General features: G+C 62.8%; 111 protein-coding genes, 1 tRNA gene and 7 pseudogenes (2 of these 119 only partly in view). 61 read left to right on the forward strand and 58 right to left on the reverse strand.

The window, feature by feature from the left end; genetic code table 11:
* On the reverse strand, positions 1 to 32 hold the start of the coding sequence (gene aroB / locus X744_RS166050; protein WP_023757271.1) for a 3-dehydroquinate synthase. The gene continues 1111 nt to the left of window position 1, outside the view; the window shows 32 of its 1143 coding nt (coding positions 1-32); its start codon is at positions 30 to 32; its stop codon lies beyond the left edge, outside the window.
* On the reverse strand, positions 29 to 640 hold the full coding sequence (locus tag X744_RS166045; protein ID WP_023757272.1) for a shikimate kinase: 612 nt from the start codon (positions 638 to 640) through the stop codon (positions 29 to 31). Before X744_RS166045 ends, aroB begins: the two co-directional genes overlap by 4 nt.
* A 209-nt stretch (positions 641 to 849) precedes the next feature.
* Here X744_RS166045 and X744_RS166040 point away from each other — a divergent pair, with 209 nt between their 5' ends.
* The 5 genes from X744_RS166040 to X744_RS166020 all read left to right on the forward strand — a co-directional run bounded on the left by X744_RS166040 (position 850) and on the right by X744_RS166020 (position 4772).
* A complete protein-coding gene (locus X744_RS166040; RefSeq protein ID WP_023757273.1) occupies positions 850 to 1002 on the forward strand; it encodes a hypothetical protein in 153 nt (50 codons plus the stop codon).
* Between the two features lie 17 nt (positions 1003 to 1019).
* Entirely contained in the window at positions 1020 to 1955 is a 936-nt protein-coding gene (locus tag X744_RS166035; protein ID WP_023757274.1) for a site-specific tyrosine recombinase XerD, read from the forward strand.
* Between the two features lie 99 nt (positions 1956 to 2054).
* A complete protein-coding gene (locus X744_RS166030; RefSeq protein ID WP_023757275.1) occupies positions 2055 to 3005 on the forward strand; it encodes an acetyl-CoA carboxylase carboxyltransferase subunit alpha in 951 nt (316 codons plus the stop codon).
* 217 nt (positions 3006 to 3222) lie between these two features.
* Positions 3223 to 4521 carry a murein L,D-transpeptidase family protein gene (locus tag X744_RS166025; protein ID WP_023757276.1) on the forward strand — a complete coding sequence of 433 codons (1299 nt, stop codon included), beginning with the start codon at positions 3223 to 3225 and terminating at the stop codon, positions 4519 to 4521.
* Positions 4522 to 4529: 8 nt separating this feature from the next.
* Positions 4530 to 4772: a sulfurtransferase TusA family protein gene (locus X744_RS166020; protein WP_023757277.1), complete on the forward strand. Its 243-nt coding sequence runs from the start codon at positions 4530 to 4532 to the stop codon at positions 4770 to 4772.
* A 3-nt stretch (positions 4773 to 4775) separates the two neighbouring features.
* On the opposite strand, the gene X744_RS166015 is transcribed toward X744_RS166020, so the two are convergent.
* Positions 4776 to 5891, reverse strand: coding sequence for a GTP-binding protein (locus X744_RS166015; RefSeq protein ID WP_023757278.1), 1116 nt, complete (start codon positions 5889 to 5891; stop codon positions 4776 to 4778).
* A gap of 86 nt (positions 5892 to 5977) precedes the next feature.
* Positions 5978 to 7141 carry a D-alanyl-D-alanine carboxypeptidase family protein gene (locus X744_RS166010; protein WP_023757279.1) on the reverse strand — a complete coding sequence of 388 codons (1164 nt, stop codon included), beginning with the start codon at positions 7139 to 7141 and terminating at the stop codon, positions 5978 to 5980.
* 213 nt (positions 7142 to 7354) lie between these two features.
* Here X744_RS166010 and X744_RS166005 point away from each other — a divergent pair, with 213 nt between their 5' ends.
* Together X744_RS166005 and X744_RS166000 are read left to right on the forward strand one after the other, a co-directional pair.
* Positions 7355 to 8518, forward strand: a complete 1164-nt coding sequence (locus X744_RS166005; RefSeq protein WP_023757280.1) for a M20 aminoacylase family protein — start codon at positions 7355 to 7357, stop codon at positions 8516 to 8518.
* Between the two features lie 86 nt (positions 8519 to 8604).
* A tRNA-Arg gene (locus X744_RS166000) sits at positions 8605 to 8681 on the forward strand.
* A gap of 388 nt (positions 8682 to 9069) precedes the next feature.
* Here the strand turns inward: X744_RS166000 and X744_RS165995 are convergent.
* Positions 9070 to 9966, reverse strand: coding sequence for a GNAT family N-acetyltransferase (locus X744_RS165995; RefSeq protein ID WP_023757281.1), 897 nt, complete (start codon positions 9964 to 9966; stop codon positions 9070 to 9072).
* A 224-nt stretch (positions 9967 to 10190) separates the two neighbouring features.
* On the opposite strand from X744_RS165995, the gene argE reads away from it, so the two are divergent.
* From argE to X744_RS165965, 6 genes are all read left to right on the forward strand, one after another.
* On the forward strand, positions 10191 to 11315 hold the full coding sequence (gene argE / locus X744_RS165990) for an acetylornithine deacetylase (RefSeq protein WP_023757282.1): 1125 nt from the start codon (positions 10191 to 10193) through the stop codon (positions 11313 to 11315).
* 13 nt (positions 11316 to 11328) lie between these two features.
* A complete protein-coding gene (locus X744_RS165985; RefSeq protein WP_023757283.1) occupies positions 11329 to 12252 on the forward strand; it encodes a glyoxylate/hydroxypyruvate reductase A in 924 nt (307 codons plus the stop codon).
* 23 nt (positions 12253 to 12275) lie between these two features.
* Positions 12276 to 12629, forward strand: coding sequence for a cupin domain-containing protein (locus tag X744_RS165980; RefSeq protein WP_023757284.1), 354 nt, complete (start codon positions 12276 to 12278; stop codon positions 12627 to 12629).
* A 149-nt stretch (positions 12630 to 12778) separates the two neighbouring features.
* Positions 12779 to 14242: an aldehyde dehydrogenase family protein gene (locus X744_RS165975; protein ID WP_023757285.1), complete on the forward strand. Its 1464-nt coding sequence runs from the start codon at positions 12779 to 12781 to the stop codon at positions 14240 to 14242.
* 10 nt (positions 14243 to 14252) lie between these two features.
* Positions 14253 to 15296 carry a tartrate dehydrogenase gene (locus tag X744_RS165970; protein WP_023757286.1) on the forward strand — a complete coding sequence of 348 codons (1044 nt, stop codon included), beginning with the start codon at positions 14253 to 14255 and terminating at the stop codon, positions 15294 to 15296.
* A 17-nt stretch (positions 15297 to 15313) separates the two neighbouring features.
* Positions 15314 to 16846 (forward strand): NAD-dependent succinate-semialdehyde dehydrogenase, encoded by a 1533-nt coding sequence (locus X744_RS165965; RefSeq protein ID WP_023757287.1) that lies wholly within the window; start codon positions 15314 to 15316, stop codon positions 16844 to 16846.
* A gap of 30 nt (positions 16847 to 16876) precedes the next feature.
* On the opposite strand, the gene X744_RS165960 is transcribed toward X744_RS165965, so the two are convergent.
* Both X744_RS165960 and X744_RS165955 read right to left on the reverse strand, forming a co-directional pair.
* Positions 16877 to 18151 (reverse strand): FAD-binding oxidoreductase, encoded by a 1275-nt coding sequence (locus X744_RS165960; RefSeq protein WP_023757288.1) that lies wholly within the window; start codon positions 18149 to 18151, stop codon positions 16877 to 16879.
* Positions 18152 to 18167: 16 nt separating this feature from the next.
* Positions 18168 to 18836, reverse strand: a complete 669-nt coding sequence (locus X744_RS165955; protein ID WP_023757289.1) for a haloacid dehalogenase type II — start codon at positions 18834 to 18836, stop codon at positions 18168 to 18170.
* Positions 18837 to 19154: 318 nt separating this feature from the next.
* On the opposite strand from X744_RS165955, the gene X744_RS165950 reads away from it, so the two are divergent.
* The 7 genes from X744_RS165950 (at position 19155) to X744_RS165920 (ending at position 27663) form a co-directional block, all read left to right on the forward strand.
* Complete coding sequence (locus X744_RS165950; RefSeq protein ID WP_023757290.1) at positions 19155 to 19994, forward strand: GNAT family N-acetyltransferase; 840 nt, start codon at positions 19155 to 19157, stop codon at positions 19992 to 19994.
* A 124-nt stretch (positions 19995 to 20118) separates the two neighbouring features.
* Positions 20119 to 21492 carry an aspartate aminotransferase family protein gene (locus X744_RS165945; protein ID WP_023757291.1) on the forward strand — a complete coding sequence of 458 codons (1374 nt, stop codon included), beginning with the start codon at positions 20119 to 20121 and terminating at the stop codon, positions 21490 to 21492.
* A 236-nt stretch (positions 21493 to 21728) separates the two neighbouring features.
* Positions 21729 to 22451 (forward strand): HAD-IA family hydrolase, encoded by a 723-nt coding sequence (locus X744_RS165940; RefSeq protein WP_023757292.1) that lies wholly within the window; start codon positions 21729 to 21731, stop codon positions 22449 to 22451.
* 64 nt (positions 22452 to 22515) lie between these two features.
* Positions 22516 to 24126, forward strand: a complete 1611-nt coding sequence (locus X744_RS165935) for an ABC transporter substrate-binding protein (protein WP_023757293.1) — start codon at positions 22516 to 22518, stop codon at positions 24124 to 24126.
* A gap of 86 nt (positions 24127 to 24212) precedes the next feature.
* A complete protein-coding gene (locus X744_RS165930) occupies positions 24213 to 25163 on the forward strand; it encodes an ABC transporter permease (protein WP_023757294.1) in 951 nt (316 codons plus the stop codon).
* Between the two features lie 2 nt (positions 25164 to 25165).
* A complete protein-coding gene (locus tag X744_RS165925) occupies positions 25166 to 26011 on the forward strand; it encodes an ABC transporter permease (protein ID WP_031259579.1) in 846 nt (281 codons plus the stop codon).
* Positions 26008 to 27663, forward strand: a complete 1656-nt coding sequence (locus tag X744_RS165920) for an ABC transporter ATP-binding protein (protein ID WP_023757296.1) — start codon at positions 26008 to 26010, stop codon at positions 27661 to 27663. Before X744_RS165925 ends, X744_RS165920 begins: the two co-directional genes overlap by 4 nt.
* 13 nt (positions 27664 to 27676) lie before the next feature.
* Here the strand turns inward: X744_RS165920 and X744_RS165915 are convergent, their stop codons facing one another.
* Positions 27677 to 28153, reverse strand: coding sequence for an Lrp/AsnC family transcriptional regulator (locus X744_RS165915; RefSeq protein WP_023757297.1), 477 nt, complete (start codon positions 28151 to 28153; stop codon positions 27677 to 27679).
* A 224-nt stretch (positions 28154 to 28377) separates the two neighbouring features.
* On the opposite strand from X744_RS165915, the gene X744_RS165910 reads away from it, so the two are divergent.
* Positions 28378 to 29703, forward strand: a complete 1326-nt coding sequence (locus X744_RS165910) for an FAD-binding oxidoreductase (protein ID WP_023757299.1) — start codon at positions 28378 to 28380, stop codon at positions 29701 to 29703.
* 40 nt (positions 29704 to 29743) lie between these two features.
* On the opposite strand, the gene X744_RS165905 is transcribed toward X744_RS165910, so the two are convergent.
* The 5 genes from X744_RS165905 to X744_RS165885 form a co-directional block, all read right to left on the reverse strand.
* Positions 29744 to 31111 carry an FAD/NAD(P)-binding oxidoreductase gene (locus X744_RS165905; RefSeq protein WP_023757300.1) on the reverse strand — a complete coding sequence of 456 codons (1368 nt, stop codon included), beginning with the start codon at positions 31109 to 31111 and terminating at the stop codon, positions 29744 to 29746.
* Positions 31108 to 31410, reverse strand: a complete 303-nt coding sequence (locus X744_RS165900; RefSeq protein WP_023757301.1) for a (2Fe-2S)-binding protein — start codon at positions 31408 to 31410, stop codon at positions 31108 to 31110. The genes X744_RS165905 and X744_RS165900 overlap by 4 nt, the downstream gene beginning before the upstream one ends.
* Positions 31407 to 33392: a hydantoinase B/oxoprolinase family protein gene (locus tag X744_RS165895; protein ID WP_023757302.1), complete on the reverse strand. Its 1986-nt coding sequence runs from the start codon at positions 33390 to 33392 to the stop codon at positions 31407 to 31409. Before X744_RS165895 ends, X744_RS165900 begins: the two co-directional genes overlap by 4 nt.
* Before the next feature lie 4 nt (positions 33393 to 33396).
* The gene (locus X744_RS165890; RefSeq protein ID WP_023757303.1) at positions 33397 to 35475 is read right to left on the reverse strand and encodes a hydantoinase/oxoprolinase family protein; all 2079 of its coding nucleotides are present in this window, start codon (positions 35473 to 35475) and stop codon (positions 33397 to 33399) included.
* Positions 35476 to 35562: 87 nt separating this feature from the next.
* The gene (locus X744_RS165885) at positions 35563 to 36468 is read right to left on the reverse strand and encodes a LysR family transcriptional regulator (RefSeq protein ID WP_023757304.1); all 906 of its coding nucleotides are present in this window, start codon (positions 36466 to 36468) and stop codon (positions 35563 to 35565) included.
* Positions 36469 to 36584: 116 nt separating this feature from the next.
* On the opposite strand from X744_RS165885, the gene X744_RS165880 reads away from it, so the two are divergent.
* The 8 genes from X744_RS165880 to X744_RS165845 all read left to right on the forward strand — a co-directional run bounded on the left by X744_RS165880 (position 36585) and on the right by X744_RS165845 (position 45099).
* Entirely contained in the window at positions 36585 to 37703 is a 1119-nt protein-coding gene (locus X744_RS165880; protein WP_023757305.1) for an FAD-binding oxidoreductase, read from the forward strand.
* Positions 37704 to 38189: 486 nt separating this feature from the next.
* Complete coding sequence (locus X744_RS165875) at positions 38190 to 39122, forward strand: TauD/TfdA family dioxygenase (protein WP_023757306.1); 933 nt, start codon at positions 38190 to 38192, stop codon at positions 39120 to 39122.
* A 54-nt stretch (positions 39123 to 39176) separates the two neighbouring features.
* On the forward strand, positions 39177 to 40526 hold the full coding sequence (locus tag X744_RS165870; RefSeq protein WP_023757307.1) for an LLM class flavin-dependent oxidoreductase: 1350 nt from the start codon (positions 39177 to 39179) through the stop codon (positions 40524 to 40526).
* A gap of 24 nt (positions 40527 to 40550) precedes the next feature.
* Complete coding sequence (locus X744_RS165865) at positions 40551 to 41399, forward strand: ABC transporter permease (RefSeq protein ID WP_023757308.1); 849 nt, start codon at positions 40551 to 40553, stop codon at positions 41397 to 41399.
* A gap of 35 nt (positions 41400 to 41434) precedes the next feature.
* The gene (locus tag X744_RS165860) at positions 41435 to 42433 is read left to right on the forward strand and encodes an ABC transporter substrate-binding protein (protein WP_023757309.1); all 999 of its coding nucleotides are present in this window, start codon (positions 41435 to 41437) and stop codon (positions 42431 to 42433) included.
* A 25-nt stretch (positions 42434 to 42458) separates the two neighbouring features.
* Complete coding sequence (locus X744_RS165855) at positions 42459 to 43223, forward strand: ABC transporter ATP-binding protein (RefSeq protein WP_023757310.1); 765 nt, start codon at positions 42459 to 42461, stop codon at positions 43221 to 43223.
* A 101-nt stretch (positions 43224 to 43324) separates the two neighbouring features.
* The gene (locus X744_RS165850) at positions 43325 to 43495 is read left to right on the forward strand and encodes a hypothetical protein (protein ID WP_245266410.1); all 171 of its coding nucleotides are present in this window, start codon (positions 43325 to 43327) and stop codon (positions 43493 to 43495) included.
* A gap of 50 nt (positions 43496 to 43545) precedes the next feature.
* On the forward strand, positions 43546 to 45099 hold the full coding sequence (locus X744_RS165845; RefSeq protein ID WP_023757312.1) for a bifunctional aminoglycoside phosphotransferase/ATP-binding protein: 1554 nt from the start codon (positions 43546 to 43548) through the stop codon (positions 45097 to 45099).
* Here the strand turns inward: X744_RS165845 and X744_RS1000000174915 are convergent.
* Positions 44988 to 45434, reverse strand: coding sequence for a hydrolase (locus tag X744_RS1000000174915; protein ID WP_084025124.1), 447 nt, complete (start codon positions 45432 to 45434; stop codon positions 44988 to 44990). The two genes, X744_RS165845 and X744_RS1000000174915, sit on opposite strands and share 112 nt — an antisense overlap.
* A gap of 105 nt (positions 45435 to 45539) precedes the next feature.
* Here X744_RS1000000174915 and X744_RS0135845 point away from each other — a divergent pair, with 105 nt between their 5' ends.
* The 6 genes and pseudogenes from X744_RS0135845 to X744_RS1000000175890 all read left to right on the forward strand — a co-directional run bounded on the left by X744_RS0135845 (position 45540) and on the right by X744_RS1000000175890 (position 48387).
* Entirely contained in the window at positions 45540 to 45725 is a 186-nt protein-coding gene (locus tag X744_RS0135845; RefSeq protein WP_031259583.1) for a hypothetical protein, read from the forward strand.
* A gap of 11 nt (positions 45726 to 45736) precedes the next feature.
* The gene (locus X744_RS165840; RefSeq protein WP_023757314.1) at positions 45737 to 46315 is read left to right on the forward strand and encodes a hypothetical protein; all 579 of its coding nucleotides are present in this window, start codon (positions 45737 to 45739) and stop codon (positions 46313 to 46315) included.
* A 2-nt stretch (positions 46316 to 46317) separates the two neighbouring features.
* Positions 46318 to 46665, forward strand: coding sequence for a hypothetical protein (locus X744_RS165835; protein ID WP_023757315.1), 348 nt, complete (start codon positions 46318 to 46320; stop codon positions 46663 to 46665).
* 188 nt (positions 46666 to 46853) lie between these two features.
* Positions 46854 to 47501 carry a helix-turn-helix domain-containing protein gene (locus X744_RS165830; RefSeq protein ID WP_023757316.1) on the forward strand — a complete coding sequence of 216 codons (648 nt, stop codon included), beginning with the start codon at positions 46854 to 46856 and terminating at the stop codon, positions 47499 to 47501.
* 344 nt (positions 47502 to 47845) lie between these two features.
* Positions 47846 to 48076, forward strand: a pseudogene (locus X744_RS1000000175885) (cytochrome b); the annotation flags it as partial.
* 17 nt (positions 48077 to 48093) lie between these two features.
* Positions 48094 to 48387, forward strand: a complete 294-nt coding sequence (locus X744_RS1000000175890) for a cytochrome b/b6 domain-containing protein (protein WP_023757318.1) — start codon at positions 48094 to 48096, stop codon at positions 48385 to 48387.
* On the opposite strand, the gene X744_RS165825 is transcribed toward X744_RS1000000175890, so the two are convergent.
* The 9 genes from X744_RS165825 to X744_RS165785 all read right to left on the reverse strand — a co-directional run bounded on the left by X744_RS165825 (position 48388) and on the right by X744_RS165785 (position 57771).
* Positions 48388 to 48822 carry a YqaA family protein gene (locus X744_RS165825; RefSeq protein ID WP_023757319.1) on the reverse strand — a complete coding sequence of 145 codons (435 nt, stop codon included), beginning with the start codon at positions 48820 to 48822 and terminating at the stop codon, positions 48388 to 48390.
* Positions 48823 to 48828: 6 nt separating this feature from the next.
* Positions 48829 to 50304, reverse strand: a complete 1476-nt coding sequence (locus tag X744_RS165820) for a multicopper oxidase family protein (protein ID WP_023757320.1) — start codon at positions 50302 to 50304, stop codon at positions 48829 to 48831.
* A 209-nt stretch (positions 50305 to 50513) separates the two neighbouring features.
* A complete protein-coding gene (locus tag X744_RS165815) occupies positions 50514 to 50870 on the reverse strand; it encodes a cupin domain-containing protein (RefSeq protein ID WP_023757321.1) in 357 nt (118 codons plus the stop codon).
* Positions 50871 to 51227: 357 nt separating this feature from the next.
* Positions 51228 to 52121 carry a sugar phosphate isomerase/epimerase gene (locus tag X744_RS165810; protein ID WP_023757322.1) on the reverse strand — a complete coding sequence of 298 codons (894 nt, stop codon included), beginning with the start codon at positions 52119 to 52121 and terminating at the stop codon, positions 51228 to 51230.
* A gap of 99 nt (positions 52122 to 52220) precedes the next feature.
* The gene (locus X744_RS165805; RefSeq protein WP_023757323.1) at positions 52221 to 53159 is read right to left on the reverse strand and encodes an ABC transporter substrate-binding protein; all 939 of its coding nucleotides are present in this window, start codon (positions 53157 to 53159) and stop codon (positions 52221 to 52223) included.
* A gap of 76 nt (positions 53160 to 53235) precedes the next feature.
* A complete protein-coding gene (locus X744_RS165800) occupies positions 53236 to 54234 on the reverse strand; it encodes a ribose ABC transporter permease (protein ID WP_023757324.1) in 999 nt (332 codons plus the stop codon).
* Positions 54231 to 55616, reverse strand: a complete 1386-nt coding sequence (locus X744_RS165795) for a sugar ABC transporter ATP-binding protein (protein ID WP_023757325.1) — start codon at positions 55614 to 55616, stop codon at positions 54231 to 54233. Before X744_RS165795 ends, X744_RS165800 begins: the two co-directional genes overlap by 4 nt.
* Positions 55613 to 56992, reverse strand: a complete 1380-nt coding sequence (locus tag X744_RS165790) for an FGGY-family carbohydrate kinase (protein ID WP_023757326.1) — start codon at positions 56990 to 56992, stop codon at positions 55613 to 55615. The genes X744_RS165795 and X744_RS165790 overlap by 4 nt, the downstream gene beginning before the upstream one ends.
* Positions 56989 to 57771 carry a DeoR/GlpR family DNA-binding transcription regulator gene (locus tag X744_RS165785; protein ID WP_023757327.1) on the reverse strand — a complete coding sequence of 261 codons (783 nt, stop codon included), beginning with the start codon at positions 57769 to 57771 and terminating at the stop codon, positions 56989 to 56991. Before X744_RS165785 ends, X744_RS165790 begins: the two co-directional genes overlap by 4 nt.
* 191 nt (positions 57772 to 57962) lie before the next feature.
* Here X744_RS165785 and X744_RS165780 point away from each other — a divergent pair, with 191 nt between their 5' ends.
* The 3 genes from X744_RS165780 to X744_RS165770 are packed head-to-tail and all read left to right on the forward strand — an operon-like array spanning position 57963 to position 61152.
* Positions 57963 to 59009 carry a class II aldolase/adducin family protein gene (locus X744_RS165780; protein ID WP_023757328.1) on the forward strand — a complete coding sequence of 349 codons (1047 nt, stop codon included), beginning with the start codon at positions 57963 to 57965 and terminating at the stop codon, positions 59007 to 59009.
* Between the two features lie 20 nt (positions 59010 to 59029).
* Complete coding sequence (locus tag X744_RS165775; protein WP_023757329.1) at positions 59030 to 60304, forward strand: FGGY-family carbohydrate kinase; 1275 nt, start codon at positions 59030 to 59032, stop codon at positions 60302 to 60304.
* Positions 60301 to 61152: a TIGR01459 family HAD-type hydrolase gene (locus X744_RS165770; RefSeq protein ID WP_023757330.1), complete on the forward strand. Its 852-nt coding sequence runs from the start codon at positions 60301 to 60303 to the stop codon at positions 61150 to 61152. The genes X744_RS165775 and X744_RS165770 overlap by 4 nt, the downstream gene beginning before the upstream one ends.
* On the opposite strand, the gene X744_RS165765 is transcribed toward X744_RS165770, so the two are convergent.
* Positions 61139 to 62149: a sugar-binding transcriptional regulator gene (locus X744_RS165765; protein ID WP_023757331.1), complete on the reverse strand. Its 1011-nt coding sequence runs from the start codon at positions 62147 to 62149 to the stop codon at positions 61139 to 61141. The two genes, X744_RS165770 and X744_RS165765, sit on opposite strands and share 14 nt — an antisense overlap.
* A gap of 159 nt (positions 62150 to 62308) precedes the next feature.
* On the opposite strand from X744_RS165765, the gene X744_RS165760 reads away from it, so the two are divergent.
* Positions 62309 to 63112: a hypothetical protein gene (locus tag X744_RS165760; RefSeq protein WP_023757332.1), complete on the forward strand. Its 804-nt coding sequence runs from the start codon at positions 62309 to 62311 to the stop codon at positions 63110 to 63112.
* 15 nt (positions 63113 to 63127) lie between these two features.
* On the opposite strand, the gene ptsP is transcribed toward X744_RS165760, so the two are convergent.
* From ptsP to X744_RS165735, 5 genes are all read right to left on the reverse strand, one after another.
* Positions 63128 to 65107, reverse strand: coding sequence for a phosphoenolpyruvate--protein phosphotransferase (ptsP, locus tag X744_RS165755; RefSeq protein WP_023757333.1), 1980 nt, complete (start codon positions 65105 to 65107; stop codon positions 63128 to 63130).
* Positions 65108 to 65164: 57 nt separating this feature from the next.
* The gene (locus X744_RS165750; RefSeq protein ID WP_023757334.1) at positions 65165 to 65545 is read right to left on the reverse strand and encodes a PTS glucitol/sorbitol transporter subunit IIA; all 381 of its coding nucleotides are present in this window, start codon (positions 65543 to 65545) and stop codon (positions 65165 to 65167) included.
* Between the two features lie 27 nt (positions 65546 to 65572).
* Entirely contained in the window at positions 65573 to 66577 is a 1005-nt protein-coding gene (locus X744_RS165745; RefSeq protein ID WP_023757335.1) for a PTS glucitol/sorbitol transporter subunit IIB, read from the reverse strand.
* A gap of 16 nt (positions 66578 to 66593) precedes the next feature.
* Positions 66594 to 67355: a PTS glucitol/sorbitol transporter subunit IIC gene (locus X744_RS165740; protein ID WP_023757336.1), complete on the reverse strand. Its 762-nt coding sequence runs from the start codon at positions 67353 to 67355 to the stop codon at positions 66594 to 66596.
* 116 nt (positions 67356 to 67471) lie between these two features.
* Positions 67472 to 67909, reverse strand: a complete 438-nt coding sequence (locus X744_RS165735; RefSeq protein WP_023757337.1) for a transcriptional regulator GutM — start codon at positions 67907 to 67909, stop codon at positions 67472 to 67474.
* Positions 67910 to 68103: 194 nt separating this feature from the next.
* On the opposite strand from X744_RS165735, the gene X744_RS165730 reads away from it, so the two are divergent.
* Positions 68104 to 68745: a hypothetical protein gene (locus tag X744_RS165730; RefSeq protein ID WP_023757338.1), complete on the forward strand. Its 642-nt coding sequence runs from the start codon at positions 68104 to 68106 to the stop codon at positions 68743 to 68745.
* Between the two features lie 91 nt (positions 68746 to 68836).
* Positions 68837 to 69511: an HAD family phosphatase gene (locus X744_RS165725; protein ID WP_023757339.1), complete on the forward strand. Its 675-nt coding sequence runs from the start codon at positions 68837 to 68839 to the stop codon at positions 69509 to 69511.
* Positions 69512 to 69514: 3 nt separating this feature from the next.
* Here X744_RS165725 and X744_RS165720 read toward each other — a convergent pair whose 3' ends face one another.
* From X744_RS165720 to X744_RS165700, 7 genes and pseudogenes are all read right to left on the reverse strand, one after another.
* Entirely contained in the window at positions 69515 to 70657 is a 1143-nt protein-coding gene (locus X744_RS165720; protein WP_023757340.1) for a DUF930 domain-containing protein, read from the reverse strand.
* Between the two features lie 337 nt (positions 70658 to 70994).
* Positions 70995 to 71168: a hypothetical protein gene (locus X744_RS1000000174925; RefSeq protein WP_023757342.1), complete on the reverse strand. Its 174-nt coding sequence runs from the start codon at positions 71166 to 71168 to the stop codon at positions 70995 to 70997.
* Positions 71169 to 71234: 66 nt separating this feature from the next.
* A pseudogene (locus X744_RS1000000173395) lies at positions 71235 to 72781 on the reverse strand (2-oxo acid dehydrogenase subunit E2).
* 3 nt (positions 72782 to 72784) lie between these two features.
* Positions 72785 to 73783: an alpha-ketoacid dehydrogenase subunit beta gene (locus tag X744_RS165715; protein ID WP_023757346.1), complete on the reverse strand. Its 999-nt coding sequence runs from the start codon at positions 73781 to 73783 to the stop codon at positions 72785 to 72787.
* Positions 73783 to 74811: a thiamine pyrophosphate-dependent dehydrogenase E1 component subunit alpha gene (locus X744_RS165710; RefSeq protein ID WP_023757347.1), complete on the reverse strand. Its 1029-nt coding sequence runs from the start codon at positions 74809 to 74811 to the stop codon at positions 73783 to 73785. The genes X744_RS165715 and X744_RS165710 overlap by 1 nt, the downstream gene beginning before the upstream one ends.
* Positions 74812 to 74813: 2 nt before the next feature.
* Positions 74814 to 76142, reverse strand: a complete 1329-nt coding sequence (locus tag X744_RS165705) for an NAD(P)H-dependent oxidoreductase (protein WP_023757348.1) — start codon at positions 76140 to 76142, stop codon at positions 74814 to 74816.
* Between the two features lie 302 nt (positions 76143 to 76444).
* Positions 76445 to 76978 carry a TetR/AcrR family transcriptional regulator gene (locus X744_RS165700; protein ID WP_023757349.1) on the reverse strand — a complete coding sequence of 178 codons (534 nt, stop codon included), beginning with the start codon at positions 76976 to 76978 and terminating at the stop codon, positions 76445 to 76447.
* A 151-nt stretch (positions 76979 to 77129) separates the two neighbouring features.
* On the opposite strand from X744_RS165700, the gene X744_RS165695 reads away from it, so the two are divergent.
* Positions 77130 to 78425, forward strand: a complete 1296-nt coding sequence (locus tag X744_RS165695) for an efflux RND transporter periplasmic adaptor subunit (protein WP_023757350.1) — start codon at positions 77130 to 77132, stop codon at positions 78423 to 78425.
* Positions 78422 to 81505 (forward strand): efflux RND transporter permease subunit, encoded by a 3084-nt coding sequence (locus X744_RS165690; RefSeq protein ID WP_023757351.1) that lies wholly within the window; start codon positions 78422 to 78424, stop codon positions 81503 to 81505. The genes X744_RS165695 and X744_RS165690 overlap by 4 nt, the downstream gene beginning before the upstream one ends.
* Positions 81506 to 81719: 214 nt before the next feature.
* Here X744_RS165690 and X744_RS165685 read toward each other — a convergent pair whose 3' ends face one another.
* Together X744_RS165685 and X744_RS1000000174320 are read right to left on the reverse strand one after the other, a co-directional pair.
* The gene (locus X744_RS165685) at positions 81720 to 82181 is read right to left on the reverse strand and encodes a L,D-transpeptidase (protein WP_023757352.1); all 462 of its coding nucleotides are present in this window, start codon (positions 82179 to 82181) and stop codon (positions 81720 to 81722) included.
* Between the two features lie 210 nt (positions 82182 to 82391).
* Entirely contained in the window at positions 82392 to 82724 is a 333-nt protein-coding gene (locus X744_RS1000000174320) for a hypothetical protein (protein WP_198032172.1), read from the reverse strand.
* Between the two features lie 183 nt (positions 82725 to 82907).
* On the opposite strand from X744_RS1000000174320, the gene X744_RS1000000171405 reads away from it, so the two are divergent.
* Entirely contained in the window at positions 82908 to 83075 is a 168-nt protein-coding gene (locus X744_RS1000000171405) for a hypothetical protein (RefSeq protein WP_023757353.1), read from the forward strand.
* 72 nt (positions 83076 to 83147) lie between these two features.
* On the opposite strand, the gene X744_RS165680 is transcribed toward X744_RS1000000171405, so the two are convergent.
* Positions 83148 to 83849, reverse strand: a complete 702-nt coding sequence (locus X744_RS165680; protein WP_023757354.1) for a response regulator transcription factor — start codon at positions 83847 to 83849, stop codon at positions 83148 to 83150.
* Between the two features lie 45 nt (positions 83850 to 83894).
* On the opposite strand from X744_RS165680, the gene X744_RS165675 reads away from it, so the two are divergent.
* On the forward strand, positions 83895 to 84668 hold the full coding sequence (locus X744_RS165675) for a response regulator transcription factor (RefSeq protein WP_198032173.1): 774 nt from the start codon (positions 83895 to 83897) through the stop codon (positions 84666 to 84668).
* 79 nt (positions 84669 to 84747) lie between these two features.
* Complete coding sequence (locus tag X744_RS165670) at positions 84748 to 86835, forward strand: sensor histidine kinase (protein WP_023757356.1); 2088 nt, start codon at positions 84748 to 84750, stop codon at positions 86833 to 86835.
* A gap of 113 nt (positions 86836 to 86948) precedes the next feature.
* On the opposite strand, the gene X744_RS165665 is transcribed toward X744_RS165670, so the two are convergent.
* The gene (locus X744_RS165665) at positions 86949 to 87359 is read right to left on the reverse strand and encodes a hypothetical protein (protein ID WP_023757357.1); all 411 of its coding nucleotides are present in this window, start codon (positions 87357 to 87359) and stop codon (positions 86949 to 86951) included.
* 408 nt (positions 87360 to 87767) lie between these two features.
* On the opposite strand from X744_RS165665, the pseudogene X744_RS165660 reads away from it, so the two are divergent.
* Together X744_RS165660 and X744_RS1000000174935 are read left to right on the forward strand one after the other, a co-directional pair.
* Positions 87768 to 88778 (forward strand): annotated as a pseudogene (locus tag X744_RS165660) (aromatic ring-hydroxylating dioxygenase subunit alpha); the annotation flags it as partial.
* A 108-nt stretch (positions 88779 to 88886) separates the two neighbouring features.
* Positions 88887 to 89003, forward strand: a pseudogene (locus tag X744_RS1000000174935) (Fe3+/spermidine/putrescine ABC transporter ATP-binding protein); the annotation flags it as partial.
* Here the strand turns inward: X744_RS1000000174935 and X744_RS165655 are convergent.
* From X744_RS165655 to betI, 3 genes are read right to left on the reverse strand one after another with little or no spacing between them, the layout of a single operon-like run.
* Positions 88967 to 90277, reverse strand: a complete 1311-nt coding sequence (locus X744_RS165655; RefSeq protein WP_023757360.1) for a flavin monoamine oxidase family protein — start codon at positions 90275 to 90277, stop codon at positions 88967 to 88969. The pseudogene X744_RS1000000174935 and the gene X744_RS165655 sit on opposite strands and share 37 nt — an antisense overlap.
* Complete coding sequence (locus X744_RS165650; RefSeq protein ID WP_023757361.1) at positions 90274 to 90522, reverse strand: hypothetical protein; 249 nt, start codon at positions 90520 to 90522, stop codon at positions 90274 to 90276. The genes X744_RS165655 and X744_RS165650 overlap by 4 nt, the downstream gene beginning before the upstream one ends.
* 24 nt (positions 90523 to 90546) lie before the next feature.
* Entirely contained in the window at positions 90547 to 91239 is a 693-nt protein-coding gene (gene betI / locus X744_RS165645; RefSeq protein WP_023757362.1) for a transcriptional regulator BetI, read from the reverse strand.
* Between the two features lie 108 nt (positions 91240 to 91347).
* On the opposite strand from betI, the pseudogene X744_RS1000000171410 reads away from it, so the two are divergent.
* Positions 91348 to 91610 (forward strand): annotated as a pseudogene (locus tag X744_RS1000000171410) (aminomethyl transferase family protein); the annotation flags it as partial.
* Positions 91611 to 91612: 2 nt separating this feature from the next.
* On the forward strand, positions 91613 to 91870 hold the full coding sequence (locus X744_RS165640; RefSeq protein ID WP_156938475.1) for a hypothetical protein: 258 nt from the start codon (positions 91613 to 91615) through the stop codon (positions 91868 to 91870).
* Between the two features lie 6 nt (positions 91871 to 91876).
* Here X744_RS165640 and X744_RS165635 read toward each other — a convergent pair whose 3' ends face one another.
* The 4 genes from X744_RS165635 to X744_RS165620 form a co-directional block, all read right to left on the reverse strand.
* Entirely contained in the window at positions 91877 to 92935 is a 1059-nt protein-coding gene (locus X744_RS165635; protein ID WP_023757366.1) for a dipeptidase, read from the reverse strand.
* Positions 92936 to 93078: 143 nt separating this feature from the next.
* Positions 93079 to 93378: a GNAT family N-acetyltransferase gene (locus X744_RS165630; protein WP_023757367.1), complete on the reverse strand. Its 300-nt coding sequence runs from the start codon at positions 93376 to 93378 to the stop codon at positions 93079 to 93081.
* A 3-nt stretch (positions 93379 to 93381) separates the two neighbouring features.
* Positions 93382 to 94002: an alpha/beta hydrolase gene (locus X744_RS165625; RefSeq protein WP_023757368.1), complete on the reverse strand. Its 621-nt coding sequence runs from the start codon at positions 94000 to 94002 to the stop codon at positions 93382 to 93384.
* Between the two features lie 4 nt (positions 94003 to 94006).
* A complete protein-coding gene (locus X744_RS165620; RefSeq protein ID WP_023757369.1) occupies positions 94007 to 94939 on the reverse strand; it encodes a VOC family protein in 933 nt (310 codons plus the stop codon).
* Between the two features lie 228 nt (positions 94940 to 95167).
* Here X744_RS165620 and X744_RS165615 point away from each other — a divergent pair, with 228 nt between their 5' ends.
* On the forward strand, positions 95168 to 96742 hold the full coding sequence (locus X744_RS165615; protein WP_023757370.1) for an alkaline phosphatase family protein: 1575 nt from the start codon (positions 95168 to 95170) through the stop codon (positions 96740 to 96742).
* Between the two features lie 42 nt (positions 96743 to 96784).
* On the opposite strand, the gene X744_RS165610 is transcribed toward X744_RS165615, so the two are convergent.
* Positions 96785 to 98032: a PRC-barrel domain-containing protein gene (locus X744_RS165610; protein ID WP_023757371.1), complete on the reverse strand. Its 1248-nt coding sequence runs from the start codon at positions 98030 to 98032 to the stop codon at positions 96785 to 96787.
* Between the two features lie 280 nt (positions 98033 to 98312).
* On the opposite strand from X744_RS165610, the gene X744_RS165600 reads away from it, so the two are divergent.
* The gene (locus X744_RS165600; protein WP_023757373.1) at positions 98313 to 99233 is read left to right on the forward strand and encodes a diacylglycerol kinase family protein; all 921 of its coding nucleotides are present in this window, start codon (positions 98313 to 98315) and stop codon (positions 99231 to 99233) included.
* A gap of 29 nt (positions 99234 to 99262) precedes the next feature.
* Here the strand turns inward: X744_RS165600 and X744_RS1000000171415 are convergent, their stop codons facing one another.
* Complete coding sequence (locus X744_RS1000000171415) at positions 99263 to 99436, reverse strand: hypothetical protein (RefSeq protein WP_023757374.1); 174 nt, start codon at positions 99434 to 99436, stop codon at positions 99263 to 99265.
* A 137-nt stretch (positions 99437 to 99573) separates the two neighbouring features.
* On the opposite strand from X744_RS1000000171415, the gene X744_RS165595 reads away from it, so the two are divergent.
* Positions 99574 to 101106, forward strand: coding sequence for an HWE histidine kinase domain-containing protein (locus X744_RS165595; RefSeq protein ID WP_023757375.1), 1533 nt, complete (start codon positions 99574 to 99576; stop codon positions 101104 to 101106).
* Positions 101107 to 101171: 65 nt separating this feature from the next.
* On the opposite strand, the gene X744_RS165590 is transcribed toward X744_RS165595, so the two are convergent.
* The 3 genes and pseudogenes from X744_RS165590 to X744_RS1000000171420 all read right to left on the reverse strand — a co-directional run bounded on the left by X744_RS165590 (position 101172) and on the right by X744_RS1000000171420 (position 102434).
* Positions 101172 to 101630 carry a hypothetical protein gene (locus X744_RS165590; protein ID WP_023757376.1) on the reverse strand — a complete coding sequence of 153 codons (459 nt, stop codon included), beginning with the start codon at positions 101628 to 101630 and terminating at the stop codon, positions 101172 to 101174.
* A gap of 12 nt (positions 101631 to 101642) precedes the next feature.
* Positions 101643 to 101969, reverse strand: coding sequence for a DUF883 family protein (locus tag X744_RS165585; protein ID WP_023757377.1), 327 nt, complete (start codon positions 101967 to 101969; stop codon positions 101643 to 101645).
* 127 nt (positions 101970 to 102096) lie between these two features.
* Positions 102097 to 102434, reverse strand: a pseudogene (locus X744_RS1000000171420) (helix-turn-helix domain-containing protein).
* Between the two features lie 167 nt (positions 102435 to 102601).
* On the opposite strand from X744_RS1000000171420, the gene X744_RS165580 reads away from it, so the two are divergent.
* Entirely contained in the window at positions 102602 to 103006 is a 405-nt protein-coding gene (locus X744_RS165580; protein WP_050589472.1) for a response regulator, read from the forward strand.
* 42 nt (positions 103007 to 103048) lie between these two features.
* On the opposite strand, the gene X744_RS165575 is transcribed toward X744_RS165580, so the two are convergent.
* Both X744_RS165575 and X744_RS165570 read right to left on the reverse strand, forming a co-directional pair.
* Positions 103049 to 103600: a sigma-70 family RNA polymerase sigma factor gene (locus X744_RS165575; RefSeq protein ID WP_023757381.1), complete on the reverse strand. Its 552-nt coding sequence runs from the start codon at positions 103598 to 103600 to the stop codon at positions 103049 to 103051.
* Positions 103601 to 103603: 3 nt separating this feature from the next.
* Positions 103604 to 103807 carry a NepR family anti-sigma factor gene (locus X744_RS165570; RefSeq protein WP_023757382.1) on the reverse strand — a complete coding sequence of 68 codons (204 nt, stop codon included), beginning with the start codon at positions 103805 to 103807 and terminating at the stop codon, positions 103604 to 103606.
* A 217-nt stretch (positions 103808 to 104024) separates the two neighbouring features.
* Here X744_RS165570 and X744_RS165565 point away from each other — a divergent pair, with 217 nt between their 5' ends.
* The 6 genes from X744_RS165565 (at position 104025) to X744_RS165550 (ending at position 107390) form a co-directional block, all read left to right on the forward strand.
* Entirely contained in the window at positions 104025 to 104819 is a 795-nt protein-coding gene (locus X744_RS165565) for a response regulator (protein WP_023757383.1), read from the forward strand.
* A 251-nt stretch (positions 104820 to 105070) separates the two neighbouring features.
* Complete coding sequence (locus X744_RS1000000171425; protein WP_006203859.1) at positions 105071 to 105235, forward strand: DUF1328 domain-containing protein; 165 nt, start codon at positions 105071 to 105073, stop codon at positions 105233 to 105235.
* Between the two features lie 187 nt (positions 105236 to 105422).
* On the forward strand, positions 105423 to 106454 hold the full coding sequence (locus tag X744_RS165555) for a sensor histidine kinase (protein ID WP_023757384.1): 1032 nt from the start codon (positions 105423 to 105425) through the stop codon (positions 106452 to 106454).
* A gap of 125 nt (positions 106455 to 106579) precedes the next feature.
* Positions 106580 to 106756, forward strand: coding sequence for a hypothetical protein (locus X744_RS1000000174325; protein WP_023757385.1), 177 nt, complete (start codon positions 106580 to 106582; stop codon positions 106754 to 106756).
* A 124-nt stretch (positions 106757 to 106880) separates the two neighbouring features.
* Positions 106881 to 107015, forward strand: coding sequence for a hypothetical protein (locus X744_RS1000000175895; RefSeq protein ID WP_023757386.1), 135 nt, complete (start codon positions 106881 to 106883; stop codon positions 107013 to 107015).
* A 129-nt stretch (positions 107016 to 107144) separates the two neighbouring features.
* A complete protein-coding gene (locus tag X744_RS165550; protein ID WP_023757387.1) occupies positions 107145 to 107390 on the forward strand; it encodes a YMGG-like glycine zipper-containing protein in 246 nt (81 codons plus the stop codon).
* A 94-nt stretch (positions 107391 to 107484) separates the two neighbouring features.
* Here the strand turns inward: X744_RS165550 and X744_RS165545 are convergent, their stop codons facing one another.
* The 4 genes and pseudogenes from X744_RS165545 to xylF all read right to left on the reverse strand — a co-directional run bounded on the left by X744_RS165545 (position 107485) and on the right by xylF (position 112662).
* Complete coding sequence (locus tag X744_RS165545; protein WP_023757388.1) at positions 107485 to 109131, reverse strand: CHASE domain-containing protein; 1647 nt, start codon at positions 109129 to 109131, stop codon at positions 107485 to 107487.
* Between the two features lie 152 nt (positions 109132 to 109283).
* The gene (locus X744_RS165540) at positions 109284 to 110084 is read right to left on the reverse strand and encodes an ATP-binding cassette domain-containing protein (protein ID WP_031259599.1); all 801 of its coding nucleotides are present in this window, start codon (positions 110082 to 110084) and stop codon (positions 109284 to 109286) included.
* Between the two features lie 95 nt (positions 110085 to 110179).
* Positions 110180 to 111511 (reverse strand): sugar ABC transporter permease, encoded by a 1332-nt coding sequence (locus tag X744_RS165535; protein WP_023757390.1) that lies wholly within the window; start codon positions 111509 to 111511, stop codon positions 110180 to 110182.
* Between the two features lie 144 nt (positions 111512 to 111655).
* A pseudogene (gene xylF / locus X744_RS01000000169225) lies at positions 111656 to 112662 on the reverse strand (D-xylose ABC transporter substrate-binding protein).
* A gap of 269 nt (positions 112663 to 112931) precedes the next feature.
* Between xylF and X744_RS165530 the strand changes: the two are divergent.
* Positions 112932 to 113337, forward strand: the start of a protein-coding gene (locus tag X744_RS165530; protein WP_023757391.1) for an ROK family protein. 839 nt of this gene lie beyond the right edge of the window; the window shows 406 of its 1245 coding nt (coding positions 1-406); it begins with the start codon at positions 112932 to 112934; its stop codon lies beyond the right edge, outside the window.

Consider the following 113337-nt stretch of genomic DNA (forward strand, 5'->3'; position numbering starts at 1 on the left):
ACTTGGACAATGACTGGCTGATCCAGGCTCATGATCTGACCTCGCCAGTCGCCGCAGTCTCATCGATGCCGAAATGCCGACACAGCGCCTCCACCACCTCGGTTGCGATGATCTCCTTGCGATCGTCGCGAGTCGGCACCGTGACATCGGATGTCGCATAGACCGGATAGCGCTCGCTCATCAGCCGCTCCAGCACGGCGCGGGGATCGGCACTTTTCAACAGCGGCCGGTTCTGCTTCTTGGAGACGCGGTCCATCAAAAGGTCGAGTTCGGCTTTCAGCCACACCGACACGCCGTGCGCAGCGATCGCCTCGCGCGTATGCGCGTTCATGAAGGCGCCTCCGCCCGTCGAAAGCACTTGTGGGCCATTTTCCAGCACGCGCAGGATGACGCGCTGCTCCAGTGCTCTGAATTCGGTCTCGCCGTAGCGCTCGAACAGCTCCGGAACGGTCATGCGCGAGACGCTTTCGATCTCCTGGTCGCTGTCGATGAAGGGCAGCGACAGCATCGTCGCCACCTTGCGGCCGATCGCCGTCTTGCCGGCGCCCATCAACCCGACAAAGACGATGGAACGGCTGCCCAGCCGACCGAGCAGCACGGCGTGGGTCTCGTCTGGAGGATTTGCTGGCAGCGCGTTCATCGGATGTATCGAGGGCCCTCTTTGCCGGCGTATCGACATGAAAAGCCCGTTTGCGTCAAGCGTGGCGAGCACCTTGAGCCCGATATGAGCTGACGGGGCTGCATCGGAAGTTCCTGACAGGCCTCAGCTTCTTCCTTGAATTGGTCTGATTGGCGTCCCATAAGGGGACAGGGTTTGGAAACGCAGAACAAGAAGACGGGCGAAAATTGATGCCGACACTGTTTCGCTTTGTCGTGATAATAGCGATTCTGGCCGGCATTGCCTATGGTACGATGTTCGCGCTGGTGATGTTCGTGGAGCCCAAGAAGGGTGAAATAAGCGTGCGCATCCCTCCGGAGAAGCTCAATCCCAAGAAAAGTTGAACGACAAGAAACGTTGAATGAACAGCGCCGCCCGCATCGAAGCCTTTTTGGAAATGATGAGCGCCGAGCGCAGTGCGGCCGAGAACACGCTTTCCTCCTACCGCCGTGACCTCGAAGACGCCTCTGGCGAGATCGATGGCGGGCTCGCCGGCGCGACCGCCACCGATATTCGCGCCTATCTCGACGACATCGCCGCGCGCGGCTTCGCGGCCACGTCGCAGGCGCGCAAACTGTCAGCGATCCGCCAGTTCTTCAAATTCCTCTACGCCGAAGGCCTGCGCGGCGATGACCCGACCGGCACGCTGGACAGCCCGAAAAAGCGCCGTCCGCTGCCTAAGACGATGAGCGAGGCCGACACCGGCCGGCTGATCGACCGCGCGGCACTTGAGGCCGGCGATCCCAGTCTCGGCAACGATGCCCGGCTAGGCAAGAGTGAGTGGCTGGCGGCACTGCGGCTGCATGCGCTGGTCGAGGTGCTTTATGCCACCGGCCTGCGCGTTTCCGAGCTGGTTGGCCTGCCGGTGACGGTGGCGCAGCGCGACGACCGCTTCTTCATGGTGCGCGGCAAGGGCGACAAGGAGCGTATGGTCCCGCTCTCGCTCAAGGCGCGTGCGGCGATGAAGACGTGGCTTGCCGCCCGCGCCAAGGTTCCAGCCTTCGCCGACAGTCCGTTCCTGTTTCCTGCCGCATCCGACAGCGGCTATCTCTCGCGCCAGGTCTTTGCTCGAGATCTGAAAGGGCTGGCGGCAAGGGCCGGCATCGCTTCGGCGAAGATCTCGCCGCATGTGCTGCGCCATGCTTTCGCCAGCCACCTCCTGCAGAACGGCGCCGATCTCAGGGCCGTGCAGCAGTTGCTCGGCCATGCCGACATATCGACGACGCAGATTTACACCCATGTGCTGGAAGAGCGGCTGGTGCGGCTGGTCAACGATCATCATCCGCTTGCCGACTAGGCCTCATATCGCTATGTGAGGACGACGTTTCACCGCCCGGAGCCTTGGATTCAAGGGTTCCGTCAGCCATTGCCTTCCGATGTATCGGTCCGCTCACGCATGTATAATTACCTCGATTTCGAAAAGCCGGTGCAGGACCTCGAGGGCAAGATCCTCGAGCTGAAGAAGCTCGCCGAGAATGGCGAAGCGGTCGATGTCGGCGACGAGATCAGCCGGCTCGAGAAGCGCTCCCGCGATGCGCTGCGTGACGCTTACAAGGCGCTGACGCCATGGCAGAAGGTGCAGGTCGCTCGCCATCCCGACAGGCCGCATTGCGTCGACTACATCAAGGGCCTGTTCAACGATTTCACGCCGCTGGCCGGCGACCGCAATTTCGGCGAGGACCAGGCGATCGTCGGCGGCTTCGCTCGCTTCCGCGGCGAGCCTGTTGCCATCATCGGCCAGGAAAAGGGTTCCGACACGACCAGCCGCCTGAAGCACAATTTCGGCTCGGTGCGGCCGGAAGGCTACCGCAAGGCGGTGCGGCTGATGGAACTCGCCGACCGGTTCAGCATCCCGCTGCTGACGCTGGTCGACACCGCCGGCGCCTATCCCGGTGTCGGCGCCGAGGAGCGCGGCCAGGCGGAAGCCATTGCCCGTTCGACCTCCGCATGTCTTAGGCTCAGGGTGCCGTCGATCTCGGTTGTCATCGGCGAGGGCGGCTCAGGCGGCGCCATCGCCATCGCCACTGCCAATCGCGTCTACATGCTCGAACACTCCATCTATTCGGTGATTTCGCCGGAGGGCGCGGCCTCGATCCTGTGGCGCGACACGACGCGATCCAAGGACGCGGCGACGAACATGAAGATCACCGCGCAGGATCTTCTTGAGCTGAAGATCATCGACGCCATCATTCCCGAGCCGCTCGGCGGCGCGCACCGTGGCGCCGAAACCGTGATCGCCGCGACCGGCGACCTCATCGCCAGGACGATGAAGGAATTTGCCGGCGCCAACACTGATTTCCGCGAGCAGCGCCGCGAGAAATACCTGGCAATGGGCCGCAGCCTTTAGATCATGATCCGGTCCCGGCGCCACAATGTGGCGGCGCGGAGCATTTTCGCCACAAAAATGCCGCTGCATTCGGCTCAGTGAGACTGCCGCTGGGGGATGCGTCGGCACTTGCGGTAAGGAATTTGTTAGGGTTAACGGGCTTAGGGTCCGTCCACGTTCAGTGCAGTAGCCGGGCATGAATTGCCCTCGCGCCAGAGAAAAGACGATATCCGCAGCCATGTTCGCCAAGCTTGCCCGCACCGGAATCCTGATAACTGCCCTCGGCGTTGCCGGCTGCAACAATTCATCGATGAAGGATTTCGCGCCGGAGGCCAACAAACCGCTGCCCGACAAGATCCTCGCCGACATGAGGGCCAAGGGCATGGTCCGCACCTCGTCGGTGATGGCCCGCATCTTCAAGGAAGAGGGCAAGCTCGAAATCTGGAAGGCCAAGACCAACGGCCGCTATGACATGGTCGCGAGCTACGACATCTGCAAATGGTCGGGCAAACTCGGGCCGAAATACACCGAAGGTGACCGCCAGGCGCCGGAAGGCTTCTACACGGTGCGTCCGGCGCAGATGAACCCGCGTTCGAACTACCATTTGTCGTTCAATATCGGCTATCCCAATGCCTATGACCGCGCCAATGGCCGCACCGGCTCCAATTTGATGGTGCACGGCGCCTGTTCGTCGTCGGGCTGCTATTCGATGACCGACGCTCAGATCGAGCAGATCTATGCCTTCGGCCGCGACGCTTTCCAGGGCGGCCAGACCGAATTCCAGATCCAGGCGTTTCCGTTCCGCATGACCGCCGCCAACATGGCGCGCTACCGCAACGATCCGAATTACGAATTCTGGAAGATGCTGAAAGTCGGCTACGACAATTTCGAGATCACCAAGGTGCCGCCGAAGGTGGATGTCTGCGAGAAGCGCTATGTCTTCAACCAGGTTGCCGCCGACGGCCAGACATTCGATCCGACCGGTGCCTGCCCGGCGACGACGCAGCCTGATTCGCTGAAAAGCGCCTACAATTCCTACATGAGCACCTACGACGCGGCGTTCAGCGGCGCGGTCAAGGCCAGCGTGCCGGCGCCTAAGCCGACCATTGCTGGCGTCAAGGAAGCCAGCATCGTTTCCGACTGGTCCAAGCGCAGGGCGCGCGGCGAACGCGTGCCGATCGACCCGCCGTCGCTCAACACCGACGGCTCCGTCACCGAGACGACCCGCATGGGCCGTATCGATTCGCCGGCAGGCCGCAAGATGGCCGCACTCGACGCCGAAAAAGCCGCCAAGCAGAAGGCCGAGGAGCAAAGGCTGGCGGCCATAGAGGTGGCCAAGAAAGCCAAGGAAGCCGCCAGGGCGCAGGCTCTGGCTGAAAAGGAGGCCGAGAAGGCCGCCAAGGAAGCGCCTGTCGCCACCGCCACCGTCACACCCCCTTCCGAAGCCGCGCCAGTGGCAGAAACGCAAGCGGCGAGTGCCGACGAGAGCCGGGTGACAAAGCTGAAGAACAAGCTGCTCGGCATGTTCGGCGGCTGATTTCACTCGTGGCTGACCGCGCCGCTGTCTATGACCTCAGGGGGCTGAACTGTCCCCTGCCCGTGCTTAAGGCCAAGAAGCGTCTAGCCGGGATGCAACCGGGCAGCCGGCTTTGGTTAGAGACCACCGACCCGCTCGCCGTCATCGATATTCCGGCATTCTGCTCCGACAACGGCCACCAACTCATCGAAACGTCCGCGGTTTCGGGCGGCCATCGCTTCTTGGTCGAACGCGGCGAGCCGCAATCATAGAGTTCAACGCCCGGCAATTGCCAGCGGGTTGTTTTCCAGCGCCGCGCGGTCGGGTGTATCGATCGACGGCCGGTTGGTGAAGGCGGCGAACAGCCGGCGGATATAGTCTTCAGGCATGTCGAGCGTGATCAACACCAGCCGCGTGCCACGCTGGCCATCGGGCCAGCCCGGCAATTGCACCGGCGGATGCAGGATTTTCTGCACACCATGGATAACCAGCGGCCGTGATGGATCCTCGCTGAGTTCGATGACGCCCTTCATGCGCAGCAAATGCTCGCCATGCGTCGAACGCAGCAGGTCGAGAAACATTTCGATGACCGAAAACGGTACCGGGCCATCATGCACCAGGGAATAGGACCGCACACGCGAATCATGGCGATGGCCGTGATCGCGGCCATGCTCGTGATTATGCCCGTCATGATCATGATGGTGGTCGTGATCGTGCGCCGCTTCGTCGCCGAGCCAGCGCCGAACATCGGCGGATTTGGTGGAGGGATTATAGAGGCCGCAGTCGAACAGCGCCGCCACGCCTGTCCCCGTGTCGCCGGCGTCGAACAATTCGGCGCCCGGATTGATCTGCCGCAGTCGCGCCCGCAGCGTTTCCAGTTCATGCGGATCGGTGACCAAATCGGCTTTGCTGAGCACGATACGATCGGCGACGGCAACCTGCTTGACCGCCTCGACATGGGCATCGAGCGTCGCTTCCCCGTTGACGGCGTCGACCAAAGTGATGACGCCGTCGAGCCGGAAGGCCTGGATCAGCGCCGGGTGCGCCATGATCGACTGCAGCACCGGCGCCGGGTCGGCCAGCCCCGTGGTTTCGACGATGACACGGGCGAGCCGGGCGATGCGGCCGGTCTGTAGCCGGTCGACCAAGTCGGCCAGCGTGTCGACCAGTTCGCCGCGCACCGTGCAGCACAGGCAACCATCGGAAAGCTGGATGATGCCGTCGGAAGACTGCTCAACCAGCAAATGGTCGATCGCCACCTCGCCGAACTCGTTGATGATGACCGCCGTGTCGGCGAGCGCCGGATCCTTCAACAGCCGGTTGAGCAGCGTCGTCTTGCCGGCGCCGAGAAAACCGGTCAGCACCGATACGGGGATCGGGAAGCCGCTCATTGATCTCTATCTGCATGTCTGAGCATGGTCTTTTTCCGAAAAGGTATAAAAATTTCGCTGTCGCGGACCTTCGGTTCGGATGGGCTCTAGTTCGCGACCTTGACCGGCTGGTCGCCTTGCGCCGCGGAGCCGGCAATCTTCGGGCCCGGGCCGGCCGGTGCCGGTCTGTCGGGCCGCCAACTCGGAATAGGCACGTCGGCGTAGTCCTGGCCGCCCTGGTCGAGAATAGCTTTCGGCGCTGGACCCGTGGCGCCGCCAAGGCCGACGGCAACCAGCGTCGGCACATGGTCGAGCTTTTTCTGATAGGTCGATTTCGGCACGTTCTTGGCAGCAACTGGCGGCGCTTCGGACTGTTCCTGACGCGCCTTCTTCTTGCAGATCTCGTCATGCATGTCGTTGGGCGAGACCAGATCGCCGTAGGGCGCCAGCGTGGTGACGGTGTCCGAGCCGGCGGCAGGCGTGTCAAATCCCTGGTCCAGCAATCGCGCGGCGGTCTCGGCACGAGTGACCGCCGACTTTTCGCCAAGCACCACCGCGACCAGCGTGCGCCCGTTGCGGGTCGCCGACCCGATCATGTTGAAGCCGGAGGGGCAGACAAAGCCGGTCTTCATGCCGTCGGCGCCGGGATAACGGCCGATCAAGAGATTGTAGTTGGGAATAGCCTTCTTGCCGACGGCAAGTCCTTCTATCGAAAACCAGGACGCATATTCCGGGAACTCGCGCCGGATGGCCATCACCAGGACGGCGAGGTCGCGTGCCGTCGTGTACTGGTCGGGCGAATAGAGCCCGTTAGGATTGACGAAATGCGTGCCGTTCATGCCAAGCCGGGTCGCCTCGGCATTCATCCGATCGGCAAAGGCTGCCTGGGAACCGCCGACATTTTCGCCGACGGCCATGGCGATGTCGTTGGCCGATTTGACCAGCATCATCTTCAGCGCATTGTCGAGCCGCATCACGGACCCTGGCTTGAATCCCATCTTGCTTGGCGGCTCGGAGGCGGAGTGTTTCGTCACCGTGATCGGCGAATCGAGCTGAACCTCGCCGGCCGCGATCGCCCGAAAGGTCACATAGGCGGTCATCAGCTTGCTCAGCGACGCCGGATACCAGCGCTTGAATGCATCCTGATGCTGCAGGATCTTGCCGCTGCCGAGGTCGAACACAACAATCGGATTGGCCAGCGCCGGCCCGACCAGGACCGACAGCGCTATTGTGCCAGCCGAGAATAGCTTGAGGAAATGCCTGTGCCGCATGATCAAATCCGAAATCGCCTCTTGCCGTAGTCGCCCCTGGCTCCGTAAGATTTCGTTACGTGATCGCCAGCATATTGGTCCGACCCTCAAAAACCGGACCGCATTGATGCGGTGCTATTTACCCTATGTGACGCCAAGATGGCAAAGTGCCTGGCGATCACAATTGCAAGCAGCGGACAACACCGCCTGTCCCAACAGCGAGATGGAACCACCATGCCAATCCTGAACCGTGCCGCCGAAATGCAGGACGAAGTTGCCGGCTGGCGCCAGCATCTACACCAGACGCCAGAACTCAACTTCGACGTCTTCAAGACCGCTGCCTTCGTCACCGAGAAGCTGAAAGCCTTCGGTTGCGACGATGTGGTCACCGGTCTCGGCAAGACCGGCGTCGTTGGCATCATCCGCGGCCGCCAGGGCGAAGGCCCCACCATCGGCCTGCGCGCCGACATGGACGCGCTGCCGCTCAACGAGATATCAGGCAAGCCCTACGCCTCCACCATCCCCGGCAAGATGCATGCCTGCGGCCATGACGGCCACACGGCAATGCTTTTGGGTGCCGCGAAATACCTCGCCGAGACCCGCAACTTCACCGGCTCCGTCGCGCTGATCTTCCAGCCGGCGGAGGAAGGTGGCGGCGGCGGCAACGAGATGGTCAAGGACGGCATGATGGACCGTTTCGACATTTCCAAAGTATTCGGCATGCACAATATGCCAGGCCTGCCTGTCGGGCAGTTCGCCATTCGCCCAGGCCCGATCATGGCCGCAACCGCCGAATTCACCATCACTGTGCGCGGCAAGGGCGGCCATGCGGCGATGCCGCACGGCACGATCGACCCGATCGTAATCACCAGCCAACTGGTCGGCGCCTTGCAGACGATCGCCTCGCGCAGCACCGACCCGGTCGAGGCCGTGGTGGTGTCGGTGACCAAGTTCCACGCCGGCGATGCCTACAACATCATCCCGGAAACCGCCGAAATCGCCGGTACGGTGCGCACCTTGCGCAAGGAAATCGCCAAAAAATCGGAAGAGCGCATCCGAACCATCTGTGCCGGGCTGGCGACCGCCTTTGGGGCCAGGATCGAGGTCGACTACCAGGCAAATTACCCCGTGACTTTCAACCACGCGGAAGAAACGATCTTTGCCAGCGATGTCGCAATCGGTGTCGCCGGTGACGCCTACGTCCACCGCGGCATCCAGCCGGTGATGGGCGGCGAGGATTTCTCCTATATGCTGGAAGCCCGCCCAGGCGCCTTCATCTTCATCGGCAATGGCGACACCGCCGGTCTCCACAACCCCGCCTACGATTTCAATGACGAGGCCATCCCGCACGGCATGAGCTATTGGGTGAAGCTGGCGGAAACGGCGCTGGCCGCTTGATTGTCTTCAGCGCAAACGGCTGGCCGAATTGCATTCGTCCAGCCTCTTGGCGAAACGATCCGAAGCGGCTATGTGTCTGGCCGCGTGGTCCCGTAGCTCAGTAGGATAGAGCGGCAGATTCCTAATCTGTAGGTCACAGGTTCGATTCCTGTCGGGATCACCAATGTTTTCAAGGGCTTAGAGAGAAATCCGCCGTATTTTTTTGCGAATTTAGTACGGCGAATTTCTTAGACCTTCAAACTCCTGGCAGGCCTACCCAAGAATCAAAGGCCTAAATCCGTGGCGAAGCGGGGAGGCACGATTGCGGAAGCTGCTATCGCAGTTGTGTGCGTCGAGTTCTGCAAAATGGCGTGGCAGTAGCTGTGACGTCGGCGTGTCCGCGGCGCAGCTCCCGTATTTAGTGGAGCGGCGGACACATGACGGTGCTCAGGCGGCCAATGCTCTCAGGCTCTCCTTCTTGCGCTCTCGCAGATGATCCATGTTGAGCTCCACCCTCGCCCTCTCGCTGGCGATCCTTCGCGTAGCGGCTGAGATCGCGATCACCCGATGAATTACCCGAGACTTTGACTGGCGAGGGCGTAGGTTACCGGTGCAACTGCACCGCGGACGGCAAAATCGGCGAGGCGTTTGCCCATCGACATGGTGAGCACCGTGTCGAAAACAGGCATTCCGCTGTGCGACAAAAAGGCAGCGAACTCGCCATGGTCCATGTGGGTGTCGATCCGCAGGAAAGACCCCGAATGGTCGGCAACGTGCGGCCGGACGATCACCACGGCGTCGGCGTCGCTTTCCGCCACGACCGGCCCCACGACATGGCCCCGTCCGAACGGCCGGCAGAGCGCGAATGCGCTCAGCCTGCCATCCTTGAAAAGACCGTAGCCGGCCGAGTGTGCGAAAAGCCTTTCGATGAGTGCCGCCCGCCTCACGCCAAATCCTGCAGCGTCGAGCGCTATTGCTGCGGGAATGTCCCTAGCTTCCAAAGTCCGGACATCACCTCGAATAGGTCTGTCCGTTGTTTGCAGGCGGGCGATGCCCTGGCAATGATAAACGGTCTTCTCTGGCTGGAAGTCGAGCGAGAGATAGAGTCGCCGTGCCGCCCTGGTCGCATTGAGGCGCAAGTCGCGGCCAACTACCCTGTCGAAGACCCGCTTCATCAGCCATTGCCCCGCCCCCAGCGTCTGGAGCCGCGGCGAGGTGATGACCATGCCCACGGTTGCGAAGTCGGTGCCGTGCGCGAACCACATGGCCGAGCCGAGAACCCGGCCGATCTCGTCGAGAGCCACGAACCCCTCTCCCGATTGGCGCAAGAACTGCCAATCCTCGGCGCGATGCGGCCATCCCACGGAGAGCGATAGCGCGTGCAAGCGGTCCAACTCGACGCTTTGGATGTCGTCGATCCGCATCGAGAAGGTATCGATTTTCAAGCTCTCGGAAGGCTTCAAGTCCATGCCCCTGAAAGATTACCACGCCAGAGCGGCCATTCTCTGCCGCCACGCTAAACGAGCAGACCGGTAAGATTTGCTCAAATGCCGCGCAGCAACGCAAGATTCAACTGAAACATTTCAGCTTTCGGCACGCAATCGCGAAAGAATGCACGCACCCTTTTTGGAATCTAGCAGCATATGATCGACGGCACCGATCCCGGCGAACCCGAAACGCTTTGAGGGCTGGAATGGACGTCTTCGACATCCTCGATCGTCTCGTCGCCTTTCCATCGGTCGCCGGCAAGCCGAACGCCGATATTGCCGGCTGGATCGAGGCCTATCTCGCGCAGCACAGCACGCGGGTCACTTTGCTGCCGGGACCGGAAGGCGATCGTTCCAATCTTTTCGCGACGATCGGCCCCGCCGATGTCCCGGGCTACATTCTGTCCGGCCATATGGACGTTGTTCCCGCCAGCGAGCCGCAATGGAGTTCGGCGCCTTTTGCGCTGCGCAAGGAGGGCAAACGGCTCTACGGACGTGGCACCACGGACATGAAGGGGTTTCTTGCCGCGGCACTCGCGGCCGTGCCCATGCTGGCGGGGCTGCGCCTCGCCAGGCCAATCCACCTCGCCTTCTCCTATGACGAGGAGGTGGGATGCCGCGGCGTGCCACACCTGATCGCCCGGCTTCCCGAGCTTTGCGCAAAACCGCTCGGCGTCATCGTCGGCGAGCCGAGCGGCATGCGCGCCGTACGCGGCCACAAGGGCAAGGCGGCCGCCCGTATAACCATCAAAGGGCGCCCCGGCCATTCTTCACGGCCTGATCTTGGGCTCAACGCCATTCATGCGATGTCCGAAGCGCTGACCGCGACTGTGAACGAAGCCGAGCGGCTGACGCACGGCCCGTTCAACTCCGCCTTCGAGCCGGCCTACTCCTCGTTGCAAGCGGGCGTGGTGGCGGGCGGACATCAGGTCAACATCATCCCCGACACCTGCACGCTGGACCTGGAGGCACGCGCCATACCTGGCGTCGACCCGGCAAGCCTGCTGGCGCCTGTAAGAGCGCGCGCAGAGGCCCTTGCGGCCAATGGCTTTCGCATCGAGTGGACACCGATGAGCGCCTATCCGGCGCTGTCGCTGCCGCAGGATGCGCCACTTGCGGGACTGCTGCGCGAATTGACCGGCGAGGTGCCGCTCGCCGCCGTCAGCTACGGCACGGAGGCCGGACTTTACCAGGCCGCGGGGTTCGAGGCGATCATCTGCGGCCCCGGCGACATAGACCGCGCCCACAAGCCGGACGAATACATTCTCGCCAGCGAACTCACCGCCTGCCAGCAATTGATCGAGACATTGGGCGCCCGTTGCGCGACGTGAAGGGGCAGCCGGAATGACATTCCTGTTCAATTCGGATGCGCCCCGCGGGGCGATCTTCGCCGATGTCTTCGCGAGAGACCTGCCGGACGTCCCCTTCGCGACCAATGCCGCAACGGTCGATCCCGAGGCCGTGCGGTACCTGATCAGCTGGACCGTCCCGGACAAGCTCGCCCGCTACAGGAACCTGGAAATCCTGTTTTCCATCGGCGCCGGCGTCGATCAGTTTCGCCTCGATGCGGTGCCTGCGAACGTGAAGATCGTGCGCATGATGGAGGAAGGCATCGTGCGCATGATGCAGGAGTATGTAACGCTGGCCGTGCTTGCGCTGCATCGCAACCTGCCGGCCTATCTGGCGCAGCAGCGCGCCGGCGCATGGCACGATATCGCGCAACTTCAGGCCGGGTCACGCCGGCTCGGCGTGCTCGGCCTCGGGCAGCTTGGCCAAGCCGTCCTCGACCGATTGAAGCCCTTCGGGTTCCCACTTGCCGGATGGAGCCGCTCGCCGCGGCAGATCGAGGGCGTGACCTGTTATCATGGCGAGCCTGGGCTGGAACAGATGCTCGCGGCCAGCGACATACTGGTCTGCCTGCTGCCGCTGACCGAGGAGACGCGGGGTTTCCTCGATGCCGACCTGTTTGCGAAGCTGCCCAAGGGGGCGGCGCTCGTCCACGCTGGCCGGGGGCCGCAGCTCGACCACGAGGCGCTTCTCGCCGCGCTCGACCGCGGCCAACTCTCGGCGGCGATGATCGACGTCACAGATCCCGAACCACTGCCGGCGGGCCATCCGTTCTGGTCGCATCCGAAGATCATTCTGACCCCGCATATCGCCAGCGTCACCCAGCCCGCCGGCGCCGCACAGGCCGTTGTCGAAAACATCAGGCGTTACCGCGCCGGTCTTGACCCCATCGGGCTCGTCGACCGGTCGCGCGGCTATTGAAGTTCAACATGAAAGGCCATCCCTTGTCCCTGCTCAAGACCGTCGATACCAGTCCTGCCTTCCAGCCGCGCGAATCCGGGGCGCTGCCCGAACGGCTGATTTCCGGCAACCCGGCCTTCAAGACCTGGGCGCAGGACGTCGCCAAGGGCGATCTCGTCCACACCGGCGTCTGGGAAGCGACGCCTGGGGAAACGCGCTCGATCAAGGGCGACACTTTCGAGTTCTGCCACATCCTCGCCGGCGTGATCGAAATCACGCCGGACGGCGGCAAGCCGGAGACCTACCGCGCCGGCGACAGCTTCGTGATGAAACCTGGCTTCACCGGGATTTGGAAGACCATCGAAACGGTGCGCAAGATCTACGTAACTGTAGGGTAACGGGAGCTGGCGAAGCGCCGGCCCTCCGCAACAGATTTTGCCGTCTGTCATCGCCGGCGCACAACAATCATCCGCGACCGATCGTCGAACGGTGCATGCTGCGCTCCTGCCTGCGCTAGGCTCCCGCGGAACATTCCAGAGTGGGTGCCATGGGCCTGAGCTTCGACCCGGATGCCGTTTCGCTTCCCGTTGGCCATTTCATCGGCGGCGAACTGGTCGCGGCCGAGGGTGCGATCGAGATGCGCCGGCCGTCGGACGGCAAGGTGTATGCCGCCTGCCCAGTGGCCGGCGTCGATATTGTCGACCGTGCCGTGGAAAGCGCCAAGGCGGCGCTGAAGTCCAGCAACTGGAGCAATGTTCGCCCGCGCGAACGGACGAAGGCACTCCAGACCTGGGCCGACCTGATCGAGGCGGAAGCCGAAACGCTGGCCAGGATCGAGGCGCTGTGCTCGACGCGGCCCGTCGGGCAGCTCGTCGCCGGCGACATCGCTGTCACCGCCGAACAGATCCGCTTCTTTGCCGAGTTCGCAGACAAGGAAGGCAGCGAGCTTGTGCCGACCGACGACGCCAGTCTGGGCATGATCATGAGCGAGCCCTATGGCGTGGTCGGCGCCATCACGCCCTGGAATTTTCCCATCTCGATGGCCGGATGGAAGCTTGCTCCGGCATTGGCCGCAGGCAATGCGGTCATCCTCAAGCCGTCGGAAATGACGCCCTTCTCGGCAGTCTATATGGCGCAACTCGCGGTGAGGGCGGGCCTGCCGGCAGGACTCATAAACGTTGTGCTGGGAGATGGTCCGACGACGGGCACGGCGCTGACCGGCCATCCCGAGATCGCCAAGATCTCCTTCACCGGCTCGACCCGCGCCGGATCGGCAATCATGGAGAATGTCGCCCGCACCGGCGTCAAGTCGATGACGCTGGAACTCGGCGGCAAAAGCCCGCAGATCGTTTTTGCCGATGCCGATCTGGACAAGGCCGCAATGGCCATCGCCGGCAGCGTCACCTTCAATGCCGGTCAGGCCTGCGTGGCCGGCACGCGCCTGATCGTCGAGAGGAGCGTGGCCGCCAATTTGACGGCCGCCATCCTGGAGCGGATGAAAGCTGTGCGGCCCGGCCCGACCTGGGACGAGGCGACACAGTATTCGCCTGTCATCTCGGAGCGGGAGCGGGCGCGTATCGACGGCATCGTCAAGGCCGCGGTCGAGGCAGGCGGCGAATGCCTGACCGGCGGCAACGTCATGGACAATCCCGGCTATTTCTACGAGCCGACGCTGATAGCAAATGTCGACCAGGCCAATCCGGCGATCGTCGAGGAAATCTTCGGCCCGGTCCTGACCATCCAGACGTTCGAGACCGAGGAGGAGGCGCTGGCGCTTTCCACCCATCCAACCTACGGGCTTGCTTCCGGCCTGTTTACCTCCGACCTGTCCCGCACCATCCGCTTCGCGCGCAAGCTCGAAGCCGGCACTGTCTGGGTCAACCGCTACAGCCGCTCGCGCGACCATATCCTGCCGACCGGCGGCTACAAGCGCTCCGGCATCGGCAAGGATCTCGGCCGCGAGGCCTATCATGCCAACCGCAGGACCAAGAGCGTCCTGATCAGCCTGTAAAGAGATGCCGATGAACTCCTATTCGATCGCCCTGATACCCGGTGACGGCATCGGCCGCGATGTGACCGCCGCCGCCTGGACGGTGCTGGAGACTGCAGCCAAACGCGCAGGCTTTGCCTTGACCGGAACCGAATTCCCGTGGTCCTGCAAATTCTTCAAGGAAACCGGCCGTATGATGCCCGAGTACGGCATCGAGACCTTGCGCGGCTTTGACGCCATTCTTCTCGGCGCCGTCGGCTGGCCGGCGGAGGTGCCGGATTCCGTTTCGCTGCACGGTCTCCTGCTGCCGATCCGCAAGGCGTTCGTGCAATATGCCAACATCCGGCCGCACCGCCTGCTGCCGGGCGTGACCGGCCCGCTGCGCGCTGAAAACTTCGACATATTGTGCATCCGCGAGAACACCGAAGGCGAATATTCCGGTGCCGGCGGGCGCGTGCATCAAGGCACGCTGGACGAGGTCGCCGTCGAAACCTCGATCTTCACCCGCGCCGGCGTCGAGCGCATCCTGCGCTTCGGCTTCGAGCAGGCGCGGTCGCGTCGGGGCAAGCTGGCCTCCGTCACGAAGTCCAACGCGCAGAAATACTCGATGGTGTTCTGGGACGAGATCACGCGAAAGCTGGCCGCGGATTATCCGGATGTCGAAGTCACCAGCTATCATGTCGATGCGCTCGCAGCGCGCATGATCATGGCGCCGGAGAGCCTCGACGTGGTCGTGGCCTCCAACCTGTTCGGCGACATCCTGACCGATATCGGCGCGGCGATCCAGGGCGGGCTCGGTTACGCCGCCTCGGCCAACATCAATCCCGGCCGCTCGGCGCCGTCGATGTTCGAGCCGGTACACGGCTCGGCGCCCGACATCGCCCATCTCGGCATCGCCAATCCGATCGCCGCCATCTGGTCCGGCGCCATGATGCTCGATCATCTCGGTGAAAAGGCTGCGGCCGACCGCGTTGTGAAAGCGGTCGAAGCCGCAACCGCCAGAGGCATAGGCACTATTCCCGGCAAGGACCGGACGGAGGCCATTACGGCCGCCATCGTCGCTTCCCTCACCTGATTGCAAGGTCGTTTTCGATGAAAAACCTGAAGGACAAAAGTCTCTTCCGCGAAGCCGGCTTGATCGGCGGCCAATGGGTCGCAGCCGGCTCCGGCAGGACGGTCGACGTCGTCGATCCGGCGACCCAGGCGGCGATCGGCACGGTGCCCGACATGGCCGGTCCGGACACCCGCGCGGCCGTAGAGGCCGCGGCTTCCGCCTATCGCGATTGGAGAAAGAAAACCAACGCTGAGCGCGCAGTCCTCCTGGAGGCCTGGCATGGGCTGATGCTTAAGCATCTGGACGATCTTGCGCTGATCCTGACGACCGAACAAGGCAAGCCGCTGGACGAGGCCAAGGGCGAGATCCGTTACGGCGCGTCCTTCGTCAAATGGTTCGCGGAGGAAGCCCGTCGCATCAACGGTCACACCATCCCCTCGCCGACGCAAGACCGCCGCATCATCGTCTTGAAGGAACCCGTAGGCGTGTGCGGCATCATCACGCCATGGAACTTTCCCAATGCGATGATCACCCGCAAGGTCGCGCCGGCGCTGGCCGCCGGCTGCACGGTGGTCATCAAGCCGTCAGAGTTCACGCCCTATTCGGCGCTGGCGCTCGGCGTGCTTGCCGAGCGCGCCGGCATCCCCGCCGGCGTCATCAACATCGTCACTGGCATGCCAGCCGAGATCGGCAACGAGATCANCGAGCGCGCCGGCATCCCCGCCGGCGTCATCAACATCGTCACTGGCATGCCAGCCGAGATCGGCAACGAGATCATGGCGAACGAGGCCGTTCGCAAGATCTCGTTCACCGGTTCGACGCGGGTCGGTTCGCTGCTGATGCGCGGTGCGGCCGATAGCGTGAAGCGGCTCAGCCTCGAACTCGGCGGCAACGCGCCCTTCATCGTCTTCGACGACGCCGACCTCGATCTCGCCATCGAGGGCGCGCTGGTCTCCAAGTTCCGCAATGGCGGCCAGACCTGCGTCTGCGCCAATCGCATCCTCGTCCAGGCCGGTGTCTATGAAGCCTTCGCCGAGAAGCTTTCCGCCCGCGTCAACGCCATGACGGTGGGACCGGGCACGCAGCCCGGCGTCGCTATCGGGCCGATGATCAACATGGCAGCGGTCGAGAAGATAAACCGCCATGTCGAGGACGCGCTCGCCAAAGGTGCGGCGATCATCACAACCAGGCCGGCATTGCCCGTCGGCGCTCAGTATGTCGCGCCGCTGGTGCTGACCGGCGCCACAAAGGACATGCAACTCGCTGGCGAGGAAACGTTCGGCCCGGTCGCGCCACTTTTCTGCTTCGAGACGGAAGAGGAGGCGATCACGCTGGCCAACGGCACGCCCTACGGGCTTGCTTCCTACTTCTACACCGAAAACCTGAAACGCGCCTGGCGCGTCGGCGAGGCGCTGGAGTTCGGCATGGTGGGGCTCAACACCGGCTCCGTGTCGATGGAAGTGGCCCCCTTCGGCGGCGTCAAGCAGTCCGGCCTCGGGCGTGAAGGGGCGCAGGCCGGCATCGAGGAATATCTCGAGATGAAGAGCTTCCACATCGGTGGGCTGGGCTGAGGCAATTTGGCTGAAGCCCCGGATCGACGATCACTGAATCCGGTCGAGCATTTTGTAGTAGAGGCCGACCATCGGCAGGAACCAGGGCTTGCCTGAATAGCCAGGAATCGCAGACCACTCGAGTCCCTTCAGCGGATTGCGGTCCTCGCGGCCGAGCATGGCATCGGCCATGATCATGCCAAGATGCGTGGACAGCTGCGCGCCGTGGCCGGAATAGCCCATCGCGTACCAGACGCCGTCATGGTAACCGGCCCGCGGAAAGCGGTCCTTGGTCATGTCGACAAGCCCACCCCAGCAATAGTCGATCTCGACGTTGGCGAGTTGCGGAAAGATCGCCGCGAGGCCTGCCCGCAAGATCTGTCCGCTCCTGGCATCGGAGCGCTGGTCCGATGTCGCAGAGAAGCGTGCGCGGCCGCCGAAGATCAGGCGCTTGTCAGGCGAGAGCCGGAAGTAGTTGCCGATGTTCATCGAGGTCACGCATGTCCTGTTGCCCGGCATCGTCGCGGCGATCTCGGCGTCGCTCAGCGGGCGCGTGGCGATGATGAAGCTGCCAACGGAGATGATCCTGCGGCGGAAATAATCGAAATTGGGTGTGGTGTAGGCGCCGGTCGCCACCAGCACATTGTCGGCGTTGATCTGGCCTCGGGAAGTGGTCAGCTCATGCCGCTTACCAGCCTGCTTGCGGTCGGTCACCGCCGCATTCTCGTGGATGGCGGCGCCGTGGCTGGCAGCTGCAGTGGCGAGACCCGCCACATAGCGGCCCATATGCATCATGGCACTCTTCTTCGACAGCATCGCGCCATGGAAGGGCGAACCGATCTCGGACTTGAGATCCGCCGCCGACAGCAGCGCCGTATCCGGATCCACCTCGGCATGGAGGGCTTCGAAGTTGCGGGCGATCGCATCAAAATGCTGCGGCTTGGAGGCGAGCTTCAGCTTGCCGGCGCGGCGGAAATTGCAATCGATGCCTTCCTCCGCGACCAGCGCCTCTATGGTGTCGACGGAATCGTCCAGTGCCCGGTAAAGCGCGATTGCGCGATCCTTGCCGAGTTCCGCCTTGGCGGAGAGGTAGCTGTGGGCGAGGCCGTTGTTGAGGTGCCCGCCGTTGCGTCCGGATGCGCCCCAGCCCACCCGCTCCGCCTCCAGCACAGCCACCTTCGCGCCAGCCTTTGCCAGTCGGTGTGCGGCGGCAAGGCCGGTGAAGCCGCCGCCGATGATGGCGGCATCGTAGTGTCCCTCGACCGGGCCTTGCGCCCCGCCGGAAAAGACGGCGGCGGTGTCGTGCCAGTAGGAGACGAACTTCATTTTCAATCCGCCTGTTTCAGAGCCCAACGACGCCGGCAAGACCCGAAATGTCTGATATCTCGACATAGCCATAGTAGGGGTTGGCCGGTTCGTGGCCGCGATTGACCCAGACCTTGTTTTTGATGCCGAGATCGTGTGCTGACATCAGGTCGTAGCGGAACGAAGACGAGCAGTGAAGAACATCCTGCGGGCCGCAGCCCAACATGTCGAACATGTATTCGAAAGCCCTGAAGCGGGGCTTGTAGGCCTGCGCCTGCTCAGCCGTGTAGACGGCATGAAACGGCGCGCCGAGCTTCTCGACATTGGACATGATCTGCGCGTCCATGGCGTTGGACAAAATGACCAGCGGAATTTCCTTGGCGACCTTGGCGAGACCGGCCGGGACGTCCGCGTGGGGACCCCAGGTCGGGACGCGTTCATACACCATTCTGGCATCTTCGGGGCTGAAGGCGACGCCGTTGCGCTTACAGGTACGCTGCAGCGCGTTGTGAACGACGTCGGCATAGGGCTTCCAGTCGCCCATGATCTCGTCGAGTCGGTAAGCCGCGAAGTTCTTGATGAACTCCTGCATATGCGGTTCATCGAGCCGGCTGCCGTAGAGGTCGCGCGCCGCTTCCGCCATCTGGAAAAAGGTCAACGTGCCGTAGCAGTCGAAGGTGAAGTATTTGGGCCTGAAGGAAGCCATGTCCGTCGATCTCCGGTGGAAGCACCAAGCGGTACGATACACTTCATCATAAGCCTGCAGGCGACGAGCGACCTGACCGAAATGGGCCTCCCGAAAGCAGAAAGTTCCGTATCCGCCATCCGCTTTGGCATGCTGTAGCATCTGGCTTGCCGATCGCGGCGCCGCGATCGGCGTGAAGCGCCTCCGCCGCGGACTGCGCCAGCACAAGATGCGGCACACCCCTCGCGCTACGGCGAAAGATACTGTCGAAGCCAGAGCCTTCAGATGATCTGCGGCGCGTCGATGGTCGAAACTTGGCATCAGACGGAAGGATGCCTCATGCAGCAGGGCGACATCGAACTCCAGGCCTTCGGGCCCGACCATATCGAGGGAGCCGTAGTGCTTTCTCGCCAGGAGAATTGGCCGCATCGCGCGCAGGATTGGCAGATGGCGCTGCAGCTCTCGAACGGTGCGGTCGCGCTCGACCATCAGGGCCGCGTCACCGGAACCATCCTGGTAACGCCCTACGGCATGGATTGCGCCATGATCAACATGGTGATCGTCGACAGGAATGTGCGGGGCAAGGGGGTCGGGCGCCGGCTGATGGATCAGGCCTTCGCCCTTGCCGGTGACCGTCCGCTGCGGCTCGTCGCGACAGCGGACGGCATGCCTCTCTATGAGAAACTAGGCTTCGTGCCGTCCGGCACGATCCGGCAACATCAGGGCAGCGTTGCCAGGCTCGGTGCGCCAGACGGCGTGGGAGCCGCAGGCATCGCCGATCTCCCGCAAATCAAGGCGCTGGACCGCGACGCCTACGGCGCCGACCGTGAAGCTTTGATCGATGCGCTGGCCGAGCGCGGGCAATTCGCCGTTATCCGCCGCGACGGCGCCATCGAGGCCTATGCCGCGATCCGCCCGTTCGGACGCGGCGAGGTGATCGGTCCGGTCATCGCGGGAAATGCCGAAGAGGCGAAGGCCCTGATCGGCTTCTTCGCCGCGTCGCGCCTTGGCGCCTTCCTGCGCGTGGATACCGGCAGCGGGACCGGCATGGCCGGCTGGCTCGAGGAAATCGGCCTCGCCCATGTCGGCGGCGGCGTGGCCATGGACCGTCCGCAGAAGAATGACGCGGAACACGCCAGGCCAAAAGTTTACGCCCTCGCCAACCAGGCGCTCGGCTAGAGCCGGATGATTTCAGGTCGAATGACCTGAAATCTGAATCCGTCTCTAAATCAAAGAGATAGAGCATGATGTCATCCGAAAACCGCTTCACACTTTTCGGCATCATGCCCTCCGGAGGACAACAATGCTCGCCAATTCCCTGATCGAACTCGACCGCGCCCATCTCATCCATCCGGTCTCATCCTATCGCGGCCATGAGGCAGTTGGCGTTCGTGTCTTGAAATCGGCGAAGGGAGCGACCGTGACCGATGCGTCCGGCCGGCAGCTCCTCGACGGTTTCGCGGGGCTGTGGTGCGTCAATGCCGGCTACGGCCATGACAGCATCGTCGAGGCGGCTGCCCGGCAGATGCGCGAGCTTCCCTATGCCACCGCCTATTTCGATCTCGGTTCTGAGCCGGCCATCCGTCTCGCCTCGGAGCTCGCCGAGCGCGCGCCCGGAGATCTCAATCACGTTTTTTTCACGCTTGGCGGGTCGGATGCGGTCGACAGCACGATCCGCTTCGTCCGCTACTACTGGAATGCGAAGGGTGAGCCGCAACGCGACCAGTTCATTTCCATCGAGCAGGGTTATCACGGGTCGTCGGTGGTTGGCGCGGGCCTGACCGCCCTGCCTGCCTTTCATGCCGGTTTTGGCATTCCCTTCGAATGGCAGCACAAGATCCCCTCCCCCTATCCCTATCGCAACCCGGTGGGCGACGACGGGAGGGCGATCATCGCCACGTCGCTCGCCGCGCTGAAGAGCAAGATCGAGGAGATCGGGCCGGATCGGGTCGCCGCTTTCTATGCCGAGCCGATCCAGGGCTCGGGCGGCGTCATTGTTCCGCCGAAAGGCTGGATCAAGGCGATGCGCGAGCTCTGCCGCGAGTATGGCATCCTGTTCATCGCCGACGAGGTCATCACTGGGTTCGGCCGCACCGGCCCCCTGTTCGCCTGCACGGACGAAGAGATCATTCCCGATTTCATGACGACCGCGAAGGGGCTGACCTCCGGTTATGTTCCGATGGGCGCGGTATTCATGTCCGATCATGTCTATGACGTCATCGCCGATGGCGCGGGCGCCTCGGCCGTCGGTCACGGCTACACCTATTCCGCCCATCCCGTCAGCGCCGCCGTGGCGCTCGAAGTCTTGAAGCTCTACGAGGACGGCCTTCTGGAGAACGGCATCAAGGCCGGCGCTCGCCTGATGGCGGGCTTGGAGGGCCTGAGGGACCATCCGCTCGTCGGTGATGTGCGCGGTCGCGGCATGCTCGCCGCGGTCGAACTGGTGGTCGACAAGAAAAAGAAGACACCGCTTCCGGCGTCGGCCATGCCGGCGCGGCGCATCTTCGACAGGGCCTGGGACAACCGCCTCATCATCCGTGCCTTTGCGCATGGGGTTCTCGGCTATGCGCCGCCGCTGTGCTGCAGCGACGCTGACATCGATGCGATCATTGAGCGCACGCGCCGGACCCTCGACCAAACGCTGGCCGATCCCGATGTCCGCCAGGCGATGGCATGATGGCGGCGAAATATGTCGTGTCTCGAAATATCGCCGGTGCAGACGATTTCGCAATTTTGTGCCGCCCCCTCACGCCTTTTCGGCGAATCCAGCGCGTGGGAAGTGCCAGACTGCTCATAAGACAAGGCCAGAAGGCCCGGATTTCAGAGCCTTCGAAAAAGGCCGACGCCCCGGGCAGCACGGAATTATGTTCTGTCAACACATGCAATTCGGCCGCGCGCAGAGGAGAGCCAGGTTTGGCCAGGGACTTTAGCGAGTTCAAATACATGACCTTCGATGTCGTCGGCACGCTGATCGATTTCGAAGGCGGGATAACGACCTGCCTGGCCGGGATTGCCGCCGAAGCTGGCGTTTCCATCGATGGCGAAGCCGCACTGGCCTTGTATCGGCAGGCCCGCTACATGCCTGGTGCCGGGCTATTCCCCGACGATCTCGCACGTGTGTACATGCTCATTGCGCGGCGGCTCGGCCTGCCCGCTGAAGGAAAATACGGCGTACGGCTGCGGGATTCCGCCAGCATTTGGACAGGTTTCCCAGACAGCGCCGCAGCATTGGCGGACCTTGCGAAATCGCACAGATTGATCGCCATGACCAACGCCCAGCGCTGGGCGTTAGATCATTTTGAGAAGCAACTGGGATCGCCCTTCTTCGCCACCTTCACGGCCGACGATACGGGCACGGAAAAACCAGACCCAGCATTTTTCCGGAAGGTCTTCGATTTCGTGGCCTCCAGGGGCGACAGCAAGGATGACATCCTGCATGTCGCGCAAAGCCAATATCACGATATCGGCATATCTCGCGCGCTTGGCTTGACCAATTGCTGGATCCAGCGTCGGCATGCCCAGACGGGCTATGGCGGCACGATCGAGCCAGAGCGCTTTACCGTGCCCGACTACCACTTCACCTCGATGGCCGCGTTGGCGGCGGCCGTGCGGGAAAGCCTGAAGGAACGAACCTGAGCCCAACCCCGGAAAGCCGCAGCAAGACGAGCAAGCCGGGAAAACAAACAGAAAGGGGAATGATATGACCGATAAGATCACGAACTGGACCGGTGCAGACGATGCCATGGTCGAAAACGCCATTCGGCGGGGCGCGAGCCGCCGCGAACTCCTCAAGCTGCTGCTGGCCGGTGGAGCCGCGATTGCCGCGGGCAGCCTGGTGCTCGGCCGCGCCACGAATGCCGTCGCGGCCACGCCGGTTTCCGGCGGCAGTTTCAAGGCCGCCGGCTGGTCGTCCTCGACCGCCGACACGCTCGATCCGGCGAAGGCATCGCTCTCGACCGACTATGTCCGTTGCTGCTCGCTCTACAACCGCCTGACTTTCCTCGACAAGGAGGGCGTCACGCAGATGGAACTGGCTGAAAGCTTCGACAGCAAGGACGCCAAGACCTGGAACGTGAAGCTGCGCAAGGGCGTCACCTTCCACGACGGCAAGGACCTCACCGCACAAGACGTTATCTACTCGCTGAAGCGCCATCTCGACAAATCGGTTGGCTCCAAGGTCGCCAAGATCGCCGCGCAGATGACCGGCTTCAAGGCGGTCGACAAATCGACCGTGGAAATCACGCTCGCCGACCCGAATGCCGATTTGCCCACTATCCTGGCGCTGCATCACTTCATGATCGTCTCCGACGGCACCACCGACTTCTCCAAGGGCAACGGCACCGGCGCCTTCGTGCTGCAAACGTTCGAACCGGGCGTGCGGTCGGTCGTCACCAAGAACAAGAATTACTGGAAGTCGGGCAAGCCCTATCTCGACTCCTTCGAATTCATCGCCATCAGCGACGATAGCGCCCGCGTCAACGCGCTGCTTTCAGGTGATATCAATTTCGCCGCCTCGATCAATCCACGCGCGATGAAGCTCATCGGCGGGCAGCAGGGCTTTGAACTGTCGAAGACGACCTCGGGCAACTATACGGACCTCAACATCCGGCTCGACATGGATCCGGGCAACAAGGCCGATTTCGTGGCCGGCATGAAATATCTCGTCAACCGCGAGCAGATCGTCAAATCGGCATTGCGCGGCCTCGGCGAAATCGGCAACGACCAGCCGGTCTCGCCGGCGAACATTTTCCATAATCCCGACGTCAAGCCGAAGGCCTTCGATCCGGACAAGGCGAAGTTCCACTTCCAGAAGGCAGGCCTGCTCGGCCAGTCCATTCCGGTGATCGCTTCCGACGCCGCGACCTCGTCGATCGACATGGCGACAATCATCCAAGCCGCCGGCGCAGAAATCGGCATGAAGCTCGACGTGCAGCGCGTTCCGTCCGATGGGTATTGGGACAATTACTGGCTCAAGGCGCCGATTCATTTCGGCAACATAAATCCACGCCCGACGCCGGACATCCTGTTCTCGCTCCTCTACGCCTCCAACGCGCCTTGGAACGAAAGCCAGTACAAGTCTGAGAAGTTCGACAAGCTGATGATCGAGGCGCGCGGCTCGCTCGACCAGGCCAAGCGCAAGGAAATCTACGGCCAGATGCAGACCATGGTCTCCGAGGAGGCCGGCACCATCATCCCGGCCTACATTTCCAACGTCGATGCCCTCTCCAGCAAGGTGAAGGGTTTGGAGGCGAACCCGCTCGGTGGCATGATGGGCTACGCAATGGCGGAATATCTCTGGCTTGAAGCCTGAGACGCGCCAGCCGGGGACCGGCCAACTGGTCCCCGGCACCACTTGCGCAACATGGCTTGGCCGAACGCAACCGCAGGAGCGCTTCCATGACATCTGGGGTTTTCAACCTCGTGCTGAAGCGGCTGGCAATCGCGGTCGTTACACTTCTGATCGTTCTGTTCGCCGTTTTTTTCGCCACCAGCATGCTGCCCGGTGACACCGCGTCGATCCTGCTTGGCCAGGCGGCTACCCCCGAGGCGGTTGCCGGCTTGCGCGAGGCCATGCATCTAAACGATCCGGCAATCCTGCGCTTCCTGCGCTGGCTTCTCGGCCTGTTGCACGGCGATCTCGGCACCTCCTACGCCAATGAAATGCCTGTCGCGGCGCTGATCGGCGGGCGCTTCATCAACACCATGGAGCTTGCCGGCATCACCACGCTGCTCTCGGTACCGCTGGCGCTGACGCTGGGCATCACCTCTGCCATGTTGCGCGGTTCCCTCTACGACCGCACCGTCACTGTCCTTTCGATCGGCGTCATCTCCGTGCCGGAATTCATGGTCGCGACCCTCGCGGTCCTGCTTTTCGCCGTTTATCTCAAATGGCTGCCGGCGCTGTCCTCGGTCAACGAGGCGCATTCGCTGACCGACCTCGCACGCATCTATGCGATGCCGGTGATCACGCTGACCTTCGTCATCTCCGCTCAGATGATCCGCATGACCCGCGCCGCCGTGCTCGAAACGCTCTCCACGCCCTATGTCGAGATGGCGCTTCTCAAAGGCGCCTCGCGCAGCCGCATGGTGCTCAAGCACGCGCTTCCCAATGCACTCGGGCCGATCGTCAACGCGGTTGCGCTATCACTGTCTTATCTGGTCGGCGGCGTCATCATCGTGGAGACGATCTTCAACTATCCCGGCATCGCCAAGCTTATGGTCGATGCGGTCGCGACCCGCGACCTGCCGCTGATCCAGAGCTGCGCGACGATCTTCTGCCTCGGCTACCTCTTGCTCATCACGGTTGCCGACATCATCGCCATCATGTCCAACCCGAGGCTGAGGTGACGATGGCGCGCGCGGCAGCTTCCCGACGGTCCTTCCTGGGCCATAGCTACAATCTCGTGGGCGTCGTGGCCTCGCTGGTCATCGTGGCGTGGACACTGATCGCCATCTTCGCGCCTTCCATCACTCCCCATTCAATCGGCGACATCGTCGAAGACGATTATTTCGGCCCGATGCGTCAGGGCCTGTGGCTCGGCTCAGACTATCTGGGACGCGACATGCTCTCGCGGGTGCTGATGGGCGCGCGCTACACCGTCGGCATATCGCTCGCCGCCGTCGTCATCGCCTGCTTCTCGGGCGTGGTACTGGGGATGATCGCGGCCGTCACCGGCGGATGGTTCGACAGCTGTCTCAGCCGCTTCCTCGACGCGATGAACTCCATCCCCAGCAAGCTGTTTGGCCTTGTGGTCGTCGCCGCGGTCGGCTCGTCGATCCCGGCGCTGATCATGACGCTCGCCGTCATCTATATCCCCGGCGCCTACCGTTTCGCGCGGGCGCTCGCCGTCAACATCAACACCATGGACTTCATGACTGTCGCTCGCGTCCGTGGCGAAAGCACCTTCTATCTCATCGGATCCGAAATCCTGCCCAACATCATCCGCCCGGTGCTGGCCGACTTCGGCCTGCGTTTCGTCTTCATCGTGCTCTTGCTCTCCGGCCTGTCCTTCCTCGGCCTCGGCCTGCAGCCGCCGCTCGCTGACTGGGGCGCGCTGGTGCGCGAGAACATCGGCGGCCTGCCCTTCGCGGCGCCCGCCGTCATCGTTCCGTCGCTGGCGATCGCCAGCCTCACCATCAGCGTCAACCTGCTGATCGACAACCTGCCGCAGAAGATCAGGGACAGGGACGCATGACCAATCTCGTCGAGGTCAGGAACTTGCAGATCGAGGCGACGACCGATGCCGGACGCGTCGTCGAAATCATCAAGGGCGTCAGCCTCGACATCGCCGATGGCGAAATCGTCGCCCTGATCGGCGAGAGCGGCTCCGGCAAGACGACGGTGGCGCTCTCGCTCATGGGCTATGCGCGGCCTGGCTGCCGGATCACTGGCGGCGAGATCAATGTCAACGGCAAGAACTTGGCGGCACTTTCCGAAAAGGAACGCGCCAAGTTGCGCGGCACCGTCATTGCCTACGTTCCGCAAAGTGCCGCGGCTTCCTTCAACCCCTCGTCCACCATTATGGAGCAGGTGATCGAGGTTACGCGCATCCACGGACTGATGTCTCCCGAGCAGGCGCGAAGGCGCGCGGTCAAACTGTTCAGGGCCTTGTCGCTGCCGGATCCGGAAGGAATCGGCGCGCGTTATCCGCACCAGGTTTCGGGCGGGCAATTGCAGCGGCTGTCGGCGGCCATGGCGCTTATCGGCGAGCCCAAGTTGATGATCTTCGACGAGCCGACGACGGCACTCGACGTGACGACACAGATCGACGTGCTAAAGGCCTTCAAGTCGGTCATGCGGGCAGGCGGGATAGCGGGTGTCTACGTTTCGCACGACCTCGCTGTCGTCGCCCAGATCGCCGACCGCATTGTTGTGCTCAAGGGCGGAGAAGTGCAGGAGACCGGCACCACGGCACAGATTCTTTCGGCTGCCCAGCACCCCTATACGCGCGAACTGCTGGCCGCCTTCGAACCGAAGCCGCGGCAAGCACATGCGGACACAGATGCCGCCGTGAAGCCGTTGCTGCGCATCGACAATGTGACGGCAGGTTATGGCGCGGTCCGCGATAACGGACTGCCACTCATTCGCGCTGTGGATTCCGTCAGCCTGGTCGTCGAGAAGGGGCGCAACCTCGGCATCATCGGCGAATCCGGCTGCGGAAAATCGACGCTCGCGCGCGTCATCGCCGGCATCCATCCGGCGGCGGCCGGTGACATCGTTTTCGACGGCAAGCAACTGGAGCGCGCCTCGGGGAAACGCAGCCAGGACCAACTGCGCGAGATGCAGATCGTGTTCCAGTATGCCGATACCGCGCTCAATCCGGCCAAGGCTGTGGAGGACATCATTTCCCGGCCGCTGGCCTTCTATCACCGGCTCGACAGGCAGGCGCGCTCGAAGCGCGTCGATGAACTGCTCGACATGGTCCGCCTGCCCAGGACGCTGCGCTACCGTCGCCCGTCGGAGCTCTCGGGCGGCCAGAAGCAGCGCGTGAACTTCGCGCGCGCCCTGGCGGCCGGACCCAAGCTCATCATCTGCGACGAGATCACCTCGGCGCTCGACACAGTGGTGGCGGCCGCGGTAATCGAACTGCTCAAGGAGTTGCAGCGCGAGTTGGGCCTTTCCTACATTTTCATCAGCCACGACCTCTCGGTCGTCGACGCGATCTGCGACGAAATCATGGTTATGTACAATGGCGAACGGGTGGAGCAGATCACGCCCGACAGACTGAAGGCGCCCACCCACCCCTATTCCAAGCTTCTGTTCTCCTCCGTGCCGAAGCTCGATCCGACCTGGCTCGATGGCCTTGTCCGAGACCCCGAGTTGGTCAGCCAGTACGGCCATCGCTGACGAACCGGCAGCCTCACCTAGGAAACAGGCTGGGCAACGGTATATGCGCCTTGACGATGGGAGACTTCAGCACCACGAAGCTGAAATACTTGTCGATGCCGATATCCATGTCGGTCAGCCGCTCCATGATGGTCTGATACTCACCGATGCCGGCGGCGACGAACTTCATCAGATAGTCGTAGCCGCCCGACACGAGGTGGCACTCAATGACCTGGTCGATCTTCTCCACCACGGCGAGAAAGCGGGCGAAGTCCACCTGGCGATGGTTCTTCAAGGTGATTTCGGTGAACACGGTCAGCGTCTGGCCGAGCTTGCCGATATTGATCTGCGCGGAATAGCCTTCGATGTAGCCTTCCGACTGCAGTTTCTTCACCCGCATCAGGCACGGGCTCGGCGACAGATGCACCAGATCAGCCAGTTCCACATTTGTGATGCGGCCGTTCTTCTGCAATTCGTGAAGAATCTTGATATCGATCCGATCCAGTTTCACGGTCGTCTCCGCACAACGCATGCCACAGCACAAAATGCTGCCTTGCTCATAGGCATTGACACTAGCACAGCCCGCTGGCCTGTCCATCCAAGCGGACAGCGCTTTGAAACGCATCGGCTCCCGATTTCGACCGAGCTGCCGGAATAAAATTCTGCTTCGGCTTCAACTGCGGCAGCGGCTGCCTGCGCGACGCGGTAGATTGGAGCTTCAAGGTAGAGAGGATCATGCGCGCGCCGCTGCAGCAAATCGAGACATCCGGCGAACTGCCGCAATCCGCCGACGCGGTGGTGATCGGCGGCGGCATCGTCGGTGTCTTCGCGGCCTACTATCTGGCCGGGCGCGGTATGAAGGTCGCGCTTGTCGAAAAAGGCCGCATCGGCGCCGAGCAGTCCTCGAGGAACTGGGGATGGTGCCGCCAGCAGAACCGCGACGCCCGCGAGTTGCCGATGGCAACAAGAAGCCTCGACCTGTGGGACAGCTTTGCGGCAGAGACTGGCGAAGACACCGGCTTTCGCCGCTGCGGCCTGCTTTATCTGAGCAATGACGAGGCGGAACTGGCCGGCTGGGCACGCTGGCGTGACTTCGCCAAAACGGCCGGTGTCATCACGCACATGCTCGACAGCGCCGAGGCCAGCGAGCGAGGCCGCGCCACGGGCCGGACATGGAAGGGCGGCGTCTTCTCCCCGACCGACGGCACCGCCGATCCGTCGCGGGCCGCGCCCGCGGTCGCCCGCGCCATCCTCAAGCTCGGGGGCACCGTGCACCAGAATTGCGCCGCGCGCGGTATCGAGACCGAAAGCGGACGCCTGAGCGGCGTGGTCACCGAAAGTGGAACGATCCGGACCAAGGTGGCGGTGCTGGCCGGCGGCGCCTGGGCCTCCTCCTTTTGCCACCAATTCGGTTTCCGTTTTCCGCAGGCGTCGATCCGTTCCTCCATCCTGTCCGTATCGCCCGGCGCGGAGGGTCTGCCGGATGCGTTGCACACAGCAAGGATCTCGGCCACGCGCCGGGGCGACGGCGGCTACACGCTCGCCATAAGCGGACGCGGGCGCGTGGACGTGACGCCGCAGCAGTTCCGCTTCTCGTCGCAATTCCTGCCCATGTTCCTGAAGCGCTGGCGCAGCCTCGCACCTGGCGGCCTGCAGGGCATGCGCTGCGGCCACGAAACGCTCCGGCACTGGCAGCTCGACCAGCCGACGCCGATGGAGCGGATGCGCATCCTCGATCCGGTCCCGGACCAGGCAACAATCCGCCTGACCCACGCGCGGGCGCTCGAGTTGCTGCCGGCACTGCGCCAAACCAGGATCAGCGCGGCCTGGGCCGGCTACATCGACAGCACGCCGGACGGCGTGCCTGCCATCGGCGAGATCGATACAGTTCCGGGTTTCTTCCTGGCTGCCGGGTTCTCTGGGCATGGCTTCGGCATCGGACCCGGCGCCGGGCATCTCGTCGCCGATCTGATGACCGGCTCCAAACCGATCGTCGATCCGCAATCCTATGATCCCAGGCGCTTCGACATTTCGGCCTGGGGGAAGGTTGCCGATTTCTAGACTTGATACAGGCAGACATCCCAGGACGGCACGGATCGCATCAGCCGTCCCGCAGAAAGGCGCCGATAGGCGCCGGGCGGACAGGCGCTTGCCCGCGGAACCGGCCGACAGCGCCAGGCGTGCAGCCGGTCTGCGCCGCGATAAGTTCGACACCGGCCAACTGACAATAGCGCCCCTGGCATCGCCCCATGCCGATGCGCGATAGCGACTTCACCCTGTTGGCCTCGCCCCCGCCGAAATCCACACCCTGACGTACGGCTCCGGCAGTCACGTTTTCGCAGCGGCAGACGACCGCGTCGTCGGGGAGTGCCCGCACCATCGCCGCCGGCCAAGGAAAGGCGCGAGCCAGGCCGCGGGCGAAGCGCTCGAGCCGCGAGAGCTTGCGCAGATCGCCCGCCGTGGAGGGCGCTGGCAATCCAAGATCAGCAAGGCATGCCGCCGCAGCCAGACGCCCCGCGATCTCCGCGCCGTCCGCTCCCAAAAGACGAACCCCATCGCCTGCTAGGTAGACGCCCCTGCCGGCACGCCCCATCCGGTCGGTCTTTGGCAGCCATTGCCGCCACCGCTCATCATAGGTGAAAGCGCATCCCGCCAGGTCGGCCAGATGCGTCTCCGCCCGCAGGTGCCAGCCCATGCCTATCGTGTCGCATGGAGTGAGACGCTGCCTTCCGCCGGCGTCGCGCCAGCGCATCGCTGTGACACCCTTCCCGTCGGCATCAATCCGTTCGAGCGTCACGCCCGCATGGTAGCGGCCGCCGAGCCTCGCCCGCAGGACCAGACCGCGTAGCGCGACCAACGGCCGGGCGGCAAGGTCCCAGAACCCCTGCATTTGCTGGTGCCAGGAGGAGGTATCCAATACTGCCGCCACATTCCCTCCAGCCTTGACAAGCTGGGCGCCGACCAACGTTAGCAAAGGCCCCGATCCGATCAGGACGATCCGCTGCCCGAGCGCCACACCCTGCGCCTTGAGCGCGATCTGCGCCGCACCAAGACTGTAGACGCCGGCGCGCTGCCAGCCCGGGACCGGAGCGACACGGTCGGATGCGCCGGTGGCAAGGATCAGGCGGTCATAGCTGACTAGCTGCATGCCGCCCTCCCCCAGCACGTGCAGGCGATCTTGCTGCACGGCGATGACCGAGCGTCCCGCGCAATGAGTGAGCCGCCCGTCCGCCGCCAACCGATCGAACAGCGCATGCAGCGCGCGCGCCTTCGCCGCCTCCGACCCGTAGAGCTGCTCCGGGGTGCGGACGAACCCGTCAGGTGCGCGACGATAGATCTGGCCGCCGGCGCGCTGCCCTTCGTCGATCACCACCGGATGGAGGCCCGCATCGACAAGTGCCGCCGCCGCCCTTATGCCGGCTGGGCCAGCGCCCACGATCACGATCCGCGGCGACGGGGCCTCACTCACGGCCAACTCTGCGGCGGCGTGGTGCGCAACCGCATGCCTTCGGCTATCAGGGTTGTGCACGCCCGCAGGCGCGGCCCCTCCTCCTGCCATATCCAGCAATCCTGGCAGGCTCCCATCAGGCAGAAGCCGGCGCGCGGCTCGGGTCCGAACTCGGACATTCGCAAGGCGTGTCCTGACGCCAGCATCGCGGTCAACACAGTATCGCCCGCGAGAGCACTATCGGTCTGCCCGTCGAGAAAGAAATGCACCGCCGCCCGGTCGCGCTCGGCCAGCCGGACGATACGGCCGGTCGTGATCATTCCGCGGCCTCTCGCACAGGGTGAGGACGCGGCAGTTCGGGAAAGCGTTCGCAAACGTCATCGAAAGCCGCCTGGACACCCTCCGGCCCGGAGCGCTCCTTCATACGGCGGAAGATTTCCGTCTTGGCAAAGAACCGCCAATGGATCGGCAGATCCCTTAATATGGCGGTGAGCCGATCATAGGCCGCCGGAGTCCACTGCGCTTCGTAGCCTTCCCGCTCCGCACCGAAATGAAAATGGCCAGCGGACGGCTTGTGCCCCGCGCGCAGCCTCGCGGTCGCCTGCTCGTCGACCTCGCCATCGCGAATGACGACGCCATAGTCGCGCTCGGCAACAATCGGTGACACATAGCCGCGCCGCACATCCTGCGCGACCCGCCAGGCCTCGCGTTCATACGGATCGCCGCGCCCGCCGCCTCCGGCGGAGCGGATCTCGAGCACGTCGCCGGGCTGCAGAACCGCAGTGTCGATGTTGCCCAGCCGCCGCTCGTGCCCGGTTCCTGGATTGACGACCATGTCCGACAGGCCGGCGGCCTTGCCGCCCAGCACACCCCAGGGACGGAAGAAGCTGCGGTCGCGGTTGCGCGCCGTGATCCTGGAGTCGGGAGCAAAGACGCGGAAGGCCATCTCGGTCGCCAGCCCGCCGCGCCAGCGGCCCGCCCCGCCGCTGTCCTTGGCGAGCCCGTATTTCACGAATTCGACCGGGGTCTCGGTCTCGGTGATCTCGATCGGCGTGTTCTTGAGATAGGCGGCATCGGCGCCCGATCCGTTGGTCCCGTCGCGATGCGGCATCGCCCCGCCGCCGCCCACCACCGGATTCACCGCTGTGATGATGGTCCGGTAGGTGCGCTCGTCCGTGGTCATGACGTTGACGATGCAGTTGTTGCCGGCCGGCGCCGCGGGCAGGCGCTCCGGCACTGCCTGCGAGAAGGCGCCGAAGATGACCGACCGCAGCCGGGCGCAGGTGAGCGAGCGCATGCCGACAGCCGCGGGGTGTATCGGATTCAGCACCGAACCCGTGGGTGCGATGCAGGTGAACGGCCGGGTCAGACCCGTGTTGAGCAGGATCTTCGGATTGAGCGTGTAGAGCACGTAGTAGACACCCACCAGCAGCATGGTGTGTCGCGGGTCGCCACCCGAAGGCACGTTGAGCGAAGAGCCGAGCTGCGGATCGGAGCCGGTGAAGTCGAGCACCGCCTCATCGCCCTTGATCGTCAGCGTCAGCTTCAGCCGGCACGGATTGGCCTCGACGGAATCCTCGTCGGCATAGTCGCAGAATTCCCATGTGCCGTCGGGCATGGCGCGCAGCACGTCGCGCGCCTGCGCCTCCGCATGATCGAGAAGAGCCGCAACACCTTCAACGAAGCCGGCCTTGCCGAACTTCCCCACCATTGCCTGGACCTTGCGCTCGCCGGTGTTGAGCGCGCCGACCAGGGCCTTGATGTCGCCGATGTTGAGATCTGGCTTGCGCACATTCGTTCTCATGATCCGCAGGATCGCCTCGTCGAAGACGCCCTCTCTCACCAGCTTCATGGGAGGAAAGCGGATGCCTTCCTGATGGATTTCGGTCAGCGCGCGGCTGAGCGAGGCCGGCACCGCGCCGCCCATGTCGGTATTGTGGATGTGCCCTCCCGTCCAGGCGACGATCTCGCCATCGACGAAGACGGGCTTCCACAAATGGGTGTCGGGCGCGTGCGTGGCGACGTGGCCTGAATAGGGATCGTTGGTGAAGGCAACGTCACCCGGCCGGTAGTCGCCGACCATCGCGATAGCGCGGTGATAGGAAAGCCCCGGATACCAGGTAGCACCAAGCTCCATCGGCACGGCGAAGGTCGCTCCCGAACGATCCATCAGCATGACCGTAAAATCCTGCGTCTCCTTGACGAAGGCGGAGTGCGCTGTGCGGTGCAGCGTATGGGCCATGTTTTCAGCCGCCGCGCGGGCATGGTTCGCGAGAACCTGAAGGTTTGTCCGATCAAACATGGCCTCACTCCGCGAAGGTCAGCAGAAGGTTGAGATAGCGGTCGACCCGTGCATGCGCTCCTGCGGGAATGGCGAACGTGGTGTCTTCCTGAACGATCACGGCAGGTCCGTCGAATGTGCTGCCCGACACGAGGGCCTGGCGGTCGTGGAGGTCGACGGTTTCGACGCTCGCACCGGTGTAGACCGGGAGACGGCGCGCCGGGGTGGCCGCAACGTCGACCTCTTCGGTCTCCAGAAGCGAGAGTTTCGGCCCGGCGCCTATGGCAGACAGCCTGATATCGACAAGCTCGATCTCGCCGTCCGGATCGTGGAAATCGTAAAGCCGCTGGTGGGTAAGATGGAAGGCCTGCTCGATAGCGGCTACGTCGCCGTCTGCCAGCCATTGCGGCGAAAGGACGACTTCGATCTCATAGCTTTGGCCGAAGTAGCGCATGTCGCAGGAGATAGTGAGTTCCGCTGCCGAGTCGTGCCCCTGCGCCGCAAGCCAGCCGCGCCCCTCATGCGCGAGCGCCTCGAACGCCTCGCCAATTGCGGGGAGCGTAGCGCCCGACAATGGGGTGAAGACCGTGCGGATGAAGTCGCCGCGCAGATCCGCCACCAGACCGCCCAACGCCGATACCACGCCGGGACGGCGCGGCGCCATGACGCGCTTCATGCCGAGCTCGCGGGCAAGAAAGGCGCCGAGCATCGGGCCGCCGCCGCCGAAAGGCATCAGCGTGAAATCGCGCAAATCGACGCCGGCGCGCGAAGCAAGCTTCTCGACCTCGACGAACATCTCCGACACCGCGATGTCGAGGATTGCCTGCGCGGTCTGCTCAATGGGGCGGCCGAGGCGGGCGGCAAGCTCGCCGACCGCGCGATGGGCCAGGCCGGTATCGATTCTGAGCTGGCCATAGGCCATCTCGCTGTGACCAAGCCATCCGCACACCACCATCGCGTCCGTCACCGTCGGCCGCTCGCCGCCACGGCCGTAGCACGCGGGTCCTGGCGTCGAACCGGCCGATTCCGGTCCGACCCGCAGCACTCCCTGCGCATCGACACTGGCGATCGAGCCGCCGCCGATACCGATCGAGCTCACCGACACGGAGGGGATATGGAGCGGAAATTCGCCGATCAGTTCGCCTGTCCCGAATTGCGGCTCGCCGTCGATGATGAGAGCGAAGTCGGCCGAGGTCCCGCCAATGTCGAGGGTAAGGATCTTGTCCTCTCCGGCCTGACGCGCCAGCCACGAGGCGCCGATGACGCCGGAGGCAGTTCCCGACAGCAGCATGTTCACGCAAGCGCGCTTGCCTTCGGCAGCGTTCATCAGCCCACCGTTCGACTTAGTCAGCATGGGGCGGGCCGGCACGCCGTGGTCCTTCAGCCGCTCTTCCAGCGCCGTCAAATAGCCCGAGACGCGCGGATGGACATAGCCGTTGAGGATGGCGGTCGAGCTACGCTCATATTCGCGGATGACCGGCCAGACCTCGGCCGAGGAGAAGACGAAGAGCTCCGGCGCAAGACGCGCGATCGTCGCCTTCACCGAGGCTTCCTGAGCGGCATTGCGCCAGGCATGGAGGAAGGACACGATGATACCTTGCGCCCCGTTCGCCTTCGCCACTGCCACCGCCGTTTTTACCGCCGCCATGTCCGGCGCCTGGGATTCGCTCCCATCGGCACGCATGCGGGCCGGAATGCCGAAAACCATGTCGCGCGAGATCAGCGGCTCCGGCCGCGAGCAGAACAGCGAATACATGTCCGGCATTCGCAGCCGCGCCAGTTCGATGACGTCCTCGAAGCCGGCATTGGTGAACAGCGCGAGCGGTGCGCCCTTGCGCTGGATGATGGTGTTGATGCCAATGGTCGTACCGTGCACGAAGCGCGTCATGCGGGTCGGATCAAAACCTTCACGTTCGGCAAGAAGCGTGAGGCCCGTGATCAGTTCGGCACCCGGATCTTCCGGCGTTGTCAGCACTTTCAGCGAGGCCACTCGTCCGGAACGGGCTTCCAGCGCGCAGAAATCGATGAATGTCCCGCCGATGTCGACGCCGACCTTCCAGTCGGCTTCGTTTTGCGCCTCGTCCACCGCGATGGCACCATCCATGATGCGTCCCTTCCTGTCTGCCTCCAAAGCTGACATGACAGGATGGCGAGGTCCAAGACGTATGACGACGAATGATATAAGTCTTGCTTATGCCCTTGCCTTGTCACCGCCCAGCACGAGGGAGCAGGCCGCACGGATTTGGTCGCGCATCATCTCATCGGCCCGCGAAAGAGCCCGCGTGCGCGACGTCAGCAGCGCAATCGGAAACTCCGGGCCTGCCGAGAGCGGCCGGACGGCAATCCCGGCAAACTGATGCCAGGGCAGCAACGCGTCGACCAGGGCGACACCCAGGCCGGCCTGCACGAAGCCGACCGCGGAGATCGACACGTCGATCTCGAGCGACGGCAAAAGCGCCACACCCTGCGCGCGGGCAGCGTGAGCCAGCTCGTCGGCGGGACGGGTGTTTCCGCGATAGGATATCAAGTCCTCGCTGGCGAGATCGGCGAGCGTCAGCTCGGTCTTCCCGGCCAACGCATGCCCGGTCGGCAGCAGGCAGGCGAAGCCGACGCTGCCGATCACTTCCGCCTCGATGTCCGGAGGCAGCCGGTCGTCCATGGCCACGCCGAGGCTGACGTCGCCGGCACGCAGCATGTCGATGATCGCGGCGATCGGAGCCATATGAGACCGCAGCAGTATCTCTGGATGCTGCGCCCGGAATCCGGTGAAGGCGCGCGGCAATATCGCCATGGCGGGCGGCGGCGAGGCCGCGATCCGCACCAGCCCGGTCCGGCCAAGACGCAGGTCGGTAGTCTTGCGGCGCAAACCCTCCAGCCCCGCCGACAGCCTCTCGGCATCGGCGAATATCTCGAGCGCCTCCGGGGTCGGCCGCAGCCGGCCCTTGACGCGCTCGAACAACGTGAAGCCGAGTTCATCCTCAGTGTGGATGACGATCTGGCTCAAGGCGGGCTGGGAGATGTTCAGCATCCGGGCCGCGGCAGTCACGGTGCCCGCGCGCATGACGGCGATGAAGACTTCAAGCTGCCGGGCCCGCATTGCCACTCCATAGGTAGAGCTTATGGCTTCTGTCCAAACGCATCTTTGACGCAACACCGCGGCGCGAACAAGATGGGCACATCCAAGGATCAGCCGCTCTGCACTGGGAAACGACTATGGATGTGATCGTGCTGGGCGGCGGGCTTATGGGAACGGCTTCGGCCTATTTCCTTGCTAGGCGTGGCGCGCGCGTAACGCTGGTCGAGCGCAACCGGATCGGCACCGGAGCGACAGTCGCCTCCTTCGGCAACATCCGGCGCACGGGGCGCCATCTGTCCCAGCTTCCACTCGCCCACCGCTCGCTCAGGCTGTGGGGCGAGGCCGAAAGAATGCTTGGCCGTGACGTGGAATTTCGCGCCACCGGTCACATCCGGTTGATCTTCGATGAAGGAAGCCTTGCCGACATGCGGGCCTATGCGCAAGCCACGCGACCGTGGGGGCTCGATCTGGAGGAACTCCGCCCACGCGAGATTAGCGCGCGCTTTCCCGGACTCGGTCCCGAGGCGATCGCGGCGTCGTTCTCGCCGCAAGATGGCAGCGCCAATCCGCGGCTGATCGCGCCGGCCTTCGCCGAAGCTGCACGCAAGCTCGGCGCCGAAATCGTCGAGGAAGCCGAGGTGGACAAGATCACGTACACGGGCTGCGGTTTCCTTGTCGCCAGTTCGAAAGGTGCATTCGCCGCCGACTGCCTGCTCAACACCGCCGGAGCCTGGGGCGCGCGCATTGCCGCACAGTTCGGCGAAGAGGTACCGATCGACGCCCGCGGTCCGCAGATGGGTGTTACCGAGCCGCTGCCCAATCGGATTCTGCCGGTGGTGGGCATCTGGACGCGCAACAAGGAGCATGGCGCCTATCTGCGCCAGGTCGAGCGGGGCAACATCGTCTTCGGCGGCGCGGCCGAAAGAGTGTCGGCAAGCCTCGATCCAGGCCATGCGGTCGCCGATCCCATGGGCCTTGCGTTGCAATTGCGCGCCGTCGCGCGGCTGCTGCCGGCAATCGCCCGGGTCGCAGTCATCCGCACATGGTCCGGCTGCGAGGGCTATATCAGGGACATGCTGCCGGTCATGGGGCGCTCGGCGACGACGCCGGGCCTGTTCCACGCCTTCGGCTTCAGCGGACACGGCTTCCAGCTCGGCCCGGGCGTGGGCGACGCCATGGCCGAACTCATCATGACTGACCGTTGTGAAACGCCGCTCGGCGATTTCAGAATCGATCGATTCAACCAAGGCATCTGAAGCTGCGGCGAAAAGCTTCAGTCCGCGTCACACCCGAGAAGGCACGGAACGTCAGGCTCAATCATGGCGCCGGATGAACTGTGCTTTGGGCAAATGCTGCCGCCGGCAACGTCTGCGGTTGCCTTGCCTTCTCCAGCCTTCGCTTCGCACCTCAGACTAAGATTAGGTTGTCAGCCGGTTTCAGTTGCCTTGCTCGGTTCAACCTTAAGCCCGTGCGCCGGTCGGCTTGGCATCTCAGCCATCCTCTTCGCGCTTTATCGACTGAGAATTTTCAATAGCAGAGTAAAACACGCAATCTGGTTTCTCTATAGAATTTGTAGAATGACTACTCTGTCGTCGTTGTCGTGACTGCGACTGACTTTTTCCAAGAGCCGACAGGACCGAACCATTATGCCCAAGAATATCGGCCAGTTCCTCCCTACGCCGGCAGGCCATCGGCCAGTTTGAGTACTCCCCAACCAACGCTCAATTCGCCTGGAGATTACCATGACAAATCCCGATCTCACCAATGCAGCCGCACTGGAAGTGGACGTCACGCCACTCACAGCACGTGTCGGTGCAGAGATCCGCAACGTACATCTATCCGGTGACCTGCCACATGCGGTCGTGGTGGCAATCAATCAGCTTCTCCTGCGCCATAAGGTCGTGTTCTTCCGCGACCAGGGGCACCTTGACGATGCCGAGCAGGAGCGTTTTGCCCGACAGCTCGGCGACCTCGTTCCGCATCCGACGCAAGGGCCTGTGGTCGGCACAGCGTCGATCCTCGAGCTTGACTCCAGCCGCGGTGGCGGGCGCGCCGACCAGTGGCATACCGACGTCACCTTCGTTGACGCCTATCCCAAGTTCTCGGTCTTGCGCGGCGTGGTTATTCCGTCGGCTGGTGGCGACACGATCTGGTCAAACACGGCCACAGCTTATGAGAGTTTGCCGCCAACGCTGAAGCGTTTCGCGGACGATCTTTGGGCCGTTCACAGCAATGCCTATGACTACGCCGCGGTGAGACCCCGGGCGACCGAAGCCGAAACAAAACACTTCGATGAGGTGTTTACTTCCACGATTTACGAGACCGAGCATCCCGTTGTCCGGGTGCATCCGGAGACCGGGGAGCGCACCCTCCTTCTGGGCAATTTCGTGCAGCGGTTCGTTGGCTTGTCCAGAAGCGACTTCCACAGGGTCTACGAGTTGTTCCAATCCTACGTTACCGCCCCTGAAAACACCGTCCGCTGGCGTTGGCGAGCGGGGGACGTGGCGATCTGGGACAACCGCGCGACGCAGCACTACGCCGTCAATGACTACGGCGATCAGCGCCGGGTCGTGCGCCGCGCCACTGTCGACGGTGACGTGCCCATTGCAGTCGACGGACGGCGCAGCGTCAGCCGTACGAAATCAGCCAAGCCGGCGAGGATCAAGGCCGCCTGAGCAGAGCGAACCTCCTTCAACTCCATGCGACAAAGGAAACAAAGGGAACTGACGATGCCCAGAAAGATCAAGCTTGGCGCCTTCCTGCCTGGTGGCGGACAGCATATTGCCGCCTGGCGCCATCCCGACGCGCCGGCCGACGGCGCCACGAGCTTCGAATTCCATAAGAAGCTTGCTTTGACCGCCGAGCGCGGCCTGTTCGACGCTTATTTCCTCGCCGACAATCTGACGGTCGGGCTCGGCGCCCGCGAGGGCGGCAATGCCAAGATCGCCGGTTTCGAACCAGTGACGCTGTTTGCGGCCCTAGCGCCGCTCACCACGCATCTCGGCTTCATCGCCACCGCGTCCACCACCTATGAGGAGCCATATACGCTGGCGCGCAAATTCGCGTCGCTTGATCTGTTGTCCAACGGCCGTGCCGGCTGGAATGTGGTGACCTCGGCCGGCGACGAGACCGCCCAGAACTTCAACCGCGATGTCCAGCCCAACCATGCCGACCGCTATGCCCGGGCGCATGAACATGTCGAGACCGTCAAGGCGCTGTGGGACAGCTGGGAGGACGACGCCTTCATCCGCGACAAGCAGTCGGGCCGCTTCTACGACAAGGACAAGCTGCACGACGTCAATCACAAGGGCGCGCATTTCAGCGTCAAGGGTCCGCTCAACGTGCCGCGCCCTGTGCAGGGGCATCCGGTGGTGGTGCAGGCCGGGCAGTCCGAGGATGGGCGCGGGCTGGCCGCGCATTCGGCCGAGGTGATCTTCACCGCTCATCAAAAGCTCGAGACGGCACAAGAGTTTTACCGCGACATCAAGGCGCGCGTGGCGGCTGTCGGCCGCGATCCCGACCAGGTGCTGATCATGCCTGGCGTGGCACCCTTCGTCGGCCGTACCGAGGGAGAAGCCCGCGCCAAATATGAGCAGTTGAATGGTCTCATCCTGCCCGAGGACGGCGTCGCCCTGCTCAACGCGCTGGCCGGCCAGACGCTCGACATCACCGGCTATCCGCTCGACGGACCGCTGCCGGTAGCCAAGGAAACTGAAGGCATGAAGAGCCGTCAGGCGCTGATCCGCCAGATTGCCGACGAGCACAACTTCACGATCCGCCAGCTCTACCAGTGGGTGGCGACGGCGCGAGGCCACTACACAGTCATCGGCAGCGCCACCCAGGTGGCAGATCAACTGGAAGAATGGTTCACCAATGAGGCGGCCGACGGCTTCAACATCCTGCCGCCGTGGCTGCCGGGTGCGCTCGACGATTTTGTCGATTTGGTGATTCCGGAGCTGCAGCGCCGCGGCCTGTTCCGCACCGCCTATGAAGGGCGGACGCTGCGCGAGAACCTTGGCCTCCGACGTCCCGAAAACCCGTGGACATCAGCTCGCTCGACCGTGCTGGCCGCCGAATAACCCTCTGAAGCGAAGGGCAAGACGATGACTTTGCAGAACGTCGAACAGCCGACCGTCATCGGCACGCACGGACACCGGACCAACATCGGTATCGATTTACTGCGCCTCGGCAATTTGACCGCAGGCCGCTTCCTGTCACGTTACGGCGTCCTCGTGGGGTTTCTGGTGCTGTGGCAGGTGGCGAGCAGCGCCGGGTGGGTGAATGCCGCTGTGCTGCCGCCCATCGACATGATCGCTGCCGCTCTGTGGAAAGGGCTCGCCGGCGGCGCCTTGCTCGGCGACATCGCCATCAGCCTGCAGCGTGCCGGCATTGCCTTCGCAGCAGCCGTCGCGGTCGCCATTCCGCTCGGCCTGTTCATGGGCCAGGTGCGCGCGGTCGAGACCGCGCTCGACCCGATACTGCAGCTGTTCCGGCAGACCTCGGCACTGGCGCTCTACCCTGTGTTCATCCTGCTGCTCGGGCTGGGCGAAACCTCCAAGATTTTTGTCATCTTCTGGGCGACACTGTTTCCGCTGCTGCTCAACACCACCAGCGGTGTCAAGGAAGTCGATCCGAAGCTGCTCGAGATGGCGCGTGTCTACGGCGCGACGCGGCTCACCGTGTTCCGCCGGGTCGTATTGCCCGGCGCCGTGCCGTCGATCTTCGTTGGACTGAGGCTCAGCGCCACCACGGCACTGCTGCTGTTGATCGCCTCCGAAATGATCGGTGCCAACAAGGGGATCGGCTTCCAGGTGATGAACGCGCAGTACAATTTCCAGATCCCGCTGATGTTCGCGGCGATCGTCATCCTCGCCAGCCTCGGCCTGATCGCCAACCAGGTTCTGGTTATCCTGCAGCGGCGGCTGTGCCGCTGGAGCAATCCCGTCAACTGAGCAGCCCCTCCTCTCATCCTAGGAAAGACCGGATCATGAAAATCACGCGCCGTTCCCTGCTTGCAAGCGCCCCCGTTGCCGCCGGCATCATCGCCGCCGGCCTGCCCCGCTTCGCTTTTGCGCAGGCCGCAGCCGTCAAATTCCGCTACCTCGCCAGCCGCGGCAGCATCTCCCCGCATGAGCTCGCCGACGAGCTCGGCTACTACAAGGACCTCGGTGTCGAGCTGGAGAATGTCGGCTACGCCACCGGCGGCCCGGAATCGTTGTTTGCACTTTCCTCCGGCAGCGTCGATCTCGGTTCGGCAGCCACGGCCGCTGTGATCAACTCGATCTCCGGCGGCAACGACTTCGTCGCCGCTTACCCGAGCAATGGCATCAACAAGGACGTGAAAAGCGTCTTTTACGTGCTCGCGGACAGCCCGATCAAATCGATCGCCGATATTGCCGGCAAGACCATCTCGGTCAACACACTCGGCGCCCATCTCGACTATACGGTACGCGAAGCACTGCACAGCGTCGGTCTGCCGCCCGATGCCGCCAACCTCGTCGTCGTGCCTGGTCCACAGCTCGAGCAGACCTTACGCTCGCATCAGGTCGATATTGCTGGGCTCGGCTACTGGCAGGCAACTTTCGCCGGCGCGCTGGTTGCCAATGGCGGCGTGCGCGGCGTGTTCAACGATACGGACGTGCTGGGCGAACTCGCAGGCGGCTTCGTCGTGCTGCGGCGCGACTTCATCGCCGCCAACCCGGCAGCTGCCCGTCACTTCGTCGAACAGTCTGCCCGCGCCGCCGATTGGTCGAGGCAGAACCCGGACGAAGCGCGCAAGGTGCTCGCCAGCATCCTCGACAAGCGCGGCGAAAATGGCGACCTGGCGCGTTACTGGACCGGCTTTGGTCTGCGCGAAGGGGCACAAGCGACCGACCGCGACATCGACTTCTGGGTCAGCGTACTGGAGCGGGACGGCCGCCTGGCCAAGGGCAAACTGAAGGCCGCCGACATTCTGTATCGGCGCGGCGAAACCAAGACGAACTGACAGCTGAGATGGACTGGGGACTGAAATGACTGGCACCAAAGGCGGTGGAGAGGTCTCGATCCGCGACCTGTCGAAATCATTCACACTCGGCGGACGTCAGCTTGCCGTTCTGCGTACGCTTAACCTCGATGTCCGTTCCGGCGAATGTCTGGTCATCGTCGGTGCCAGCGGGTCGGGCAAGACCACGCTGCTGCGCATCCTTGCCGGGCTGGAGGCCGCCGACAGTGGCCGTGTCGCGATCGACGGCAAGCCGGTCGACGGTGTCGGCGCCGAGCGGGCGGTGATCTTCCAGGAACCGCGCCTGCTTCCCTGGTTGACCGTACTCGGCAATGTGGCCTTCGGTCTCGAGGTGCGGGGCGTCGCGAAGGCGGACGCCGAGGAGAAGGCCCGCTTCTACATCGCGCTCGTCGGTCTCGCCGAATTCGCCGACGCCTTTCCCCGGCAGCTTTCCGGCGGCATGGCCCAGCGCGTCGGCATTGCCCGGGCGTTGACGGTGCAGCCCGAGATCCTGCTGCTCGACGAGCCGCTAGGCGCTCTCGATGCCATGACCAAGATCGGCATGCAAGAAGAACTGGCTCGCATCTGGAGCGAGGAGAACGTCACCATGGTCATGGTCACCCATGATCTGGAAGAGGCGATCTATCTTGCCGACCGGGTGTTGATCCTGCCCAAGGAGAAAGGCGGTGCGGCGCGGTTGATCGACGTCGACCTGCCACGTCCGCGCGACCGCAGCGAAACCAGGTTCGTGCGCTATCGCGAGGAATTGTTGCGCGAGTTCGGCCTGCATTGACCAAGCCCCCTTACAGGGTACAAGATTCGCACAGTGCCCTCGGCAGTGACTGATCTTTGACAGACGTCCCACAGTGCCAATTGTGCAGGCGCGTTTTCGCGGTGATCGACGGCCGCACCACGGTGCCGGAGCATGGCGATCGCGACATGCCGGTCTGGGGGCGCCAATTCCTTCCTGGCGATACCAGGAAATACGGCCAAAACGGTGGAGAAATCGTCACCACGGAACGTATCCATGGGTTGGCTGGTTATGTCCAGACGCTGCAGCACTAGCGCGCTGATGCGGGACGCCGGCGCGCAACACCGGCACAAAGGAGGCAGACATGATCGTTGAAGACCAGCAAGCCGCTGTCGCTTTTCTGCTCGATCCTGCTTCATATGACACGGCCGGGTCGGTCGAGGCGATCGAAACTCATATCTCGCTTATTTTTCTGGTCGGCCAACGCGCCTACAAGATGAAACGCGCGGTCAAGTTGCCATATGTCGATTTCTCGACACCGACGCTCAGGCTGGCCGCTTGTGAGAAAGAGGTGGAACTCAACTCGAAGACCGCACCCGGCCTCTATCTGGGTGTGCGTCGCATCACACGCGAGGCCGACGGCGAACTTGCGTTCGATGGCGCCGGCCGAATGGTCGACGCGGCGATCGAGATGGTCCGCCTCGATCAGTCGAAGCTTCTCGATCAGATGGCAACTGGCGGAGAATTGTCGCCGGCGCTGATGACCGCGGTTGCCCGCATGATCGTCAGCTACCACCGCACCGCCCCGACGATCCACGATGGCAGCGGCTCATCCAATCTTTCGGGCGTGCTGGACATCAATGAGGCCGGCTTTGCGACCAGCCATGTTTTCACAAAAGTGGAGATCGAGACTTTTGCCGAGGCCTTCCGCACCGCCCTCGCCCGCCATGCCGGATTGCTCGACCGCCGGGAAGCAGCCGGCAAGATCCGCAGGTGCCACGGTGACCTGCACCTGCGCAACATCTGTCTTTTCAATGGCGAACCCCGCCTCTTCGATTGCATCGAATTCAACGACCAGATCGCCAGCATAGATATACTCTACGATCTAGCCTTCTTGTTGATGGACCTCTGGCACCGTGGCTTTCCGGACTTCGCCAATCTGGTGATGAACCGCTATCTCGACGAGGCTGACGACGAGGATGGCTTCATCCTCCTGCCCTTTTTCATGGCCGTTCGAGCCGCGGTGCGCGCGCATGTCACCGCAACGCAGGTCGAGGAAGGCAGCGACGATTCCGAAAAACTGATTGCCGAGGCCAGATCTTATTTCGAACTCGCTCGAACTCTGCTCGTACGCGGGCCTCCAAGGCTGATCGCAATCGGTGGCCTCAGCGGTTCGGGCAAGACGACCATTGCAGAGGCGCTCGCCGCCCATGTCGGTGCGCCGCCCGGTGCCCGCATCGTCGAAAGCGACCGCGTCCGCAAGGCCATGCACGGAGTGCCGGCCGAAACCAGGCTGCCGGATAGAGCCTATCGACCAGAAGTCTCTGACCGCGTCTACCGCGAAATGGCATGGCGGGCCGGCCTGATCCTTGCGGAGGGTGGATCGGTTGTCGCTGATGCCGTGTTTGACAGGCTCGCCGATCGTGAACTTATCGAGAAGGCGGCACGTGACAGGGGCGTGGCTGTCGCCGGATTCTGGCTGGAAGCGGATCCGCTTGTTCTCTGGCAACGGGTCAGCGAGCGCAAAGGGGGTCCCTCCGACGCCACCATAGATATCCTCTCGCGACAGTTACGGAGAAATGGCACTCAATCCACCTGGCGCAAGGTCGGCGCTGATCGGAAGCCTGCCGATATCGTCGCGGAGTTGAGAAGGTTTTCCGATGGCGATGCCTCCGAAACCCTGCGCACAGCCTCCTGACGGGAAGGTGATGGACAAGAGAGGCACGCGAGGCGTCCGAGCTTCTCGCGGATGCCCATGATCATCCGTATATGCATGACGCCGCGGTTCATGGCATTGACGAATCGCTTGTCGTTGAATTGCAGTTCCTGACCGTCCCAGCCCTCGGGATAGATCGGAAGAGCGTCGTGTAGGNTGACGAATCGCTTGTCGTTGAATTGCAGTTCCTGACCGTCCCAGCCCTCGGGATTGAACCTGGGGCAGCAGCCGGTGGTGTTGACGCTGGCGTCGTACCGAGGCCTTTCATTCGTCTGCATTGCCTGAACCGCCATCTGACGGGCAATGATCCCGGCCATCATTGATCTCCGTCAGCATCGATGCGCATGCCTTTGCCGTTGCGGTTGGCCAGGTCTCGCTGAAGGGGCAGAGCCTGTTGCCGCTTCCCGGAGGAGTGCTCCCCGGTGAGCAGATCGACGATCGGGCCGGTGTTTCGCGGATTGCCAGCCCCGCGATCCATCCTCCAAATCGTCATCAGTATTGCTCAAGTACAGCTGCTAATCCCTGCCATTGACGATGATCATCACGAATTGATCCTGATCAAAGCGGAAATGCCCCAGGGGTTTCTAATCGAAATCATGTCGACGTAGGAGGTGACATCATGGAAATCTCTTTTCGCGATCTTATGACAGTGTTCCACGGTATGGGTTTTGGGGCGCTTTTTATGCTGGCGTTTTCGGCAGCGCTGGCCGAGCTCTATCGAATGTCCGCGCCTGGAGCCGCGTCGGTCCCAACCATCAGAGAACACAATCTGCTTTTGCTTTACCTCTCGGTGATGGTCGTCCTTGCCTGGGGTGCGGTACTGTCGGGTGCTTACATTGTATACCCATGGTACCGGGCGGTCGTGCCCGAAGGGGTTACCGATCTGGCCGATTACCCGAAGTTCCTGCTGACCTCCAGCCCGAAGACGTCCGCATGGCACAGCTTGGGCATGGAGTGGAAGGAACACGTGGCTTGGCTTGCCCCGATTGCCATGACCATGGTCGCCTATGTCTTTGCTAAATACGGGCCGGCTTTGGCAAAGCAGAAGCAAATCCGCACCGCCGTCATCGGCTTTGCCGTCGTTGCTTTCGTTGCGACAGGAGTCGCGGGAGCCTTTGGAGCGTTTCTCAACAAGTACGCTCCGGTGCGTGGTGGCGCAATGATCGAGATCATCGCTGGTGAACAGGAGGGCCAATAGTCATGGCCAATATCACGCCTATCAGGACTAAAGAGGTTCCCAATGGTCCAGGTGCGGCCGCCATCCTGGCCGCCGGAATTGGATCTGCCGCGATGGGGATATTCGCCTTGGCCGGCGATGCGTTTACATCCCTCAATCACTTCTTCACGTTCTACAAGCCAACCGGTGGCCTGTCCGGCGTCTCGACCAGCGCGGTCGTCGTCTGGTTGGTTGCCTGGTTTATCCTTTCGCGCAGGTGGGGCGAAAAGAACGTGGAAATGGTAAAAGTCGTCTCTGTTTCCTTCGCCTTGTTGGCGGTGGGTGTATTGCTGACGTTTCCGCCTGTCATGGACCTGATCCAGGGCAAGTAGAAAGAAACGCACCTGAATTGGCGCGCATTTGGTCCGTCGAAAGCGGGCCAAGTTCGCGCGAAGTTCAAGCGCTTTACCGCGCTATTCCGGCCGCGGCCTAGGTAGTTTCCCGTAGGGATATAACCGAATTTCACGACCTCTCGATTCGCGCGATTGCTGTGTCACCGATCAAGCCGGGAGAAACAGCCATGCACGCCTATGCGACCTCCAGAATTTTGGTGCCGTCACGGCTCGCCATGCCAAGGCTGGCGGAGACCGTTGAAGCTACAGCGCCGCAGCCACTCAGCTTCTATCCCGCCGGCACGGAAATCTACGCCCAGGGCGAGACGGCCGGGGCCTTCTACCAGGTGGAGTTCGGCGCTGTCCGTATCTATCGCCTGCTTGCCGATGGCCGCCGGCAAATCAGCGCCTTTCACCTGGCTGGAGAGACATTCGGCTTTGAGGCCGGCACGACGCATCATTTCTTCGCCGAAGCGATCAACGCCACCAGTGTTCGGGTTTTCCGGACTGCCTCGGGCGTGGACATATCCCGCCAGCTGCTGCCGTTGGCACTTGAGGGCCTGACGAGAGCGCAGGAACACCTATTGGTCCTCGGGCGCCAGAATGCCATTGAACGCATCGCTGCATTCCTGGTCGATATGGCGGAGCGGCAAGGCGGATTGCAGCAGGTCGAGCTGCCGATGTCGCGCATGGACATCGGCGACTACCTGGGCCTCACCATCGAGACCGTGTCACGCGTCTTCACGCGACTGAAGGACAAGGGCGTCATCCGCCTGCTCAGCCTGCGCAGCATCGAAATCGTCAGGCAGGACGTATTGCAGATCATGAGTGAATGAGGGCGGTCTTGCGGGCATGATGTAGACGGCGCGCAGCGTTGGCATGCACCCATTGGCGATGTAGGCACCGTTCTGCTTGGTGAGTTTCGCACGGTCACGAGGGAAGGATCATTGCTCAGCTGGGAAAGCAATTCGTCCGGCCAATCGGCCATCCGCTCGACATGATTCCAATAGTTATCGAGGGTCCAGTAAAGAACCGCCATAATTTTTTGCCAGATTAGGTCCATTGGAGAGGGTAACGCCATCACGCCTCATGCGAGCATGTGACGATCGACGGGCCTCAAATTTGAGAGAATCCTCGCTTGCGCTGGCATCTCAGCATTCGTCTTCTGCATTGGCTAACCGTGATCGCGCTCGCGGCGCAGATCGCCATTGCCTTCGGACCGATGAACGGGCCGGGGATGGCGACCATGAACTGGCTTCCGCTCCACATGTCGATCGGCGTGACGATCCTTGCCATCATCGTCCTCAGGCTTTGCTGGCGCATTCTCACCCGGCCCCCTGTCCGACAAACTTCACGGCCCGCTCGATTTGCGACTTCGTTCTTCCACGTGCTTCTCTACGTCACGATTCTCGCCGTCCTGATGACGGGATGGCTGGGCTACCGGCCAATGCCTTTGATGCCTCCCGCGCGGCTTTTCGGAGCCTTGCCTGTGCCGCTCGCGCCNCGCTCGCGCCATCCGTCGGCGCGGCAAGGACTTTCGCGTTCATCCACGCAAAGCTGGTCTGGATACTGCTTGGCTTCGTCGGCGTTCACATCCTGGCTGCGTTTATTCATTTCGTGCTGTTTCGCGACGGTGTCATGCGAAGCATGTTCTTCGGGAAGTCGAACACCGCTTCGCGGCAAGGGAACGTGCGGCTTGCCGTCGACGACGAAGCCGGCTGATCACGCCATCGCCCACAATCCTCCCGCAATGATCACCGCATAGCGTGCGGCCTTGCCTATTGCGACAAGAACAACGAACACCCCAAGATTCACACGTGCCGTGCCTGCCGCAATGGTGAAGGCATCTCCGACAACCGGCAGCCAGGCGAATAGCAGCGTCCACGCGCCAAAGCGTCGGAACGTCTTGCTTGCTTGCTCATAACGGTCGGAACTTACGGGAAACCAGCGCCTGGTTCGGAGCGTGTCGATGCCACGTCCCAGAATCCAGTTCACCACGGAGCCGAGTGTGTTGCCGACTGTGGCGACCGCAAGGAGCAGCGCCGGATCGCCGCGACCCGAGACGAGCAGGCCGGCGAGCACCACTTCCGATGAGACCGGCAGGATGGTTGCGGCGAGGAACGCGCTGATGAACAGCGCGCCATAGAGCGCCGCCACCTCGGCCTATGCCTGCACGTCGACAACGCCCATCATGCCCAGCTGCTCATGCTCGAGGATGTGGCAGTGATACATCCTCGGCCCCGGCCGATCCTGGCGCAGCAGCAGCCGCACCGTTTCGCCGCGTGCCACATTGACGGTATCCTTCGAGGAAAGGTAGGCAGGTTTCGAGACCTTGCCGTCGCGTTCGTGCTCGACCACCTGGAACTGCGTCCCGTGCACATGGAACGGGTGGTCCATGTCCGCTTTGTTGACGATCTCCCAAAGTTCGACTTGTCCTGCCTTGGCGACGATGTCGACGCGGTTCATGTCGAAGGCCGCTCCGTTGATCAGGAACCCCATCTCCATGCCGCTGGCGTTCATGGCGATGGTTTCGGTGAACACGAGGCGCCGGCTGACAGCAGGGGCGCCGAGGGGCGCGATTGGGCGCAGCCTGTCGGGCAGTGGCGGCACCGGCTCGGCCGGCGTCCGCGAAACATTGACTGTGAAGAGAGTCAGTCCGGCATCGACAGGACGTCCAGGACCCATCCAGCCGCGATCGTAATCGAGCGTGTACAGCGTGTCAGGGCCGGGCTTGTCGAACGACACGATCAGTTCAAGGCGCTCCGCAGGGCTGAGAAGAATTTCCTTGGCTGCAACCGGTGCCTCCAAGAGGCCGCCGTCCGTTCCGATAATCATCATCGAGGCTTGATCGAAGGAAAGTCGAAGGAACCGAGCGTTGGTCGCATTGTAAAGTCGGAAACGCCGCTTCGTGCCAAAGGGAACTGTTAGCCGAGGATTCTTCTGGCCGTTGACAAGCACATGGTCGCCGACGCGTCCGTTCATCAGGTCCGTCATCGTATTGTCCGGCATCGTGCCGTCGGCGGCGAGGCGAAGGTCGGTGAAGACCAGCACCGTATCGCCATATTCGGCCGGGATCGGATCGATTTTCGGTTTGACGACGAACGCGCCGGCAAGGCCGCGATAGACTTGCTCGGCCGTCTTGCCGTGCGGATGCGGATGGTACCAGTACGAACCCGCGCTGCCTTCCGGCAGGTCGAAGCTGTAGGTGCGGTCGGCGCCAGTTGCGACGGGGTCCATCGGATTGCCGTCCTGGTCGGCGGGCACCGGCATGCCATGCCAATGGATGGTGCTCGTCTCTTCAGGAATTCGGTTCGCGAAGGTCAGCGGCCCGGGGCTGGTGCCGTTATAGCCGAGGATCGGCGTGTCCAGTCCTTCGGCAAAACGCACCGAGGCGCGCTGGGCCGTCAGCTTCGCCTTGAACAGGCCGGGGGTGCCGGCTTCGTTGGCAAGGCGGGGCAAGTCGCGAAGCACTTTTCCTTCCGGCAGCACGACCGTGCTCTGCGGCGCCTCGCCCATGTCGTGGCCTGCGTGGCCACCCATATCCATGCCGGGCATGTCGTCCATCTTCATCTGGGCGATGGCGCGCTGGCTCACAAGAACCGTCGCAAGACCCGCCGCCAGAAAACCGCGTCGATGCATCTGTCGTCTCCTCGATCAGCCATTGAACGCTGAGGTCGATCCTAAGAGGACTGCCGATACCCGGTCAGGTCAATGCGGCGTTTAGGCCATCTGGTCGGCCCAGCATCATGGCCATTGGAACTCGTCCGTGGTCGAGCCGCCCGCGCAACCATCGCGCCAAAGACCCGCCATGGGCACCAACCGCCAGCGGCTCACGCGAACAGCCCGCCTTAGCCGACCCTGACGACAAAATGCTTCGTCACCGGCTCGATGATCTTCCAGGTTCCCTTGAAATCGGCTTCCACGACGAAGGCGTCGCCGGGGCCCACCTCGACCGGCGTGCCGCCGTCGGGGGTGATGATGATGATGCGGCCGGCGATCATGTGCACGAACTCATAGTCGGCGTAGGTCGCGTGATAGGTGCCGGGCGTCGCTTGCCAGGTCCCCGACAACACCTTGCCGTCCTCGGTCGTGTGCTGGACGGCGGTTTTCATGGTCGGCTTGCCTTCGACCACGACCCAGCCCGCCAGATCGCCGGGTTCCGCGTTCTCGACGGCGCCGAATTTGAGGATCGTGCTGCGTGTCATGTCCTTGGCTCCGTCTATGCGTTATGGGCATTGTTTGCCCGGACGGGTCAGATATCCGATGCACCTGCCGCGGGCAATGCCGCCACCGGCGCCAGTAGGGCTCCGAACTCAGCTTAACAAAAAACCTGACGGCAGCCAGCTCGGCGGTGTCGGCAGCTTTCGTACCGGCAGGATAGGAATTTTTTCTTGACTCCGTGACCTCAGCTATGGTAGATATTCAGGCATGGTGCTGATTTGCGCCAGTGACCCGCCGCACAGGCGGGTTTTTCGTTTGATGCTCTGTCAGCCAACGCGCCGGCTAAGGAACCCGTTAACCCGAGTTCGTTGCCTGGCGGCGCCAGGCGCCCGCGATACGGCCTAGGGTCTGTGTTGCGCCGAAACCAGCTCGGCCTTGCGTCGCGCCGTCTCCAGCCCGAGGCCGATGAAGGCGCGCGCGTGTTTGGCGAGCGCCACATTGTCTGTCCACAGGTTGCGCCAGATGGCGGTCTTCTTCGACAGGTTCTCGTCGACGATTTCCGACGAGAAAGATTCGAAACTGAGGTCGTCGCTGTAGCCGATGGCCGTGAGCGCATCGAAGATCGCGGCGAAGTCGATATTGCCGGTGCCGAGGAAGCCGCGATGGCTTTCGCCGATATGGACATAGCCGATCTTATCTGCGGCATGGCGGATGGCCAGCCCGACATCGGCCTCCTCGATGTTCATGTGAAAGGTGTCGAGATGCAGGAAGATGTTGTCCGAGCCGGTATCCTCGATGAACGCCAGCCCTTGCGCGGCGGTGTTGAGCAGATTGCTTTCGAAACGGTTGACGATCTCGAGGTTGAGCGTGACGCCGGCCGCCTTGGCCGTCTCGGCGACCTTCGCCAGCGTGCCGGCGCTGCGCTGACATTGATCGCGCGTCGGCGCCTCTACCTGCAGTCCGTGACTGGTCGAGAGAATGCCGGCGACCTTCCGGCCGCCGAGATCGCGCGTCAGCGCTATGGTGTCGTTGAGGATTTCGACGCCACGCGCGGCAATCGCCTTGTCGGCGCTCGAAATGTCGCCATCACCAGGCAATCCGATGCTGATCGCGACGCCCAGGTCGAGATCGGCGATGCGCCTGGCAAGCCCGCCCACGTCGACATTGGCGGGGTCGAGATAGGAGAATTCGATAAGGTCGAAGCCGGCCTCCCTGGTGTTGGCCAACGTCCGTTCCAGATCGGCCTGTGCCGAACTCGCCGACCAGACGAAAGAATGGATTCCAATGCGCGACATCATCGTCTCCGGCTTCTGCGCATCGGACCCAGAGGTGGAGCCGATGCCTGGACAAGACGTGCGGCCGGCTGATCCCGGCCGCACGCTGCTGAGGGACGTTTAGCGGGCCGCGGTCCAGCCCTTGTAGTCCTTCAGGTTCTCAGCCGTGATCAGCTTCGGGTCGAGCAGCACGGTCGGCTCCGCTGGCTTCTTGCCGGCCAGCAGTTCAGCCGCCATCGTCAGCGACTGGCCGGCCATCACATAGGGGTCCTGCGAGGCCGAAGCCTTGATCATAGAAGTGCCGGAGGAGAGTTCCTTCTCGATATCGGGCGCGCCATCGACGGCGGTGAAGAGGAACTCCGAGCGGTTGAGCTGCTTGGCCGCAAGCTGGGCGCCGATCGCCGTCGGGTCGTTGATGGCAAACACCGCATCAATCTTGTCGAAGCGGGTGAGCAGCGACTGGAACACCTTCAGGCCGCCGTCACGCGAGCCTTCGGCATTCTGGTCGTCGGAGAGGATCTTGATTTCGGGATGCTGCGCCAGCACGTTCTTGCAGCCCTTCACCCGCTCCAGGATCGACGAGGATGCCGGCCCGTTGAGGATCACGTAGTCGCCCTTGCCGCCGGTATGGTCAACCAGGTACTGGCAGGCCTCTTCGCCGGCCTTGACGTTGTTGGTCATCACCGTGACGTCGGCGCCGGGTGCCGAAACGTCGAAGGCGGCGACGACGATGCCCGCAGCCTGCGCCTTCTTCACCGCCGGCGCGATAGCCTTGGCGTCGACGGCGTTGAGCATGATCACATCGACGCCGGCGGCGATGAACGAATCGACCTGCGAGACCTGCTTGTTGAGGTCATAATCGGCCGACACCGACGTCACCTCGACCTTCGGATTGATCTTCTTGGCCGCGTCCTCGATGCCCTTGATGGTGGCGACGAAGAAGGGGTTGCCGAGCAGGCCGACCGAGATTCCGACCTTGTTGAGGTCCTTGGCCGAAGCAGGCGCGATGGCGAGCGACGCGAGTGCGACGCCGCAGAGCAGTTTGGCGATGGTCTTCATTGTTTTCCTCCGATTGCCCCGCGCCTCTCACGGTGCGTTACACAAACCGGTCGTTGACGCCGGCGACTAAGGTCAATCACGTTCGTGCTCCGGCCTGGAGCCTGTAGCGGTCGAGGGCGACCGCCACGATGATGACCAATCCCTTGATGATGTACTGCCAGATGTCCGAAACGCCGGCCAAGATGAGCCCGTTGGAGAGCACGGCGATGATCAGGCCGCCGATCAGCGTGCCCCAGATCGAGCCGACGCCGCCGACGAAACTGGTGCCGCCGAGAATGACCGCGGCAATGGCGTCGAGTTCGTAGGACTGGCCGAGCTGCAAGCCGTTGGCGGCATAGAGCCGGGCCGCCGACATGGCGCCGCCAAGGCCGGCCAGCAGGCCGGAAACGCCGTAGACGAAGAGCAGCACCAGCGGCACCTTGATGCCGGTCAGGCGTGCCGCCTCGGCGTTGCCGCCGACGGCGTAGATCCAGGTGCCGAGCACGGTGCGCTTGAGCACCAGCCAAGACAGCACCACCACCGACAGCGCGATGATGACCAGCCACGGAATGCCGAACAGCGAACCGTTGCCGATGAAGTCGAACGGCAGGTCCGCGTTGAACACCGTCGTGTCCTGGCCGAGCAGGCGGGCGACGCCGCGCACAGCGGTCAGCGAACCGAGCGTGACGATGAAGGGCGGCAGCTTGATATATGCTATGAGCAGCCCGTTGATGACGCCGAAGCCGAGGCCGACCAGAATGGCCGCCGGCACGCCGAGCAGGCCCCAATCAGGCACCAGCGATACGATCACCGCCACCATCGCCGAGGCAGCAAGGATGGCGCCGACAGACAGGTCGATGCCGCCTGTCAGGATGACGAAGGTCATTCCGGCCGCAAGCACGATGTTGATCGATGATTGCTGTGTGACGATCAGCAAATTGGTCTCGGTCAGGAAACGCGGGTTCAGGAATTGGAAGCCGGCCGCCAGCAGGATCAGTACCGGCAGCATGCCGAGGGCGGCGAAAGCCGTGCGCAACCGCCGGCTCGCGCCCGTGGCCTGGCCGCCTGCGCTGATCTCGGTCGCCTTGTCGGTCATTGCTGAGCCGCNTTGGCGAGATTGTCGATCAGCCGGTAGATTTCCGACTTTGCCCCGACATCGACGCCGCGGGTCGGCTCGTCGAGGATGACGACCCTCGGCTTGGTTTCGAGCAGCCGGGCGAGCAGCACCTTCTGCTGGTTGCCGCCCGACAGCGAGCCGGCATTGGCCTGCACCGAACCGGTGCGGATGGAGAGATCGGCAACAGCCTTGGAAGCGCGTCTTTCGGCGGCCGCGAAGTCGCGCAAGCCGCCTGCGCCCGCATCCTTCGCCAGCACGCCCATATTGATGTTGTCGGAAATCGACATGTCGAGGAACAGGCCGAGTTCCTTGCGGTCCTCGGTCAGATAGGCAATGCCGGCATCGAGCGCCTCACGCGGCGAGCCGATGGTTGCAGGCTCGCCGTCGAGTTCCAGCGTGCCGGATGTGCGCCTGTCGGCGCCAAAGATCAGCCGTGCAAGCTCGGTGCGGCCGGAGCCGACCAGACCCGCCAACGCCAGCACCTCGCCCTTGTGCAGGTCGAATGAGCAGTTCTTCAGGAGACGGCCGTCGGACATGCCGCGCACCGAGAGTGCCACCGCGCGCTTTTCGTCCGGCGGCCTATGGTCCTTCTTGTAGAAGGCGGACAGATCGCGGCCGACCATCATCGATACCAGGCGCGAGGCGCTGAGCTCGGCCCGCCCGAGCGTGCCGACATAACCGCTGTCGCGCAGCACGCTGACGCGGTCGGCAAGCTGGTAGACCTCTTCCATGCGGTGACTGATGTAGATGATGGCGATGCCTTGCGATTTTAGCGTCGCAATGACCTCGAACAGCCGGTCGGTCTCGCGCGAGGTCAGTGAAGTCGTCGGCTCATCCATGACGATGATGCGCGCATTGGTCGACAGCGCGCGGGCGATCTCGACCAGTTGGCGCTCGCCAAGCGACAGGCTGGAGACCACGTCGCGGGCCGAGAAGGAGACGCCGAGACGCGCGATGATCTCCGTGGCCCGCCGGGTGCACTGGTCACGGTCGACGATGCCGAAACGGCGTGGTTCGTTGCCGAGGAAGATGTTTTGCGCCACCGTCAGATTGGGCGCCAGCGACAGCTCCTGATAGATCACCGCGACGCCGCTGGCGCGCGCCTTGATCGGATCGCCGGTCACGGCGGGCATGCCGTCGATCAGGATCTCGCCGCCGGCATCCGGCCGATAGGCGCCTGAAAGCACCTTCATTAGCGTTGATTTTCCGGCGCCGTTCTCGCCCATCAATGCATGCAATTCGCCGGCATGGACGCTGAGCGAGACATCCTGCAAGGCGCGGATCGCACCGAATGTCTTGGAGATGTGCCGCATTTCCAGCACCGGCTGGCGCGCCGTCTCGACTTTGGCAGCCGCGCTCATCGCGCGCCTCCCGCCGCCGCACCGGCGATGCCCCGATCCATAGCGAAGGCATGCCAATCATCGCGATAGGACGCCAATCCAGTGAAACGCGATGCGTGCACCGGCTCCGGAACCTCGGCGGCAAATTCGCGCCCGACACTCTCGAAGGCAAGCGCCGCGGCACCCGTGGCGCTGCCTTCCAGCGTGGCGCCTTGCAGGAAGGCCTGGCTGGGGCGCAACTGCGCCAGCAGGCTGGCGAGCAAACCGCCAGCGTTCAGCCCACCATCGACGATCACGGTGTTTTGCGAATGGATCAGGTCGAGCGACAGATCGACCATCAGCGCGACATAAAGCAAAGCCACGGCCGCCCGTTCCTCGGCATCGGGCGTGCGGCCGACCAGCAGGCCGGACGGGCCGGCCATCGGCCCGCCCGGCGCGAAGCTGGGCAGCGCCATGATACCGGCGTCGATCACTCGTTGTATCGCGGACAGGCCGATTTCGCCGTGCCAGCCGCCGCTGATGGTTGCGAATTCGCGTCCGCCCATGAAGCGGATAGTCGGCACCGGACCGCCATCGACATCGACATTGACCAGCATGTCGCGATCCTGGTCGAGCGCGTCGAGCGGGCAGTCGGGATTGAGCACGACGACCCAGGTGCCGGTCGAAACGACGGTGACCGGGCCGAGCTCTTGCCGGCGATAGGCATGCAGCGCCGCATTCGAGTCATGGACGCCATTGTGGATGCCGACTGGCCGCGCCGAACCTCCGAGGTGCCGTTCGCCGATCACGGCGCCGGCGCGCTCGAAGGAAGGCATCCGGTCACGCCAGCCCTGGGCATCGACCAGCGAGGAAAAGTCTTGGCTACGCGGCGCCCACAGATGCGAGTGGCAGCCGAGATAGGACACTTCCGAGACCGCCCGCCCGCCAAGGCGCCAGCTCCAATATTGCGGATAGCCGAGGATCGATTTCGCCGCAGCGAACGCGCCGGGATCGACCTCCTGCAGCCACAGCATGTGGCGGCCGTAGTTGAAGCCGAGCGGCAGTCGCGGCGAGAAGGTTTCGGCAAAATCCGGAATGCGGCGATCGATCCGCGCGGCAATCTCGGCCGGCGGCTCCTGCTCGTAGTCGAGGATCGGATGTGTGAGCGCCGTCTCGTCGATCAAGGCAAAGGTGCAGCCATGGCCCGACACCATCAGCCCCTCGACACCGTGGCTGCCGACCGCATCGGCGACGGCATTGAGCGCCCAATCGTGGAGCGTTGCCTCGTCGAGCACGCTGAAGCCACCCTGGGGCACCCAGTTCGGCTGTGTCCGGCGCTCGTCGAGAATGCGTCCGTCCTGATCGAAGACGAACAGCTTCGAATTGGTCTTGCCGAAATCGAGAACCGCCACCTTCACTGCATGGCTCCCGAGGATGAGGCTATCCGCACCATGACGCCGGCATCTTCCAGCATGCGCGCGTCGGTGTCGGAGAGGCCGTCGTCGGTGACCAGCGTCCCGATGCGGGAAAGCGGCAGAGCGACGTTGCGTGCATGGATCGACAATTTGCGGCTGTCGGCCAGCACCACGATCTGGTCGGCGCAGAGGCTGAGGTCGACGATGGAGCGCACCAGCAACGGATGCGATTCCAGCACGCCTTCCTGGCCAATGCCTTGCGCGCCGAGGAAGAATTTCGAGCCGTAGAAGGGCACGGGCTGGATGAGCGAATGGATGATGCCGGGTTCGCGGTGCAGGTCGCCGCCGGCAACGGTCAGGCTGCAATGGCCGTGGTCGCTCAGATAGGCCGCCAGCGGCATCGAGTTGGTGTAGAGGCGGATGTTGCGCTCAGCGAGCTTGACGCCGAGATGGAAGCAGGTCGAACCGCCATGCACGATGACTGCATCGCCGTCCCGCACCATCGTCGCGGCAAGGGCGGCGATCTGCCGCTTGGCCTCGACCGCTAGGTCCCGGTTCTCGTCATAGGGCCTCGCATAGGCGACACCTGCCTGGGAAGCACCGTCAAGCGCCGAGATGCCGCCATAGACCTTTCGCGCCTCGCCGGCTTCATCGATCCTGTCGATGTCGCGCCTGACCGTCGCGGCGGAAACGCCGAGCCGCTCCTGAAGCTCGCGCACCGAGGCGAACGGGCGATCCCGCAGCAGTTCAACGATCTGACGCTGGCGGCCGGAGTCGCTCACTCTTTCCTCCCGAGTGCCTTTTTCCGTGGCAATTGGCGCAACTTACTCAACATTAGGCGGATTGCAAGCGGGTTTTGATGATAGTAGATCACTATTGACGTAGATCACTCGTATCTGCGATATCAGCGCCAATTCGACCCGGCAACGGGATTTCGCGCAGGACACGGCCGAGCCGTTGGAGGAAAAGCGCCATGGCAACCCAAGCTGACGCGAAGGAACTGGCGGCCTTGCGGGCGCTTTCGGCCAGCATCGGGCGAAGCCCGCACCTGACCCAGGCGGCAGGCGGCAACACTTCGCTGAAAGCCGGCGATACGCTATGGATCAAGGCCTCCGGCACATGGCTGAAGGATGCGCTCAGCGACGACATCATGGTGCCGGTGGCCATGGCGCCGCTGCTCAAGGCTGTCGAACAGCGCGACCGCGCCGCCGACCAGCCGCAGGGTTTCACCATCGCGGCGCTCAACCCGCGCGGCCTGCGCCCGTCGATCGAGACCACGGTCCACGCCCTTATGCCGCAGCGCGTCGTTCTGCATGTCCACTGCGTCGACACCATCTCGCTTGCCGTGCAAGCCGATGGTGAGGCCGAGGTCGCCAGGCGGCTCGATGGCATCGAATGGGCCTATGTACCCTATTTCCGGCCAGGCCTGCCGCTTGCCCGCGGCATTGCCGAGAAGCTTCGACCTGATGTCGACGTGCTGGTTCTTGGCAATCACGGGCTGGTCGTCGCCGCAGAAACCGTCGCCGGGGCGGAGCTTCTGCTACGCCGAGTCAGGTCCCTGCTGGCCCGGCCGGCGCGCGCGACCGCGCCGCCCGACCTTGCCGCCTTGACGGTGCTTGCCGGCGACAGCGGCTACAGGTTGCCGGCCAATGTCGAAGCGCATGCGGTCGCGCTCGACCCGGAGAGCCGCCGCATGGCGGAGGGCGGCAGCCTCTATCCGGACCACGTCATCTTCCTGGGCCCGGGTTCCGTCGTGGCGGGGCCTGGCGAGACCGCGGCTGATGTCGTCGCGCGGCTGGGCACGGCGCCGGCGGCGATCCTGTTTCCCGGCGCTGGCGTACTGATGCGCGGCGATGCCAGTGCCGGAGCCGACGCCATGCAACGCTGCCTCGCCGACGTGACGGCGCGCATCGACGTCGCGGCGCGGCTGAACTATCTCACCGCCGCCGAGAACAACGAGCTGATCAACTGGGACGCCGAGCAGTATCGCCAAAAACTCAACGCGGCCGGCGGAGCATGATCCCGAAAAGGACCGATGCCATGATGCCACTTGCCATAGGCATCGACATCGGCACGTCGGGTGCGCGCGCCGTGGCGATGCGTCCGGATTTCTCCATTGCCGGGCATTCGGCTGTTCCGCTCGACAGGTTCGGCCCAAACCCCCGCGATCCCGCCGTGTGGTGGTCGACGGCTGGCGCAGCGCTGACGGAACTGCTTTCCGGCATCGATCGTGCAGCGGTCCGCGCCATCGCCGTCGACGGCACGTCGGGCACGCTGCTGCCGATCGATGGCGCCGGGCGACCGCTGGCCGAGCCGCTGATGTACAACGACAAGGTCACCGATGACGACATCCTGGCCGCGATCATCCGCGAGGCGCCGGGTGGAAGTGCTGCGCATGGCCCAACATCAGGGCTTGCCAAGGCGCTCCAGTTTCAGCGCCTGTCCGGCGTCGCGAAGATGCTGCACCAGGCTGACTGGATCGCCGGAAACCTCTCCGGCCGCTTCGATGTCAGCGATGAGAACAATGCCCTGAAGACAGGCTATGATGTCGAAGTCCGCCGTTGGCCGGATTGGATCGCAGCGACCGGCATGCGCATGGAGTTGCTGCCGCGCGTCGTCGAACCGGGCGATGTCACCGGCGCCCTCACCGCTGCCACCGCGGACCTGTTCGGCTTGCCGCGCGACGTGGCCGTTGTCGCCGGCACCACGGATGGCTGCGCCTCGTTCCTGGCAACCGGCGCAGCGACCATCGGCGATGGCGTCACCGCGCTGGGGTCCTCGCTGACCATCAAGATCCTGTCCGATCGGCCGATCTCGGCGCCGCGCTTCGGCATCTACAGCCATCGGCTCGGCAATGCCTGGCTGGCCGGCGGCGCGTCGAATTCCGGCGGCAAGGTGCTGGCCCAGCATTTTCCGCTCGCGCGGATCATCGAACTCAGCGCGGCGATCGACCCCACGACCACGACCGGCCTCGACTACTACCCGCTCAGCACCGTTGGCGAGCGCTTCCCGATCGCCGATCCGGCGCTGCCGCCACGCCTTGTGCCCCGTCCAACGGACGACGCCGACTATCTCCAGGCGATGTTCGAGGGCATCGCCGCGATCGAAGCACTCGGCTATGACAGGCTTGCCGAACTCGGCGCTCCTGCGCTGACATCGGTCAGGAGCGTCGGCGGTGGCGCGGCAAACCCGGCCTGGACTGCGATCCGGCAGCGCAAGTTGGGCGTCGATTTCCTGCCCGTGCTTTCCGACGAAGCCGCCGCCGGCACAGCGCGGCTGGCGCTGAAGGGCGCAAGTCAAGCGGGGCTTCTGTGAGCGTGAAACGGATCGAACGTCTGGACGGCATCGGGCCGCTGGCAGAACGCTACGAAGTGTTGCTGCTCGACCAGTTTGGGGTGCTGCATGACGGCACATGGCCCTATCCGGGCGCGGTGGCGGCCCTGCGGGCTCTGAAGCACGCCGGCAAGACCGTGGTGCTGATTTCCAATTCCGGCAAGCGGGCGCAGCCCAATGAAAGCCGGCTGTTAAAACTCGGCTTCGAACCGGGAAGCTGGGACCATTTTGTCTCCTCCGGAGAGGTCGCGTGGCGATCCTTTCATGACATGGCGGCATCGGGAGAGCTGCGCCCGGGGACAAAATGCCTGCTGATCAGCCGCGACGACGATCGCACGGCCATCGAGGGCCTGCCTTTTATGCTGACCGAGGCAGGCGAAGACGCCGAACTGGTGCTGATCTCGGCCAGCGAGGGTGACCGCTACGACCTCGACCATTACCGCCACCTGCTCGAGCCGGCAGCGGCGCGGCGGGTGCCATGCTTCTGCACCAACCCTGACTCCGTCATGCTGACATCCCTCGGCCCACGCTTCGGCGCCGGCAGGTTGGCGGACCTCTATGAGAGCCTGGGCGGCAACGTCACCCGCATCGGCAAGCCCTACAGGGCGATTTTCGACGCGGCACTGGCGCTGGCAGGCGAGCCGGACCGCGGCACCGTGGTCTGCATCGGCGACAGCGTCGAGCACGACATATCAGGAGGAAACAGCGCCGGCGTCGCCACGGCGCTGGTGCTCAGTGGAATACTGGCGGGCACACCGGATCTCGCCGCCGTTTTCGACGAACAGCAGGCGTGGCCGGACTATATTACGGACAGCTTCAGCTTCCGCTGACCGCTTCCAGCATGCGCCGTGCGCTTTCCTCGTCAGTGATCAGGATCGTTGGCGCGATCAGGGTCATGGCGCCGAGCAGCGCCTCGGTCTTCTCCGCACCGCCCGAGGTGAGGATGCGGATCGGCGCCTTGCGCAGACGGTCGACGTCCACCGACATCACATGGCTGTTGACGGGATGGTCGACCAAATCGCCATTGCGGTCGAAGAAATGGAACAGCAGGTCGCCAACGGCGCCACGCGCAAGCAGGGCCTCCCGATCCGCTTCCTTGAGAAAGCCGCCCAGAGAGAAGGTCGTGGCCGAGGCGATGCCGCCGACGCTCAGCAGAACGGCATCGAGCACGTTGGCCATCTCAAAAACCTCCTGCAGGCCGCAGCGCTCGACCAGCGCGATCTTGGTCTCGACGCTGTCGACTACCGCCGGCGTCGGGATCAGATAGCCGTCACCCTGGAAGATCTGGGCGAAGCGCCAGGCGAACTCTGCCGGGTTGTAGCGCCGCACGACGCCGACACCGCCAAGCAGCGAAATGACCTTGAAGTCGGTGAGCGACTTGGCACTGATGAAGGGCAGACTCGAGAACAGCGTCCGGCCCCAGCCGACGCCGACGCGCATGCCGGACTTCATCGTATCTGACAGGAAGCTGCCGGTCTTGGCGCTGATCGCCTGGACCGGGTCGGCATTGGGCGCGGAAAGCGGTGCCACCAGCGCCTGTTGCAAGCCGAACGTCTTTTCCAGGGCGCGCTCCAGCCGCACGATCTCCGACAATTCGCTCTCAATGCTGATTTTGACTTCATTGCGTGCGCGGGCATCCGCCAGCATGCGCACGATGGTGACGCGGCCGACGCCGAGCACATCGGCGATCTCGTTCTGCGTCATCTGCTCGACGAAATACATCCAGGCGGCGCGGATCCTGAGGCGATCGGTCCGGCTCTCGCCGGCGACCTGCTCGGTTGCCTCGCCGCGGCCGTCGCCGTTTTCACCCTGTCGTCGCCTGCCCACGCGTGTCTCTCCCCCCTGCGGCGAAGGACGAGCGCGCCGTCGCCGATTCTGCATGCTGGTCTAGTATCGCCTATTGATCTACCAATCGATAGGAACAATGTAGAGGTGGTGGCCACTCGCTGTTGGTGGCCATCCGCAGCAATTTCGAGGCGATCCGCCATGCTCCGACAAATCTCCGAAGATGTCCGCGTCAACCTGAAGGACCGGCTGCGGGAAGTCCGCGATGCCATCCGCCAGAGCCGCCATGACGGCAGCGGCGACGCCAGTATTCTGCGCGAGGCAACCAGCCATCTGCCGTCGTTTCCGGGCAAGGGCATCGAAGACCTGCTCAGCCATGCCGCGAGTGCAGTCGACGAAGCGCTGTCGATCGCTGAATCCTTCGTCCCGCACGAGCGCCCGATAAAGGTGGACGGCACAACCGTGAAGGGCCTCGGCACCTATTTCCCGGTCGGCAACGAGGATCGCCAGCTGAGCGCGGAGCGCCTGTTCCGGCGCGATATGTACTATCTGACCAAGGCGGTGCTTGCCGGCCTGAATATCGACAATGCCCGCATCCACGAAGCTGATTTTGCCGCCGTCCATGCCACGATGCGCAAGCGGCATGGCGACCTTTTGGCCGCATTGGCCGCGCCGGGCGCCGGATTGCAGGCGATCGCGGCCATTTGTTCGGCGCTGCTGGTCGAGTGCCTCAACCAGCGTCCCGTTCGCTTTGCCGAGACCGCGCCGGAAACGTCGGCGCGGGCGAGCGGCCAAGCGCTCGACATAAGCTGCCTGGCGCCGCTCGTCTTGGCCTGCGGCCTGGCAACCACCGGCAGGGACGGTTCGCCGGAACCTGATATGCTGGAGATCGCGATCCTGGCAGCCGATATTCGCCGCGACCGTATCGTTCAGGCCTGCGCCATGGCGAACCCGATCGCCGAACTGACATCCGTTTTCGCCACCTTGCTTGCCCATTTGCCGTAATTGTCGAGACTCCGGCTAGCCTTCCGCCGCCATCGCCATGATCGCCTTCTTGGCGCGCTGGATCGAAGCCGGGCTCATCGATAGCTCGGTCAGCCCCATCCCCACGAAGGTGGCGATAAGGTCGGGACGACCGGCCGCCTCACCGCACATGCCGACCATGATGCCGGCGGCGACGCCGGCTTTGGCCGTCATTTCAATTGCCGACATGACCGCCGGATTGGTGACGTCGTTGAGCTTGGCCACGGTCGGGTTGAGCCGGTCGGCGGCCATGATGTACTGAGTGAGATCATTGGTGCCGATCGAGAAGAAAGTGACCTCCCTGGCCAGCGCCGGGGCGATCAGCACGGCGGCCGGAGTCTCGATCATCACGCCGAGATCGAACGCCGCGTGCGGCACACCCTCGGCCTTCAGTTCGGCGGCGCATTCATCGACCAGAACACGCGTCTGCCTGACCTCGCCGATATCGGAGACCATCGGCAACATCACCTTGATGTTGCCGTGCACGGCCGCCCGCAGCAGCGCCCGCAGCTGGCGCTTGAAGATGTCGGGCCGGTCGAGGCACATGCGAATGCCTCGCCAGCCCAAGAAGGGGTTTTCCTCGTCGGGAAATTCGATGCCGACAATCGGCTTGTCGCCGCCAATGTCGAGCGTCCGCACGATGACCGGATATGGCGAGAATGCCTTGGCCAGCGCCGCGTAGGTCTCCGCCTGCATGTCTTCGGAGGGAAGGTGCATGTGGCGCATGAACAGAAGCTCGGTGCGGAACAGGCCGATGCCCATCGCGCCGGCCTCCTGTGCTGCCTCGATTTCCTCCAGCGAGCCGATATTGGCCGCGACCTCGATGATCCTGCCGTCGGCGAGTTTCGGCGTCACCGTCTTGAAGACGGTCAACCCGGCGCGCTCTTTTGCCGCCGCTTCGACGCGGCCGGCGAAATCGGCGCGGGTCGCCTCGTCGGGGTCGATGATCACATGGCCATTGTTGCCGTCGAGCGCGACTTCTCGCGCGGTGCGCAAGGCATTGACATGGTCGCCGAGGCCGAGCACCGCCGGAATGCCGTGCGAGCGGGCGATAATGGCGATGTGAGAGGTCGCGCCGCCATGGCCGCATATCACGCCGCCGATGCGCTTCAGCGGCGCGCGCGCCAGATCCCAGGCACCGATGTCATCGGCAATCAGGATAGCTCCCTGAGGGATGTTCTCGAGGCTGACATCGTCCTGTCCAAGCAGCACCAGGCAGATCTGCCGGCCGACCGCGTGGACGTCATCCGCCCGTGCGTTGAGATAGTGATCATCGACAGCGCTGAAATCGGCGGCGATGGTGGACGCCGCCGTGATGACAGCCGAAATCGCGTCGTTGCCGCCCCTGATCAGGCTTTCGGCCTCGCCGGTCAGGCTGGCGTCGGCGGCGATGTCACGGAGCGCGGCGACGATGCCGCGGTCTCCAGCCGACAGGCTGTCCTGCGCCAGCGCATGGTCCATGCGCGTCTGGACTGCGGCGACAGCGGCGCGGAACCTGTCGATCTCGCCGGCAATCTCCTCGGCCTGCAACACGCGGCCCTGCCCGGCGATATCAGGCGGGAAATGCGCAAAGGCCGGGCCGATGGCGAAGCCTTCGCTCGCGGCCACACCACGCAAGCCGGTTGCAGCTCGAGGTGACGCCGGTGCGGATTCGGTTGCGGGCTTGACCGCCGGCTTCGGCCCGGTATCGCCGGTCGGCTGGTGTTCCTCATCCTCGAGACCGGCCCTCGGATTTTCCAGATAGCCGATCAACGCCTCGATGGCCTCGATGGCGTCGGCGCCATTGGCCCGAACGGTGACCTCCTGGTTCTCCTTGACCGCCAGCAGCATCAGCTTGACCGAGCTCTTGGCGCTCACCGCCTTGCCGTCCTTGACCAGCTCGACATCGGATTCGAAACCCTTGGCGAGCTTGACGAACCGCGTCGCGGGACGGGCGTGCAGACCTTCATGCACTCTGACGATGGTCGAGCGTTCCATGGCAAATACTCTGCTTTTCCTGGCGCTACCGCCAGATGGGTGACGGCGCGAATGCCGTCAGGCGGCGATGGTGATGATCGTACCGGTCTTCAGGGCGGCCACGAGCGCTTCCGGATCGACCGGCGATGCGCAGATTTCGCCTGGCCTCTCGGCCTCGGCGGCGCCGTTGAACGAGATTACGACATGGCCCATTTCCAACACCTTGCTCCATGCGCTGGCGCCGACCGCCGTTATGGAAGCTGAAACCGGGCCGAGGGTGATCGAAGCGCCCTTGGCGGGCGCTCCGTCACTTGGTCTCTGCTCGGTCTGATGGAGCACCGAAACCTCGGCAAGCTCCGGCGGCGAGCCATCCGCAAACAGGATGACCACGCCCGCTTCGGCGAGGTCCGCCACTTCGGGGCCGACGGAAGTGACCCGCGTTCTCAGAAGAACCGTCATATGGCGAACCTCATTTTCCAACTATCTTTAGAACACGATCAGGCTGACGACCCAGGCGATCAGCACCGAGACCGGGCCCATGATCTGGCGACTGATCAGCACCGCCGGAACACCGATCTCGATCGTCTTCGGCTTCGCCTCGCCGAGCGCCAGGCCGACGGGGACAAAATCACAGCCGACCTGGGTATTGTAGGCAAACAGCGCCGGCAGCGCCATCGCAGGCGAAATCGTGCCGTTGGCGATCTGCGGGCCGATGATGGCGACGCCGATGACCTGCGCGATGACAGCGCCTGGCCCGAGGATGGGCGACAGGAACGGCAAGCCGCAGATCGCCGAGATGATCAGCAGGCCGACGATGTTGTTGGCCAGCGGCCCCATCGGCTGTGCCAGCACATCGCCGATGCCGGTGTACAGGATCAGACCGATGAGCATGGTCACGAAGGCCATGAACGGCAGCACGTTGCGGATGACCTGATCGATGGTGCGGCGCCCGGCATTGAAGAAGATACCGACGATACGCCCCATGACGCGGCCTATCGAGCTGATGAGGCCGATCAGCCCACCCTCGCTTGGCAGCGGCTGTGGTACTGCAGTGGCATTGCTATTGCTCGAACCCATCGCTGCTGCTCCCCCTGCAGTGGTGACCGTTTCGGATCCGTCCGCCATTTTGATGTTGGCCGGCTTTACGCCCGAAACGTAGATGTCTTCGGTGATGAACTGGGCCAGCGGCCCGGATTGACCGACCGGCGTCAGGTTGACGGTCGGAATGCGCTTGCGCGGATAGACGCCGCAGCGTGCGGTGCCGCCGCAGTCGACGACCACGACCGCCATCTCGCTTTCGATCGGCGGCGCCCTGAAGCCGTCGACGGCTTCGGCACCGGTCATGTCGGCGATGAGCTGCGCCACCGGGTGAATGCCGCCGCCAGTCACCGAAACAACCTTGCTTCGTTGTGCGGTCGGCTCGATGACCAGTGGGCCGCCCCAGCCGGTCTTGCCTTGGGAAATCTGTACGGCTTTGTATATCTTGTCCATGATGTCCTCCCCGCCCTTACAGCTCGACGCCCTGGCGGCGCGCCATGATGGAAGTGATGCGTTCGGTCAGCATGCCCTTCAGCAGGATGACGACGAGACCGACGATGGCGTACCAGATCGCCACCTTGACGTGGTAACCGGCGACGACGGCGCCCTTCTTTTCCAGCTCCAGCAGAGCGACGAGAATGCCGCCCCAGACGAAATATTCGCCGGGATTGATATGCGGGAACAGGCCGAGCGGCGGGTGAACATAGGAAACGGCCGCGTCATAGAAGGCCGGCTTGTGCTTTTCTTCCAAGAACGATCCGAACGTGTAGGCCATCGGATTGGTGAGGAAGAACACCGCCAGCAGCGGCAACAGCGTGTAGCGCGTCAGTGCGACCCGACCGGCGCCCCGCGCCAGACCGTGCACGCGCTCTTCGCCGACCAGTTCGGTGACGGCGTAGAAGGCCGTCATCAGCACCACCAGCGTCGGAATGATGCCGGTGACGAAGCCGGCGAACACCTCGCCGCCCTTCTGGAAGATACCGATGAAATACTTGCCGATCGCGGTGAGCCAGCCGAGTTGCTCTTCCTGCTGGACGTCCTTCAGCTTTTCCTTGAACTGATCGACGGTGATCGGTCCACTGTCCGCTTGCGCAAGGACAACGAGGTGATCGGAAGCATGCTCGGCGGCGAGCTTGCCATGCAATGCAGCATCCGAGACCATGGCACCTGCGACATGCAGATTGTGCACCGCCATGTCGGCATGCTGCGCCAACAACGAAAATACAGACATTTCTCCTCCTTATGCCACCCGCCGGTTCATTCCAGTCGGTGCGCGGCGTCCTCTGTCCCTTTGATTTAGAGGTGGATTCAGATTCAGGTCGATCCGACCTGAAAATCATCCGTCCTCTAGGCCCTTGCTATGTTCAAGCCGGACAGACCCGGCTTCTTCCCCGGCTCCGACCGTGTTTTGTCGATCTGTTCGATCGCCCGTTTCACGGCCTCGGCCACACCGGATTCCCCCTCCCCCATGATTGCAGGGTTGGACCGGAGTCGATCGAGGGGAACGCCCTCGAACTCTTCATGTCTTTTGAATTTGGTGAACACGGAACGGCCGCTCATCACCATCAGGCGGCGTACGACCAGATCGGGTGTCACCACGACAAGCGCGATGGTACCCTTGGCCAATCGACCGCGAAAATTGCCGGCTCCGACGAAGCCATCCTTGTACTGATCGGTGACGCCCCTGAACACATCCGAATAGTGTCGCATCTGCAGCCAGACGCCGAGCGATTGCAGCGCCCACACAATAACCAGCAGAAGCAGTCCCCACTGCCAAATCGCCATTCGGTTCTCCTCCCGAAGCCTCAGTTGACCGCACATTGGACCGGCACGTGACAACAGCAAAGTGAGAACATTTGTTTCCGAGAATGTCAATATGTATGATATTGACCATATCTGCGGTCATCCACAGGAACGCTGACAGATTTCAGCGACGGCGCCATTGTGCTACCCTAACGAGGAAACAGGATACGAGGAATATGGATCTGCCCTTCAGGGACGAACTGGCCTTGATGCCCGACCTTCGGCATCGATTGCGGCAGCTGCGCTGGTTCCGTGCCACGTTCCGCGGCAGCGCCAAGGTGGTCTCGGACACGTTCGGCGTTCGCTTCGAGATCGATGAGGCCAAGCTCACCAGGGCTTTTCTCGACTGGGTCGAGATCATGGAGGCGCAGAAGCGCTTCGCCGCGATCGATCGCGCCGACTTCATCGTCTTTGCCGCCGGCCTGGTGCTGCGCGAGTTGATCAAACAGGCGCCGGCCAGGGAAATCTCCGGCCTTACCCAGCTGATCGAGACGGAAACGAATGCCGGCACGCTGGAAATCGTCCGCTTCTGGCCGGAAGGATTCCTCTATACCAATTACTGCGTCTCGGCGATTTCGGCGATCCACGAGCAAGAATTCGGCACGGCGCCCAGCATCGATAAATGCGCAGACGATCTGCGCACCTGGTGGTCCTATCGCGAGAACGTGACCGAGATGCCGGCCTACGCGGTTGCCTTCCTCGACCGCTTCCTCGGTGCCGAGCCGAACTGGATAACGCCGGATCGCGCACAGTCCCGGCAAGCCATGCAACGGGCGCTCGGGACTTCGCGTGCGAGCGATGCGCTGCGCCAGCTTTGAGCTGCCGGCTTGTGGCCCAAAACACCCGCCCTATTGAACGTTTGTTTTTTTGCCGATAGCGATGTGCGGAATTGACTCGATGGAGAAGCGCGTGGCGCGACCAAGGCCTATTATTTTCGATTGCGACGGCGTCCTCGTCGACAGCGAGCCTCTGGCCGCCCGGGCCTATGAGCGTGTCTATGAAAAGCACGGCATGTCCGGCGTCAACACCGGCATCATCGCCCAGTGCATCGGCATGAAGCAGTCCGACATCATCGCCAAGATCAGGGATTTGACCGGCCACCAGTTTCCGGCGGCGGCGGACGGCGACATCTGGGCCGAGACCAAGGTCCTGTTCTCCGAGGAATTGAACCCGACAGCGGGAATAGCCGCCTTTCTGGAGACGCTTGGGGGTGATCGCTGCGTTGCCTCATCCTCCTCCGTCGAGCGCATAAATCACAGCTTGGCCGTGACCGGACTGGCGCGGTTTTTCGGCGATGCGATCTACAGCTCCTCCATGGTCAAGAATGGCAAGCCCGCGCCGGACATTTTTCTGTTCGCCGCCGACAAGATGAGCGCCAATCCCGCCGACTGCATCGTCATCGAGGATTCGCCCTTCGGCATCCAGGGCGCGGTCGCCGCCGGCATGACAGCGATCGGCTATACCGGCGGCGGCCACACTTATACAGAGCACAGCGCGCGGCTGACGGCTGCCGGTGCCGATTTCGTATGCGCCGATTGGCATGAAGTTAGCCGGCAATTGGCTGGGTTTGGTGTGCCGGCCTAGCTCTTAGCGAACAGGCAGTCCAAGGCGGACCCATTGGTCGGCCGGGATCACTGGCCCGACACGGAAATTGAAAGACAAGACCCTCGTCGCATTGGTGTCGACCTCGCATCGGAAGCCAAGATGATACCAGGTGGTTGTCGTGCGGAAGGCGACATCCGGAGCGTCAAGGATATTGCCGGCCTTCAGCGGAACACTTGGGATCAACTCGGGAAAATATGAGGCATCCAGCAATTGCTGCTGCAACGCACTGGCGCAAAGTTTGGCAGCCCGCTTGCCGCGAGGCACTCCGGCCATCGAGCTTGTGGCCGACGCATCGCCGGTCGCGCCTTGCGAATAGAGTTTGCGAACACCCGGAAGCCCTGAATAGCGCCGCGATGCAGCGGCGACGTCTGCGGAACTTGGCCTGCTGGCGCTCTCGCTTGCGGACTTCGAGACCTTTGGCAGCTCGGGCTTCGGCGCATTTGTGGGTCTGGGATTCGGCGCTTCGACTGATGTCGGAAGCTCGATCTCACCGTCATCGGCGGCAGCAGCCAACGGTGTCGGTGACGCGGCTGCTTGCTTGCCATTGTCGTCCGCTTCCGGTTCCTGTTTGTCCGCCTGCTGCTTATCTACGTCTTTGGCCGAAGCTGGTTGCTTCTCCTGGGTGGGCTCGATCTCTTTCGCTGCTGGCTCCGCTGGGTCTGCCGAGGCGGTAACTTTGTCGTCTGTCTGCTTCGGCACGGCAGCCGGCTTCGGCTGTTCATCCTTGGCCGGCGAGGGCGAGTTGTCTTGAGCGCTGGCCCCATCCAGAGATTTCCTGGGGCCGCTATCCCTGTCGCCGAACTGAAAAACAGGCTTCAGAACCTCGATCGGCGAGGGCTTCGGCGGCTGTTTTTCCGCCGGAGTTGACTTTTCAATCTTCTGCTCGAGTGGTTTTTCAGCCTTCGGCTCCGGCAGCTTTTCGGCTTTGGGCTCCTTTGGCTGCGGTTTCGGCTTTGGCTGATCAGGAGGGGGCACGAGCGCGACATTGACCGCTTGCTCCTGCTGCGGCTGTTCTGGAGCCTTGGGCACGTTGTAGACCAGGAGCGCTGCGATGAGTGCATGCAGGATCATCGATGCGGGCAAACCCCACAGCAGATGCCGCCGTTCTCCTGTCTTGCCGTTCATCCTCATCGATGTGGAATGAAATCGCGGCAGGTTCAAGCATGGGCACAGGATTGGCGCAACTTAACCGCTGACAGGTTGGTGATCTGGATGACAACGCACAGGGGGTCGAGCCACCCCGGCGTTGGCGCGATTCCGAATCGGCTGGCTCTTCCGCCGGCTCGGTATCCCGTCCAGAAGCCGTTCGTCCAGGCGCGTTTCGCCAAACCAATTCAACCGATTGATGCTGACGAAGCCAGCGTCGATCGCCGCGATTTCGTCGCCAGGCTGGCTGGCATGGGTCGCGGCCGCGCGGAATAGTGATCACCGTGCGATTACCATCGCTGTCCACAATCTCGGCCTAGCAGGCGATCTTGTCGCGGCCGATGCGCGGCTGTTCCGCCGGCAGCGCGGTCGGCAGGTTGATGCTCAACCAATGGCCCTCCGTCGCCCAGTCGGCACGCGACTGCCACGGTGAGGCGATCAGCGTATCCAGCCACGGGTCACCGGCATCGGTGAAGTCAGGGTTCTTCACGCGCGAGAAAACAAGGCGTTCTGTTTGTGAGCCGGATTCGCAGGGCTACTACACCCCCGCCATGCATTAAACCAGCATGCCCATCGGGTTCTCGATCAATCGCTTGAAGGCGACCAGCAGTTCGGCACCCAGCGCACCGTCGACGGCACGATGGTCGGTCGATAGCGTCACCGACATCACGGTGGCGATCTTGATCTCGCCGTTCTTGACCACTGCCCGCTCCTCGCCGGCGCCGACCGCCAGGATCGTCGCATGCGGCGGATTGATGACGGCGGCAAAGTCCTTGATGCCGAACATGCCGAGATTGGACACCGCCGTGGTGCCGCCCTGGTACTCTTCCGGCTTCAGCTTGCGGCTGCGGGCGCGGCTGGCCAGATCCTTCATCTCGTTGGAAATGGTGGANCTGGTACTCTTCCGGCTTCAGCTTGCGGCTGCGGGCGCGGCTGGCCAGATCCTTCATCTCGTTGGAAATGGTGGACAGGGTCTTTTCGTCCGCCTTGCGGATGATCGGCGTGATCAGCCCACCAGGGATCGACACGGCAACACCGACATCGGCATGCTTGTGCTTGACCATGGCGCTTTCCGTCCACGAGGCATTGGCATCCGGCACCGCCTTCAGCGCCATCGCCATCGCCTTGATGACCATGTCGTTGACCGACAGCTTGTAGAAGGGAGCATCACCCTTGTCGGTCTTCTTCACCGGCGCTGCCGCATTGATCTGCATACGCAGCGCCAGCAGCGCATCGAGTTCGCAGTCGAGCGTCAGGTAGAAATGCGGGATGGTGGTCTTGGCCTCGACCAGGCGCCGGGCGATGGTCTTGCGCATGTTGTCATGCGGGACGAGATCATAGGAGCCTTGCTCGAACAGGCGCAGAACGTCCCCCTCCCCCTTGAGGGGAGGGTGGCCGGCCAAAGGCCGGTCGGGTGGGGTCGGCTCGACTTGGCTCGGCGCAAAGGAGGTGCCTTCTGAGAGGACCCCCTCCGTCCGCTTCGCGGACACCTCCCCGTCGAGGGGGGAGGAAAGTGCCTCATCGATATCTGCTTTGACGACGCGACCGTATGGACCTGTGCCGGATATGCCGGAGAGGTTCAGGCCTGCCTCGCGAGCCAAGCGCCGTGCCAAAGGTGTCGCGCGGGTTCCCCCCTCCCCCTTGAGGGGAGGGTGGCCGGCCAAAGGCCGGTCGGGTGGGGNGTGCCAAAGGTGTCGCGCGGGTTCCCCCCTCCCCCTTGAGGGGAGGGTGGCCGGCCAAAGGCCGGTCGGGTGGGGTCATCTCGGCAGTGCTCGGCGCCGAGACGGTGCCTCCTGGGGCAACCCCCTCTGTCGACTTCGTCGACATCTCCCCCTCAAGGGGGGAGATTGGCACATAGCTTTCATCCTCGGCATAAATCCAGGCAACAGCCGCGCCGACCGCAATATCGACGCCCTCCTTGCCGGTGACATCGCGCAGCACGCCGCTGGCCGGCGAGTCGATCTCCATCGCCGCCTTGTCGGTTTCGATCTCGAACAGCACATCACCCTTCTTGACGCGCGCGCCCTCCTCGGCGAACCAGCGCGAGATCTGTCCGGTCGCCATGTCCATGTCGACCTTGGGAAGAATGACTTCGGTCGGCATCGACTAGCGAACCCCCTTCACGAGGTCGCGCGCGGCGGTGATGATGTCCGGAACCTGCGGCACTGTGGCCTTTTCCAACTCCGGATTGTAGGGGATCGGCGTCTCAGCGCCGCCCAGCCGCACGATCGGCGCGTCGAGATAATCGAACGCCTCGCTTTCGGCGATCATGGCGCTGACCTCGGCGCCGATGCCCAACGTCTTCACAGCTTCGTAAACGCACATCAGCCGCGACGTCTTCTTGACGCTGTCGATGATGGTCTGCTTGTCCATCGGCCGAATGGTTCGCAGATCGACGATCTCGACGTCGATGCCTTCGCTCTCCAGCGCTGCAGCGGCGTCGAGCGCCTTCTGCACCATGATAGAGGTGGCGACGATGGTGAGATCCCGGCCCTCGCGACGGATATCGGCTTTGCCGATCGGCACGGTGTAATAGCCTTCAGGCACCGGGCCCTTCACCTTGTAGAGCAGCTTGTGCTCAAAGATCATCACCGGATCGGGATCCGCGACAGCCGCCAGCAGCATGCCTTTAGCATCGTAGGGCGTTGCCGGCTGGATGACTTTCAGGCCCGGCACATGGCCGAGCCAGGCTTCGAGGCTCTGGCTGTGCTGGGCCGCCGCGCCGGTGCCGGAGCCGGCGGGAAAGCGCATCACCACCGGCACCGAGACCTCGCCGCCCAGCATGAAGCGCATCTTGGCCGCCTGGTTGACGATCTGCTCCATGGCCAGGGTGGCGAAATCGGAAAACTGGAATTCGAAGATCGGCCGCATGCCGGTGAGGGCAGCACCCACCGCGACGCCAGCGCCACCCAATTCGGAAATCGGCGTGTCGATCACCCGTGAAGTGCCGAAGCGCTCGACCAGATCGCCGGTCACCTGGAAGGCGCCGCCATAGACACCGATATCCTCGCCCATCAGGAAGACGCGTTCGTCCATGGCCATGGCGATCGCCATGGCCTCCTGGATCGCCTGGGCGTAGCTCAGTTCACGCACCATCGCGTCCATTACGCCTGCTCCGTGTAGACATAGTCCCCGGTGTCGCGAACGTCCGGCGACGGGCTCGCCTTGGCGAACTCGATGCCGTCGGCGATCTCCTGCGACACCGCTCCACGGATGGCCTCGATACCCTTGTCGTCGATGAAGCCGAATTCCCTGAGCTCGCTCTCGAACAGCGTGATCGGATCTCGGTTCGACATCCAGTCCTCGATCTCCTCCTTGGTGCGATAGCGGTTGCGGTCGCTCTTGGAATGGCCGCGATGGCGATAGGTCTTGGATTCGATCAGCGTCGGCCCCTCGCCCGCGCGGGCTCGGGCGACGGCCTGATGAGACGCCTCGGCGACCTCGGAGAAAATGTTGCCATCGACGATGACGCCCGGCATCGAATAGGCGGCGGCGCGCTCGGCGATGTTCTTGACCGCGGTCGAGCGGGCCGTCGATGTCGACATGCCGTAGCCATTGTTCTCGCAGACGAAGATCACCGGCAGCTTCCAGATCGCCGCCATGTTGAGTGCCTCGTGGAAGGCGCCTTCATTGTTGGCGCCGTCGCCGAAGAACGAGACCACGACCTTGCCCGTCTTCATCATCTTGGAGGATAGCCCGGCGCCGACGGCGATCGGAATGCCGCCGCCGACGATGCCGTTGGCGCCGAGATTGCCCTTGGCGACGTCGGCGATGTGCATCGAGCCACCGCGTCCCTTGCAGTAGCCTGATGTCTTGCCGAAGAACTCGGCGAACATGCGCTTGACCTCGGCGCCCTTGGCGATGCAGTGGCCGTGGCCACGATGCGTCGAGGTGATCTGGTCATCCTCGGATAGAGGCATGCAGACGCCCATGGCGCTGGCTTCCTGGCCGATCGACAGATGCATGGTGCCGTGGATGAGGCCGCGCGTGTAGCACTCCTCCGCGCCCTCTTCGAAGCGGCGGATGAGGTACATCTTGTAGAGCACCTCCCTGAGCCGCTCGGCGCTGTACTGGCGATAGACGAAAGGCAGGTTGGCGCGACTATCAGTGACGGCTTTGCTGGCTCCTGCCATGATCACGCCTCCACGGACCCGTAGACGAGCTTGTCCTGGCGGGCGCGCAGTTCGGCGATCTTGGAGCCCGCTGCGGGAGCGGCGTTGGCATAGGTGATGAGTTCGCCCTTCTTGATCGACGCGGTGACCGAGCCGCCCTGCAGCAGGCCGCAGGGAATGGCCTTGGCCGCGCGCGCATCCGGCGTCGCCATGATCCAGGCGCGGTAGCAATATTCGCCGATCGCATCGAGTCTCTCGCCGGGCTTCATATCCTTCTTGGCCACCGCGCAGACCTCGGCCACGGGCTTCGCCAGCGGCACCATGTCGGCCTTGCCGTAGAGGACGACGCGGGCGCAGGTCAATGGCACCTCGAGTGAGGTCAGATGATAGGGACGGTGGAACGTGAAGTAGGGGCCTTTGCCCATCTTCAGATCTTCCATGCGCTCGGAGATTCGCGGATGCGACATGTCGGCGACGACGAAGACGCCGGGCGCGACGCCTTTGCCGATCGAATAATCGACGACGCCGACCTTCGACAGCAAGCCGCCATCCTTCTGGGGCACCAGGACCTTGGACAATTCGCCAAGCGTGGCAGTCGGGCCATGCATGCCTGGCTTGTCAGGCACCAGCCCCGTGGCATTGGCGATCGCCGCCATCTCGACCATGGTCTTCGAGCCGTCGACGAATTCGACCAGCATGCGGACATTCATGTGCCGGCGCCTGGCCTCTTCCTCATAGTCCGGGGGGATCGCATCGATGTTAAGCGGATTGTTCTTGCCCTTGCCGGCGGCAACAATCGGGTGCCCCATGGCCGAGACGAACTCGATCAGTTCCATACAGGAGGACGGCTCGTCGCCGGCACCCAGAGAATAGGTGACGCCAAGCCGGTCGGCCTCGCTCTTCAGATAGGCGCCGATGGTGACGTCGGCCTCTACATTCATCATCACCAGATGCTTGCCATGCTCCATGGCGCGCAGTCCGATCTCGGCGCCGACGGCGGGAACCCCGGTAGCGTCTATGACGACGTCGATGAGATCATTGTTGATGACAAGGCTGGCATCGCTGGTGACCGCCACCTTGCCGGCCTCCATTGCCGCCGTCATCGCCGAAGCGTTCGACACTTCGCGCGAATGCCCGGTTTCCTGGAAGGCGATATCCACCGCCTTGGTGGCGGCGGGCAGGTTCAGTTCGGAAATGGCGCCGATCTCGATGCCCGACATATGGGCGACGCGGGTGACGATGTCGGTTCCCATCTCGCCGGAGCCGATCAAGCCGATCCGGATAGGCTTGCCGGTCTTGGCGCGTTCCTCGAGATCGCGGGCAAGGCCCGTCAGCGAAACATTGGAAGCCATACCGCTTTCCTCCCATAATGCAGGCTCGTTCAATTGCCTGACGGGTATTGAACATATGTATTTGTGTCAAGACTAATGTCCAAAATTGCCGGCTTTTAGGTCACTTCCCCGCAATCCCCGCGGGACCGAAAAAGAGGCAGGGAATGGGCAGTTCAGCGGCCACCGCAAGCGAGGTGCGTCCACGACAAGCTGGACACGATGCGCAATCTGATCGCCGGTGATGGCGGTGTCGAGCACCTGACACCGCGATCGTCCTGCGCCGAGACATCGAGCGCGCCGCGAAGTGAGCGCGCTCGGCGCGCCTATCCAGCAATCTCCAGCAAGGACGATACCAGCAAGTCTCGCTCGCCTTTCGACAGGACATCCGAATCGAAGAGGTTCATGCTGCGCAATCCCTCGATGGCGAGATAGCAGACCAGCAGCGATTTGAGGTCGGGCGTTTCGCCCTTCAGCCGTTCGAAAAGCTGCCGCTTGAATGTCTTTATCGGCGTCATGAAATCGGGATCCTCGGCGATAGCCGAGAAGATCCAGGACGCGGACGGCCGTTTTTGCTCGCAATCATTGGCCGACAGCCTGATGTAGACGGCCAGCGGATTTTCGTCCTTGTCATTCGTGCGGGCGGTTTCCAGCGCCTGCTCAAACTCGCGCAGATAACCTTCGACCAGCCCCTGCATCAATTTGGCCTTGGTCGGAAAATTGTAGAGCAGCCCGCCCTTCGATACGCCGGCGCGACTGGCGACCGCTTCCAGCGACAGACTGCCTGGCCCGGACTCCCGTGCGACATCGGCCGCCGCAGCGAGAATTTTCTCGCGCGAGTTCTTTCTTCGGGCTCTCATGGCGCCTCCCATCGCAAGCTTAGGCCCAATTGACAAGACCGTCCAGACGGTACAGTAAGACCGCCGTTATTTGAAATCGGGACCCGCAGTCGATATGTGTCCCGATGTCCGCGCTTCGCGCCGGATTTCGACTAAGGGGACCTCCTTGCTCATGCGCATGCGCATACTCCGTATCTTTATCATCATCCTGGTCCTGGTCGTGCTTTTCGTCGTGGTCGGCGGCATCGTCGGCTTCAACTTCCTGCGCGACAACGGCATCAAGCAGTATTTCGCTTCGATGAAGCCGCCTGCCGCAACCGTTTCGACGACCATCGCCAAACCGTCGACCTGGACGCCGGGTATCGAGGCGATCGGTACGGTCAAGGCGGTGCGGGGCGTCGACCTGACGGTTGAGACCACCGGCATCGTCAAAAGCATCCTTTTCCACGCCAACCAGAAAGTGGCCGACAATGCCGTTCTGCTGCAGCTCGACGACGCCGTCGAGCGCGCCGATCTCGACGCACAGAAGGCACAGGCCGCGCTCGATCAGACATCGCTGGCCCGCGCCATCGAACTGACCAAGCGTGGCGTCGGCTCCGATTCGACGCTGGACACGGCGCGTGCGGCGGCCTCGGCCTCGGCGTCCCAGGTTACAAAACTGCAGGCCGTGCTCGATCAGAAGCAGCTGACGGCGCCTTTCGGCGGCACGGTGGGCATTCCCAAGATCGATATTGGCCAGTATCTGGCGCCCGGCACCGCCGTGGTGACGCTGCAGGATCTCGACACGATGCGGGTCGATTTCTCGGTTCCCGAACAGCAACTCCCGTTGCTCAAGATCGGCCAGACGGTTCGGTTGGGCTTCGGCGGTGAGGACAGGCCGTTTGCCGGTGCCATTCGCGGCATCGACCCGAAGATCGACTCGTCCAGCCGGCTGGTCAATATCAGGGCGGAAGTCGCCAATCCCGACGGCAAGCTGACACCTGGCCAGTTTGTGCAGGTGCGTGTCGAGCTGCCCGAAGAGCAGAACGTGCTGACGCTGCCGCAGACCGCGCTGACCACAAGCCTCTATGGCGACTACATCTTCGTGGTGCAGCCGGCGAAACCAGCCGAGGCGGCCCCGGCAGCGGCAGCCAAGCCGGAGGAAAAGCCCGCAGCGCCTGCAGCGGATAAATCGACGGAGGCCAAACCTGCAGACACCAAGCCAGCCGACGCCATGAAGCCGGCGGACAAGGCTGCCGATTCGGCCAAGCCAGCTACAGAAGGCGAAAAGCGTGCGCTGGTATTGTCGCAGGTGTTCGTCAAGCCGGGTCGCAACAATGCCGGCATGGTCGAGATCGTCCAGGGGCTGAAGGCTGGCGACGAGGTCGTCACCGCCGGTCAGAACCGCCTCTTCAACGGTATGTCCGTCGTTGTGGACAACACTGTCGACCCGACCAAATCGGCGAACAAGCAGGCCGACCAGCAATGAGCGTTTCCGATCTCTTCATTCGCCGTCCTGTCCTTTCGACGGTCCTTGCCTGCATGATCCTGCTCTTGGGTTTCCAGGGCATCTTCAACCTGTCGATCCGGCAGTATCCGAAGGTCGACGAGACCGCGATCACCATTACCACCGCCTATCCAGGCGCCAGCGCCGATCTGATCCAGGGCTTCATTTCCGCCCCGATCGCCCGCGCCGTCGCCTCGACCGAGAACATCGACTACGTCACCTCGTCCAGCCGCCCGTCCTCCAGCACCGTGACGGTGCAGATGAAGCTCGGCTCCAACCCTGACGTTGCACTGACCGAGGTGCTGTCCAAGGTCCAGGGCGTGCGCGGTACCTTGCCGGACGCCTCCAAGGACCCTGTCATCGTCAAGGGCACCGGCCAGCAGTTCGCGATGATGTACATCTCGATGCAGAATCCGAACATGACGAAAGAGCAGCTGACGGAGTACATCGAGCGCGTCATCAGGCCACGCATGTCGACGGTCGAAGGCGTCGCCGACGTGCAGATCTTCGGCGCCCAGGAATACTCGATGCGCGTCTGGATCGATCCGATCAAGCTCGCCGCGCGCGGCGTGACGGCCTCCGAACTGCTGACGGCGATCAACAATTCCAACTTCCTGTCGGCCCCCGGCAATACCGAGAACGAATACGTCGTCTCATCGATCACGGTGCGCTCGACATTGCAGACGCCGGAGGCGTTCGCCGAGCTGCCGCTGCGTTCGACCGACGGCAATGTGGTGCGGTTGCGCGACGTCGCGCGCGTCGAGCTCGGCGCCGAGAACACCGACACCAGGGTCAGCTTTAACGGCAAGCCCGGCACCTTCCTCGCCATCTTTCCGACGCCGGCAGCCAATCCGCTGACCACGGCGGCGGCGCTCACCAAGCTGGTGCCGGAGATTCAGGAGACTCTACCGAAGGGCATGACGATCGAGGTCGTCTACGACGCGACCGAACAGATCAGCGCCTCGATCGAAGAGGTGTTCAAGACCATCGCCGAGGCGGTTGCCATCGTCGTCGTTGTCATCCTTTTGTTCCTTGGCTCCTTCCGTTCGGTGATGATGCCGATCGTCACCATCCCGCTGTCGTTGATCGGCGTCTGTTTCCTTCTGTTTGCCGTCGGCTATTCGATCAATCTTCTGTCGCTGCTGGCCATGGTGCTGGCGATCGGCCTTGTCGTCGACGACGCCATCGTGGTGGTGGAGAACATCCATCGTCACATGGAAGAAGACAACATGCCACCGATGCAGGCCGCGTTCAGCGGTATGCGCGAAATAGCATCAGCCATCGTTGCCATGACCATGACGCTGGCAGCCGTGTTCGCGCCGCTGGCCTTCACCGGCGGCCTGACCGGCGCTCTGTTCCGTGAATTCGCGGTCACGCTCGCCGGCTCGGTGGTGCTGTCGGGCGTCATCGCCATAACCATCACCCCGATGATGTCGGCACGCCTCCTAAAATCCGGCACGCCGGGCCGTTTCCAGCGCATTGTCGACGGCGCCTTCGCACGCGTCGAGCATGTCTATGAACGGGCCGTCACCGGTTCGCTCAACTATCGCCCGTTGACGCTGATCATCGTGCTTGCGCTTGTCGGCGTAACCGGTTTCATGTTCACCAAGACCTCAACCGAGTTGGCGCCGGAAGAAGATCAGGGCTTTCTGCTGTCGATTGTGACAGGGCCACGTTATGCGACGTCCGATTACACCGAGACATACGTCAATCAGATCCTCGGTCTGGTGAAGGATATTCCCGAGACACGGGCGCAGTTCTCGGCTGTCGCCTTCGGCGGCACGACAAACAGCGCCTTTGTCGGCTATGCCTTCAAGGATTGGGCGGAACGCAAGCGCAATTCCAAGGAACTGCAGGCCGACATTACGGCCCGTATCGCCAAAGTCGCCGGCGTCGAGGCCTTCGTCTTCGCGCCGCCGACGCTGCCGGGCTCCGGCGGCGGCCTGCCGATTTCCATGGTGGTGCGATCGACTGGCGGTTCCCCGGAAGTGTACGAGGTGGCCGAGCAGATCAAGAAAAAGGCGCAAGCCTCCGGCCGCTTCATCGTCGTGCAGAATTCCATGGCCTATGACGCACCGGAAGTGACGGTGACCATCGACCGTGACCGCGCCGCGGCGCTGAACCTGCCGATCGCCGATATCGGTCGCACGCTGACACTGCTGGTCGGCGGCGCCGAAGTGGCGCAGTTCGACCGCGACTCCAACAGCTACGACATCATCCCGCAGGTGCCGCAGGAATTTCGCGACAACCCCGACAAGCTCGGCGAATACTTCGTGCGCAGCGTAACGGGCGAGATGGTCCCGCTGTCGGCGGTGGTCAAGATTGCGACCAATGCGGCGCCGGCGGCCATCGAGCAGTTCAACCAGCTGAATTCATCGACGATTTCAGCGCTTCCACTACCCGGCGTCACCACTGGCGACGGGCTGAAGGCGCTGGAGGACATCGCTAGGGAAAGCCTGCCAGACGCCTTCTTCCTCGATTATTCCGGCCAGTCCCGACAGGAAAAGGAACAGGGCAACACCATCCTGATCGCTTTCGCGGCAGCAGTTGTCGTCATCTATTTGGTTCTGGCGGCGCAGTTTGAAAGCTTCCGCGACCCGCTGATCATCATGATGGCGGTGCCGCTGTCGATCTTCGGCGCGATCGTGCCGCTCAATCTGGGTCTCGGCACGCTCAACATCTATACGCAGGTCGGCCTGATCACGCTGATCGGCCTGATCACAAAGCACGGCATCCTGCTTGTCGAGTTCGCCAACCAGCAGCGCGAAATCCATGGCATGCGGCGGCATGACGCCATCATCGCCTCGGCCAAGGTGCGCCTGCGGCCGATCCTGATGACGACAGCGGCGATGGCGCTTGGCGTTGTGCCGCTGATCACGTCCAGCGGCGCCGGTGCCGCGGCCCGCTACTCGATGGGCCTGGTGATCTTCACCGGCATCCTGGTCGGAACCATGTTCACGCTGTTCGTCGTGCCCATGTTCTACACCTTCATCGCCAGCAAGGACCTGCCTCACCTGGCCGAGAAACCGGATCCCAAGCTGATGCCGGCACTGCCGAGCTAAGAGCAATTCCAGGAAAAGTGTGAGACGGTTTTCGGTCCGGAAATGCGTCAAAAAGCGAATTAGAGCCGTTCGCCGTTCCGTGAACGGAGAACTGCTCTAATTGCACAAGAAGTAGCTGGAAACAAAAAAGAGGCCGGGATTGTCCCCGGCCTCTTTTTTCCGATGATCGCTCCACGGCTTCGGCACAATAGACCCGAAGGCAACGACCATCAGGCTACTTGACGATGTCGATGCTGGTGTTGGTCGCCCCGAAGGTTTCGACGAGCTGGTAGAAATCGGCGGCGTTGTCGGGATGCAGTCGCACGCAGCCATGCGAGGCCGGCTGGCCGAGACGCTTGATCGCATAGGTCGCATGCACCGCGTAGCCGCCGCTGAAGAAGACCGAGTGCGGCATCGGTGCGTTGTCGTATTTCTTCGAGTACCACATCTCATGCATGCGCGTCGGCTTGAACGAGCCGGTCGGCGTCACATGGGCGCGGTCGCCGGTGGAAACCTTCCAGGCGAAGGTCGGCCGGCCATCGACCGAGACCTCCATGATCTGATGCGAAAGCGAAACGCGCGCCACTATCTTGTTGGCGGCGTGCGCCACGCCCGGCCCGGCGCCGAACAGAAGTGCGGCACCGGTCAGCACGGCAGCGGTGATGTTGATGAGCTTGGCGGCAATGGCGGTATGCATGATGAAATCCCCTCTCTATGCCGGTCCGGCCGGCTCCAATTCGATGGCTGCTTATCCCGACGTCATGTTTCCAGCAGATTTCGCAAAATCCTCGTTTGTGTTTCGAATCTGTTTCCGCTGGTTAACAAACGCCGCACTTCGTACAGCCGAAAAGAGAGCCAGATCGGCCAGGCGCTAGCGGGGCCAGGGCCACGAACATGGGATCTGCCTCTAAACGAAAGTGCGGATTGGTGGCATACGAAAGAATAGCCGTCGATTTCGAAACCAGATTGCAACAAAGCGCGGCTTCGAGCGGCATGATCCGGATACGGGCCGCAAGCAAAGTTGACGCAACGAAAGCAGCCGGTAACGAAACATGGGAACGAAATCGAACGCTCTGCCCTGGCTTCTCAGGATCGGCATCGCGGCAATGGTCATCGGCGGCATCGGCACGGGTGCCGGCACCCCGCTGGCTAGACTCGGTGCGATGAATTCAGGCGAGATTTCGACATTGCATGCCGCACTGTTTTTCGCCTCGGTCTGGATTGTTTCCAGCCTGCGCATTGTTCGGCTCAAGGCCCTCTGGCGGGTCGGTCTTAGGCTGACGGGTTTGCGCGGCCCCTCCGGCAACTTGCTGCCGAGAGGACCGAAGGCCCGCGCCGCGACGGGGGGTTCCGGGCGGCGCGGGCACTTCGGGGGTGTCCTGAAGCGATCCGCAATACATTTCAATTTTGGGAAACTGCTACGATGAACACGAAATTTGCCGCTTCGGTGCTGTCCGCACTGCTCTACGCACAGGGTCTGCTCGGCTTTGCCGGGCTTGCCACCGTGCTCCTGAGGGACCGCGCCCATGCCAGTGAGCTCACCATGGGCGGCGACATGCCGGTGGGCCCATCACTTCTGCTGGTACGCTGAGCGCCGGGAGCATCGGGCCCAGAGATGGAAAATCCGATGCCCGACAAAAGAGCGAGCGTCAGCGCCCGGCAGTCAGTCGGCGAATTGCCGCGGCGGATCGAACCGGTAACCGGCGCCGCGTATGGTGGTAATGGTTTCGGTATCGAGCTTGCGGCGCAGCCGCACGATGCGCGAATCGATCGAGCGATCGAACGCGTCGGCGTTTTCTGCCGGCGCTGCGGCGATGATATCGTCGCGCGTCAGCACCTTGCGCGGACTGGCCAGGAACAGCCGGAGCAGCGCCACCTGACCCGGCGAGAGCTGTTCTTCCGTGCCGGAGCGATGCATGACCATGGCCGACCTCAGATCGACGGTCGCGTTCTCCAGCACGATCAGTTCCGGGGTGCCCCTGCCGCGTCGCGAAAGCAGGCCGCCAACACGGGCGGCGAGCTCCCTGACATTGAGCGGGCTCTCGACGACGTCGGCCGCCCCAAGCTCCAGCGCCAGTACCTTGTCGACAAGATCGGCCGGCCGGCAGATCAGGATGAAATCCGGTCCGCCCTCGCCGCCCCCGCCTTGGCCGCCATAACGCCGAAGCAGGTCCCGCCCCTCGGCCTGGCTGAGACTGTCGCCGACGACGACGACGTCGATGCCCTTTCCCGACAGCAGCGATTCGGCCTCCCAGGGCTGGCGCGCCTGATGCACATCATGTCCGCGCCGCTCGAGATGGTCGGCGAGCTCGGTCGCGATCACTTCGGCAACGGAGACAAGCGCGATGTTCGATCGTGCGGCCATGTTTTCAAACCGTTCCCTGGCAACCGGATATGAGTGCTGGACATCATGTTTATACCCAATCTACTTTCCACTGAAAGTGGGAGCGAAAACATCGTGCGGGCAAGAATTGTCATCGTCGAGGATGAGCCCGACTTGAGGGATGCGGTCGCCGAATATCTTGGCGCCGCGGGCTATGACGTGGTCACCGCCGAAAGCGCTGCCGCCGCACGCAGCCTCGTTGAAACGCAGTCGTTCCATCTCGCCATCCTCGACATCGCCATGCCCGGCGAGGACGGCCTCTCGCTCGGCCGCTGGCTGCGCTCGAAACTGCCGATCGGCATCATCTACGCGACCGCCGCCGGCACCGCGCTCGACCGTATCGTCGGGCTGGAACTCGGCGCCGACGACTACATCGTCAAACCCTACGAATTGCGCGAAGTGCTGGCGAGGGTCCGCAGCGTGTTGCGCCGGGTTCCCCAGCCGCAGGAGCTTCAGGACAAGAAGGCCAGGACGGATCGTCGTTCCGTTGCATTCGGCCCTTTCCAGGCCGATCTCGACGGCAGGCTGGTCACCGGCGCCAACGGCACGGTGGTCGACATGGCCAAAAGCGAATTCGACGTGCTGGAGGTTTTCCTGACCCGCGCCAACCGGCTGCTGACCCGCGCCGCGATCTCCGAGGCGATCGGCTTCACCGAAGATCCGGATTCATCGCGCGCGGTCGACATTCGCATCATGCGGCTGCGCAAGAAGATCGAGACCGATCCGGCCAACCCGAAATTCCTGCGCACGGTGCGCGGAGAGGGTTATATCTTCTCGCTGCCGACCGGCGACGGCAACTGAGCTCCGAGGCCAGTGGGGTTCGGATTCGCAGCTGTTGCTCGCTGATCGAATTGGCACGGTTCCGGAATGGCGGCAGAAGATGATCGCTGAAGCAGCAAGCACGGATATGCAGGGGTTCAGGCAGGGCGCGGCAATGGCGGCAGTCCGCGTCGTTCGCCGACTGCGTGAGGCCGGAGACTGGCAGCGCGAGATGGACGGCATCCTGGAAACGCTCTGCCGGGCGATAGATTGCCAGCGTGGCATCCTGTTTCGCTTGCGCGAGCTGCCTGGCCAGGGTTTCGCCCAGTCCGTCGCCGCCTACTGGATCGACCCTCTCTTTGGTGGCGAACTGGCGTCGCCGACCGTCATCGTGCAGTCGATCGTCAATTCGGATCCGCTGCTGGAGCGACTGGCCGAGGACGAACGGCAAGGCAAGATCTTCGCCGGGCATACGCGCGATCTCGAGGGCTTTCTGAGAGCCGATTTCGAAAAGCAGAACATCAAGTCTTTCCTGTCGGTGTCGGTCTTCGCGCACGGCCATCTGTGGGGCACGCTGGCGGTCAACGATTGCGTCAACGAGCGTAAATGGACCGATGAGGAAGAGGCGACGCTGCACATCATCGCGCTCGCCATCGGAGACGCCATCGAACGCTCGCCCTCCGAAGCCCATGCCAGCGAGGTCATCCGCCGCACCATGCTGCAGGCCTCCCTCGATGCCATCGTCGTCATCGACGAGACCGGCTCGATCATCGAATTCAATCCGGCCGCCGAGAAGATGTTCGGCTTCCAGCGCAGCGACATCCTCGGCAAGGACTTGCTCGATACCATCGTGCCTATCTACTACCGAAAGGGCTATGCTTCGGGGGCCGAATACATGACCGGCCGCGGCGCGCCAATGGTCGGCCAACGGCTTGAGACGGTGACCCAGAACTCAGCCGGCGAAGTGTTCCCGATCGAGCTGACGGCGACCGAGATGCGGGTCGCCGACCGTCGCCTGATTTTCGGCTCCATCCGCGACCTGCGCGATAAATTGCGCGCCGAGGAGGAGATCGGCCGTCAGCGCGAGAAGCTGCACCAGAACGAAAAGATGGCGGCGATGGGTTCGTTGCTGGCCGGCGTGTCGCACGAGCTCAACAACCCTTTGGCCGTGGTGGTGGCGCAATCGACGCTGCTGCACGAATTCGCCTCCGATCCGCAGACCAAGGTGCGCGCCGAGAAAGTACGTGCCGCCGCCGAGCGCTGCGGCCGCATCGTCAAGAGCTTCCTGTCGATGGTCCGGCTTCATCCCGCGGCACAAGCCGAGACCGACCTCAACCAGGTGATCCGGGCGGCGCTGGAAGTGACCGCCTATGGCGCGCGCTCAAGCGGCATCATCATCGACACCGACTTCGCCGCCGGCCCGCTGCTGGCCATGGCCGACGCCGACCATGTGACGCAGGTGGCCGCCAATTTCCTTATCAACAGCCAGCATGCCTTGGCTGGCATTGCCGGCGATCGGCTGATCAAGGTGAGGACGTTCCGCAGCGACCGGGGTCATCCCTGCTTCTCGGTCGAAGACAATGGGCCCGGCGTGCCGGAAGCGATCCGCAGCCGCATTTTCGAATCTTATTTCACCACCAAGCCGGTTGGCGTCGGCACGGGCATCGGCCTGTCGATCTCGAAATCCATCATCGAGCGGCACAATGGCAATGTCTGGTTCGAGGAAGTGATCCCGAGAGGCGCGCGTTTCGTCGTCCAGTTGCCGGCCATTGTGGCCGGCCTCGCCACTACAGGCGACAACCAGCCGCGATCCAGCGGCCTGCGCCATGCCCTGATCATCGACGATGAGCCGGATGTCGCCGGCTCGCTCTCCGATATTCTCGAACTGATGGGCATCAAGTCGCGGATCGTTCCAGTCTGGGAATCGGGTGCGGCCACCTTGAGCGGCCACATGCCGCCTGACATCGTCTTTTCGGACCTGCGCATGCCCGGCATCAGCGGCATATCGATCTATCGCGAGTTGCTTGCCGAAAAGACTGACCTGGCACGGCGTTTCGTGCTGGTCACCGGCGACCTTATCGGCGCGAAAGCCGAAATCGAGGCCTTGCCGGCACATCAGCGGCCGGAGATCCTCGAAAAGCCATTCAGCACGCTGGATGTGCGCAGCGTACTGTCGGCCATTGCCGAGCAGGCGATGACAAAAGGATAAAAAGGGGCCCCCGACTTGCGGCGGGAGCCGAAGGGAGCGCTGAGGAGCGCTCGGGGAGGTCAGAGCATGATCCCCAAACGGGAACCTGTTTCGGAATCATGCTTCGACAGAAATCAGAAAATGTTCGGCGTGTCGGTCAATGGCGCCGCGTTGGCGATCATGCGGATCGCGCGGGTCTTGTGCACTCCGGACTGCTCGGCGATGGCGCGGAGGCAATCGATGCTCTCGGCGCCCCAGGCTTGGCCCTTGCAGGCGAAGTCGGTCACCGGGATCGGCAGACGTGCGGTCTTGGTCGTCGTCTGCGCGCCCTCGATCAGGTTGGCCGGCGGGTTTAACGAAGCGAAGGCTGGCCCGATTGTCGGCGTGAACGCCATGCCGACGAAGGCGCAAGCAGCCAGCACCATGAACATCGCCATGGGATGGTCGCTGGCCCGCTGGCGCAGCGCCAGTTTCGGACGGCGGTCATTGCGCTCTGGAGCCTGGAGGCGGCGTCCGCCGCGGATCGTCTGGATTTTCGCATACATTGCCTTCCCCTTCGCTGAGTTTCTTTTTTGGTGATGAAACGAACTTAGCCGCGCTTTGTAACAAGGCAAGGTGGACGCAAGACCAGCAATGTAACGAGTTTGAAACGGCATTTCGGGCAAAACCGGGCAAAGTCGGGCACTCATCCGCCCCATTCCGACAGCGACTTTCGACCGATTCCAGCCGATTCCTCTGAAAAGCGCCCTCGTGCTCCGCTCCGATGGTTCACGAAGTCCGGTCCAGACCGCGCCCTGAAACCCCGACTAACACCCGGATTCTTCGGGACTTTCCGGGCCGCCAGCAGCGCGGATTTTGCCGCCGGAGGCCTCGCGGATTCTGCTGGGAATCCAGCCCGTTTTGCACAAACCATTGCATTTCAATGCAAAATATGCTTGTATTGAACAAGTATTGAGCGTGCCCTGATCGTGCGCGGCAAGGATGGCGTCGTGCGCGGTTTCAACAATATGTGCCGCCACCGCGGCAGCCGCGTCGTCGCCGAAAGCCAAGGCAATTGCAAGAATGCGCTGGTCTGCCCGTTCCATGGCTGGGTCTACAATCTCGACGGCACGCTGCGCGGTGCCGCACGCCCGCGCTCCTTCCCCGACCTCGACAAGACCGAATTCGGCCTCATGCCGCTCGATCTGGAAGTCTGGATGGGCTTCATCTTCATCCGTTTCCGCAATGGCGGGCCGCAGCCCTCGGTTGCCGAACTGATGAAGCCGATCGAGCCCGAATTCGCGCACTACAGCGCCGCCGACATGGTGCCCTCCTGGGGCATCTGGACGCAGAAGAGCCCGGTCAACTGGAAGTCGGTACGCGATGTCGACAATGAAGGCTATCACGTCGCCATGGCGCATCCTGCGTTGCAGGACCTCTATGGCGCCACCTATTTCGACGAGCCCTTCATCAACGGCGTGTCGCGCTCATTCGCCACTTACAACCCGCATGCCGGGCGGCGCTGGAGCGTCAAGAACTACGTCAAGATCGCGCCGGAGCCGGCGCATCTGCCCGACTACCTGAAGAAGGCCTGGGTCTATTATGGCATCTTCCCCAACGCGGTCATTTCGATGATGCCGGAATCGGTGCAGTTCTATCAGGAGTTTCCGCTGTCGACGGGCGAGACGCTGCTGCGCGGCGCCGTCTACCGCTACCGCGACGAAAGCCGCAAGCAGGCCGCCGCCCGCTACCTCTCTTTCCGCATCGACCGCGACACCATGTCGGAAGATGTGCAACTCTCGGTGTGGTCGAACGAATCCATGCTGTCCGAAGCCTTCGAGGGTTTTTATCTCTCCGACCTCGAATACGGCGTGCGCACCCACCACGACCATCTGCGCAAGATGCTGCCGGTGCTGGGCTTGGAGACCGCGCCCGAGGAGAAGGACATGTGGAATTTGAATGACGCGCTGAGGTCGAGGTCGTAAGGGCAGACGACGATGAGCGCTCCTCTCCCTGTAGAACGGGAGAGGGGAGCTATCCCCATCAAGCACATGTTGATCAGCGGCCGGACCAGCAGGCCGAGCTCATGCGAGCTCCTGCGACCGCTATCGGTGACCGAAACCAACGATTTCGGCGCCGACGACACCCCGGTCGGGACCTCGATCCGCCTCGCCTACGATCCCGAGGCTTTGGTAGCGATTTCCGACTGAAGCTCGGCGATCACCCTTCGCGCAGCGATCCGTCCGGCAATGATGGCGCCTTCGACATAGCCCGGAAATGACGGCGACAGTTCCGAACTGGCGAAATGCACGGGTGGCGCGCCGGCCAGGATGATGCGCTCGGCGTCGGTCGCATCCATGTCGACGATGAGGTCGCTGTAGCCGCCGACGCCGCCGAGGTCGTCGAACCAGTATCGGACGGCAAGGCCGATCCACTTTGCAGCTTCCGGACCGAGCGCTGCAACGAGACGCGCCGCAATTCTGGTGCGGAGGCCTTCCTGTCCAAAGCCACGCCATTCGATGGCCGATGGACCGCCGATGAAAACCGCCAGCGCCGGATGATCGTCATCCTTGCTGGCGTCGCAGGCAAACAAACCTGGCTGGTCACGCCACATCACCATGCCGCTCAGGCCCTTGGCTCGCCAGAAGGTGGTGGGATAGCGCAGCAGCATCTTGATCACCGTCCCGCTGCGCCAGACGCCAAGTGCTTTCTCCAGAGCCGCCGGCAGTGGCGGCGAATAATCTATCCTCGAGGCCATGACCGGCGGCACGGCGACGAGCAGACAACGAGCCTCTATCGAACCCGCGCTGGTATGGGTGGACACGCCATTTGCGCCTTGCTCGATGCGCGTGACATGCGCGCCAAGCCGCACCCGGGCGCCCAGTTCTTGAGCCAAATCCTCCGCCAGCGAATGCATGGTCTCTGCGAGAAAATATTGCAGCTCCGACACCTCGTTGGTGATACGGCGATCATTGTCGATGAGATGCCAAAGCGGCAGCTTCTCCAGCGCCTGGCACCACAGACCTTCGATCATTGAGCGAAACGCTGCCTTGGCGTCCTTGGGGTCGTCCTGGCGATCGAGCCAGGCGGCGACTGACAAGCCGGCGATATCAGTATCACCAGGCGCGATCGCGTTCATGCGATCGCGGATCGCCATCGAGCCGACATAGGTTCGTTCCGCCTCCCCCGCAGACATAGCCGGCTGGGCGACGAATTCGCCGTCTACATAGGTCTCGACCAGCGTCTTGCCGTGCTCCTCGACCAACGCCATCAGCGCCGGCATATCCTCGCACAGGAACTGACCGCCGCTGTCGACACGCTCGCCGTCGCCGATCGCCATGGACTCGACCCGCCCGCCGACGCGATCGCGGGCTTCGAGCAGAACGAAATCGATGCCGGCTGCCTTGAGCGCAAGCGCTGCCGACAGGCCGGTGAAGCCGGCGCCGACGATGACGACATCGGTTCTTTCCTGTTCGCTCTTCAATAGCCGGCCTCGATCTTCTCGAACTCTGCCACCCTGCGCTGCTTGAACTCCGGCGCCACCGGCTGCTGGAACAGCGTGTTGTCGAAAAACTTATCGAGATTGTCGAAGTCACGCTCGACGAGCGCTGTGTGGTCGATCGCCGCCATGCCGGAGCATTTGCCATGGCCATAGCCCAAGGTCTTGACCAAGTGGTCCGACACGCCGGGCGCCAAGCTCACCGTCAGGCCTCGGGTCAGTATCTTCATCGCCGTTCCATCCTCTGTCGTTTTCTATGGTTCCGTCGCGCCGGCGGCCTTCCACGGAAAGTGCCTGGGGAATGCGGCCGACAGGAATTCATTGGCCGCCTGCAACGCGATCTCCCGGGTGGTGTCCTCGGTTCCCATCGTCAACCGCAGCCACAGCCCCTCCAGCATGGCGCTGAGTGCCAGGGCCATGACCTGCGGCTCATACGCATAATCGCCGCTCTGCTTGAGCGTCGCGCACAGGTCGATGAATATGGTCTGATAGACGGCATCGCGCGCATTGCTCAGCGCCTGGTAGTTCGGCCGCGACTTGGCCTCGCCCCAGAAGGCGCACCAGGCGGCGAGCTTGCGCTTGTTGCAGATCGAACGGTCGAAATCGGCGGAGACCAGGGCATGAAGCTGATCGGCGGGGTCATCGCCTGCCTTCTGCAAGGCATTGCGCCAGTGCGCCGAATACTCGTCATACATATGTTGCAAGGTCGCGATGAGCAGCTTCTCCTTGCTCTCGAAATGGAAATTGACGATGCCGCGCGACAGGCCGGCGCCATCCGCGACATCGGCCATCGTGGTTTCCGAATAGCCGCGCTTGGCTAGGGAATCGATCGTCGCCTCGATGAGCTGATGCTGCCTGACCTCCTTCGAGGCCTTGCGCCCGCGCTTTTCGGATTCGGCTTTCCGCGCCGATTCAACGAGGGCCTCCTTGGCGACTGCTGTCTTCATGGGTCTGATGGTCTCCAGCATCGCCGGCTATTCAACCGGCTTTCGACCGCAAAGTCAGTGGGACGGTGCTCACCACTGTCAAGCACCTTCTGCATGACTTCCCAGGTTCGCAGGCTGCGCCATGTCCTTGTCGGGCTGGAGATCGAAGACAACACCCCGGCCGAACACTCCATCGCCTACCACGATGGCCAAGGGCAACATCGCCATCGCTGGCGCGGCCATGTGGTGATACTATGGCTGGCGACCTCTGGGTCGAGATCTACGCCATGCGCGAGCTGCAGTACCAGAAACTGATGAAGCGGGCCAAGGTGGTGGCACGGCCGTTCATCAAGCTCGACCGCCGCGCCGCCAATCCGCCGGCGGATTTCTGATCATGGACGACGCCGACAAGCCTGGAGAAGATGGGGAAGCCGCCGAGCAGTGGGCGCTCATCAACACGCCCCTCGGCGAAAAGTGGTCAGGCCGCACGCGGTATGCCGCCGCCATGTTCTTCTACAAGCGCAACGAGATGAGCGCCGAGACGCTTGAAGTCTACCGCATTTGCGCACGGCTCGATTTCGAAAATCCGCTGCCGATCATCCGTGATCGCGGGATCGGCAGCGATTGGTTGAAGCGCATGGGCTTCCAATAGATCGCTCTAACCTATCGTCTTCTCGAGCATGTTGAGCCAGTTGCGATAAGCGATCTTCTCGATCAGCGCGTGGCCGAAGCCACGCGCTGCCAAAGCATCGATCAACTTCGGCAGGCCAGCGACGTCGCCGATAGCCGCCGGGATCATGGCGCCGTCGAAGTCCGAGCCGAGGCCGACGCCGTCCTCACCCAAAGCCTGCAGCAGCGAATCGACATGGCGCACCATGATGTCGAGGCTGGTGTCGGCATTCATCCGGCCGTCCTCGCGCAGGAAGCCGGTGGCGAAATTCAGTCCGACCATACCGCCGGATTCGCGGATCGCACCGAGTTGCCAGTCGATGAGGTTGCGCGAATGGCCGCTGATCGCATGCACGTTGGAATGGGTGGCGACCAGCGGCGCATCGCTAAGCGCGGCAACATCGCGAAAACCTTTTTCGTTGAGATGCGAGAGATCGATCATGATCTTCAGCTGGTTGCAGGCCTTGACCAGTGCCTTGCCGGCATCGGTCAGGCCGGGCCCTGTGTCGGGCGAGGAGGGGAAGCGGAACGGCACGCCGTGACCGAAAGCATTAGGCCTGCTCCAGACGATGCCGAGCGAGCGCAGGCCGGCCTGATGCAGCACGTCGAGCATGGTAAGCTCGGGATCGATCGCTTCGACCCCTTCGATATGGAACACAGCTGCGATCGAGCCTTGCGCCATGGCATTGCGCACGTCGCCCGCGCTGCGGCAGACGGTGAGAGCTCCGGCCCGTTCCAGCCGGAACAGGATCGAGGCCATCGCGATCGTCGAGGTTAGCGCATCACTACGCGGAACCTCGGGCGGCAGCGGCTCCGCATCGCTCGGAGCCAGGGGCACGGGGCTGCGCCTGGATTTCTCGACGGGCGGCGGAAAGATGGCGAACATGCCGCCGGCAAAGCCGCCGGCCTTGGCACGCGGCAGGTCGATATGGCCGCCCGATTTTCCCTCTATGAACAGCTTTTCGACATCCGCGTCTTTCGACTGATAAAGTCTGAGCAACGTATCGTTATGGCCGTCGAAGACGGGAACGAGGTCGGTTTCGGTCATGGGGGATCATTCGGTTCGTTTGTCGGCGATGTGGCTGCTGTAGATCATATCTACTTAGGCAGGATGCGCCACCCGGGCAAATGCCAAAGCCACCCCGGTGAGACTGCAGCCGCTTGCCACGCCGTTTGCGAACAACGATATCCCTACTTCTTCAGCACGTCGGCCCATTCCTGGTGGCGGCGGAACTGGGCGTTGGCGAACGGGCAGAGAGGAATGATTTTCTTGCCCGCTGCACGCGCATCCTCGACGGCGCGGGTGACGAGCCGAAGCCCGGCACCCTGGCCGCGAAACGCGTCCGGCACCTCGGTGTGGTCGATGATGATCTGGTGCTCGCCAATCTTGGTGAAGGTCATTTCGGCCTCGGCGCCACCGGGCCCGCGCAGGACATAGCGCCCCTTGGAACCGCGATCCTCCAATTCGATCTCAGGCAGTTGGTCAGGCATCGCTTACACTCCTTGGGTGGCGCCGGCGAAGAGCCGCCGCGCCGCTTCGATCTCGTTTGGCCGCACCTCGTGCCCGCCTTCATGCCACTCCACAGTGACATCGGCACCATCGGCACGCAAATAGGCTTCGAGCCGCGTCGTCAGGTTCGGCGGGCATATCGGATCGCGCTTGCCGGCGGTCAACAGAATATGACGGCCCGCGAGGCTGCCCTTGACCTTCGGTTCGAACGGGATGAGCGGATGCATCAGCACTGAGGCGTCGAACCGCGCCGGTCTGGCAAAAATAACGGAGGCCAGGATGTTGGCGCCGTTGGAGTAGCCGAGGCCGAGCACGGCCGACGGCTTCGCCGCCTCGACATGCGCCTTGACGAAGCCCGCCATCTTGTCCGTCGCCCGTGCCAGATCGTCCATGTCGTAGACGCCCTCGCCGGTGCGGCGAAAGAAGCGCGCGGCACCTTGTTCCGACACGTCGCCCCGCGGCGAAATGATGGTCGCCTGCGGCGCGAGATCGCGCCCCAGCGACAGAAGCTGGTTCTCATCGGCTCCCGTGCCATGGAGGACGAACAGCAGCGGACCGCCCGGCGAACCGGGCAGCAGCTTGTGGACGTACGCGTCCTTGCTCATGAGCTCAGCCTTCCAGTTTCTGCAGATGCTGTTCGAGATGGGATCGCAGGTGCTGATGCTGCGTCGGCAGCTTCAACGCCTCGCCGAGATGAGCGGTATCCTCGTCGCGATCGAAGCCTGGCTCGTTGGTGGCGACTTCGAACAGCACGCCACCCGGCGTGCGGAAATAGATCGCCCAGAAATAGTCGCGATCGATCACCGGCGTCACCCCATAGCCGGTGTCCATCAACGCCTTGCGCACTTCGAGCTGCTTGGCGCGGTTCTCGACCGCGAAGGCGACATGGTGGACGGAGCCGGCGCCCAGATCGGCGAAGGCGGCGGTCGGCAGCGATTCGATGTCGACGACATCGGCGCCGTTGCCGTTCTTCACAGCGAGCCGCCTGACATTGCCTGATTTCTCGATCTCCTCGTAGCCCATGAATTTCAAAAGCTCCTCGGTAGCGCCGCCATCCTTCAGACGCAGCGACACCGAGTGGAAGCCGCGGATCGCCTCATCAACGGGAATGCCGCCTTTCGCCCATGGCGCTCTGCTGTCCGCCTTGTCTTCGACCAGCGCGAAGCCATCGCCATCGGGGCCTGCAAAGGCCAGACGCTTCTCGCCGAACGTCACTTCGCGCGACACGCCGGCGACGCCCTCATCGGCAAAACGCTTTTCCCAATAGTCAAGCGTACCCTCCGGCACCGAATAAACCGTGGTACCGACTTCGCCGACGCCATGCCGGCCCTTTCCGATGTTGGGGAACGGGAAATAGGTCATCACCGAACCGGGCGTGCCTGTCTCGTCGCCATAATAGAGGTGGTAGACATCGGGCGCGTCGAAGTTGACGGTCTTCTTGACTCGGCGCTGGCCGAGCTTCTGGGTGAAGAACTCATTGTTCTGCCGGGCATCCCTGGCCATCGAGGTGACGTGATGCAGGCCCTTGATCTGGTCGAGCATTGTCTTGCTCCTTCCCTTGGTGCTTGTGCGGCCCTCGCCGCTGTCCACGCCAATATGAGGACGCGGGCGCTTAAGGCAAAGGCGGCAAACACAGAATGGACTGTGTTGTATAAGTGAACAATTCATGGGGAACCGTTCACCAAACGACTCACAAGACAGACTTGCGCCGTCGGCAGAATTCGGTTCCATGAGCGGCGTTTTCGAGCATCCGGACAGGGGGTATCGCGAGTGACTGGGAAAACCAGGCGGCCTAACATTCTGCTGATCACATGCGACCAGTGGCGCGGCGATTGCCTGTCGGCCGCGGGCCACCCGCTCGTGAAGACGCCGAATGCCGATGCGCTGGCCGCGGAGGGTGTGCTGTTCAAGCGGCACTATGGCGGCGCGGCGCCCTGCTCGCCGGCCCGCGCCTGCCTCTACACTGGCCTCTACCAGATGAACAACCGCGTCTGCCGCAACGGCACGCCGCTCGATGCCAGCCACGGCAATATCGCGCTGCATGCGCGCGGCCTGGGCTACGATCCGACGCTGTTCGGTTACACCGACGTCTCGCTCGATCCACGCTTGCTGGCGCCGGGCGACCCGCGGCTGCAAAGCTATGAAGGCGTGCTGCCGGGCTTTGCGGTGCGCCAGTTGCTGCCTGAACATCAGAAACAGTGGCTTTCCTGGCTGAAGCAGCGGGGCATCGACATCAGCGCCGGATCTCCCGACATCCACCGCCCGGTGGCCCAAGGCAAGGCCAGCGCATCCGTCAGCAACGCGCCGCCTGTTTACGCCAGGAACGAAACTCCAGCCGCCTTCCTGACCTGTGAATTCACGCGCTGGCTCGGCGAGCAGCAGGACGCGGCGCCTTGGTTCGCGCATCTTTCCTTCATCAGCCCGCACCCGCCCTTCATCGTCCCGGAGCCCTACAACACGATGTATGATCCGGGCGACGGGCCTTCCTTCCAGCGTGCGGCAAACTGGCAGACAGAGGCTGAAAGCCATCCCTATCTCGCCTTTGATCTAGGCCGGCAGAAGCAGATGAAATTCCGTCCCGACGCCAAGGGCAAGGTGCACGACTGGAACGAGGACGACTTTCGCCGCATCCGTGCGATCTATTACGGCATGATCTCCGAGGTCGACGCGCAGCTCGGTCGCATCTGGCAATCGGTCAAGGCCGCGGGCGCGTGGGACGACACCATCATCGTGCTGACATCGGACCATGCCGAAATGATGGGCGACCATTTCATGCTCGGCAAGGGCGGCTACTTCGACGGCAGCTATCACATTCCGCTGATCATTCGCGACCCGCGCCACGCCCAGGCCGCCGGCGGCAGCGTCGATCGCTTCACCGAAGCTGTGGACATTTTGCCGACGCTTCTCGATCTGCTCGGCGAAGCACCCGCGCCGCATCTCGACGGATACTCGGTGAAGCCGTTCCTGGACGGCGGAAGCCCTCCGGACTGGCGCGATGCCGCGCACTGGGAGTTCGATTTCCGTTCGATCGCCGATGGTGAGGCTGAACGGCATTTCGGCATCGCCTCACGCCAGTGCAACCTCGCCGTCATCCGCACAGAAAAATTCAAATATGTGCATTTCGGTGGCGGCCTGCCGCCGCTGCTGTTCGATCTGGAAAATGATAGGGGCGAGTTGAACAATCTGGCCGCCGATCCAGCCTATCTCATCGTGCGGCTGGAGTTCGCCGAACGGCTGCTTGCCTGGCGAGCCGAACATCTCGACCAGTCGCTGGCACTGGCAGAACTGACCGAGCACGGCGTGGTTGGTCACATAGCCTGGAGTGGTAAGGGAATAGGGCAGTAAGGCGAACCGGTACGTCGACGGTCCAGCCCTACTGCCTGTTGCCTACCTCATGATCATGCGCTGCTGATCGCGCTTTTGGGCATAGCTGCCTTTGTCATAGGCGGTTTGAGCCTCAAGCTGTTGCTTGGTGAAGGTCGTGTAGAGATACCTCTTGCCGTTCTTGTCGGTCATGAATTTGAGATTGTCCATGCCGACCGCGACTTCCTTCGCGCCAATGCCGAGGAAGCCGCCGACATCGACGATCACTGCATCGGGTTTTTTGTCGGGGGTCAAGACGACGTCGCCGATCACGCCGACCTTGGCGTCGTTGGCACCGTAGACGGTGGTGCCCTTCAGATCGTCGACGCGGATCTCACCAACCGGCATTTCCGTCAGCGCAGACTTGTCGATGGCTGCGGTCTTTGTCTGGTCGGGTGCCGTCGCGGCGGCCGGTGCGGTTGCTGGAGGCGCATTGGAAGCCGTCGTTGCCGGCAGCGGATCATAGGCCTTGCGGTTGAAATCCGGCTGCGCCTGCAGCTCTTCCTTGGTGGTCTGGGCCACCAGCCAGCGATCGCCGTTCCTCTCGGCCCATTTGGCCTTGTTGAAATCATAGGGGACGTTCTTGGCCCCTATACCAAGGAATCCGCCAACGCCGATGATCAGGGACTGCGCTTTGCCTTCCTTGGTCAGAACGATGTCGTTGACACTGCCGATGTTCTGCGCGTCATCGCCGGTGCCGTTGTAGACGGTTTCGCCAATGATGTTGGTGGCAAGATTGCCGTCGGCGCGCTTCACGGGTTCCGTCGGAGCGGCGTTCATGTCGACAGGCTTTTGCGCGGTATCCGTCGTCGCAGGTGCTGTTGGCGCCGCAGTCGGAGCGGCAGGCGCAGGAGCGTAGGGTTTCGTGTCGAATTCAGCCTGCGCAGTCAACTCTTCCTTGGTGGTCCGGGCAACCAGCCAGCGGTCGCCGTTCTTTTCGGCCCATTGCAGTTTGTCATAGTCGAACGCGACATTTTTCGTGCCTACACCCAGAAAGCCGCCCACGCCTATGATGACGGATTTCGCCTGCCCATCCTTGTCGAAGACGACGTCAGTGACTTTGCCGATATTCTCGGCATCATCGGCGGTGCCGTTGTAGACGGATTCGCCGATGATGTTGGTGACGATGCTGCCCTCTGCGCGCACTGGAGCGGCGCCTGGCTGCTGAACGGCAGGACCGGTCGCTGGCGCCGGGGCTGTCGTGCTCTGCGCGTAGGCCCCGGTCGCGACCAGCGCTGCGAGTGCGGTCGTGGCTAAGAGGTTGCGGGTCATGATGTTCTCTCCTCGTGCCTGATTTCGTGCACGCCACGCATCGTCGCTAAAGGCGATCGGACGCGGCGTCTTTTACAGCTTCACAACGTCGTGAGCATGCTGTTGTTCCGACAAAAAGCGCGGGGCATCCGTGCCAGAATCACCGGGCGATGTGCCTTGGCCGCAGAGCAAGCCGAGCGAATGTCGATTGCTCTCGAGCGGAACCTTTCCCGCTTCGCCGCGTTTCAGCCTGCGGCTGGGTCTGTCCCGGTCCAACCATGGTCGAATAACGGAGCGGGGCATGAAATTTGCAGCGGTGCTGAACCGGGAAGGTGGCACCTTGCGCACAACCGACATTGCCGCTTTCTCCGATAGGATGCATCGGGCGCTGGAGACGGCAGGTCACTCTCTCAGCATCGAGATTGTCGCCGGCAAGGATGTAGTGGAAACGCTCGACAGCGTGGCTTCACGTCGCACTATCGATGTCGTGCTGGCCGGTGGCGGCGACGGGACCATTTCCGCCGCGGCTGCCCGGCTAATGGGCACGAAGAAGGCGCTCGCCATATTGCCGGCAGGTACCATGAACCTGTTCGCGCGCGGGCTGGGTATTCCCCAGACGCTCGATGCCGCGCTTGAATCTTTCGCCGACGGCGAAATCATTGCGGTCGACATGGCGACTGCCAACGGCAGGCCCTTCATCCACCAGTTCTCGATCGGCATACATGCGAAGCTGGTGCAACTGCGCCAAAAGATGGAGTTTGGTTCACGCCTGGGGAAAATCCGCGCCTCGGCCAAGGCGGCCTGGGCCACGATCAACAATCCACCGGCGATGAACGTGACGCTCAGCATCGGCGACGCCGAGATGGCGGCCCGCATTACCGGCATCGGCATCACCAACAATCTGTTCGGCGAAGGCCACTTGCCATATGCCGACAACCCGGCAGGCGGCGTGCTTGGCGTCTATATCACGGTGGCGCAACAGCGCGCCGAACTGGTCAAATTCTTCTTCAATATGGCGCGCGGCAAATGGCGCGACAACGAACATGTCGAAATTCATCAGGCGAACAAGACGGTCCTGAAAATCCATTCGGGGAGCAGCAAGTTTCGCGCCGTGATGGATGGAGAACTGGTCCGTCTCGACCGTGAAACGACGATCGAAATCCACCCTGGCGCACTGAATGTCCTGGTGCCGGCCAGCGTCGCCGAGGCAAAGGCTGCCTGATGCGATCTCTAGCGATGAAGCCCGAAAATCTAGCCGCTCGGCGCACTTCCTTGCTCTGTCGCCGGCGTCTTGACAATTTCACCATAGATCTCGGCGATGCCCCAGGCGGCGAAGGCCAGCAACAGTGCGGCAATCAAAATGCGCAGGCCGTGCCAGCCCCATCGCCCCTGACGCGCTTTGTTTTCGGGAATGATCTTGGGCATGGTCGGTCCTTATCTCGTTTTGCACCAGGTGACGCGTCTGGCACAATATGGTCAGGTAACGGTTCCTCGCTAGGATGGTTCCGGGCCGACGAAGACGGCGCGCCGGCGAGGACGAAGACCGGGCATTGGGGACTTGGGTGAATAGCAAGGCCAAGATAGTGCCGGATTTGCCGGCCGAAGTTGCGTGCGCGGTCGAGGACGAGGACCGGCTGGCCGTGCTGCATGGGCTGGAGATACTGGATACTGCGGCCGACCCGGATTTCGACCGCATCAGCAGTCTTGCCGCGGCGGTGATGCAGGTGCCGATCGCCACTGTCACCCTCCTCGACCATGGGCGGCAATGGTTCAAATCCTGCTTCGGTTTGGACAAGACCGCACCCGCGACCGACACGTCCTTCTGCGCCCATGCGATTGCCGCCGGCCACGAACCGATGGTGGTCACGGATGCAACGACGGATCCCCGTTTCAAGGCCAACCCGCTGGTCACTGGCAAGCACCATGTACGCTTCTATGCCGGCGCGCCGATAATCGTGGCTGGTGCCCGCATCGGCGCGCTGTGCGTGCTCGACAGCAAGCCTCATCCCTTTCCATCCCGCGCCGAGCTCGACCAGTTGAAGGCGCTCGCCGACCTCGCCGCCAGCCTGTTCATCTTGAAGGACGCGACCCGCAGCGGCGCCATCGCCGAGGCTGCACTCGTGCGCGAGGAAAAACGACGCGCCATCGCGCTCGACGCGGCGTCGCTCGCCAGCTGGGCGTGGGACATCCGTACCGACGTCATCGAATGCGACACCTTGCTGACAGAGCTGTTCAACCTGCCGCGCTCAAACCGGCTGCGGGCACGCGACATCCTCACCGCCATCGATCCGCGCGACGTCTACCAGACCGAGACCCGCTTTCGCGATGCCTTGACCGGTAGCGACGACTATTTCGGCGAATACCGGGTGATGGGCATTCATCCGCCACGCTGGCTCGCCACGCGTGGCCGCGTCATCGAGCGAGACGGCGACGGCAAGCCGACGCTGATCTTCGGCGTCAACTACGACATATCGGAGCGCAAGCTTGGCGACGAACGTCAACGGCTGCTGCTGCGTGAGCTCAACCACCGCGTCAAGAACACGCTGGCGACGGTCCAGGCACTGGCGACGCAGACCGTGCGCCATGCCCGCCAGCCGAGCGAATTCCTCGAAGCCTTCGGTGCCAGGCTTCAAGCCCTGGGCATCGCCCACAACCTATTGTCCGACCGCGAGTGGCGTGGCATCGGCATCCGTGAACTCGTCCAGATCGAGGTCAGGCCCTTCGACACGGCCAAACAGGCGCGCCTGACGATCTCCGGCGACGATTTGCTGCTGTCGCCCGACCAGGCCGTAGGGCTCGGCCTGATCCTGCATGAACTGGGTAGCAATGCACTGCAGTACGGATCGCTGTCGGTGGTATCAGGCAGGATTGATCTCGGCTGGAGGAAGCAAGGCAGAAAGGGCGCCCAACGCCTTGTGCTGACCTGGCGCGAAAGCGGCGGCCCGCAAGTCGTCCCGCCTGAGCGGCACGGCTTCGGCTCGATCCTCATCCGCCGCAGCCTTGCCAAGGTCATTGCCAGCGAAGTGACCCACGAGTTCCGACCGGAAGGTGTGTTTGCCGAGATATCGATGCCGCTGGAGGATCTGTCGAAGTAACAGGCCACAATCCCGAAAAGTGGAAGCCGATTTCGGGAAAGATCATGGTCGACAGAAAAACGACCCTATTTCCGCTCGCTCTCGTCCGGATCGTCGGGTTTCACATTCTCGCGGTAGATCGCGTAAGCCGCGAGCGCTACGGCCGGACCCAGAATGAACCCGAGACCGCCTTTTTCCTTGAGCAGCGTCGGCAGCACGGCGAGCGCGGCGGCGATGCCAATTGCTTTCATGTCGGCGTTGCGGCGTTGCGCCCGGCGTCGGGCGCGCGAGCCTGCGGATAGCTGGTAAATCAGCAGAATCAGCCCGGCAAGCACCAAGAAGGCGGCGCCAAAGCCCAGTGCGGCGGCAAGCGACCCGTAGCGCGTCGCCGCCCAGATATAGGCTGCGCCGACCAGAAAACCGAGACCACAGAGCGCGGCCGTCAGAGCCAGCCCATAGACGATTGCCGCCGTGCGCGCCCGGCGCACGGCGGCAACGGCTTCGCCCGACGCCAAGCCGGAAATCAGGGATGCGAGCATTCCCATCAGGGGATGCGACTAGCGACGCGCGAGGAGCGCGAAAAGGAAACCGACGCCGGCAGCGATCGCCAATGACGTCACCGGTTTCTCACGCACGCTTGCCATCATTTGTGCTTCGATATCCTTGGCGTTGCTGCGCAGGCTGTCAAAGGCTGCTTCGCCTTGCGCACGCAGCTGCTCGACGCCTTCCGTGGCTGCACGACGCGCGGTGCCATAGCCATGCTCGCCGGTCTTGGCCAACTGCTTGGTGAGCTTGTCGATATCGGCCTTCAGCTGCCTGATATCGGCTTCGAGGTCCGCATTTGCACGGGCATCGCTTGCGGTCTTTCCTGCGGCAGTTGCCATCGCTTAACTCCCTGTGATTGCTCGATTTCAAACGCACCGCATGTCTCAAGGTTCCGACACCGGGGACAAACTAGCCGAAAACGCATCGGCGCGCACCTCGTCCGCCGACAAGGCAAAAGGCGCCTCGTCAGATCAGCGGCCGGCGCGCCTCGCCTAACCCTTCCCAGCCGGCCAGCCGCTTTAGCCCTTCAGCGTCGATGACTTCGCAGCCGCCGTCGCGCCAGGCGATCAGCTTGCGATCCATCAGTTGGCGGATCGTCTTGTTGGTATGAACCAGCGACAGGCCGAGCGTGTCGGCGATGTGTTGTTGAGTGATCGGTATCTGGATGGAGTGCTTGCCGTTCAGCCCGACGACCTTGGCCCGGACCGTGGCACCGTTATCGACAGCGAGTTGCCCTTTTTGAATTTGCTGACGAAGGCCAGTTCCTGTTTTTCGAACTCGCGGAAAACCGGCAACGGCCGCAACGGGCAGTTCTCGCAGCTATATTGGTGGGTAGAGGGGAGCGACTGCTTTGCGCTGAAAAGCCGCTCTTCGGACGAACTGCATTTCAACGCGTTGCAAGGATTGAGGTTCCGCCGCCGGCCACATGTCTTTTTTAAATGACAGCACGCCAATTAGTGATCATGACTTAATGCGTTTCAAGGAGACATCGCCTGTGCCCACATTGCTTGACGGATTGCGGATTCTCGTTCTGGAGGATGAATTTCTCATCGCCATGGATGTCGAGCAGCTTTGCCGTGACCACGGCGCCGGTGAAGTGGTGATCGCCCGCGATCTGACCGAGGTCGATGGCCGCGAGGTCGCCACACAGTTCGATGCAGCCATTGTCGATCTCATGGTGGCCGGTGCCTCGACACTCGATTTCGCTTCGGGGCTGCGCGCGGCAGGCGTACCTTTCGTATTTGCGACGGGCTATTCGGATGCCGATGAAATCAAGGCAGCCTTTCCAGGCGTCAGGCTGGTCGGCAAACCCTATTCGGGTGAAGACCTGGTGCAAGCGGTGGCGGCGGCCTGCGGACGTGCCTTTTCCGATTGAAACAATATCCCGACCTTGCGGATTGCGGCTGGCGATCGCAGGTCAACTGGCCGGCGTGCCCGTGACCTGGGCAGAAATCGCATCCGGACCATACTCGTCTTCGCCTGATATTTTCAGAATCTCCTGCAAGCGTGTGCGGGCCCGGCTGACCCGGCTCTTGATCGTCCCGACCGCGCATCCGCAGATCTCGGCGGCCTCTTCGTAGGAGAAACCCGACGCACCAATAAGGATGATGGCTTCGCGCTGGTCCTCTGGCAATTGTTCGAGGGCGCCGCGAAAATCCTTCAGGTCGAGCTGGCCATGCTGGGCCGGATGAACGGAAAGCCTGGCCGTCATGATACCGTCGCTGTCTTGCACCTCGCGCCCGCGTTTGCGCATCTGCGAATAGAATTCATTGCGCAAGATGGTGAAAAGCCATGCTTTGAGGTTGGTACCGGGCTGGAAGCTCTCATGCTTGTCCCACGCCTTGACCAGCGTTTCCTGGACAAGATCGTCCGCTTTGTCGGCATTCTGCGTCAGCGACACAGCAAAAGCGCGCAAGCTCGGGATCGCCCCAAGCAGATCGGTCTTGAAGCCTTGGGAGACCGCTGCCATGCCTCAGTCCTTCTTCTGCGCAGGTTCGGCCTGTTCCAGTTGGCTGAGCAACCGGGCGAAGCGATCCGGCACATCGTCAGAGACCAGTTCGTCGTAATATTGTTTGAGTTTGCGTCCGATTTCGGAGTTCGGCCCAAGCGCGTCACCGGAACCGTTCCGGCGCCTGCCCGCGGCGCCAGCCAGAATATCTTTCGTCATATCCTTCATTTTGCCCTTATATTCCAGAAACCAAGCCGCTCACAACGGACTCGACAACGCAAGCGGCCCCCTCTCGTCTGGTTGCCCCATTCCAAACGCTCTCTTCCCGCATTAGTTCCATCAGGGCCGGGAACTTTTTCTCAGGACCGGCGTTGTTTGACTGGGCTTGCAATCGGCTCGATCTGCCATCTATGCAACCACGTCATTCTGAGGGAGACGTACTATCATGAGCTTATCTGCCACCATCGCACCACACCTGCCGTTCCTGCGCCGCTTCTCGCGGGCCGTTTCCGGATCGCAGGAAAGTGGCGACGCCATGGTCGCCGCGATGCTCGAAGCCATCATAGCCGATATCGACATCTTCCCTGAGGCATCGAGCGACCGTATCGCACTGTACAAGGTTTTCGCCAAGCTGTTCACATCGGTCGCCATCCGCGTCCCGCAGGAGCACGCGCAATCGGCGTGGGAACAGCGGGCCGCCGCCAATCTGAATGCGATTGCGCCGCTTCCCCGTCAGGCCTTCCTGCTCGTCGCCGTCGAAGGTTTCAGCGAGGACGAGGCGGCAGAGATACTCGATGTCGGCGACCAGGAATTTTCGGAGCTGCTGGCGCAGGCTAGCAGCGAGATTTCTCGCCAGGTGGCCACCGACGTACTGATCATCGAGGATGAACCGCTGATCGCAATGGACATAGAGGAAATGGTCGAGAGCCTCGGGCACCGCGTCGTCGGAACGGCGCGTACCCATGACGAGGCGGTGACGATGTTCGGCAAGACACGACCGAAGATGGTGCTGGCCGACATTCAGCTTGCCGACGGCAGTTCGGGTATCGAGGCGGTGAACGAGATCCTGTCGTCGACGTCGGTGCCGGTGATCTTCATCACCGCCTTTCCCGAGCGTCTGTTGACCGGCGAACGTCCCGAGCCGGCCTTTCTGGTCACCAAGCCGTTCAATCCCGACATGGTCAAGGCGCTGATCAGCCAGGCGCTGTTCTTCGATCGCCAGGCGAAAGCCGCCGCATAGTCGGGAATTGAGGAGTGGATGAATTGAAGAATTGACGAACCCGAGGCGGTAGCCTCGCTCGCCGATTTTCTCCATATCTTCAATTCATCAATTCTCCAATTCGTGCCGCCTGATGCACGCATCGGGCGGCAACGGCAAATTTCCCCGCGCCCCCAGCTCCGAACGATTTGCAAGCATCGTCTTTTTCGGCAAAGGGTGGAACAAACCGCATCTACCCACGTTTTCATCGCACCATTCGAAGGAGATGGATCATGCTTTACTGGGCGCTCGTATTTCTCGTCGTGGCAATCATCGCCGGCGCGCTTGGTTTCGGCGGTATCGCCGGTACATCTGCTGGCATAGCGCAGATATTGTTTTTCATCTTTCTCGCTTTCCTGATCATTTCGCTTCTTGCGGGTCTTTTCAGACGGGCGTGAGGACCGAGCGATCATCGAGCGAACACTGGAAGCCGCACCCCTCAAACGGTTTCCAGTCACCGCCGGGCGGTATCCTTCAAAGGGCACCGTCCGGCGGACCGCTTTTGGGGGCTCATTTCGGGAAATCTCCTGTGGAACCCATTCAACAGTGAGCCGTTCAGCCTGAGTTGGGTGGACAGGTTGGTCGATGCGTTCCAGAATCGGAAATAGAGAGGACGATGTGCAAAGCGATGAGGTCATCGCCTTGCATCCTGCCGAAAACGGCATGCAGCTTGGTCGGGCTCTTCTCCACGCTTTGCACAATGCAGGCATTTCCGTTCTCTATCAGGATCGCGAGATGAGGACCGTATGGGCGCGCAACATGCGTGCGCCCTGGGTCTCCGATACCGCCGACAGCAATGGCATCCTGCCGGCGGCGCAAGCAGACCGGATTGGCGCGGCCAAACGCGACGTCATTGCATCCGGCAACCCGCAACATCTCGAGATCAGCGTTCCCGCCGAGGATGGCATCCGCTGGTTTCAAGTCTGGATCGATGCCGACCACGGCGATGGCGGCACGGTGCAAGGCGTCGTCACCACGATGGTCGAGACGACCGAGCAGAAACGCCGCGAGCAGACCCTCACGACGCTGTTGCGTGAAGTCAGTCATCGCTCGAAGAATCTGCTGGCGATCATTCAAAGCATAGCCACCCAGACCGGGCGCTACTCCGACGGCATCGGCGATTTCCTGACACGCTTCCGCGGCCGGCTGCAATCACTGGCTTCATCCCAGGATCTCGTGACCTCCTCCAATTGGCGGGGCGCCGCACTTCGCGAACTGGTGTCGGGCCAGGTTGGCCGCTACGGCGGGGATCCGGTTCGCAGCCTGCGTTTTCAGGGGGCAAACCCCTATCTCAATCCCAACGCTGCCCTGCATATCGGCCTCGCCATGCATGAACTCGCCGTCAACTCGGTGAGCTATGGCGCCCTGTCGCGGCCGAATGGGTTTGTCGAGGTTACAGCCAGCCTGACTCCCGACGACACCGGGACCTCCCTGTCTCTGACGTGGGCCGAGACAATCGGAGCCAACGACAACCAGCGTAGCGAGAAGCGCTTCGGCAGCGTCGCACTCGAACGGGTCGTGCCGGCATCGCTGAACGGCACGGCGACGCTCGAAATCGCGGCCGATCGCCTTGAATACCGCCTTGTTGTTCCGCATGGCAATTTCGAGACGGAATGAGCGACCGGCGTTTGCCGGATCCTTAACCGGCTGTTCACCATAAACGTCGATGCTGTTTTTCCGAGATACCGCTGGAACCCGTTGTATCGCCGGACATTTCCGCAGCATGGTGCGGGAGGAATGCCTTGACCGTTGCCGACATGAACAGACTGGAACAGGCGGCTCGTATCTCCATGGGCGAGTTTGAAGATTCCGAGGCGTCCGTGCCGATGCCTCCTATCCCTCAGGCCTCACAGCGCCTTCTCGCCTTAAGTCTGGCTGCGGTCATACTCGCAGTCGTGCTCTTCCAACTGGCCTACTGATAGTCGGCGCCCCGCGCGCCATGCCCTTCATCCTAATGGGTCGCGAAGCCTGCCGTCCAGAACTTTGCCGAGTGAGGACCGTTACTGTGGCAAGAGTGATTCGGGACCGCTGACCGATGCGTCGATGGTCAGGAGCAGGCTCGGCATATCGGGCCTTTCGGTCGGTCCGGCTCCGGAAGACGATTATGGCCAGATCGTCTGGAATGTGCGTTTCGACGGCACTGTCGATGCTTCCCTGGCTATTCCAGCGTCGCGATAGCGTCGAACATGGTACGCCCAGAAAAAGACTCTCTTCACCAACAATAGATTGCAGCAGCAAAGGCCGCCGTTTCATGCTAAATGGTAGCTGGAGCTTGCTAAAGTGGGACACAAAGTGAGGAGTGACTCTATGCGGAAGATGATTATTGCCATGGTTGCGGTAGTGGCGGTCAGTGGCTGCACCTCGACCGAACAGGACGTGGTTGGCGGCGGCTTGATTGGCGCCGGTGTCGGCGGCTTGGTCGGCGGCGGCAAGGGCGCGCTGATCGGCGCGGCCGTGGGTGCCGGTTCCGGCCTGCTGGTGCGCAACCTGCGCAATGGCTATTGCCAGTATCGCGATCATCGCGGCCGGATCTACACGGCTCGCTGCAACTAGTTCGGCGATAATCGAAACGTTGATCCGGAGACCGGTCCGCCGGCCTCCGGATTTTCGTTGTTTGGATGGTTGACTCTGCGCCTGGCGATCGCGCTCAGTTCGCCAGGGGGATTCTGATTTCCACGTTCAGCCCATTGGCCCGGTAATCGCGATGGATCGTGCCGCGCAATTCGCGCGTGACGTTAAGGTCTATCAGCTTGGTGCCGAATCCGGTCTTGGCAGGCGCTTCGAGTTTCTTCTGACCGGTTTCGCGCCAGTTGAGAGCCAGCGTCCTGTCACGCCCGCGTCCTTCGAGCGACCAGTCCACTTTCAGCGCCCAGTCCCCCTTGAGCGAATTGGCCGAATTGCCGGCTTCGCCGTATTTCAGCGCATTCGTCGCCAGTTCGTGAAAGATCAAGCCGAGCGCTTGCGTCGTGTTTTCGTCGAGCAGCACCTGCGGCCCTGACAACAGCCCTTCGGGCAGCTCCTTGCCGAACACCTGGCCAAGCTCGATGCGCAAGAGATCGGCAAGATCGGCCTTTTGCCAGCGCGAGCGCGTCAGCATGTCCTGGGACGCCGCCATCGCCTGGAGCCGGGCCGAGAAGGATGAGGAAAACTCATTGACGTCCGTGGCCCGCGAAGCCGTCTGGCGCGCGATCGCCAGCACCCTGGTGATCGAATTCTTGATGCGATGCTTCATCTCCTGCAGCATCAGGTCTTTTTCGAGCAGGCTCTTTTCCGTCGTCTCGTGCAAGCGCGCCGCCGCCTCATAGGCGCGCTCCTGGTAACGCGCGACCAGCGCGATGGCGCCCGCCAACAACAGGCCGAACAGCCCCAGCATCACCGGAATGGCGCGCGACGAAGGCTGCGAGAAGGCGCTCGTCGGCCGGAACAAAACAGTCCATGGCCGCCCGGCCACAACGATCTTGCGGGTGACCAGCAGCCTGTCGCCGAAGGTCGAAGCCGGTGGCGTTTCCGACCGGAACAGCAGATTGTCGCCGTTCACCGCGCCGTCGCCGTCGTAGATTTCCGTGTTGACCGGCAGCAGCGGCGATCGACTGAGCGCGGTCTGGAACAGATCGCTGGTTCGAAAAGCCGCATAAAGAAAACCCGCCGTGGAGGATCTAGGCACATCGATGGCATCGGGTGCCGTTTCGACATTGAGCCGCACGAAGACGAGGAAGCCGGTGAACGTCTGCGCGGCACCCGTCTCCTGGCCCAGTTGCACCAGCCCGCTGGCGTGCTGCTGGTCATCCAACATCGCCTTTTCAATCGCTGCGCGCCGCACCGGTTCACTGAACATGTCGTAGCCGATGCTGGCCTGGTTGGACGGGTCCAGCGGTTCGAACAGCACGACGGGGGTGCGCCAGGGCTGCGTGGTGTCGGGATAGATTGGATGGTTGACGCCATGGTCGTACTGCATATCGCGTTCGACCGCCGTCTCGTCTCCAGCCTTTGCCAGCCTGAGATAGCCGATGCCGCGCAAGCCGGCAAAATTTCTGTCGACATCGAGCGCTTTGAAGAACGCGTTGAACTCGGCGCCGGAAATATCGCCGTTGCGGGCATCGAACAGGGCCTGTGTCGAGCGTAGCAGCGACAAATGCAGGTCGATGCGGCTCTCGATCCGGTTGAGCGCGTCGTCGGCAGTCGCTTCGAACTTGATGCGGGCGGCCTCTTGCGTCGCGAAATAGGCGAACCCCGCCATCGTCATGCTGATCAGCGCGACGGCGATGAACGCGACGGTTGGAAAAAGCTTCTTCAACGGATGATGCGGTCCATGAGCATGTCGAGCCTTTTATGGGGAAGTCGCCGTGCCAATACAATGGCAAGGACAAGCCATCCTGACGGCTGGCACATCGGATGGTCCGGACCCGGCACATTCCTCGGGTCAGGCGGCATCGCTACCGGCAAGCCTCAAGCGGCGATCTTCAGCGCGCCCGGTCCAGGAATGGCACCAGGCGGGCATTTGCCCAAAATGATCATGCCGAGCACCTCATCCTGGGTCACGTCCGTAGTGCGGGCGGTGCCGACGACCTGGCCGTTCTTCATGACGCAGACCCGATCGGCAAGGTCGAACACATCGTGGATGTCGTGGCTGATCAGGAAGATGCTGATGCCGTCGGATTTGAGCTGCTTGACCAGTTCGCCGACCTGCGCCGTCTCCTGCGGGCCAAGCGCCGCCGTCGGCTCGTCCATGATCAGGATGCGCGCGTTGAACAGGATAGCGCGCGCGATCGCCACCGACTGCCGCTGGCCGCCCGACAGCTTGATCACTGGCTCCTTGAAGCGCTGGAAGCGCGGATTGAGCCGGCCCATCACCTTACGCGCCTCGGCCTCCATGGCAACGTCGTCGAGCGTACCCCAGGCGGTCATCAGCTCCCGTCCGAGGAACAGATTGGCTGCGGCGTCGACATTGTCGGCCAACGCCAGTGTCTGATAGATCGTCTCTATGCCGTATTTCTTGGCGTCGCGCGGATTGGAGATAGCTGCCTCCTCGCCGTTGACGAAGATCTGGCCCGCATCGCGTTTGTAAGCGCCGGACAGGATCTTGATCAATGTCGACTTGCCGGCGCCGTTGTGGCCAAGCAGCGCCACGACCTCGCCGGGAAAAAGATCGATCGAGGCGTCGTCGACGGCGCGGATGCCGCCGAACGCAATTGAGATGTTGCGCATGTCGATCAGCGCGGTGTCCGCGGGGTCGATTTTGTCAGCCATGATCGTTTCTCCCGATAGTTCCTGCTTGAGCATGATCTCTGGACAAACGATTTCCGTTTGTCCGAGAAAACCGTTTTCACTTCTCGGGATCATGCTCAGACCCGCTTGCGATAGACGGTATCGAGCCAGACGGCGATGACCAGCACGGCGCCAACGACGATGCTCTGCAGCGGCGAGTCGATGCCAAGCAGCACCATGCCGGACTGCAGCGACTGCATGAGCAGCGCGCCGAGCATGGCGCCGAGCACCGTTCCGGAGCCGCCGGCAAGCGAGGTGCCGCCGATGACGGCGGCGGCGATCACCAGCAACTCGTCCAACGTGCCCAGCGCATTGGTCGCCGCGTTGAGGCGGGCCGACGAGATCGCCGCGCTGATCGCGGCCAGCACGCCCATGATCATGAACACCTTCATAGTCACCCAGCGCGTGTTGATGCCGGCGAGATTGGCGGCCTCCGGATTGCCGCCGATTGCAAAGACGTAGCGACCGAAACGGGTGCGCCTGGTGATGAAAGTCATGACGATGCCGACCGCGACCGCCATCAGCACCGGTATGGCGACGCCGTGGGCGATGAACAGCCCACCTTCGGGAATGGTGATGCCGTTCTGCTGCGCATACTGGCGCACGATGCCGATTGGCCACGGATAGGAATTAGCGATCCAGACGGCCCCAAGGATGGCCGCACAGGTGACCACGCCGAGGAAGATCTCCGCCCAGACGGGCCGCAGTGGAAAGTTGAACCGTTTGCGCTGCGAGCGGCCGTTGAGCAGCGCGAAAGCGACAGCCACGCAAGCGACGACGCCGATGATCCAGCTGGCGGTGGCGCCGACCGAGCCCCGCGGCCCGCCGCCCATCAGCTGGAAGGTGGCGTCAAGCGGCGCGACCGTGCGCCCGTTGGTGATCAGCCATGCCATGCCGCGCCAAACCAAAAGACCGCCCAGCGTCACGATAAAGGCAGGAACCTCAAGATAGGCGATGATGAAGCCCTGGAAGGCGCCGATCGCAAGGCCGAGCACCACACCGGCGGCCAGGGCGATGATCCAGAGCCAGGGATTTCCAAGTTGGAAGCCGATGACACGAATGAGGAATTCGGCTTGCGCCACGCCCATGATCATACCGATCACGCCTTCGACGGAACCAACCGAAAGGTCGATGTTGCGCATGACGATGACCAGCACCATGCCGGTTGCCATGATCGCGACCGAGGAGGTCTGCACCGACAGGTTCCAGAGATTGCGCGGCGTCAGGAAAAGTCCGCCCGACAAGATGTGAATGCCAACCCAGATGACCAGCAACGCACCAACCATGCCAAGCATGCGCGTATCGAGTTCGGTTGCCTTGAGGAAGCGTCCGACAGTGCTCAGTTCGGACGCACGCGCCTGGTCTGCGGGGGTATTTGCAGCAGGTAGGTTGGACGTCGTGTCGGTCATGATTTCCTCCCAACCGGCGGGCCGTCTGACGCGAATACCGGAACCAGCCTAGAAGCTATCCGCGTGATGCGGAAACACAAATCTTTTTGAGAAAACGCCGCGGCTTTTGGGCCGCGGCGTTGAGAATGCAGAGAGAGCCCAGCTTTAGTTGCAGGCTGCGACGGTGCCGGCGGCGACGCCCGCGCAGACCTCGTCCTTCTTGATCCAGCCGGCGTCGATGACGACGTTGAGATTGTCCTTGGTGATGGCAACCGGGGTCAGGAACAGCGACTTGACAGTATTGCCGCCCGGCGTCGTGAAGTCCTTGGCGCCGGCAATGTCGCCCGTCTTCTTGCCATCGGCAAGCTGCGAGGCGATCTCGGCGGCGTTCTTGCCGAGTTCGCGCGCGTCNTGCGGTTCAGCGCGGCGTGGTCGCCGTCCTGACCCGAGACCGGCACGGTGCCGGCCAACCCTTGAGCCGTCAGCGCCGCCACGACGCCGCCGGCGGTGCCGTCATTGGCCGCGACCACGGCATCGACCTTGTTGTCGTTGGCGGTCAGGAACTGTTCCATGTTCTTCTGGGCATTGGCTGGCAGCCAGCCGTCCGTATAGGCCTCGCCGACATTCTTGATCTTGCCGCTGTCGATGGCTTCCTTGAGCACTTCCATCGAGCCCGCGAACAGGAAGTCGGCATTCGGATCGGCACCCGAGCCCTTGATGAAGACATAGTTGCCTTCCGGCTTGACCTTGAACACTTCGCGGGCCTGCATGCGGCCGACTTCCTTGTTGTCGAAGGTCAGATAGAAGACGTCCTTGTTCTCGATCAGCCGGTCATAGCCGACGACCGGAATGCCTTCGTCCAGCGCCTTCTGTACCGCCGGGCCGATAGCCGAGGCATCCTGCGCCAGGATGATCAGCGAATTGGCGCCCTGCGAGATCAGGCTCTCGACATCGGTAAGCTGCTTGCCGGGATTGGACTGCGCGTCGGCGGAGATGTACTTGTCGCCGGCTGCCTCGATCGCCGTCTTCATGGCGGCCTCGTCGGTCTTCCAGCGCTCTTCCTGGAAGTTGGACCACGAAACGCCGATGACCTTGTCCTTCGCCTGCGCGACTGACGCGAGCGTCAGCGACATGGCGACACCCGCCAGGATGGCGGCTGTGAATCTTTTCATATTATCCTCCCTGCGCCGCGTATGGCGCGACCAAACTGACCCTAAGGCCGGCACAAAGGCTCTATTTTTTCGAGCCTCGAAAAAATACTGATCCAACACCCGAACGCTGTCAACATCGATTCTGAGGGATTTTGATGTGTCTGCGAATTTTTTTCGAGCTCCGGAATAAATAAATGACAGGCCGGGCGGCTTCTGCCAGTATTTGACAGCGTTGCCGACAGCGTTCGAGGGGACGGAGAACCGCGGCGACCGGGAGGACTTGAACAGACATGTCGGTCGGAATCCGCCACGACGATTTGCGCCGGCGCAACCGGGCGATGGTGATCGCCGCTGTCCGCCGCGCCAGACAGCCTTCACGCACCGAGATCGCCGCAACCACGGGCCTCAGCCACTCGACCATATCGGCGATCTCCTCCGACCTGATCGGTGAAGGCATCCTGACAGAAAGCAAGCCAAGCGAGGCCGGCTCGCTCAAACGTGGCCGGCCCCAGGTCGGGCTCAGCCTCAACCCGGAAGCGGCAGCGGTGATGACCGTGGTGCTGTCGCTGAATTTTCTCTCCGTCGCCGTCATCGACTATGCGGGCCAGGTGATATCAGAGGAACAGCGCCGGCTGGACACGTTGACCATAGCGCGCGACGCGCTGATCGGCGAATGCACGGCAATCGTGCGGCGTC

Source organism: Mesorhizobium sp. LNHC252B00 (assembly GCF_000502955.1).
In the GTDB taxonomy this organism is placed as follows: domain Bacteria; phylum Pseudomonadota; class Alphaproteobacteria; order Rhizobiales; family Rhizobiaceae; genus Mesorhizobium.

Excerpts from the sequence above, each read along its gene's own strand:
- X744_RS165550 (WP_023757387.1), top strand. The coding sequence starts at position 107,145 with ATGCGGAAGATGATTATTGCCATGGTTGCGGTAGTGGCGGTCAGTGGC.
- X744_RS165955 (WP_023757289.1), bottom strand. The coding sequence starts at position 18,836 with ATGGCTTCCTTCAGGCCCAAATACTTCACCTTCGACTGCTACGGCACG.
- X744_RS165620 (WP_023757369.1), bottom strand. The coding sequence starts at position 94,939 with ATGCTCGACCAGATCAAGGGCCTGCATCACGTCACCTCGATGGCCAGG.
- X744_RS165735 (WP_023757337.1), bottom strand. The coding sequence starts at position 67,909 with ATGGCGATTTGGCAGTGGGGACTGCTTCTGCTGGTTATTGTGTGGGCG.
- X744_RS165680 (WP_023757354.1), bottom strand. The coding sequence starts at position 83,849 with ATGGCCGCACGATCGAACATCGCGCTTGTCTCCGTTGCCGAAGTGATC.
- X744_RS165690 (WP_023757351.1), top strand. The coding sequence starts at position 78,422 with ATGAGCGTTTCCGATCTCTTCATTCGCCGTCCTGTCCTTTCGACGGTC.
- X744_RS1000000171425 (WP_006203859.1), top strand. The coding sequence starts at position 105,071 with ATGCTTTACTGGGCGCTCGTATTTCTCGTCGTGGCAATCATCGCCGGC.
- X744_RS165590 (WP_023757376.1), bottom strand. The coding sequence starts at position 101,630 with ATGGGAATGCTCGCATCCCTGATTTCCGGCTTGGCGTCGGGCGAAGCC.
- X744_RS165630 (WP_023757367.1), bottom strand. The coding sequence starts at position 93,378 with ATGCCTGACCAACTGCCTGAGATCGAATTGGAGGATCGCGGTTCCAAG.
- X744_RS165685 (WP_023757352.1), bottom strand. The coding sequence starts at position 82,181 with ATGCATACCGCCATTGCCGCCAAGCTCATCAACATCACCGCTGCCGTG.
- X744_RS165540 (WP_031259599.1), bottom strand. The coding sequence starts at position 110,084 with ATGGCTGACAAAATCGACCCCGCGGACACCGCGCTGATCGACATGCGC.
- X744_RS165750 (WP_023757334.1), bottom strand. The coding sequence starts at position 65,545 with ATGACGGTTCTTCTGAGAACGCGGGTCACTTCCGTCGGCCCCGAAGTG.
- X744_RS165985 (WP_023757283.1), top strand. The coding sequence starts at position 11,329 with ATGACATTCCTGTTCAATTCGGATGCGCCCCGCGGGGCGATCTTCGCC.
- X744_RS165610 (WP_023757371.1), bottom strand. The coding sequence starts at position 98,032 with ATGACCCGCAACCTCTTAGCCACGACCGCACTCGCAGCGCTGGTCGCG.
- X744_RS165875 (WP_023757306.1), top strand. The coding sequence starts at position 38,190 with ATGACAAATCCCGATCTCACCAATGCAGCCGCACTGGAAGTGGACGTC.
- X744_RS166005 (WP_023757280.1), top strand. The coding sequence starts at position 7,355 with ATGCCAATCCTGAACCGTGCCGCCGAAATGCAGGACGAAGTTGCCGGC.
- X744_RS165935 (WP_023757293.1), top strand. The coding sequence starts at position 22,516 with ATGACCGATAAGATCACGAACTGGACCGGTGCAGACGATGCCATGGTC.
- X744_RS166010 (WP_023757279.1), bottom strand. The coding sequence starts at position 7,141 with ATGCGGCACAGGCATTTCCTCAAGCTATTCTCGGCTGGCACAATAGCG.
- X744_RS166045 (WP_023757272.1), bottom strand. The coding sequence starts at position 640 with ATGAACGCGCTGCCAGCAAATCCTCCAGACGAGACCCACGCCGTGCTG.
- X744_RS165650 (WP_023757361.1), bottom strand. The coding sequence starts at position 90,522 with ATGAAGATACTGACCCGAGGCCTGACGGTGAGCTTGGCGCCCGGCGTG.
- X744_RS165730 (WP_023757338.1), top strand. The coding sequence starts at position 68,104 with ATGGATCTGCCCTTCAGGGACGAACTGGCCTTGATGCCCGACCTTCGG.
- X744_RS165810 (WP_023757322.1), bottom strand. The coding sequence starts at position 52,121 with ATGTCGCGCATTGGAATCCATTCTTTCGTCTGGTCGGCGAGTTCGGCA.
- X744_RS165970 (WP_023757286.1), top strand. The coding sequence starts at position 14,253 with ATGAACTCCTATTCGATCGCCCTGATACCCGGTGACGGCATCGGCCGC.
- X744_RS165740 (WP_023757336.1), bottom strand. The coding sequence starts at position 67,355 with ATGTCTGTATTTTCGTTGTTGGCGCAGCATGCCGACATGGCGGTGCAC.
- X744_RS165775 (WP_023757329.1), top strand. The coding sequence starts at position 59,030 with ATGATGCCACTTGCCATAGGCATCGACATCGGCACGTCGGGTGCGCGC.
- X744_RS166035 (WP_023757274.1), top strand. The coding sequence starts at position 1,020 with ATGAACAGCGCCGCCCGCATCGAAGCCTTTTTGGAAATGATGAGCGCC.
- X744_RS165780 (WP_023757328.1), top strand. The coding sequence starts at position 57,963 with ATGGCAACCCAAGCTGACGCGAAGGAACTGGCGGCCTTGCGGGCGCTT.
- X744_RS165635 (WP_023757366.1), bottom strand. The coding sequence starts at position 92,935 with ATGACCGAAACCGACCTCGTTCCCGTCTTCGACGGCCATAACGATACG.
- X744_RS165625 (WP_023757368.1), bottom strand. The coding sequence starts at position 94,002 with ATGAGCAAGGACGCGTACGTCCACAAGCTGCTGCCCGGTTCGCCGGGC.
- X744_RS165815 (WP_023757321.1), bottom strand. The coding sequence starts at position 50,870 with ATGACACGCAGCACGATCCTCAAATTCGGCGCCGTCGAGAACGCGGAA.
- X744_RS165715 (WP_023757346.1), bottom strand. The coding sequence starts at position 73,783 with ATGGACGCGATGGTGCGTGAACTGAGCTACGCCCAGGCGATCCAGGAG.
- X744_RS165820 (WP_023757320.1), bottom strand. The coding sequence starts at position 50,304 with ATGCATCGACGCGGTTTTCTGGCGGCGGGTCTTGCGACGGTTCTTGTG.
- ptsP (WP_023757333.1), bottom strand. The coding sequence starts at position 65,107 with ATGGAACGCTCGACCATCGTCAGAGTGCATGAAGGTCTGCACGCCCGT.
- X744_RS165535 (WP_023757390.1), bottom strand. The coding sequence starts at position 111,511 with ATGACCGACACGACGTCCAACCTACCTGCTGCAAATACCCCCGCAGAC.
- X744_RS165910 (WP_023757299.1), top strand. The coding sequence starts at position 28,378 with ATGCGCGCGCCGCTGCAGCAAATCGAGACATCCGGCGAACTGCCGCAA.
- X744_RS1000000175895 (WP_023757386.1), top strand. The coding sequence starts at position 106,881 with ATGGTCAGGAGCAGGCTCGGCATATCGGGCCTTTCGGTCGGTCCGGCT.
- X744_RS165885 (WP_023757304.1), bottom strand. The coding sequence starts at position 36,468 with ATGCGGGCCCGGCAGCTTGAAGTCTTCATCGCCGTCATGCGCGCGGGC.
- X744_RS165900 (WP_023757301.1), bottom strand. The coding sequence starts at position 31,410 with ATGATCACGACCGGCCGTATCGTCCGGCTGGCCGAGCGCGACCGGGCG.
- X744_RS165585 (WP_023757377.1), bottom strand. The coding sequence starts at position 101,969 with ATGGCAACTGCCGCAGGAAAGACCGCAAGCGATGCCCGTGCAAATGCG.
- X744_RS165880 (WP_023757305.1), top strand. The coding sequence starts at position 36,585 with ATGGATGTGATCGTGCTGGGCGGCGGGCTTATGGGAACGGCTTCGGCC.
- X744_RS165670 (WP_023757356.1), top strand. The coding sequence starts at position 84,748 with ATGATCGCTGAAGCAGCAAGCACGGATATGCAGGGGTTCAGGCAGGGC.
- X744_RS166025 (WP_023757276.1), top strand. The coding sequence starts at position 3,223 with ATGTTCGCCAAGCTTGCCCGCACCGGAATCCTGATAACTGCCCTCGGC.
- X744_RS165995 (WP_023757281.1), bottom strand. The coding sequence starts at position 9,966 with ATGGACTTGAAGCCTTCCGAGAGCTTGAAAATCGATACCTTCTCGATG.
- X744_RS165925 (WP_031259579.1), top strand. The coding sequence starts at position 25,166 with ATGGCGCGCGCGGCAGCTTCCCGACGGTCCTTCCTGGGCCATAGCTAC.
- X744_RS165945 (WP_023757291.1), top strand. The coding sequence starts at position 20,119 with ATGCTCGCCAATTCCCTGATCGAACTCGACCGCGCCCATCTCATCCAT.
- X744_RS166040 (WP_023757273.1), top strand. The coding sequence starts at position 850 with ATGCCGACACTGTTTCGCTTTGTCGTGATAATAGCGATTCTGGCCGGC.
- X744_RS165665 (WP_023757357.1), bottom strand. The coding sequence starts at position 87,359 with ATGTATGCGAAAATCCAGACGATCCGCGGCGGACGCCGCCTCCAGGCT.
- X744_RS165860 (WP_023757309.1), top strand. The coding sequence starts at position 41,435 with ATGAAAATCACGCGCCGTTCCCTGCTTGCAAGCGCCCCCGTTGCCGCC.
- X744_RS165575 (WP_023757381.1), bottom strand. The coding sequence starts at position 103,600 with ATGGCAGCGGTCTCCCAAGGCTTCAAGACCGATCTGCTTGGGGCGATC.
- X744_RS165565 (WP_023757383.1), top strand. The coding sequence starts at position 104,025 with ATGAGCTTATCTGCCACCATCGCACCACACCTGCCGTTCCTGCGCCGC.
- betI (WP_023757362.1), bottom strand. The coding sequence starts at position 91,239 with ATGAAGACAGCAGTCGCCAAGGAGGCCCTCGTTGAATCGGCGCGGAAA.
- X744_RS165710 (WP_023757347.1), bottom strand. The coding sequence starts at position 74,811 with ATGGCAGGAGCCAGCAAAGCCGTCACTGATAGTCGCGCCAACCTGCCT.
- X744_RS1000000171415 (WP_023757374.1), bottom strand. The coding sequence starts at position 99,436 with ATGCCCAAGATCATTCCCGAAAACAAAGCGCGTCAGGGGCGATGGGGC.
- X744_RS165830 (WP_023757316.1), top strand. The coding sequence starts at position 46,854 with ATGCACGCCTATGCGACCTCCAGAATTTTGGTGCCGTCACGGCTCGCC.
- X744_RS165705 (WP_023757348.1), bottom strand. The coding sequence starts at position 76,142 with ATGGCTTCCAATGTTTCGCTGACGGGCCTTGCCCGCGATCTCGAGGAA.
- X744_RS1000000174320 (WP_198032172.1), bottom strand. The coding sequence starts at position 82,724 with ATGCGCAGGCTGGAAACAATCCAGACCGAGGCGAAAAACAGTGCGGCA.
- argE (WP_023757282.1), top strand. The coding sequence starts at position 10,191 with ATGGACGTCTTCGACATCCTCGATCGTCTCGTCGCCTTTCCATCGGTC.
- X744_RS165960 (WP_023757288.1), bottom strand. The coding sequence starts at position 18,151 with ATGAAGTTCGTCTCCTACTGGCACGACACCGCCGCCGTCTTTTCCGGC.
- X744_RS166030 (WP_023757275.1), top strand. The coding sequence starts at position 2,055 with ATGTATAATTACCTCGATTTCGAAAAGCCGGTGCAGGACCTCGAGGGC.
- X744_RS1000000171405 (WP_023757353.1), top strand. The coding sequence starts at position 82,908 with ATGAACACGAAATTTGCCGCTTCGGTGCTGTCCGCACTGCTCTACGCA.
- X744_RS165845 (WP_023757312.1), top strand. The coding sequence starts at position 43,546 with ATGATCGTTGAAGACCAGCAAGCCGCTGTCGCTTTTCTGCTCGATCCT.
- X744_RS165745 (WP_023757335.1), bottom strand. The coding sequence starts at position 66,577 with ATGGACAAGATATACAAAGCCGTACAGATTTCCCAAGGCAAGACCGGC.
- X744_RS166015 (WP_023757278.1), bottom strand. The coding sequence starts at position 5,891 with ATGAGCGGCTTCCCGATCCCCGTATCGGTGCTGACCGGTTTTCTCGGC.
- X744_RS165675 (WP_198032173.1), top strand. The coding sequence starts at position 83,895 with ATGTTTATACCCAATCTACTTTCCACTGAAAGTGGGAGCGAAAACATC.
- X744_RS165805 (WP_023757323.1), bottom strand. The coding sequence starts at position 53,159 with ATGAAGACCATCGCCAAACTGCTCTGCGGCGTCGCACTCGCGTCGCTC.
- X744_RS165570 (WP_023757382.1), bottom strand. The coding sequence starts at position 103,807 with ATGAAGGATATGACGAAAGATATTCTGGCTGGCGCCGCGGGCAGGCGC.
- X744_RS165975 (WP_023757285.1), top strand. The coding sequence starts at position 12,779 with ATGGGCCTGAGCTTCGACCCGGATGCCGTTTCGCTTCCCGTTGGCCAT.
- X744_RS165855 (WP_023757310.1), top strand. The coding sequence starts at position 42,459 with ATGACTGGCACCAAAGGCGGTGGAGAGGTCTCGATCCGCGACCTGTCG.
- X744_RS165865 (WP_023757308.1), top strand. The coding sequence starts at position 40,551 with ATGACTTTGCAGAACGTCGAACAGCCGACCGTCATCGGCACGCACGGA.
- X744_RS165695 (WP_023757350.1), top strand. The coding sequence starts at position 77,130 with ATGCGCATGCGCATACTCCGTATCTTTATCATCATCCTGGTCCTGGTC.
- X744_RS165950 (WP_023757290.1), top strand. The coding sequence starts at position 19,155 with ATGCAGCAGGGCGACATCGAACTCCAGGCCTTCGGGCCCGACCATATC.
- X744_RS165840 (WP_023757314.1), top strand. The coding sequence starts at position 45,737 with ATGGAAATCTCTTTTCGCGATCTTATGACAGTGTTCCACGGTATGGGT.
- X744_RS165800 (WP_023757324.1), bottom strand. The coding sequence starts at position 54,234 with ATGACCGACAAGGCGACCGAGATCAGCGCAGGCGGCCAGGCCACGGGC.
- X744_RS165930 (WP_023757294.1), top strand. The coding sequence starts at position 24,213 with ATGACATCTGGGGTTTTCAACCTCGTGCTGAAGCGGCTGGCAATCGCG.
- X744_RS165870 (WP_023757307.1), top strand. The coding sequence starts at position 39,177 with ATGCCCAGAAAGATCAAGCTTGGCGCCTTCCTGCCTGGTGGCGGACAG.
- X744_RS165555 (WP_023757384.1), top strand. The coding sequence starts at position 105,423 with ATGCGTTCCAGAATCGGAAATAGAGAGGACGATGTGCAAAGCGATGAG.
- X744_RS165600 (WP_023757373.1), top strand. The coding sequence starts at position 98,313 with ATGAAATTTGCAGCGGTGCTGAACCGGGAAGGTGGCACCTTGCGCACA.
- X744_RS165835 (WP_023757315.1), top strand. The coding sequence starts at position 46,318 with ATGGCCAATATCACGCCTATCAGGACTAAAGAGGTTCCCAATGGTCCA.
- X744_RS165720 (WP_023757340.1), bottom strand. The coding sequence starts at position 70,657 with ATGAACGGCAAGACAGGAGAACGGCGGCATCTGCTGTGGGGTTTGCCC.
- X744_RS165760 (WP_023757332.1), top strand. The coding sequence starts at position 62,309 with ATGCTCCGACAAATCTCCGAAGATGTCCGCGTCAACCTGAAGGACCGG.
- X744_RS165640 (WP_156938475.1), top strand. The coding sequence starts at position 91,613 with ATGGACGACGCCGACAAGCCTGGAGAAGATGGGGAAGCCGCCGAGCAG.
- X744_RS165895 (WP_023757302.1), bottom strand. The coding sequence starts at position 33,392 with ATGTTTGATCGGACAAACCTTCAGGTTCTCGCGAACCATGCCCGCGCG.
- X744_RS165700 (WP_023757349.1), bottom strand. The coding sequence starts at position 76,978 with ATGAGAGCCCGAAGAAAGAACTCGCGCGAGAAAATTCTCGCTGCGGCG.
- X744_RS165920 (WP_023757296.1), top strand. The coding sequence starts at position 26,008 with ATGACCAATCTCGTCGAGGTCAGGAACTTGCAGATCGAGGCGACGACC.
- X744_RS165890 (WP_023757303.1), bottom strand. The coding sequence starts at position 35,475 with ATGGATGGTGCCATCGCGGTGGACGAGGCGCAAAACGAAGCCGACTGG.
- X744_RS165580 (WP_050589472.1), top strand. The coding sequence starts at position 102,602 with ATGCGTTTCAAGGAGACATCGCCTGTGCCCACATTGCTTGACGGATTG.